Origin of the sequence: Pedobacter mendelii (assembly GCF_014635725.1) — a bacterium.
Classification (GTDB): Bacteria; Bacteroidota; Bacteroidia; order Sphingobacteriales; family Sphingobacteriaceae; genus Pedobacter; species Pedobacter mendelii.
Genome location: NZ_BMDJ01000004.1, coordinates 115,343 through 230,685, shown reverse-complemented (window position 1 = coordinate 230,685; position 115,343 = coordinate 115,343). Strand labels below are relative to the sequence as shown.

Here is a 115,343-nt window from a genome sequence, read left to right as displayed (position 1 = left end):
CCTGGTTGTTTGTGCAGAAACTGCATTGCTAAAAAATACGAAAAGAAAAAGTGCTGATGCACGGATTAAAATTTTCATGTTAGTTTATTAATAAGCTTCGGCTCTTATGGCCTCTATTTCTTCTGTACTTTGAGCCAAATGTTTACCTAACATTCTACTTCCGTTTTCGGTGATAAGGAAATCATCTTCAATTCTGATTCCTGTGAAATCTCTAAACTGTTCCAACTTTTGATAGTTAATAAATTCAGCAAATTTATTTTCTGCTTTCCACCTATCGATAAGCTCGGGAATGATGTAAACGCCAGGTTCAACGGTCAAAACATAACCCGTTTCCAATTCTTTACCCAATCGCAAAGATTTCAATCCGAATTGCATGGTATTCTTTTTAAGTTCATCGGTGTAACCAACATATTGTTCACCCAAATCTTCCATGTCATGAACATCCAATCCCATCATGTGACCAGTTCCACATTGAAAAAACATAGCATGTGCACCGGCTTCCACAGCATCATCTACATTGCCTTGCATTAAACCAATATCTTTTAACCCCTGCGCCAAGGTTTTGCATGAGGTTAAATGCACATCGAGATAACGAACGCCCGGTGCCAAAGCATTTTTAGCGTTGGTATAGGCATCGAACACAATGTTATAAATTTCCTTTTGCTCAGAACTGAATTTTTTACTTACAGGAAAGGTTCGGGTAAGATCTCCGGCATAACCCAGGGCGGTTTCAACGCCCGAATCGTTAAGCACCATCTGTCCTGCTTTTAAAATATTGGCGTGGTAATGGTTGTGCAGTATTTCACCACGTACAGTTAAAATTGCTGGATAAGAAAGATTTCCACCGGAAGCTAAGGCTGCTTTCTGAATTTTGGCCGCAAGTTCCCTTTCATACATACCTGGTTTAGCCTGTTGCATAACCATTAAATGTATATCGGCAGATGTAGCGGCTGCTTTATCAAGTTCAACGATTTCTTCAGCAGATTTTATTGATCGTTGCGAAACAACTGCTCTGATAAGCTTTAATGATGCCGCATTTTTTAGTCCATCAAAAGGGATATTAAACCAATTAGCCAGCTTAATTTTATTCTCTGGGCGATAAGGTGGTAAAAAATGAATATCTCCACTTTCATATTTATATCGATTTAAATAGCTTTCGAGTTTATCAGTAGGCAGAACTTTTTCAATGCCCGAATCTTCTGATTTTTCTTTCAGCGTTTTCTGCCTGCCCATCCAAACGATATCATCAATACTCATCTCATTACCAAAAAGAATTAGTTCATCCGCATCCATATCAATAATTGCAGCCAAAGCTGGTTCACTGATGCCAAAATAATATAGAAAGGTACTATCTTGCCTAAAATGGTAAGTATTATCAGCATAATTCATAGGACTATACTCATTTCCTAAAAGGAGTATTATTCCCGTTTGAATTTTAGATTTTAATGTTTTTCTTCTTTCAATATAAATATCTTTATCAAACATATATTTTGGTGTTAAACAAATATCCCAAAAGCTTTCTTCATCCGATAGATTTTGAAATGAATGGCTAAAATATGGGTTATAATTGCAAATTATAAGCTATGTAATGGTATAAAAATCGCAATAAATCTCTTCTTAAAAGAAAATAAAGGTAAAATCTGCACAATAGCAGCAAATTAAAAGGTGCTATTACCACCACAATTTCAATAATTTTATTCCTTCTGAATACCAAATCACAAACAAAAGTCATGAATAAGATAATTATCAAAAGCTTAATAATTTACTCACTACTATACTCTACAAGTGTTGATGCTCAAAATTACCTACCACATTTTGCAGATAGCAGAATAAAAGTTAAGAATGTTATACCAATTAAAGCTTACGCTTTTGATTTATCGCAAGTAACTTTATTGGAAAGCACTTTTAAAATGGCCATGAAAGCTGATGAGGCTTATTTAACGGTAATTGAGCCAGATAGATTATTATCAGGTTTCAGAAAAAATGCAGGATTGGAACCCAAAGCAGAAATTTACGGAGGTTGGGAATCGGATGGATTAGCGGGCCACACTTTAGGCCATTATTTATCGGCGATTTCGATGCAATACGCTTCTTCAAAAGACCCAATATTTCTTCAAAAAGTGAATTACATTGTTGAACAGCTTGAAGAATGTCAAAAAGTCAGAAAAACAGGATATATAGGCGCAATTCCGAAAGAAGATGCCATTTGGGCCGAAGTTGCAAAAGGCAACATTAAATCAGGTGGTTTTGATTTAAACGGTGGCTGGTCGCCTTGGTATACCGTTCACAAGGTGATGGCAGGTTTGCTTGATGCCTATCTTTATACAGGAAATAACAAAGCACTTAATGAATGTATTGGCATGGCAAACTGGACTCAAAATACAATCGGAGGCTTAAATGATGAACTTCTACAAAAAATGCTGTTCTGCGAATATGGCGGCATGGCCGATGCATTGGTTAATTTGTATGCAATAACTGGCGAAAAGAAGTTCCTAAATTTATCTTACAAATTTTATGACAAGCGCATTCTTGATCCATTAGCAAAACAGCAAGATATTTTACCTGGGAAACATTCTAACACACAGATTCCAAAAGTTATAGCCAGCGCCAGAAGGCACGAAATTACAGGTGATAAAAATGATAAAGCCATTGCAGATTTCTTTTGGAAAACTATTGTTTATAACCACTCTTATGTAACCGGAGGAAACAGTAATTATGAATATTTAAGTGAGCCAAATAAATTGAATGATAAACTTACCGAAAATACAACCGAGACATGCAATACTTATAACATGCTTAAACTTACTGGACATTTGTTTACAGAAAACCCTTCGGCAGAATTATTCGATTTTTACGAAAAAGCACTTTATAACCATATCCTGGCTTCGCAAAACCACGATGACGGTATGACTTGTTATTTTGTTCCATTGCGTATGGGTGGTAAAAAAGAATATAGTGATAAGTTTAATACGTTTACATGTTGTGTTGGAACCGGAATGGAAAACCATGTTAAATACAATGAAAGTATTTATTTCAGAGGTAGCGATGGCAGTTTATATGTTAACTTATTTATTCCTTCTACACTTAACTGGAAAGAAAAAGGAATTAAAATAAAACAACAAACGCTTTTGCCACAGGGTAATAAAACTGAACTGACAATTAAAACAACAAAAGCTTCAAATTTCTCTATCCGTTTAAGAAAACCAAAATGGTCGGAAGGAATTATGATTGGTGTAAATGGTATGCTGCAGAAAATTACAGCTGATGAAACTGGTTATTATGTAATTAGCCGCAACTGGAAAAACAATGATAAAATAACGTACATAACACCCGAAAAATTGCACACGGAGGCTATGCCAGATAATGCTGACCGAAGAGCTGTTTTTTACGGCCCGGTTTTATTAGCAGGCGTTTTGGGCACAACAGAACCAGACCCTATAAAAGGAGTTCCGGTATTTGTTAGTGCAAATAACGACCCGACAGATTGGTTAAGCATGGTTAATCAGCAGGAACTAAAGTTTCAAACCGTTAAAACCGCACAACCACAAGAAGTGACCATGATTCCGTTTTATCAAACTAAAAATCAATATTACAGTGTTTATTGGGATGTTTTTACACCTGAAAAATGGGTGGTTCAACAAAAAATTTATGATGAACAAAAACGCAAACAAAAAGAGCTTGAAGATAAAACGACCGATATTTTTCGCTTTGGCGAAATGCAACCGGAAAGAGACCATAACTTTATCGCGGCAAAAGAATCTATGGGCGAAGAACATGGCCGGAAATGGAGATTAGCTGGCGAAGAAGGTTTTCTTCAATTTGATGTTAAAGTAGACCCAAGTTCTCAAAACACCCTCATTGCTTCATATTGGGGAATGGATAACAGGGGCAGAATTTTTGATATTTTAGTTGATGGCGTAAACATTGCCACTGAAGATTTAAATAAGTATAAAGAAAGCCGATTTTATGATGTTTCTTATAAAATTCCAACCGAAGTGACCAAAGAGAAGAGCAAAGTGACGGTTAAGTTATTCCCGAAGGCTAAAAACAGCGCTGGCCCGATTTATGGCCTAAGGATTGTAAAGGAGCATCCTTAAATTCAAAAAGTCGTTATTGCGAATTGAAGCGTTTGGATATACATTGGCATGAAGTAATCCTTTCTGCATAAAAATTAATTTAATATTATTAGAAAGATTGCTTTGCCGGCTGAAAAAGCCACATCAGCAAGGATGACTTTTGAATAACGTCATCTCCTTTTCATCAGGGCTATGAACTCACAAACCGAAATAAATATAAAAATTTATTAAAATCAAAAACCGTTACTACTTACCTGAGTAATATTACTTCTGACGATATTTCATTTGACAACTTAACTTCATAAGCACCTCGTTCTCCAATACTTTTATCTTTCAATGAATACTTACCCACACCATTCACTTTCGCTGGTTGGCTTATTCTTATCACTGCGTTATTTGTGTATTCATCAGCTTTACTTAAACTTAAACGAATCTCACCATTTACGGTGTTGTAAGTTAGCTCGTCGATTGTTCCTGCATCTAAGGTTATCCAAAGTCCGGCAGGTGCTACATAAATTGATGATTTTGCTGCCGTAGTTAATTTTACACGGATGATATTACGATTTTCAGTCAGGTTTCCGCCAAAAATCAGCCAACCAAACTCTTTATGTTTTAAAATATACGATGATGTATTAACCGCATAACCGAAAAAACCAGAACCGTAATCGCCTGTAATGCCATCATTCTTTAAAGTTGAAGGATATGCATGAAAAGCAGCAGGTGCAAAACCATCTTTGGTAATATTGGAAATCGAACCCATTAAACCGCCGTAACCAGTACGCAACAGGTAAAAATCATCAGGATTTTTACGATAATCCATCAAAACAGGGATGGCATTTAGTGCCGAACCATAATGATGAATCATACGTTCAATTCGCATTAGTTTGCCGCCGTATAAGAAATCCCAATACCTGCGGGCGTTACCATTATAAGCCCAATGCGGCACCACTGGCATATAAGCCAGGATTGCATCAAGAGTAACTTTTGCCTTATCCTGGTAGCCAAAATAGTTAGACCAAACATAAACTTCTTCCTGTCCGGTTGAATCCCAAGGCATTTCACTTCCAAAAGGATAATCAAGCGAACGCCAATGGTTAGCACGCTTTTTCATCTCGCCTTCAAGTTTCTCTGCTTCTAAAGTTAATCCCTCATTTTTTAAGTCGGTTAAAATCAGGTAGAAAATTGTGCCTTCCATTTGCCCGAATTGTGCGTAGTATGGTGCAATATTTACCATTGCTAAACCTGTTTCAGCGGCATCAATTAAATATTGTTTCCAGGATTTTTCCTCAACCAATCCCTGGTGGTTGCGAGCAAGGCGATACATTACCCAATGTGCGGCAGCAACATGAGGATAGTTGTATGAACGGCCAAGGTTATCGGCTTCTTTTTTTGGCCATGCAGACCAGGTTTTAAAATTGATGTCTTTAAAATAAGTCTCTTTTGGCAAAGAATCGGGTGCGTAATAAAATAAACTTTTCCTAACGCCATATTTCTGAGGCCCATCTTTAAGTTGAATCCGGCCAAACATCACTGTATCTACAAATTGTTTTAGCTTATCAATTTCGGCCTTTTCAGGATGAACCAATTGCTTCATCATTGCGCCAAGCCATGAACCTGCACCTCCTTCATCACTTAAACCAGCAATCCAAGCCCTGTTATCCTGAATAACCTGTTGTTGCTTTTCATAATCATAAGTTATTACCGAAGGATTACGTTTGAAGATGTTATCAGCCTTGTCAAACCACTGTTTTGTTATTAGAAAATTTCCATAACTAGCTATTACTTCACTTTCAGGCTCGATAACTTTATAGTTTATGGTTTGAATTAATCCATTAGCATAAGTTATCGATAATCGTACTCTTCCAGAATAATTTCCTTTTACAGAATAGCTTTTCCAACCATTTTTAGTAGAACCAATTGATTTAACTGTTAAAGAATTTAAAGGATAAATATTAATAGATTTGATTTTTTTATGATAGTTGATGAACAATTTTGCATCAACATCTTTTGGAAGCACATAACCCGGAACCGACATAGCAACCGGCTTGCGGTTTTCTATAAGTGTATTTTCGATATCTTTTGCCGTTCCTGATAAAATGAATTGAAGTCCGTAGGTTTTTATTTCTCCCGGTTTTAGAACAATAGAAGTCGGCGTATTCCACTGCTCCACTCCTTTCCATTCGTTTTCAGCATAAACTTTACTGTAAACCATCCATTCATAAAAACCTTCGAAAGCAATTCCACGCGGTGTTTTATCATCATTTAATGGATTATAAGCTTCGAAAGGAGTTTTTCCTAAAGGTGTAACAATTAATGATGGTGCATGACCGCTTAATCTGGTTACCTGCAAGTATCCTGCATCCTTACCGATATAAGGATCGTAAAAAACGTTTTTTGCATGGGTTTGCTCGAGTGTTCTACCTTCTAAAATATTATCAAATATCATTGGGATACCCAAGGCACCTATTTCTATGTTTTGAGTTGTTTTATTGGTTAATTCGAAACGTAAAACTAATTTGCCTGCTTTCATTTCCCAAAATCTTTTTAAGGCTAATGGAAAATCTGCAGCTAATGTCTGACTTAAATCGGCGGCTGCAAGTACATTTGGTACGGAAAGGTTTTTGACAGGATTGCGTTTAGCAGCCGTGCTGTAACTTTTCCAGGTTAGATCATCTCCAATTCTGAGTTTTAAATTGATATCACCTAAATGATAAAGTCCATCAGAACTTCTCACTTTTAAGCTATCACTTGGTACAAAATCGAAGTCTTTAACCGTTTTGGGCCTTAATCCAGCTACTGTTTGCGAGGATCTTACAAGTTTTAAATTAAAATCGTCTGCATCAAAAGTTAAAAATCCTTGCTCCAGCGCTAAAGTTGATGGCTTTTTGCCGAGTGCAATCCACGGCGATTGTGAGAAACTTTTTAATGTATTTGTAGCAATCAGAGCGGTGAAAAGAACAACCCTTAAGATATTCTTTACCAGAGAATTTAAGTTATTTTGATTTAAAAGCATAATCCATCCACACCACTTAGTAGTGGCACGACCAAAAATATACTTTATAAATTTAAGGAAATGCTTTTAGCAAAAACTGGGCAAAATCTGCAAATATTCAAGTTATATAAAATCATCAACTATTATGGCTGATGAAATTGGTTCAATAAACAACTTAATAAATCCCTATATGTTACAATGAAAAAACCTTATAAATTAAATGATGGTATCATTTGGTGTAATTCTTTTCATAATTACAGATAATATTATTGCATAAGCCACATAGCCAACAAAAACAAAATAACCTGGCTGCAACGAGGTGTTGTTAACAGTCATTGTTGTTAAAAAATCATTATGGATGTTTAAATTAGATAACTGGCTTTTCAAAATTCCATTTAAACCAATGTAAGTCATCAATATTCCAACTACCATTACATCTGCCATATCCCATTTGCCAGAATCTAATGCTAAATATTTAACCACTTTATTTTCTCCGAATTTATTATTTCCCAAAATGTGAATCCCCTTGCCAATCAATCTTAAAACCGGAAATATGATTACGAAAATAAAAATAAGTGCGCCAATAACTACCGAATCTGGTTTAGGCTGTTTAATTAAAACCCAAATAATATCTAATATACTTTTGCTTTGAAAAAATAACACTTGGTTTTCAAACACGATTTTTTCGCCAAGCAGCATAAAATTTAGAGATTGTATTCTTGCATCAACTTCAATAATTGGTGTGGTTATGCCAACCGCTAATATCACAACGGCAAACAATAACGAAACAATAAAGTGAGTGGTATGAAGCTGCGTTTGCTTTCTCATTATCAGCCAGATTCCTAGCGCAACCACTAAGCATGTAATCATTGCCCAAGCAGCATTTTGGGTATCTTTATTTATCCCTTCTAAACGGGTACTAATTTTCTTATTGAATTGTTCAGGATCAGATACATTATATTTTTTAGCGATGTACTTTGTAACTGCAACTCCAGCAAATTCTGTACTATCGTAAGTTTGTTTTTCTAACTGATCTATTTTACTCGTTGCAATGCCTTTTAGTCTTTTAATACTTGCCGGACTATTAATCTTTGCAATGATTGTTCTGGCAAATGATGGAACTAGTGCTTGTATTTTCTTCGGATCTACAAATTGTTTAAACGCAAACTTCTTTAACTTACCACCTATCGATTTTTGTGGTTTATTAAATTCTGCAACAGTTTTTTTAACCAAACCACTAAGTTGTGCCTCAACTTGCGATTGCAATTCCTTTTTCTGCTTAGCAGTCATTTTAAAATCACCAACTTGCCCTTCTACCACAGAAACGATTTTATTTCTCCATTGATCTACAGAAAAAAGACCAAATGTGATGTTGTTAACCATGCTGTAATCTTCTTTTATCTGCTCTCTTTCTATAGAAGTTTGGCGCAAACGATATCCAAAATAAGCCATACCGGCAAGCAATATACTTAGTGCGATGATTAGTATAACGTTGGCCAGACTATTTTTTTTAGCTGAAGGTTCTTGTATATGAGTTGTCAAAGCTATATTAAATTAAAATAATGAACTTAAAGATTTAGGAAACGTGCTAGTGAGAATCATGCGGCGTAATAAATTTCAAAATTGTTGATAATGTTAAACCATACAGCACGAAACTGATGAATATAATGTAACCAGGCTGTAGTGCCGTATTATTTGTAGTGATTATGGTTAAGGCATCGCTCTTTATATTTAACATTGCTAACTGTGTTTCTAACAAACCATTTAAGCCGATGTAAACCATCAAAATTGCTATTACAATTACATCGGCCATGCTCCATTTGCCAGATTGAAAAGCGAAGTATTTGATAACCTTATTTTCGGCCAATTTCTTTTTCCCTAATAAATGAATTCCTGTTGAACTCAATTTCATAACAGGGAAGAGAATGCTAAAAACCAAAATTAATATCCCCACAAGTATCGAATCAACAGCCGGTTGCTTAATTAATACTTCAACAACATCAAGAATACTTTTACTTTGAAAGAATAATACCTGATTTTTGAATACCACATGTTCGCCTAAAAGCACAAAATCTAATGATTTTATACGTGCGTCAACCTCTATCATCGATGCCATTAAACCAACCGCCAGCAGTATAAAGGCAAATAATAACGACATAATAAAAAGTGTAGCATGTAGCTCAACTCTTCTTCTAAGCATCCACCAGAGCGACAAAACCACAACAATACCAATCAACATGATGAATGAATAGGTATATGTTTGATTTTTAATATTCTCTAGCGAATTGGTTAGCTTATTATTAAATTGATCAACTGTTTTAACTTGATATTTTTTATATACTTTAGAAATTAAAGCTTCTTTCTCTGATAAAAGACTATCAACAACACCTGTGTTTTCCATTTGTGTAAACTTACCCATAGCCATTGTACTCAATTGCTTTTTATTGGTCGGGTTATCTACCTGTGCGATGATAGTTTTTGCAAATCCAGGAATCTGAGCTTTGATATCATCGGTATCCACAAAATTTCTTACAGCAAACCTTGTTATTTTTCCACTTACTGATTTTTGTGGTTTATTAATTAAGCCTTCTGCTTTATTAATCAGAGCAAGAATAATTTGTTCCACTTCAACCTGAAGCGCTTTTTTTTGCTTCGGTGTCATCTTAAAATTTCGCACCTGATTTTTTAAGATTCCTGCAACTTCATCATGCCATTGATCAACAGAGAATAAACCTAACGTAATATTATTTACATTTGAATAATCTTCCTTTATCTCCTTCTGCTGACCTGAAAGTGTGTGCAATCGAAAACCATAGTAGCCTTCTACGCATAACAATAAACCCAGGCCAAGTACTAGCAAGATTATTGAAACAACTGGTTTGCGTTGTGTTTGAGGTATATTTTCTGTTGTCAAGTTGTATAATTTTATGCAAAAAAAATTAATTATTTATTAATTACCAAGAAATAAGTTAAACCAAATAACTAAATTAATTCTTGATGTAATTATCTCATTACAGTACAATTTTAACTTTATTATTGGCTTCAATATTTGGCTTTATACATAATTCTTGAAGGCAAACACTCTAAAACCTAAGATTGTTTTAATAAAAATTTATAAGCATGAATCATAAAAAAATATCCCTGCAGCATAAAATGCTAACCTCTTGATTTTATCCTTTCTTGTTCTTCTGTCTTACTTTTATCAGTACCTAAACTTTTAACTTTCTTATTTCCAAAAATGTAGTTTAATCCTACATAAACGCCACGGCTTTCCCACTTTCTGGAGTTGGTTTGGTTTATTTGTCCGATGATAGCAGTTTGCTCCCATTTTTGTGTATTAAACACGTCTCTCATGGCCAAATTTAAATTTAGCTTATCATTAAAAAAAGATTTTTTTAATGATAAATCTACACTGTAAATGGCTTTGGTACTGTAGATAGATGACCGACTTGCATAATTAAACCAGCTGCTTAAACCAGCCTTCCAATTTTTTCCTAGATTAAAAGTATTACTTATATATCCGTTAAAGCCAGCTCCACCTCTATTTATACTAGCCAAGCCATTGTATTTACTTAAATCAGCTTTATAAAACTGATAATATGGTTCGGCAGAGAAATAACCAGACCAAATTTTAAAAAATGTAAATGGCGTACTCAAACTGATATTTAAAAAGCTCCGAACCCCAGCGTTTATTGGCAGTTCTAATGTTTGGTCGCCTTGTTGGGTTCGTACAAATTCTATTAAATCGCGTGTTGAGTTGTAATTTAATTTTAACTGTCGCTGACCATCGAAAGTGTAATTGAACTCCAAATTTTGGGTAAATTGAGGCAGTAACAACGGATTACCCTGCGATGCATAGTAGAAATCCGTTCGATAAATATATGGATTCTGATCTTGAAACGACGGACGATTTACCCTTCTACTGTATGCAAAACCCATGCTGCTATTCTCACTTAGTTGATATCTTAGAAACAAAGTTGGGAAAAGATTAAGGTAAGATGTATCCGGTAAAGCTGTTTCGAAACCAATTTCGTTTACCGAAATGCCCTTCATCTTAGTATATTCTGCCCTTAAGCCTAATTGTACATTAAATTTTCCGTAACTCCGCTCAAAACTTCCATAAACGGCTGCGATTTTTTCACCGTAATTAAAATCATTAAATTGATTTAAACGTGTACCAACCGCATCATTTTGAAATCCTCTCAAAGTATTATCGATTTTGCTGGATGAAAATTTAATACCTGATTCGAAGTTACCCTTTCCAAGTTTACGACTATAATCAACCTTACCAGAATATAAATTTATTGTACTTTTTGTTTCATTGTTAAATAAAGTAGCTAATCCAGATGTTGTAAAAAGATTATCAACCTTGTTACCCAATTGAGATGTATAATGCATTTGATCTATTTCTACAATCAACTTACTTTCATTTAGACCTTGATACTGGTAGTTAAAATTATTCGACAAGCGATTTTCTGTGAGATTAGCTAAGGTATTGGTTAAAAGTAAATCATTTGTATTTCCTGATACTTGGGTATTTGCTTGCGAAGGAAAATCATCCCATGTACGCTGGTAGTTAGAAATCATACCAATTTTTTGTTTTTCTGTTATAACATATTCTAAACCAGCCCGAGCCATAGAATTGCTGTAACCTTGTTTCTCTAATCCACTCTGCGTCAAAATTTTATCTGATAAAATACGATTACTATTCACTTTTGTAAACTGTAAACTATTATCCAAATTTCCGTTTATAAAAACTGAAATCTTCTTCCCTTTATTATTTAAATTGAAAGCACCATTTTGCCTGTAATTATCCATTTTTTGGTAACCGGCAGTTAGGCTACCGCTTGTGCCGTAAGCTCCAGATTTTTTGAAAACAAGGTTAATTATTCCGGCATTTCCAGCGGCATCGTATTTAGCCGATGGATTTGAGATCACTTCAATGGTTTTTAGGTTAGATGCAGATGTACCTTTCAGCAAGGCACTTAATTGTTGTGCATTCAAGGTTTGGATTCGTCCATCTAATAAAACCTGAACGCCGTTTTTACCGCTAATTTTTACGTTATCTTGTCCATCTACAGTAACACCAGGCACTTGCCTTAAAAGTTCTAGTGCATTTAAGCCAACTGAATTCGGCATGGCATCAACATTTAATTGTGTTTTATCTGTCTTAACCTGAATTATTGGTACAGCGCTTTTTATATTCACCTCGTTAAGGCGAAAAGATTTTAATGTATCCGTTTTAATCGAAATACTATCAGGCTTTTGTGCAGTGGCTGATAAATTGATAAAACATAAAAACAAGTAAGTTAAGAAGTGTTTCATGATTGAGCTTTTTTCATCAAAACTCATCATAATCCAATAGGCTATCGCTTCAAATCATAATTTGAGGCAACATTATGAGGGCTCAAATTATAATTTGCAACCTATTTATTTTAATTCAGGAAATCTTTCGGGTTTTTGCCTGTAAACTTTTTGAAGCTTCGATTAAAAGTCGCTTTAGAATTAAAACCTGCATCGAATGCAATGGCAAGTAAAGTTTGATTTTTAAATTCGGGTAGAGATAATCGCTCAATTACTGCATTAACCCGGTATTGATTAATGTAGTCGTTAAAATTAAGTCCAAATTGCTGATTTACAGCCCTACTTAAAACAACAGCATTTGTATGAAGTTTCTTGGCAACTTCGCTTAAAGTTAGATCCGAGCGTTCAAATAAAAATTCCTTCTGCATTAATTGAATTAGCGCTAATTTAAGCGCAATCATCTTTTCATCAACAACTAAAGGTTCATTTATTGCAATTGTAGAATCTTTGCTTTCTGTTATCGAAGTTACTTGTTCCTCATCAAATCCAGATAATAAAATTGGATCGAATTGGATTTTGTACAGTGGCAAATAAACGGCATGATAGGCATTAATAGCAATATAATAAACAACAATTGCAAAACCTACATAGTAATACCAAGGTCCAAAATACCGCATGCGCTCGAAAAACGTAAAGTTAGAAAGTATTGCTCTTATGATTGGCATTACACTTAACAAGGCAAATGCATAGAGAAAATTCCTAAGCCATTTTAAACTTGCTTGGTCTGCAAACGATGTAGCAATGGCCGTGTATTTTTTATATTGATTATAATATCGTATGGATAAGAATAGATAGATAAGCACACTCACCATCGAAAGAAGTGTGTACCAAGTGGCGAAATCAGGATCTTCGTATTCGCTGGTTAGATGGTATTTTTTATAGATAAGCACATCAATTAAGCTTAATGCCACATTAATTACCAAGTATAGTGCACCTGGCAATAAATGTATAAGTGCTTTTCCTTTTATACGAAAACTATAATTAAAGATAGACTGGGTGTAGAAATACAGTATTGGCCCAATAAACAAACTGTGTACAAAAGGAACAAAAAATAGAATATCGCGATAAGGTTGATTATCGTACCAGCCAGCAAAGCCAACCATAAAAGGGATAATCAAAAGCGCAGCAATGAGCAAAAACCAACCCATTAATTTATCTGCATAGTTTTCTAGTTTTATAGCTCTTTTAAAAAACAAAAAACTATATACTGATATATGAAAGAAAAAGATGAGAAGAAGACAGCTGTAAAGGCTAAACTCAAAAAGCATAAGTCCAAATTATGAATAAATAATTAGGTTTTCAATTTAGCATTTCATTTGGCGGGAATGAAAAAGAGGCTATTATCATAAATTTTAAATGAATACAGCCTCTAATTAATTACAAATTTTTACTTTTCGATTAAACTACATTTAAGAGTCTTATCTATTAGTTCTTGGTTACATCGAACCTATCAAGGTTCATTACTTTAGTCCATGCTTCTGCAAAATCATTTACAAATTTATTACCTGCATCAGCACTTCCGTAAACTTCGGCAATTGCCCTAAGTTCTGCATTAGACCCGAATACGAGATCTGCACGGGTAGCCATCCATTTAGGTTGTCCAGTTTTCCGATCACTACCCAGGTAAGTTTCACTTTCATCAGATGTTGCCTTCCAGGCCGTGTTCATATCCAATAAATTCACAAAGAATTCATTGCTTAATTGTCCTGGATTTTGTGTAAAAACACCATTTTTAGAACCATCAAAATTGGTATCAAGTACACGCAAACCACCAACCAAAACAGTTAATTCAGGAGCAGTTAAAGTAAGTAAATGCGCTTTATCAACCAACAACTCTTCAGTTGAAACTGATATTTTTGCCTTGCGATAATTACGGAAACCATCGGCTACAGGCTCTAAATAACTGAAAGATTCTACATCTGTTTGCTCTTGCGAAGCATCCATACGACCAGCAAGAAAAGGAATATTTATATGACGACCGCCATTTGCCGCAGCTTTTTCTACAGCAGCTGAACCAGCAAGTACAATTAAATCAGCCAATGATATTTTTTTACCTTCTACATTAGAACTATTAAATTCTTCTTGAATGCCTTGTAAAACAGATAACACTTTTTGCAATTGCGCAGGATTATTAACTTTCCAATCTTTTTGTGGCGAAAGGCGGATACGCGCACCATTTGCACCACCACGCTTGTCTGAACCACGGAAAGTTGATGCCGATGCCCATGCTGTAGATACCAATTCAGCTATACTCAGACCAGATTCCGATACTTTTGCTTTTAGTGATTCAACATCACTATCATTTACAAGTGGGTGATTAACTACAGGAATTGGATCTTGCCATAATAATTCTTCCTGCGGCACATCGGCACCTAAATACCGAGTTATAGGCCCCATATCGCGGTGAGTTAATTTAAACCATGCACGAGCGAAAGCATCTGCAAAATCTTCTGGGTTTTCCAGAAAATGACGTGATATTTTTTCATAAGCCGGATCTAACCTTAGCGATAAATCTGTGGTAAGCATGGTTGGCAAATGTTTTTTAGTCGCATCAAATGCATCAGGAATAATTGCCTCGGCATTTTTAGCTACCCACTGGTGTGCTCCGGCCGGACTTTTAGATAATTCCCATTCAAAACCAAAAAGATTTTCAAAATAATTGTTGCTCCATTGTGTTGGTGTGGTTGTCCAGGTTACTTCCAAACCGCTTGTAATGGCATGAGTACCTTTTCCAGAACCGAAGCTATTGTGCCACCCAAATCCCTGGTGCTCTAAATCAGTTCCTTCAGGCTCACTGCCCACATGGTCTGTAGGCGCTGCACCATGGGTTTTACCGAATGTATGTCCGCCAGCGATTAATGCAACAGTTTCTTCATCATTCATTGCCATTCGGCCAAATGTTTCACGTATGTCTTTAGCTGCCAAAATCGGGTCAGGATTTCCATCAGGTCCTTCTGGATTTACATAAATTAAACCCATTTGTACCGCAGCAAGTGGTTTTTCTAAAATTCGGGTATGAACATCTCCGTCAGCATCATCATCGCTTACCAGTACACCCTCACCTTTTACACCCGATGAACCATGTGCATAACGAATATCACCACCTAGCCAAGTTCTTTCCGAACCCCAATAAACAGATTCATCTGCCTCCCAAACATCTGCACGGCCACCAGCAAAACCAAAAGTTTTAAAACCCATTGATTCTAAAGCGATATTTCCGGCAAGAATCATTAAATCTGCCCAAGAGATTTTTTGACCATATTTTTGTTTAATTGGCCAAAGCAACCTGCGGGCTTTATCTAAGCTCACATTATCAGGCCAGCTATTTAAAGGGGCAAAACGCTGCAAGCCTGCACCTGCACCACCACGACCATCACCTACACGGTAGGTTCCGGCACTGTGCCAAGCCATACGTATAAATAAGCCGCCATAATGTCCAAAATCTGCAGGCCACCAATCTTGAGAATCAGTCATTAACGCATGTAAATCACTTTTAACTGCTTCTAAATCTAAACTTTTAAAAGCTTCTGCATAATCAAAATCTCTATCAGGATTTGAAAGAGGAGAATTCTGACGTAAAATATTCAGTTTTAATTGATTTGGCCACCAGTCATTATTTCTCGTACCACCGCCTCCAGTATTGTGTTTCATGCTGCCATTATGAAATGGGCATTTGCTAATATCATTTGAATCGTTTTCCATTTTATGAATATTATATTTTGGTTATTGTTTACTAAAATTAATATACCATAAAAATAGGATTTAAAGGGAAACAATAACAATCATTAAATTTTATATCCTTATAGTTAAAATCTATTATGAGGTTTTTTTTACTTCCAGCTTTTGAGCTAGTTTTTATTTGTAACTATGAAAGTCTTTTTTTCAATACCAACTCCTGTAATTTTAATAGATTTCCAATTAGATGGCAATATACTTTTCAGTTGAATAATACCTTTGCTGGTTATATCAAGACCACCAAAACCCATAAGCATACTTTGTAAAACGCCACCTGCGCCGGTTGCAAAATATGGATTTGTGCCTCCTTTAGTTTCAGCGATGACTCTAAAAGGAGGATTTAAATTCGGTTGATACGCCTCTTTAAAATAACTGTAAGCCTTTTCTGCGTTCCCTGTTCTTGCGTACAGAAGTGCAAAAATTGCATGTGTCATTGCTGGCGTACCTTCATCTGGAATACGTGTTTCATAATAAGCTAAATCCTTTTCAATTTGATTTTTATCTATTATGATCTTTAAAGGATAGGCCAGTAGATTCACATCGGCCTGTTTGATTCCCTCGCCTTTGTAGCTTGCATGTTCCTTTGTTACACCATCAGCAAACTTTAAAATTGGAATATTTTTTTCAACCAAATCCCAATCCTTGTTTTGAGGCAAACCTAAAATAGTTGCTGCAAGATTTGCATTAACCAGATTCAATTTTGCCGCAGCATTTGTAAAGGCATTATTATCTACATTTTCAGCCCATTCATCTGCCGCAACTACATTTTTTATGTCAAACTGATTGGGTCCATTTCGTTCTACTCTACTTGCCCAAAAATCAGCTGTTTGCGATAAAATTGGCCATCCCTTCTCTTTAAGCCATTCTTTATCTTGGGTTACGCAATAGTAATTCCATGCTGCCAAGGCAACATCGGCTGTAATATGATGTTCGAAAGGACCGCTTAAAGCCCAAACAGGCGTTTCTTCAACACCAGAATCGGCACTTTCCCATGGGTACATAGCACCTTTATAGCCATGCGAAAATGCATTCCGCCTAGCGGGTTCTAAGCGCTCATATCGATACTCAATTAAAGATTTTGCAATGTCGGGGTGAAGAACAAGTAATGCCGGAAACATCCAGATGTCCGTATCCCAAAAAACGTGACCATTATAACCTAAACCCGATAAGCCCATTGGTGATAGTGAATAAGAAGTACCCGCACGGGAGAATGAAGTTAGATGATACAACATACTGTGAACATCCTGTTGCGCTTGTGGGTCACCTTGAATTAAAATATCTGATTTCCAAAGTTCATCCCATGCCAAATTATGAAATTTAATCAACCTGTCATGCCCCTCAAGCTTGGCAAAAATCGTCATTCGCTCCGCTTCATTCAGCGGATCGGCATGTTGAGCAGAACTGATAGTACTTCCTACAACAGAATAGGTGTAGCTTTCTCCGGCCTTTAAAGTTTTTCTAAACTTCATTAAATGACTATTATTATCCCACATTTCATGGATAATTTTGGGTTCACTCCCATGCTGCTCTGTAAATAAAAAACTATTCGAAGCACAAAGCTGTAACTTGCCTGTAGGACTTTTAGCCGTTGAAGTGAGTAAACTTAAAGTTACATGAGGCCTATCGATTTCATTATAATAATTCTCTACATCTCGTAACGCATCAGGAGTTTCCATTACACTAGCAGCGGTTAATTTTAAATCCTCATTTGCAGTAATAGTCACATCCATTAAAACGGTAAAAGGCAAATGCCGAAGCGCATAATACGTGTATTTTACATTTGCCTTTTTTCCAAATTGAAGTTGAGTGGTAAAAGCTGCATGCTTCATATCCAACTGTTGCTGCATGTTCGATGTATTCTGTTCGTCTAAACGTTTGCCATCAATTTCGATATACATGTTTAGCAAATTGAATCCATTTAAAAAATTACTTACCCTTCCACGACCATAAGTATCATAAGCACCAGCTAAAATCACATTTTTAACTTTAAATGGTTGAGGAGATGATACTATGCCTAGAATTCCATTAGCAGCAGTAATGCCGAAGTATTTGTTTGGGTCAATTTTATCAGCACTAATTTTCCATGCATCTTGCGCTTTAGAACTAAAACTGAGAATTAGAAAAGATAAAAATAAAAATTTGTTTTTCATGATTAGTTAGTTGATGATTTGTAAAGCTTAAACCTATAAAAACTAAGGCTTAAAAAAGCAAGAGGTTGAACCGAAATCAAATTATTAGATAATCTGTTAACGATGCAACCTCTGGCATTTAAGATATTAAATCGTGCTTAATACCCTGGATTTTGAAGAAGATTAGGGTTACCAAGCTGATTATCAGGAATTGGAAACACTAAATATTTAGCCTCACTAGCTGGTTTTTCTTGCCAAGCAGCAAGGAATTTACCAAAACGGATTAAATCTTGTCTTCTGAAACTTTCCCAATAAAGTTCGCGACCGCGTTCATCTATCAAAACATCCAGCGTTAAAGACGTTAATGCAGAAGCACCCCTAGCCGTTCTTAATGTGTTTACCAATGCAAGTGCCTGAGCTGTTTGCGAAGTTCTTAACTGAGCCTCAGCTTTCATTAACAATACATCAGAGTAGCGGAAGTAAACCCAATCGTTATCTGGTTTGTTGGAACCCGAATTTGCAAAATCGATAGGGTATTTTATAACGCGGATACCGGCAATCTCTAAGTGATTTGGATCACGTTCGATGATGCTAACTTGAGGATCAAAAGATAGTGGATTGCCCTTTCTGTCTTTTAAAGCAACGCCATTTTGGTTTACCTGCTGACCTACAAGGAAGCCAATTCTGATACCAGAAACATTGGTTTGACCAGTATAAGAACCACCTCTTCTGGTATCATTGGCTTCAAATTTTGCGTAAAAATTTGATAGCGTAGAAAAACCATTGTAACCACTAGGATTTTGGTTATAATGTGTTGTACATTTCCATTGACCATCTAAATCGCTACCAGCAGTACCTCCAAGATTTTGTGCCGTAAAAATGTTTTCTTTTGACAGAATATCATTTGTTGGTGCAAAATTATCAAAATAGTTAGCAGTTAAAGTATATCCACCAGCGGCAATTTCATCTGCCAGAGCAATTACTCTGGCCATATCTGCAGCGTCAAATGTTGGTGTAGTACGGTTTAAGAAAGCACCTTTGTTTAAGTAAACTTTCATTAAAAGCATTTTAGCCGCATTTTTATTAGCAACATTTGCCGGTCCGTTTGGCAGATCAGGAATAATTGCGTTCAACTCGCTGATTAAATAAGCAATCTCATCAGCTGCATTTCTAACGCGTGATGGTTTGGTTACATCTTCTCCTGCATCTCTGTAAGGTACTTGTCCCCATCCATCTAAAATAGAGAATTGAGCAAAAGCACGTAAAAAACGAGCCTGTGCAGCCTGAGATGGCGTAGGACTGGCGCCTAAAACGCTGGTTGCTACGTAGGAAATACTGTTTAAATCTCTGAAAACATCAGAAATTCTGGTATGATCCGGAGCCCATTTATGTAAATGTAACGAACGCCATGCACCATTATCATCCCAGTCACCCGCTCTTGTTGGAACAATTATCTCGTCTGAAGTTACTTCTTGTAAAGCAGCCCAATTCCACGGAGCCTGGTATGGTCCAATCATAGCGGCATAAGTTGCACCCAATAAACTGGCAACATTACCACCCGAAACACCTGCACTACCTACCTGTCCGTTCAGGTTTTCATCAAGCTTGGTACAACCCGAAAAACTTAGGGCAACCACAGCAAAACCGAAAATATATTTATTTTTCATGTCTTTATTTATTAAAAATTATAGAGAAAAATTAACACCAAAATTGAATGTTCTTGCGGTTGGGTATGCTGTATAATCAATACCCGCCGATGGAACACCACTCACACCTTTATTAACATTAACTTCAGGGTCGAAACCAGTGTAATTGGTAATTACGAAAAGATTTTGTCCGTTAACGTAAACATTTAATGATTTTATTGCCTTACCAATATTTCCGAAATTATAGTTTAGCGTTGCATTAGCCAATTTTACATAATCACCTTTTTCAATATATCTTGATGATGCAGCAATTGGATTTGCCAATGATTCTGGAACTGGTAAAGTTGCCAAAGCAGAAGAAATATTTCTTGTACCTAAGTTAGATATTGCCAACACAGAGTTTGCTGTGTTGTTGTAAATGTCTTGTCCAAATGCTCCATTAAAGTTAGCTGTGAAAGACAATTTTTTATATCTGAAATTGGTACTTAAACCCATGATAACCTTCGGATTTGGATTACCTACATAATAGTTGGTAAAACCATCATCAGTATAAAGTGAAAATCCGTTGGCATCCAAACCATTGTATTGTCTGGTTACCATTGCAAATAATGGTAAACCATTTTGAATCACTTCTGTAGTTACACCGCTTAACCCCTGACCATTTAATGAACCTGTTTTAATGATACCGTTGATGTTTTGAACTTCATTTTTGATGAAAGTTGCATTACCACCTAAAGACCAGGAAATATTATCCTGCTCGATGATGTTTCCATTTAAAGTTAACTCCAAACCTTTATTGATGATTTGACCAGGTAAATTTACCCAGGTTGGTACGTTACCACCCACTGCCGGTACGAATGAAATCTGAGGAAATAACAAATCGTTGGTTTTTTTATTGAAATAATCAACAGAACCTGTTAGTCTGTTTTTTAACACAGCGAAATCTATACCTACATTTGTTTGAACATCAGACTGCCATTTAAGACTTGGATTGGCATTGTTAATGGCAATTAAGGTTGGGGCTCCATTTGAGTTACCGTAATCATAACGCTGTTGAGCAGAACCTGATGGGAAATCCTGATTACCGGTTTTTCCATAACCTACTCTTAATTTTAACTGATTAATCCATTCGGTATTTGCCATGAAGTTTTCCTTTTTAATATCCCATGCCGCGGCGAACGAAGGAAAGTATCCATAACGGTTAGATCTACCAAACTTAGTAGAACCATCTGCCCTGAAAGTAGCTGTTAAAATGTACTTGCTATCGTAGTTAAAGATTGCCCTTGCAAAGTATGATTGCAATTCTGTAGTTGGACTGTTGTAAGCAGAAAACGTACGGTTTGCCGGTGCCGTTGTTTGGAAGGCATCAGTATAATCACCATCAATTTCTCCAAAACCGGTAGCGGTATTGGTTGTCCCTTTATTTATGAAATTAGAATACTCATAACCGATAATTGCGTTTAAATTTAATTTACTTACAATTTCTTTATTGAAATTTAAAGTATTGGTAAATTGCTGCGTAATCAATTCGCTGTTAGAGTAACTTGCATAACCTCCAAGAAATGCACCTGACGGCTGAATATTCTGAAGATTTAAGAAACTTCTGGTTGATGCTCTTCTGATACCTGTGCTATAATTAACACTTGCAAGCATACGATATTCTAACCAAGGGGTAATTTTGTAATATGGAGAAACACTTCCCAAAATGGTTGATACTTTTGATTTATCGTTATTTGCAGCTAATGCAACCATTGGATTAATCGTTGTAGAGCCGTAATCAATGAATAAACTTCCATCAGGATTGTAAAATGATTGCGTTGGGTTCCATGATAATGCCTGGCTAATTAAACTTCCTGTAAAACCAGCATCAGTCGTAATTGGTGCAATACTTTCTAAGTATTGGTTGCTGATCATGTTTACATCAAGACCTAATTTTTTGCTTTCTAAAAACTTAAAGTTTCCATTAAAACCAGCACTGTATTTTTTAAAGTCAGTTGTTTTAATAATACCTTGCTGATCTTGATAACCCAATGAGGCACGGAATGTATTTCCATTTGCACCACCGCTAATACCAACAGAATAGTTTTGATTGTAAGCTGTTCTGGTAATTGCGTCAAGTGCATCAACACTCGAACCAAAATTACCGGTGGTAAGGTTATACCTTGATAATGCAGCACGGTATTCATCGCCAGATAAAACATCAACTTTCCTTGCAATATTGCTTACACCTGCTGAAGCACTAATATCAATTTTCGTGTCGCCGGATTTACCTCTTTTGGTCGTAATTAAAACCACACCATAGGCAGCACGTGAACCGTAAATTGCTGTTGCAGATGCATCTTTTAAAATCTCCATCGATTCGATATCGGCTGGATTGATAAAGTTTAATGGATTACCATCTGGTGCAGTACCAATTCCTGCACTAGATGATGGTCTTGCTGATCTTCCGTCAAGTGCAACTCCATCAACTACATATAAAGGTTGTCCTGTTCCTGTAATTGCAGAGTTACCTCTGATACGAACTGTAGATGCACCACCTGGCTGACCGCTGTTGTTAATCATTTGTACACCAGCTACTTTACCTTGAATTAATTGGTCGGGAGCGTTCAGCGGACCTTTGTTAAAATCCTTAGCCGAAACTGTTGTTGCAGCTCCAGTTAAATCGCTCTTTCTCACCGATGCATAGCCGACAACCACAACTGCATCTAAATTATTTAATGATGTTAGTGTAAAGTTAATGATTGTCTGATTGCCTACGGTTACTGTTTGGCTTTCGAAACCAACAAAACTTACTAATAATTTTGATGTAGCTGATGGTACAGTGATTTGATATTTACCTTCTGCATCACTTTGTGTTTTTGTACTTGTACCTACAACCTGCACGGTTGCACCTACTAATGGCAGTTTATCACTATCGAGAATAACCCCTTTTACAACGGTTTGCGCAAAAGCAGCCGTGCTTAAAAAGAGCATAAAGAAACTCAAGACAATAAGTTTCTCTAGTGAATACAATTTCTGTTTTATAGGTAAAACAGACCAATTGCTTGGTAGAGTCATGTTCATAATTGATTTATTAATTGGTTAGTAAAATTTATTTTTTATTGATTTCTTTAATTATAAATTTTAAGGTGGTAAATGCTCCATAGTTTCCAGTTAGTTTATATTAATGAATTAATGATTTTTTTTTATACAATGGTGTAGGAATTTCAATTTTAAGTTTGGCAATTTCAAGCGCATTATCTACACATGCATCCAATGGTGCATCTTTAATAAAATGCGATAAAAACCCCGACCAAAAAGCATCACCAGCACCTGTTACCCCAACTACTGATTCAACCTGAAGTGCTGGCTTATATGTCCAGTTTTGATTTTGACCTTTAAACCATACACCTTCTTTTCCGCAGGTAAGGCATATCGCTTTAGTATTTAGTTTATCCAGCCATGCTTTACATTCTTCAATACTCAAATTATCATCATTAAACCTTTCTAAGTCATCTAGGCTAATCTTTAACAACGGATTAAGTTTACATATTTGTTTAAAAACTTCCTTTCCATCATCTTCATGCCATATAGATGGAGCGAAGTTCCAATCAACAGACAAAAATTTACCCATTTGATTCGCTTTTGTAAAAGCACATAAGATATTACTTCGGGCAGGTTCTTTACTAAGCGCAAAAGCTGTGGTATGAATTATACTACATGCACTTATAATAGAATCTTCCACCCTTTTTATTGATAAATCTGCACTGCGATAAGGAATAAAATCTGGAGTATGCTCACTTTTAGCAACTAATACAATACTCGTTTGTCTATTCTTTGAACGATTTATATAAGTATCTGATATACCAACGGTTTTTAATTCATTAATAAGAAATGAACCTAAATTATCATCTCCAACTGTAGCCACGAGTTCTGTATCAATTCCGAGCCACTTTAAATTTGCGCATAAATTTGCTGAACTGCCACCTTGATTGGTTGAAAATTGTGATGAAAAAGCAAGAGATTCTATATTATCATTTGAGATAATATCCACAAGAAGTTCTCCAACCACTAAAATTTTTTTCCCTGAAATATTATTTGCGTAGTCCTTTATCATCTATGTTAAAATTTAAAAAGCTTTTTAAAATCTTCATTTATTAGTGCTTGTTCGGCAATTATTGCTCCGGCTGCACTCCATGTACAATTTGGTACGCCACACGGTTTTTGATCAGTACCGTGTAAGCATTCGTTAAATAAATCTTCTTTTGCATTGGATTCATGAATAGTACCCAATATGGTTTTTGCAAAATCGGTTTCTGCTTGTAAACTTAAAGCTCCAACCAACCAGCCATTCCAAACAGGCCATAATCCTCCGTTATGAAAATAATTTGGTTTATTACGGAAAGCATAAGCATAGTTATTTTTAAGATCATTCATATCAGCATCTTCTTCTTCAATTGTAGGGTGAAATGACGGCAAAAGAGCTTGTTTGCTTGCGTAAATTCCTTTTATGTGAATTATTATTTTATTATTTTGCAAATCATTACCAAATGCGAGTAGCATAGCAAATGTATTAGCCTGCAAATCAAAATAATTATAAATTCTAGATGGGTTAAAACCCATTAACCAGAAATCTGCAGAGGCATCTTCCAATTGATGAATCAGATTTGGTGCATAAACATTGGGATGGTTTTCAGTTTTCCAGTAATTTGCTTTTATAGAATTTGTGATTTGTAGTGCTTTATCTGCCCAAGTTTTGTTTGTTGATAATTTTGAGGCCAATCTTAATGCCCAAACACGTAAAAGCTGATCGAAAAGAATATAACCATGCTGAATGTATTCATCAGCCCAATCACCACTTTGAGGTACATAGATTAAATGTTTTCCATTAAACTCCCATGCTTCCAATACTAAGAAACAATTCTCTACTTCCTTCTGATATTTATCCCAAAGACTATTATCCTGAGTTAATAAAGTATAAGCACAAAGACCAATGACCGCCCATGATGGATTATCCGCTCTACCTGATGTACCTCCGTAACTTACTGAACCATCTGAAGGAGATACATTCGATGGCATAAAACCATTTATATGTTGATTTTTTAAAATTGTGTTTAATGTAACTTTAGCGGTTTCGATCAGCTGTTCATCATTACTTAACAAAGCAGCAATACTGGTAATTACACCGTCTCTGGTCCAAACGCGTTTGTAATTGTCCTGTTCTTTTACTGCTGCAACAAATCCAAATGTAGTAGATGCCTCGCGTAAAAGGTTTAAAGCTTTATTATATGATTGCGAATCGACCATTATACTGCTGTTACGTTATCTTTTTTATTAATCAATAAAACCATTATACCTGCAATTGTGATTAATGCCCCTGCAAAAATTATTGCATTTTCGGGGTTATGACCTAACAGATATTTATAAACATATTTAAAGGTTATAGTCTCCAAAAGCATAGGTAGAACTATAAACATATTTAAGATACCCATAAAAATTCCGGTTTTAGCTTTTGGAATACTGCCTGCAAGCATTGCGTAAGGCGTACCCATCATACTTGCCCAGGCAACTCCCAAACCAATTATAGGAATAAACAGTAGTGTAGAATTATGAATCATTGGTAAACAAATCAAACATAAGCCTCCAAACAACAAGCTTATCAAATGCACTTTTTGAGCTGTTATCTTTCTTGCAAAAAATGCGAGCGGAAAAGCAACGATAAAAGTAACCACATTGTAACCGCCGTTTACAGTTCCTGTTAGCAATTGTGCAGATGCAAAACCATCGAAACCAGCATCGGTAGTATTATAAATGGTTTTGGCGAGACAAAGTGTAATAAATTGCCAATACACAAACATGGCATACCAGTTAAAAAGATACACAGCCCCTAATTTTTTCATCGTAGAAGGCATTACCTTAAAAGCCGCGATGATATCTTTAAAAATCCTTGCAATGCCACCTGATTCAGCCTTTACCTTTTTTACTTCTTCCTCGGATAAAGGCGTTTCTTTAGTTGTTAAACAACTGAACATAATTGAGCCTATGGAAACAATTCCACCGATAAAGAAAGCCGCATATGTTGTATAGGGAATGTTATTATCGCTCCTCGAATGGATACCAATTAAACCCGCGGCTATTAAGATTCCAGGAGTAAGATTGGCTAGCGTAATACCTAAACCCGTAAAAAAACTTTGAGTTAAAAAGCCAAGTGCATGTTGGTTAGATGGAAGTTTATCGCTCACGAATGCACGATATGGTTCCATTGTAATATTGTTACCAGCATCTAAAATCCATAAAATTCCTGCAGCCATCCAAATAGAACTGCTGTAAGGCATTGCAAAAAGACAGATGCTACAAATTATGGCACCAATTAAAAAATAAGGTCTTCTTCTACCAAATCTGCTGGTTGTTTTATCACTCATTGCACCAATAATTGGCTGAATAATTAAACCTGTCATTGGCCCTGCCAAATTTAGCAATGGCAATTGATCTGCGTTTGCACCTAAGTAAGAGTAAATAGGTGTCATGTTGGTTTGCTGTAAACCAAAGCTATACTGAATGCCAAAAAAGCCTACATTCATCGCAATGATAGAACCAAAGTTTAACTTTATGACTGATGACACATTTTCAACCTTTTCTGCTTTTGCAACAATCATATTAATGTTGATTAAGTTTAAAAACTACTGCCTGACAAGGCTTTAAACTGATTTTATTATCATTTAAAGTTTCTGCATTGTCGTAATTATTTATCAGCATTCTAGATGATGATGCGTTTAAGCTTTTATCTATAGCATAAGAAACTGCTTGAGTAGAAAAATTTAATACAACAAGTATTTTATCTTTTCCGTTACTTCTGATATAGCAATATACATCAGGGTTTTCGATATCAAATACTTTATAATCACCATAAACTAAAACCGGAGATGATTTTCTTAATGCAACTATTTTTTTAAAATAAGAAAGCTCACTTTTTGAATTCTTTTCTTCGGTTGCTACGTTTACTGTTGTGTAATTTGGATTTACTTTTATCCAAGGTGTTCCTGTTGTAAACCCCGCATTTAATGTTTTATTCCATTGAAAAGGTGTACGGGTGTTATCTCGCGAAATAAATTTTTGTTTATTTATAAAAGCTTGCATGTCTTCACCTTTTGCAATTGCACTTTTATATGCGTTAATAGTAGCAATATCACGATAATCTTCAATCTTATTAAACTTGATATTCGACATACCTAGTTCATCACCATTAAAATAAAATGGCGTTCCACGCATGGTCATAATTAGTGTAGTCAATAATTTTGAAGAATAGCTTCTTAATTTAGGCGAATCATTTCCGTATTTACTTACCATACGAGGCACATCGTGGTTGGCCAGAAAAATAGCCAGCCACCCTTTATCCGCAAATGAAATATCCCATTTGGTAAAAGCTTTTTTCAAGTCGGTAAGTTTATAACCTTCGGGATCGTTCCCGATATCCATTATTTCAAAATGGTATGCCATATTTAACTCATGTCTATCTTCATCAACAAGCGAATGAGCATCTTGTAAAGTACTGCCTGCACCTTCAGCAACCGTCATCACATTATATTTACTGATTACCTTTTTGTTCATCTCCTTTAAATAGCTATGGAGATTTGGTCCCATACCATAAAACTTAATGATTTCTTTCTCATATCCTGCGGGATATTTCTTCCAGGTTGTATCTTTCGAAACATATTGAAAAGCATCCATTCTTAAGCCATCAATACCTTTATTAAGCCAGAATTTCATCATATCGTAAACTTCATTGCGAAGATTTTCATTTTCCCAATTTAAATCTGGCTGTTTTTGCGAGAAATAATGCAGGTAATATGATTTGGTTGTTGAATCGTATTTCCAGGCATCGTTATTTACATCGAAAAAACTAAACCTGGCTGTTGGCGTACCATTTTCTTCAGGCCACCAATGGTAGTAGTTTCGGTAAGGATTTTTACGGGAAGATTTTGCCTGTTTAAACCACTCATGCTCATCGCTGCTGTGGTTGAGTACCATATCAAGTACCAGTTTAATATTTCTTTTATGTAAACCGGCCAGGAGTTCATCAAAATCTTTCATCGTTCCAAACTCTTTCATTATATTCCTATAATCACTTATGTCATAGCCATTATCATCATTAGGCGAAGAAAAAATTGGATTAATCCATACCGCATCAATACCTAAACTTTCTAAATAATCAAGTTTGGAAATAATACCCTTCAAATCGCCAATCCCATCCCCATCACTATCTTTAAAACTTCGGGGATAAAGCTGATAAACAACAGCTTCTTTCCACCATGCAGATTTATTTATTGTACCTGATGTTTTATTAATTACCGAAACCTGTTGCGCATAACTATGCATAAACACAAGAACTAGGGATACAGTAAAAAATTGGCGCAAGTATCTCATATTTTTTTTGATGCAATACTTTACCCATCCTAAACTAGGAGCTAGTATTACTGTTAATTTAATATTTGGTTATTATAGAAAACATTTAAAAGATTTAATTATGCTTTGTAATGTTTTCCAATTATAAGATGAAGATAAGTTTATAATCAATCTAAAAATGTTAAAATAGGCAATTTGTTACCGCAAAGGTTTGCGGTAACATTTGCGAAAATGTTTGTTGTTGATAACTTATATTTGTGTGCCAACTATTAAAACATGAGAGAGAATACAACTTTGAAAAAAATCGCTGAGCAATTGAGTATCAGCATATCTACAGTTTCCAGGGCTTTGAAAGATCATCCTGATATTTCTCCAGAAACCAAAAGGAAAGTAAACGAACTTTCCGAATTATTAGAATATGACCCAAATCCATATGCTATTAACCTAAGAACACATAGCAGCAAGGAATTTGCTGTAGTTGTTCCAAGCCTTTCGAATTTTTTTTACCACTCATTTATAAGTGCAATAGAAGAGGAAGCAAGAGATTTGAGCTATTCTGTTATTATTTATCGCTCATCAAACGATCCTAAAATTGAGCAGCAAATTTTAAAAAGTTGTAGACATAAACGAGTTTCAGGAATATTTATCGCGATAACTTCAGAAACAACAGATATTGAACCTTTTTTAAAACTAGATACTCACGGAATCCCGGTGATCTTTTTCGATAAAGTTCCGCAATATGAATCGTGTAACAAAATCTGTGTTGGTGATGAGCATGCGGCATCAATAGCAGCAAACGAAATTTTTAAGAAAGGTATTAGTAACGTAATTGGAATTTTTGGTGATAAAAATATGTCTATAACGCAAGCCAGGTTAAAAAAATTTAATGAGGTTTTATTTAAGGATGACAAAGAGATGAATTTAAAAATGGTTCATGCAAAAAGCTCTGATGAAGCAGAACAGCTTACTTTATCTCTAATACCAGATTTTATTGGAAAGAAGTTTGCCATTTTTTGCATGAGTGATGAGATACTAGCAGGAACAATGAAAGCCATCCAAAGACTAGGGCTTAAAATGCCAAATGACCTTGGAGTTATAGGAATTAGCGATGGAATGATACCTAAACTTTTTTATCCTGAGATAACTTATGCAGAAACAAGTGGTTATAATCTTGGTAAGTTAGCATTTAGCAGAATGATGAGGTGTATTGCCGGAAGTTCTTTTGCACAAACAATTATAGACGAATCTAAGCTTGTACAAGGAGGATCTATTTAAGTCTTTTTTAAATTTCTGCTTGGCAATTTTAACCTATTCCCTTGTAAATCGTAGGCCACAAGCTTCAATGCATGGTGGATTAATTGTTAAATTGTTACCACTAACTTTAAAACGATGCGTTATTGGCATAACATAAGCATTAGAGAATAATTCAATCTTTACGCTATCTATAAGTCTGAAACGTATAAAATCTGGCATTGCATCACCTTGTATCTCGCCAGATTTATCAAATATTATAAACTTATCTGGTCCGGTTACCTTTGTATATTTGCCTTGCCCACTGCCTATATCGAACAAAGTTTCCGTCAGTTTCCATTTACCATAAATTTCATTTGAACTTTCGGTATTTTTTTTACAAGATAAAATGATTGTTGTTAATAAAAGTGCAAATATGAGCTTTTTCATAGTTTAGATTTTTTACTGAGTACGATGATTAGAAAGAAAATGCTACAATAGAATTGATTTTTTTCTTAAAATTTTATGCCTCTTGTAAATTTAACTACAAAAGGCATAAAATAACTATAATAAATTAAACTACAATTGCTTGCAAAAAATGCATTTTAAAAATTACTTAAGCTCAACTTCGGCTAAAACCGGAAAGTGGTCTGAAGGGAATTTTCCAAAATAAGTATCGGTTAAAATTCCCCATCTGATTGCTACAAACTGTTTACTCATAAATATATGATCGATAACGGATTGACCTCTTGGCGTTCTAAAACCATTAGAAGATGAATTGTTAGCATATGGAAATTTAACTTTTGTACTCACATCAATCAATACAGCTGAATTTGCAATGGTTTTATACCATTCGCTATCTCTACCACCATTTAAATCTCCGGTAAGCAAAACTGGCTTATTACCGGCAATTTCATTAATCTTTTTTAATATTAGTTTGCTGCTTTCTTTACGAGCTACAACGCCTTGATGATCGAAATGAACATTGAATGTGTAAAATTGCTTTTTAGTTGTTAAATCTTCAAGATATACCCATGAACAAATTCTGTTGCAGCAAGTGGCATCCCAACCTTTTCCGGGAAGATCTGGTGTTTCAGAAAGCCAGAAGTCTCCGCTTTTAATGAGTTTAAAACGATCTTTTTTATAATAAATAGCAGAATGTTCTCCTGCATCTTTTCCATCGTCTCTACCTTTGCCATATCTTGCATATTCTGGTAATGCCGTACTGATATCGTCGAGTTGATTTTTTAGTCCTTCTTGTACACCAAGAACATCAAATTGATGAAAACGGATAAGGTTTGCAACAATGGGCGCCCGGTTTACCCACAAATTACCACTATCTCGTGGGTTATCGAATCTGATATTAAAAGTTCCAATGATTAAATTTTGAGCTTCGGCTACATTAGAAGCAATAAATAGCAAAACTGCTACAGACCATATTTTTAGTTTCATTTATTTTATTTTTTTTAAATTAAGCTGCTTAATTCGAGCCTAGAATTTGTCAAATTGAAAAGCAGTGGTGAAATTATTGTTAGCACTCCAAACTTCACCGCAACGTCTCTTTAAAATTTACCAACCATTATTCTGTTTCAAATTTGGATTACGCTGCAAATCATTTAACGGAATTGGGTAATAATAATTCCTTTCCAGCCATTTTCTCGGTATTTCTTTCATCCAGGTCAACTCACCAGATGAACCATTTTTCAATAGCTGAGAGTTTATCGCTGCACCAACTGTTGCCGAAACATCAACATATGTAACGCCTGCAACAGCAGGTGTTGGTCGGGTTCCTTGGTAAAAAGCAACATCCAAAATCCCATCTTCGTTCAAATCAAGTGGTATGTTTAAAGCCGGAACATAAAAACCATTCCACTCCTGCTCCATTAATGGTCCGCGTTTCCATCTCAATAAATCAGAAAAGCGAAATCCTTCTAAACTTAACTCTATGCCACGCTCTCTTCTAATTTCTAACAAAGCAGCATTTGTAATTCCAGGGAAATAATTTGCTGTTAAGTATGGATCGGCAACGGTTGGCCTTGTAGTTAAGCTACCAGTAATCCCTGCTCTTGCTCTTAAAGCACCAACAGTTAAGGCCCAATCAGCATCGGTTAATGTACCTAATTCTGCTTTAGCTTCAGCATAATTTAATAACACTTCTGCATAACGGAACAATGAAATCGCATTTGTATTTAGGGCACCCGCATCAAAATAAGTATCATCAAGTGTCAATTTTATTGGTTGATAACCTGTAAACGTATAAGAAAAAACTGGTGGAGCCGCAACCAGCTGACCACTTGTAATACGTTTATAATCGCCTAAACGAATGGTTTGCTTTAATCTTAAATCGCGATTTTTTACTTCATCTTTGAACAATTGTGTTCGATATGATGGGTCATTTGTGTATGGTGTTCCATCAAGTTTTAAATAGGTATTTATAAAAGTACGTGTAAAACTAGCCTTTGCTCCGTAAGTCCCACTAGTCCACCACCAATTGGCGTCACTTAGTACACCAAGATTTAAGTCGGCAACGGCAGACTGTAAAACCTCATTGGCTACAGGTGTATTGCTGGTAAAAACCTGACGATAAGATACACCTGGTCCGCCTGCTGTATTTAATGAAAAACCACCATTTTTTATAATTTGTTCTGCAGCTGATGCAGATTCTTCTAACCATTTATTTGCTGTTGAACCTAAATTTAATTCGGTTTGGTATTTTCTAAATGTTCCTTCAAACAAACACAACCTTGATTTATAAGCATAAGCAACCCATTTTGTAATTGTGGTACGGGTTGCGTCGTTCGTAGTTGTAATATTTGCACAGGCGAAGTTGATGTCGGCTAAAACGGAATCCATAACCAATTCTCGCTTATCTCTACCTGCAAAAAGTGATGCATCATCAACGTCAAGCGGTTTACCTATCCAAGGCACATCGCCAAAGCGTTTAACTTTTTCCATGTAAAAATAAGCCCTGAAATAACGTGCTAAACCTATGTAGTGATTACGAACAACAGCAGGTACGGCAGGGTCTTTACAGTTTTCAATAAAGTAGTTTATGTTTCTTAAATCTCTCCAAGACCAGCCAGAGCTGTTGTTGGCAGCAAAACCACCCTCACGAACAAAATCCGGCACAGACTTAACCGCCAAATAATCCGACATTGCATCCAAACTGATAGAATTTTTTGGTAAAAAATCCATGCTGTAGAAGGAATTTGTATAGAGTTTTAATCCGTTTTCGGTACCAAATACGGCTTCTTTAGAAGCCGTAGATTCTGGTTTCTGATCGAGCTTTTTGCAGGCTACCAAACTCAGGCAACTCAGCAATATCCATATATATTGTTTTTTCATCTTTATCATTTTTTTTGTTCAATAACCTTAAAATCCAATATTTACTCCAAATGCGTAGCTTTTCAATATCGGATAATTATATCCATCTCCATTGGTGCTGTTCGGATTTAAATCTTGATCAGACGGCACAGCATTTTCAACATCAATTGTATTTTTTACGATTTTGTACATTGGCGAATATGTAAAGAGATTTTCGCCAGAGAAAAATACTTTTGCCGTACGTACACCAACTTTGTTAACCCATCTTGTTGGAAGTGTATAACCAACCTGGATATTCTTCATTCGGATATAGGCTACATTCTGAAGATAGCGGGTTTGTGCTACACCAAGCGTACGATTGGTATTGCTAGATGCGGCTCTTGACATTGTGCGAGGGAAATAAGCATCTGTGTTTTGTGGTGTCCACATATTGCCTAAATGGAAAGTTGGAATATTGTTATATGGTCTGTTGTACTGCCCCCAAAACATTTCAGTTTCTGTACTTGGATACCATTGTTGCTTACCTACACCCTGAAAGAAAACAGAGAAAGAGAAATCGTGCCAATCTGCACCTAAGTTAATGCCGTAAAGATACCTGGGCGCTGAATTACCAATGATTCTTCTATCGCCAGATTTACCTACTTTATTTTCGCCAACGTTGATAAAACCATCACCGTTTAGATCTTTTAATTTAATATCACCAGGAAACCATTTACCGGTTGGAGAAGCACGCATTTGAGGATCTTGCTTGGCATGAGAAGCAATATCTGCATCATCAATAAAAAATCCTTCTGTTTCGTAACCCCAAATATCACCTAAGGTTTGTCCTTCATAATAATCGCTTAACAATTTATCGGGATTGTTATATTTATCAATTTTGGTTTTATTATCGGCAAGCGTTAACCTTACGTTATAGCTGAAAGGCTTTTCAGATTTACCAATTTTATCGTTCCAGCCTATTGAAACTTCCCATCCACGCGTAGTTAAATCGGCGTAGTTTCCTTTAGGAACATCAGCACCGAACACGGCAGGAGGCGTTAGTCCGAAGGTAAACATATCCGTAGTTTTGCGAATGTAAGCATCACCATTAAAGCTTAAACGGCCAGAAAGCATGGTTAAATCTAAACCAACGTTTGTTGTTGTAGAAGTTTCCCAGGTTAAACCATCAGGCAATACTGCCGGAATTCGGGTGATTGGTGGTTTAACACCGTTTAAAATTACGCCGGATTGGCTGATGTTAAAAATTTCCTGGAAGGCATAAGATGCAATGTTTCCGTTTCCAAGTGAGCCATAAGAACCTCTAATTTTTAAATCAGAAATAATTTTATCTGATACATTCCAAAAAGCTTCTTTGTTAACTCTCCAACCTGCTGATACAGATGGGAAAAATCCATAACGCTGATTGGAAGGAAATTTAGACGAACCATCATATCTGGCATTAACCTCTAATAAATAACGATCTTTAAATGAATAATTCAATCGTGAGAAACCACCCAAAATAGCCCATTGCTCGTAACCACCACCAGTTGTAATAGATTGACCCACAGCTAGATTTAAATCGGTAGCATCTTCAAAAATAATTCCGTTACGCTGTACGGCAACTCGGTTATAGGTAGATTGTTCGTAATTGTAACCAACCATAGCTTTTAAATAATGATTGGTACCAAATCGATTTTCGTATTCTGCAAAAACATTGGTTGCTATGTACTGGGTTTCGCGTTTATCAAATAACAAGTCGTTGGTTGTTGTACCTACGAAAGAAGTTACCCCACGTGTATTACTATACGGAACCTGAACTCGTTTTTGCTCAATATCGTTATTGGTATTACGGAAAGTAAAATCGGCATTTATACGAAACTTGTTATCAAAAAATTTAGTTCTTATACCGCTAATGTTTCTAAAAATTTGCTTGCGTGTATCGATACCATTTTTGCCGTAAATAAAATCGCCCACGGTATAAGCTGCAGCAAATGTTAAGGAACCATCAGGATTATAAATTGGCATGGTTGGTTTACCTTCATCGGCAATGTTTCGCCAAATACCACCACCTTCACCAACGTTTATAGGATTATGGTAGTTTGAAACTGAATAATCTGCATTGTTTTCTATACTTAGCCAAGGAAAAACCTGCACAGAACCTCTTGCCCTGATGTTTTTCATGTCGTAATCATCACTATTATACTTAAACAATCCATCTTGATTTAAATATCTACCTGATATTAAAAACGACACCTTCTCACTACCACCACTTACCGATAGATTGTTTTCCGTAGCAACAGTATTCTTTTTATATAGTTCGGCATAGTAATCTGTATTGCCATAATAAGTATATTCTCCAGTAGTTGGGTTTACTTCAACTTCCTTGTAAGGCTGACCAGATTCTGCTCTTCGCTTAAATTCATCAAGATAAGCCTGAGAAAATTTCTGCGTTTTATTGGCATTTTGAGGAAAAGCTCCATCTCCATTTACGAATGCCTCTGCAAACATTTTTGCCCAGGTATAACCATCGGTTACAAAATCAGGAACTTGTAAAGGACTCTTTATGGCGTAATTGCTTGAATAAAATATGCTTGTACGACCTTTCTCTGGTTTCTTTGTTGTAATCAATACCACTCCAAAAACGCCTCGTGCACCATAAATTGCTGCAGAAGCCGCATCCTTTAAAATGGTAACACTTTCTACATCGTTTGGATTTAATAAGCTAGGGTCGCCTTCAAAACCATCAATTAAGACCAAAGCACTTCCACCCTGACCGATAGAAGTTGTACCACGAATATTATAATTCGGAGATTGATTTGGCTTACCATCTAACATTTTTAAATTTAGATTGGGCAATAAGCCTTGCAAGCCTTGAGTTAAATTGGTAATTGGTCTGTTTTCTAAATTCTTAGAAGTAATCTGATCTACAGCACCAGTTGCATTTTCTCTTTTCTGTGTACCATAACCAACAATAAGTACTTCGTTTAAACTACCCGTTTCGCCTTTAAGTGTAACATTTAAAGGTGTAGTTTCTTTTGCTTTAACTACAATTTTACTTAGCGTAACAGTGGTGTAAGACACAAAACTGACTTGAATGTTGTATGTGCCTGCAGGAGCTGTGATGCTAAAACTACCGTCAGGATTACTTTGAACAACTTTGTTCAATTCCTTAATCAAGATGCTTGCACCTGGAAGCGATTCGCCCTTTTCATCAATAATCTTTCCGCTGATGGTTCCGGTTTCCTGATTTTTAGCTTCAAACTCAGGATAATTAAGTTTTGCCGCAACAATTGGGACGGCTAAAACATTGTTTTGTAGAAGGCATGCAATAGAAGTACAAAGCAAAAGCTTCCGCATTAGCAGTAAAGGTTTTTTCATTTGTTAAAAATTAGTTATCGGCCTAAACCGTTTTAGTTTAATTTCCTTGGTTCCTTAGAATGTGGCAAAGCTATCGCCCTTATGTGAACCTATGATTAACTTACTTTAACCTCTGAAGTGGAAATGAACTACGATTTGTCTGTTTTCTTATTCTTAAGTTAACCTTAAGGCACTTATAAATTATAATTCTTGTGCTAGAGTTATTTATTTATTTTTGAGGATGATGTTTAGCGAAAATTTCCCAATTCTTAAAAATTGTACTTATTTAAATACGGCAAATTCAGGATTATTATCTGTAGAAATTGCCAATTGGCGTAAACAACATGATGCCGAATTTATTGAAGGTGGAAGTACCTTTAGAGCCAATAATTTAAAGGTTATGGAAGATTTAAGACTAAATCTTGCCGAAAGTTTTTCATCCAAAAAAGATAATACGTATTTAAGTCAGAATTTTTCGAGTGGATTTAATTCTATTTTAAATGGATTGGCTGGAAATCACCGTTTTTTATTGCTGCAAGAAGATTACCCATCAGTAAGTTATCCGGTTACGAGCAGAGGATTTGAGTTTTTAGAAGTGGCAATTGATGCTAATCTAGAAGAAAACATATTGAATGCCATCGAAAAATTTAAACCGACCGTATTTGCCTTTAGCATGGTTCAATACATCAGCGGTTTGAAAATGCAAAGTGATTTTATCAAAAATTTAAAAGCTAATTTCCCCGATTTGATTTTGATTGCTGATGGTACGCAATTTTTAGGTACTGCTGTATTTAATTTCCAACAATCAGGCTTAGATGTTTTGATAGGTAGTGGTTACAAATGGCTTTTAGGTGGTTATGGAAACGGATACATTTTCTTATCAGATAAAATTAAAGAAGTACTTTACGAAAACAGAAAGCCATTTACATTGCCATCTGCACCATTTTTAAGCGGCAGAGATTATTTATCGCTTAGTTTAGAACCCGGACATTTAGATAGCTTAAGTTTTGGAACATTAAACGAAGGAGTAAAATATTTAAACAAAATTGGCTTAAACACAATTGAAAAAACTACAGCAAGCCTTGCAAACCAAGCCAGAAGAGCTTTGCATCAGAAAGGATTGCTTACAGATTGGATGGTGGAGCGAAAAGAACAATCTTCTATTATGAGTTTACCACTTAACAAAGAAACAGTTGATAAGCTAATTGCCGAAAAGATTTTATGTTCGCCAAGAGGTGCCGGAACGCGAATATCTTTTAATTTTTACAATACAGAGGAAGATTTAAACTCCTTACTGAGCGTTTTGGATTAATTAGCCAACTTTCCAAACCGCATCAACAAAATATTTTTGCTGGTCGGTAAAAGAATTTATCAATTGAAAACCTGATGATTGAGCAAGATCATCAATCTCGTTTAGTGAATATTTTTGTGAAATTTCCATCATAATAAATTCATTCTCTGAAAAATGAATTGCATTACTACCAATATTTACGATTTGATTTTTTAAACTGATTAAATAGCTTTTGCATGCACCGGTTTCTGGGTCGTAATTGGCGTAATGTTCAAAGGCACTTATATCAAAGTTACCATCAAGTTCACGGTTAATTCGGCTAAGTAAATTCAAATTAAATGAACGTGTAATGCCTGCTTTATCATTGTAGGCTGCTAATATTTGCTGTGGATTTTTTTTCAAATCAAAACCTATAATCAGAATATCATCAGGAGACAATAATTGTTTAAGGCTTAAGCAAAATCCTCGAGCTTCACTAACATTCATATTGCCAATGTTTGCTCCCATAAACAAAACAACTTTTTTCCTATCCGAAATCTCTGTAGCTTTTTTAAGCATATCGAAATAGTCGCCATTCAAACCTTCAAATATTAATTCAGGAAGCTTTGCAGGCAAATTCACGTCCAAATCGTTTATTACATGCTCCGAAAAATCAATAGGATAATATTTAAAATTCAGGTTTTTATCTAGTAGGGTTTTTAGCAAATGAATGGATTTTGTTGCATCACCAGCGCCTAATTCAATTAAATCAAAAGCTTCATTATCAACAGAAATTACGTTTGCAATGCTATTTGCCTGGTATTGCATAATTTCCATTTCGGCATTGGTAAGGTAATATTCTTCCATATCCATAATCTGCTGAAAGATATGGTCGCCAGTTTCATCGTAAAAGTATTTTGAAAACATTCGCTTTGGCCCGGCATTTAATCCTGCCAAAGTTTCTTGCAAAAATTGAGTATTATTTACTGTGGTTTTTTCTGTTGTAAGCATCATAAATTTCTATTTAGCAAGACGAATGCCTGTGTATTGCCATCTTAAATGTGGATGAAAAAAATTTCTGTATGTTATGCGACTATGTTCTGCAGGTGTAGCGATTGATGAACCACGTAATACTTTTTGGTTTACCATAAACTTCCCGTTGTATTCGCCTATTGCACCCGGAGCTTTACTAAAACCTGGATATGGCAAGTAAGCACTTTCGGTCCACTCCCACCGCTCGCCCCAGTTAAAGTTTTTTGCTGCTACTTCCCATTCAAATTCTGTTGGTAATCGCATTCCTTTCCAACTTGCAAAAGCATAAGCTTCGTAATAACTAATATGGGTTAGAGGCTCATTTAGATTGATTTCTTTTAAACCTTGAAGTGTGTAATTCATCCACTTGCCATCAATTAAATGCCAGTACATTGGTGCATTAATTTTATTGGTATTTACCCAATCCCAACCTTCAGCATGCCAAAAATTAAAATTTTGATAACCTCCATCATTTATAAAATCTAAATACGATTCATTTGAAACCAAATTAGAACAGATTTCAAATTCGTTTAAATAAACTTTATGTCGGTTTAACTCGTTATCAAAACAAAAATCATTTCCGTTATAGCCGATTTCATAAATGCCTTCCGAAACGGTAAGCATATTAGAGTTGTTGATATGCTCTGATATAGTTTCCTTTTTATTTGAATCGTAAACTGGGAAAAGTGGATTATTGCCAAGAATAAATTTTATATCTGTTAGCAGTAATTCTTGATGTTGCTGCTCGTGATTGAAACCCAAAATTACCAATTCAAGCACTTCTGACAATATTTCTGTGGAAAGAAACGATACCATTGCATCATCTACATAATGGCGATATTGATAAACTTCATTTACACTTGGCCTACTTAAGTTACCTCTATCGGTACGAATAACACGATTACCTACAGTTTCGTAATAACTGTTAAATACGTAATTGTAATCTTCGTTAAAAACCTGGTAAGAAGTTGAATAGGGTATTAAAATAAAGGTTTCGAAAAACCAGGTAGTATGCCCTAAATGCCATTTCGGCGGACTAACATCTACAACAGGTTGAACCACATAATCCTCTATTTGTAAAGGTTCACAAAGTTGCTCAGCATGTTTTCGAATGCTTAGGTATTTTTCAGCAAGATTCATTAATTTTTATCAAGATAGTTTTTGAGATCTGTTATGGTATTAACATCTATTTCTGAGGATTGTTTTTGTCGCATCATCAATGCATAAGAATTATTAAACCCGATTGGTTTTAACCATTTAATCTTATATTTTTTATTAAACTCATCACTTACATATTTATACGTTTCATCTTTATTGTGAGATATTTGCGAAACAATTTTATTGTCGGGTTTTAAAATAGCTAACAATCCGGTACCTGTATATTCTGGATAAAAATCAATTTGGTTATTAACCAGAGCATCAAAACAAATTTTCGTGCCACCTAAACCGGTTTTAGTTTCCACCTTATAATTTGTATTTCCTTTTATAAGCATGCTGTAAATTTCTGCCAGAATGTATTGCTCGCCAAAAATTTTTGAGCCAATTTTAATGGTTTCACCAGCTCCTCCTTTTGGCGATTTATATAAGCCAACTTTCACTAAAAAATCTATGGCAACTTTTTCTGGTGTTTGGTGAAGATAATCGGTTCGATAATTTAAATCGGTCATAACAGAGTCGGTGATTTTGCCTGCCAATAAATTTAAAACATCTTCTAATTCGGGGAACTTATTTAAAGAAGCTTGATTTACAATTGGTGCGGCATAATAAGGTGGGAAAATTCCTTTATCATCTTTTAAAATTTTAAGTCCAAAAGCTTTGAGCCGTCCATCGGTAGAGTAACCACTAATCACATCTAGTTCTTTTGAAAAAGCAGCTTTATACATAACTGCATCACTAATCACCACAGTTTTAATTTTTAATCCATAGGCAGATTTTAAGCCTAAATCGCCATCTTGCCTGCCCATAAATTCGGGTGTAAAACCAGCCTTTAAACCAGAGCCATAAGCAGATGGCAATACGTAGAAAGCAGTTAAAATAATTAAAAAAACGGAAGAAAAGATTAATACTTTTTTGAGTTTTTTAAAATCCAATTTTTGGGTTAGCGCAAGTAAACCATCTAATAATATGGCAAGTAAAGCTGCAGGAATTGCACCAGCTAAAATCATATTGGTGTTGTTAAGCGATATACCACCGAAAATAAACTCACCCAAACCACCAGCAGCAATGTACGACGCCAACGTTGCCACGCCAACATTTATTACGGTTGCGGTACGGATTCCTGCAAGAAGAACAGGCATTGCCAAGGGAATTTCTACTTTAAATAAGATTTGCGATTTGCTCATTCCCATGGCTTTTGCAGCTTCGATAATGTGTTTATCAATGCCAATAATGCCGGTGTAGGTATTTCTAATAATAGGGAGCAGTGCATAAATAAGTAGCGCCACAATTGCAGGTTTGGCTCCGATACCTAAAATTGGAATCATAAAGCCCAACAAAGCAATGCTTGGTACGGTTTGTAAAACGCCCGCAATACCTAAAATAATTCCAGATAATTTACGCCTACGGGCAATTAAAATTCCTAAAGGCAAACCTATTGCAATTGCAAACAGAAGCGAAATAAAGGTTAAACCAATGTGTTGTACCGTTTGGCTAAGCAATTTATCCGATTCCATCGACATGAATTGCCAAAGCGTTTGTTGCTCATTCATGTTTGGTAAAATTTTTATATTGATTAAAAGCTTTAATTAATTCGTCAAAACTTGCGCTTTTATATTCTTGAGTGTTGTTTGAAAATTGCAGTTCTGCTGCTTGATTGTTGCGTAATTTTTCCATCGCATCCCAAACGCTTATATCAGCACTTAAACCTTTATTTATGCTTGACCTGTTTGACAGCTTCTCCCAGATGTCTTCAATGGTGACAATCTTAAATTCTAACGCCAAGCGTTGTCCGTCTAAAAACTTCTTCGCAAAATCGTTAGCGGGATTAAAAAGTAGCTCTTTTGGCGTTCCGATTTGCATAATCTGACCTTTATCCATCAAGCAAATTCTATCGGCAAGTTCAAAAGCTTCTTCAACATCATGGGTAACCATCACCATGGTTTTTCTTTTGAGTTCTTCTAAATCTTTAAATTCCTTCCGGATACTGGTTCTTGTAACATTATCCAATGCTCCAAAAGGTTCGTCCATTAATAATACAGCAGGATCTGATACCAAAGCACGAGCAAGTCCTACCCTTTGTTGTTGCCCACCACTTAATTCGTTAGGAAAAAGTTTAAGAGAATTTGCTGGAAGATGAAGTTTCTCGGTAAGCTCATACACCCGATCTTGAATTTTCTTTTTATCCCACTTTAATAATTCAGGAACTATCGCGATGTTTTCTTCTACGGTATAGTGTGGAAAAAGGCCAATATTTTGCATTACATAGCCAATTCCTTTCCTTAAAATTTCTGTGTTTTGATTGATAATATTTTGTCCATTGATAATGATTTCACCTTCATCAGGATTAATAAGTCGGTTAATCATTTTTAGGGTTGTGGTTTTACCACAACCACTTGTGCCTAGCAAAACCAAATTTTCTTTTTCTTTAACATCGAAAGAAACCTGATTTACGGCTACTGCTTCACCATACTTTTTACTAACATTTTTAAGTTCAATCATTTCTAATCATCAAGCTTCATAAAAAGATTATTCAACGATTCTGAATAGGTTGGATGTGCAAAAACACCGTATCTAATTTTATCATAGGTTATATCGCCTTCCATCGCCATTTGTAAAACCGACACAATTTCCCCTCCTTCTGAAGCTAAAATCGACGCACCCAATATCTTTTTACTCTTTGCATCAACAATTGCTTTCATTAAGCCTTTAGTTTCATTGGTTTCAATTCCTCGGGCAACATAAGCCATTGGTAACAAAGCAACTTTATAATCAAGTTTTTTCTCTTTGGCTTCTTTCTCAGACATTCCTATTCTGCCCAATTGTGGGTCGGTAAACATGCAATATGGTACTGGTCTGTTTTTAATGCTGTATTTTGTTTTTTCGATTAAATTCCGGTAAACTATGGTGTAATCGTTGTATGCAATATGCGTAAATGCTGGTCCGCCTTTAACATCACCTAAAGCAAAAATCCCCTTAACATTGGTTTCTAATTTATTGTTAACTAGGATATGTCCTTTCTCATCTGTTTTTACTCCACAAAATTCTAAGCCTAAATTTTTGGTTTGTGGTATCCTACCTGTAGCGATTAAAACATGACTAGTTTTTATCTTTTTGGTGGTGTTATCAGCTTGAAGTTCTACTTCTATTTTATTCTTTTTATTTGATGTAAACTTTTTAACCACAGCATTGGTTATGATTTCAATTTTTTCATCCTTTAATATTTCGGTTAATGAAGCCGAAACATCTTCATCTTCTCGTGCCAAAATTGTGGATGACTGCTCAATGATGGTTACCTTGCTGCCAAACCGGCTAAACATTTGGCCAAACTCTAAACCAATGTAGTTGCCACCAATTACGACCAATTCATCAGGGATTTTATCTAACTCTAGGATAGTAGTAGAAGTTAAAAAATCTACTTCATCTAATCCATCTATATCAGGTATTGCAGTTTTTGCTCCTGTATTGATGAAAATCCAATCGGCAGTGATGATTTCTTCTTTGCCATTGGCCAACAAAATGGTAATTTCTTTTTCACCGCTAAACCGGGCTTCACCCATAATTAGTGTTAAACCATTGGTTTCTTCCAAACCTTTTTGAGCAGATTTTTGGAACTGTTCTACAATATCATCTTTACGCTGTTTTACCTTCTTAAAATCTATTTTTATTGAACCGATGTTTACCCCTAACTCATCGGCTTTACCAGCTTGATAAACCATTTTTGCGGAAGCAATCATGGCTTTAGTTGGTGTGCAGCCATCATTTATACAAGTGCCACCAACTATTCTTTTTTCTATTACAGCGATTTTTTTTCCTGCCTGAGCAAGTTTTTTAGCTAAAGGAACGCCTGCTTGACCGGCACCGATAACTATAGCATCAAAGTGTTTCATTGTTTTGGGATGATTCTAAAGATAAGTAAAAAATTAAAGCTTAGAATAGAACCAGCAAAGTGTTCCAATGTTTTAATTGTAACATAATTAGTTGCTTCAGTTTGGAGGTTTTAAAAAAAATTGAATTAATATAATTATAAATATTTCCTGAAAGTTCAAAATCTTTACGCTGTTAAAACTTTTATAAAAAGCAAAGGTTATTAAAGCATGAACATTAACGAGCTTATAATTCCTGCTGCCAGAAAAGGTGAAATTGAAGTATTAAAAGAACTGATTCTGCAAAAAGCAAATGTTGATCTAAAGGATGAAAAAGGATTTACACCATTAATAATTGCATGTTATAATAACCAATATGAAGCCGCAAAACTATTAATTGAAGCAGGTGCAGATTTAAATGATGCTGATAATGGTGGAAATACAGCTTTAATGGGCGTTTCTTTTAAAGGTTATGCAGACATAGCCAAGTTGCTGATTGAAAGCGGAGCTGATTTGAACTTGCAACATGGAAACGGCGGAACTGCCTTAATGTTTGCTGCTATGTTTGGCAGAAATGATGTGTTGAAATTACTTTTAGATAGTAATGCTGACACTACTATATTGGATAAAACCGGTCAATCTGCTTTGGAATTTGCGGCACTACAAGGTAATGAAGCTGGAATGCAAATGATTCAAGAATATCAAACATCTTAATCGGCAAGCAGACCTTTAACCAGGCTGCTCCACTGAGGATAGGATAAGCCAATTTTTGCAGCCATACCTACCACAAAGTTTCTTCCCTTATCGTATAAACTGCCGTTTGTGGTATTTGGTAGTTCATTATGCCCATGTTCTTCGGCATAAACAACGTTTCCTTTTTGCCTTACAATAAATGTAGAGGTAGCATTATCTTTCAAAAAGTGTGCGGTATCGTTTTTATCAGAAAGTGGATGCGGACATGGCCTTACTCTAATTAAAACATAACGCTCGTTTCCATCATCATTTCGTTCTATTTCTTCGATTCTAACCCAATCATAACCCATTCCTGCCTTAGTTCCCGGACCTGGAATATCTATGCGAATATAATCTTTGTGTTCTGCAAGCCTTTGAGCACGAACGCCATGGTTATCAATCAATTGAAAAGCAGAAATCCCTGCATATTTGCCCCAATTATTTACATCCAAAAGTCGCTCAGAAGAAACTAAATATCTTTTTAATGCTTCTTCCTCTCCTTGAAATTTCCGTTCATCTACAACATCCACCTCACTTCCAACAACTTGCTCAGGTACTTTAGGAAGATTAGTATTGTTTTCCATAGTTAGGATTTTAGTTTAGGTTGATGGTAAAATCATATATCGAATGCTATATGTAAACAGCATTCGATATATATTTGATTTGAAATGAATAAAATAATTCATAATCAATTTGCAACGCAGATAAATTATGCAGGAATTTTTCTAGGATTTTCTCTTTCCCAGAAACGGTGCATACCAATCATTTCGATAAAAGTACTAGCTAAGTTCTTAATATCTGCCGAAACCAATACGCCTTCGCGTAGCACTGTTTCTTTAGAATACTCTGCTGGTAATTTTTTATAAAAGTAGGTTGATTCCAATACTTGTAATGCTTGTTCATCGGCTGCAATAGCTTTACAATGTTTAAAAGCTTCATTTAAGAAATGAACGGCATTTGCCTCTGCTTCTAAAGTTGCAACTGAATTTCCACCACCAGGAACGTAAACAGCATCGTACAAAACAGATGCAGCAGTTAAAAAGCTTTCATCAACAGTAATTTGCACATTGCCTTCAGAAATGATTTTGCCTAACTTTGGAGCAATAATATGAACCACCGCTCCTTCCGTTATCAATGCATCTTTAACTTTACTTAACGATTTTTCATCAACGCCATCAGCAGCTAAAATTGCAACCTTTCGGGTTTGAATGGTATCTTTAATCGTACCAGCCATACTTAATGCTTCTGATTTTGCTAAACTACCCTCAGGGTTTGTAGATGCATATTCACTTCTATCACCATCAGCCGGGATGCTGTTATTCAGTTCTTTTAGAGGAATTTTTGGAATGTGTAATCCTAAAGCATAAGCAACCTCTGCGGCTAAGTTTTTATCAATTTCGGCCAATAAGGCAAGCATACGTTCACGAATTTCTACTGCTTTAACTTTTCCAAGTTCGAAACTCAGTGCATCAGTGATGTGGTTTTTTTCAGGATCGCTTTGCGAATTAAAAAAAAGACGAGCTTGTGAAAAATGATCAAAGAAACTTCTGCTTCTTGCTCGTATCTTTTTAGCATCAATCCTTTCATTATAGCTTACAAAACCACCTTCTTTTGCCTTGGCTTGTTGAGGGTCGTTGGCTGCAATGGCGTTAGGACCATAACTGGTTTTACCACGGTTAATGGTTTGACGCATATAACCATCTCGTTGATTATTATGAACCGGAACAACTGGGCGGTTAATTGGAATTTCATGGAAATTTGGTCCGCCAAGACGAATTAATTGCGTATCGGTATAAGAGAACAATCTACCCTGTAATAACGGATCGTTAGTAAAATCAATACCTGGAACAACATGACCAATATGAAAAGCAACCTGCTCGGTTTCAGAAAAGAAATTATCCGGATTGCGATTTAAAGTCATTTTTCCAACACGTTGTACAGGTACAAGTTCTTCGGGTATCAGCTTTGTTGGGTCAAGTAAATCAAACTCAAATTTAAATTCATCCTCTTCAGGAACAATTTGAACACCTAATTCCCACTCCGGAAAAGCTCCTGCTTCAATTGCATCCCATAGATCTCTTCTATGAAAATCAGGGTCTTTACCAGAAATGTTTTGCGCTTCATCCCAAGCAACGGAATGCACGCCGAGAAGAGGTTTCCAATGAAATTTTACAAAATTCGAAACACCTTGAGCATTTACAAAACGGAAAGTGTGTACTCCAAAACCTTCCATCATGCGGTAACTTCTTGGTAAAGCACGATCGCTCATTGCCCACATTATCATATGTGCAGACTCTGGAAGTTGAGAAATAAAATCCCAAAAGGTATCATGAGCTGAAGCTGCCTGCGGCATTTCATTATCCGGCTCAGGTTTTACTGCGTGTATTAAATCAGGAAACTTAATTGCATCCTGAATAAAAAATACTGGCATGTTATTACCTACCAAATCAAAATTGCCTTCCTGTGTGTAAAACTTAACTGCAAATCCACGTACATCTCTGGCTAAATCGCTCGAACCTCGAGAGCCGGCTACCGTAGAAAAACGAACAAAAACTGGTGTTTCAATACTGGTATCACATAAAAAAGCTGCTTTGGTTATTTCTGATAAATCATCGTAAACTTTAAAAACGCCGTGTGCTGCAGAACCTCTTGCGTGTACAACACGTTCTGGAATACGCTCATGATCAAAGTGTGTAATTTTTTCTCTTAAGATAAAATCTTCGAGTAATGTTGCGCCTCTATCACCAGCTTTAAGCGAGTTTTGGTCGTCATTGATTTTTACACCATGATTGGTTGTCATAAACTGACCAGTAGAATCTGCCACGAAAGATTCTAATTTATTGGTTTTATCGTTCTCTTGCTGTGCAGGAGAACTATTTTTATTGGATGTTTTCTTAGCCATATTTTTTAAGCTTCTTCAGCTACTTTATAATTAATTTCGTTTTCAGCGATGTCGCCTAATTTATTATCGGCAAGTTTTTCTTCAGCCAATGTTTGCTCTAAAATCTCTGCAACATCTTTTAAACCAAGGGTTATTGCCAATTGATACAAACCATTATAACTTGCAATTTCATAATGCTCAACTTTTTGCGATGCCAAAATAATACCCACATCCCTAGTTGCAGTTCCAGGTTCTGTAGATTCTACAATACCTTCGGCTTCTTTTGTAAGTCCTTCCATGGCATCACACTTTTTAGCAATCGCCTTCTCTCCAAGTAGTTCAAAAATTTGTTCTAACCTGGTTACGTGATTTTTGGTCTCTTCGAGATGAGATTTTATAGCATTAATAAGTTCGGGAGCTGTTGCAACGGAAATCATTTTTGGAAGGGATTTAACCAAATGATTCTCTGCCCAATATAAATCAGCTATTGAATCTTTAAAAAGTTCGTTAAGTTCTGGAGAATCTTCTTTTGTGGTTTTGGTGGCAAATTTTGGTTCGCTACCAGTTTCTTTTGTTTTCATATTAATAGGTGATGATTGTTTTGTTTGATTATACAACCCTAAAAACAAAGGTTAAGTTTTGATTAAATTCTAGGAGATTATTAATAATTATAAAGATGTGATGAATGGATTTCGTTGATTATTTGATGTTTTGGATATAGCGAAATTTTCGTCATACACTTAACAAAAGCCCCTGTTTACACATCATTTAGGAATATTTCGGCTTTAATTTGATTAATTTCACATTTTACTAAACAAAACCATGGGGCTTAAAGTTATCTTACGCGTGATGGTTAAACATAACCATTTCGAATTCATTAACCCTGATAAAATGTTTTTATAAATGGAAGACTTTTTAGTGAATTTGCCAGATTTTGGAAATGCTGATTTAAGACTATTTGCAGCAGCATTACATGCATCTAGCAATGGTGTAGTTATAACGGATCATAATCAACCAGATGAGCCAATTATTTACTGCAATAATGCATTTGAGAATTTAACCGGATATACTAAGAAAGAAATTATAGGCCATAACTGCCGCTTTTTACAAGGTGAAGACCGTAATCAAAAATCAAGAAATTTATTAAGAGCTGCAATAAAAGATGGGGAGCATTGTACGGTTTTACTAAGAAATTATAAGAAAGATGGCAAAATGCTATGGAATGAACTTATGATTTCGCCAATAAAAAATCCCCAGGGAATTGTTACACATTTCATAGGTATTCAAAATGATGTAACAAAAAGAGTAAATGCCGAAAATGAATTGGTAGAAGAAAGGGAGTTATTGGATGAACAGGTAAGAGAACGCACACATAACTTAGAAGAAAGTGAAAGCTATTTATCTGCTATTGTAGAAACCATTAGAGAAAGCCTTATTGTTTTAGATAGCGAATTAAAAATTTTAAGTGCTAACGAAAATTTTTGTAGTTTTTTTAGGGAAAGATATCAAGACATAATTGGTGAAAATTTATTTAAGATAGGAAACGGACAGTGGGATATTCCAGAACTTCGACAGCTATTGTTAAATATTCTTCCTCATAATAATCCATTCGAAGGTTTTGAAATGGAGAATGAATTTGCATCGATAGGGCGTAAAATGCTTATTTTAAATGCAAGGCAAATGACGCTTAAAGGTAAATATCAAGATAGAATACTTCTAGCTATAGAAGATATTACCGAAAGAAAAGCTATTGAATATAGAAAGGAAGATTTTATAAATATTGCAAGTCATGAAATGAAAACTCCTTTAACCAGCATAAAAGGTAATTTTCAATTATTAGAAAAAATAGCAAAAAGAAATAACGATACTACTTACTTAAAAGGTTTTGCTACGGCTGGTAAATCTATTGGTAGGTTAGAGCGACTAATACACGATTTATTGGACGTTGCGAGAATGCAATCTGGTAAAATTCAATTTAATTTTGAGCCTTTCAGTTTTAGAAAATTAATTGAAGATGCAGTAAATGTACTAGAACAAAGTTCTCCTGAGCATAAAATTTCTATGACAGGTATCGCTGATATTACGGTTGAAGGTGATTTTGGTAGATTAGAACAGGTTATGATAAACTTATTGTCAAATGCTGTAAAATATAGTCCTGTAGAAAAAGGAATAAATGTTCATCTAAGTATGTTATCGGGATATTGTAAGGTTTCGGTTACAGATTCTGGTGTTGGAATACATAAAAGAGATCACAAAAGAATTTTTGAACGCTTTTACCGTGCTGATGAAATCTCAGAAAGATTTCCTGGTGTGGGCGTAGGTTTATATGTTTGCAGTCAGATAATAAAAGAACATAAAGGAACGCTGTGGGTAGAAAGTGAAGAGGATAAGGGATCAGTTTTTAGTTTCACAATACCTTTAAAGCAAAATCAATATGGCAATTAAAATAATGATATGTGACGATGAGATAGACATATTAGATGTAACCCAAATGATATTAGAAGATGCTGGTTTTGAAGTAATTGCCGTTTCTGACAGCTTAAATGCAGAGCAGATTTTTTTAAATGAAATGCCTGATTTATTATTAATTGATTTGTGGATGCCCGGCATTTCTGGCGATAGGATTATCTCTTCATTAAAATCAAATGTGGCTCATACAAATATTCCAATGATTGTACTTTCGGCAAGCGATACAGGAAAGCAAACTGCAATGAGCTGTGGAGCAGAAGACTTTATCCCAAAACCATACGACATAGATAATTTGCTTGATATACTTAATAGTCATCTTATTGAAAAAAGTAACTCCAAATATTAGGCTTAATACACTTCAAATCCTAAAAATTTAGGACAAAAAAACCGCTGATTAAAACTTAACCAGCGGCGAATTCTTATTAAATACTATATAGCTTTGTGAACATCCCTTAAGCCTTTAATTAAATCGTGGCTTAAGTTAATAGCATCCTGCTGTTTTAACAATGTTGATCTTACGTGTTCGCTTAATTCATTTTCTTGAAGCGCATCTCTATATGCTTTTTTGATTGCATCTTCTCCACGCTCACATTCTGCTAAAATACTGTGGCGATCATCACCACCGAAGCTAGCTTTAATGTCTATCCATGCTCTGTGTAAAGTTCCTAAAATGGTATTTCCAGTATCTGGAGTATCGCCATTTCTACCTACTAAACCAGCTAACTCTAAAGAGTTCGCACGGCTATCTGATGATAATTTTTCAAAGGTAGCTTTCAAATCGATGTTAACCTCATCTAAATCTGCCGATGCTTTATCAAACCCATCTGCTCTATCGTTATTGATTTCAATTAAATCATTTAAAATTTCTACTGTTTTTTCTGTATTTTCCATTTTTGTAAAATTTTGAAGTTTCTTTTTCAGTTTTGTTATTATACTACAATCAGATTTAGCTAATAGTTTTATTTTTTTATAATTTTAAAGCATAAAATTAGCTCGTTCAGTTTGTTTTCATGATAAGTTGTAACACCGTCATTTTAGCATTCCCAAAAGCTATAAAATAGTTATCTGAATTAAAATTAGATAACTTTGGAAATTAGTTTATCATCAGAAAACCAAATTGGCAATCTGCACATACCTTACAGTAGTTTGAATAAAGAATTGCCCTTGCCAAAAAATGAGCCAGAACGTTTAGCCTCATTAAAAGCCTATAAAATCATGGATACCTCTGAAGAGGATGATTTCGATGATTTAACTAAAATGGCTTCCGAAATTTGTGGTACACCAATCGCATTGATTACTTTAGTTGATGAAACACGCCAGTGGTTTAAAAGCAGAATTGGGCTAGATGTTAATCAAACGCCAAGAGAACATGCTTTTTGTGCACATACGATTATAGATCCCACCGGAACCATGCAGGTAACCGATGCGAGGTCTGATTTACGATTTGCTGAAAATCCTTTGGTAACTTCTGATCCGAATATTGTTTTCTATGCCGGAGTTTCATTGCAAAGTCCTGATGGTTATTCACTTGGCTCACTTTGTGTTATTGATAGGGTGCCAAAATCCTTAACACCGCAACAATTAAATGGACTGAAAATTTTAGCGAAACAGGTTATTGCTCAAATGGAGCTTAGAAAGAAAATTGCTGACCTTCACGAAGCAAATAAAAAACTAAGCGAAACAAATGAATTTATGCAGCGATTTGCAACAACTGCTGCACACGATTTAAAAAATCCTTTAAGTAGTATATTAATGAGTGCTGAACTTTTAACCCGACACCTAGAGCAGAATGGCGATGTTAAGGCGTTAAAACTTGCATCAACAAATTTATCATCAACAAAAAAGTTAGCGAAGCTGGTAAATGATATGTTAGATTATTCGCTCAAACCAGAAAAACTAACTCAAAATCATACATCAATTCTTCTCAGTAATTTCTTAGAAAAAACAGTTTCTATGATTACTATGCCCGATAACGTGGTAATTACCTATCCAACAGAAAACCCAATAATTACAACTTCAGAAATTGCACTGCAGCAAATATTTATAAATTTATTAACCAACGCTGTTCGCTACAATGATAAGCCAATTTGCAAAATTCAAATCAGCTACCATAAAAAAGATGGCAAAGATGTTTTTGTAATTCAGGATAATGGAATTGGAATAGCTAATAAGGAACTTGAACGTATATTCGACAGGCATGTAACATTAAATCATGTCGATAGATTCCAGCAAAATGGTACAGGCATTGGACTTTTTACCGTAAGGTTTTTGGTAGAAAAACTGAATGGCAAAATTTCTGTTGAATCAGAAATTACTAAAGGAAGTCGATTCACATTTAGTATAGGTTCTTAAAGTTTCTTAAAACTTCGGATCGAAATTGAAATAAATTGGATTGGAAAGAGCGACCATTTTTTCGCTTAAACCCATTGATTTTGGAACTTGCGGATAGGGAGTATTTTTACCTTCTACCACAACACGATAATATGTACGTGTTTTAAAATCTGGAGTATCGGTGAATTCAATAACTGGTATTTTGCCTTTCACTTCGTAAGCATTCAATTTTCTACCATTTTTAATTACAGTAATTGTATAGGTTTCATCTACCAAAGTATTACCCATCAATTGTACTTGAAATTTTATCGGCTTACCAGTTGAAATTGCGTTATCACCCATCATCATTTCAAATTTTCCATTTCCTTTTTCATCAGCATAAAACTCTACCCTTGGAGAAAATGGATTTGCACTTACCGAAACCTTACCATTATCTAATGCATAAACGATTGCATCTAGACTCCGTTTTTTTGCAAAAACCCATGTTGTGGGTGTGCCAACATAATTAAATTCTGCTTGATAAGTATTTGCTGTTGGTTTTTCATCAGCAGTAGGCACGCCATGATGCGAATCACTTCCTCCCCTTCCGGTCATCATTCTACCCGATGAAAGCATATCATCCCAAATCATAATTGCATTGGCATTTTTTGGCCAAATTGCCGAATTCCAAACCTCTATCGATTTTACCAGATCATAAGAAAAGCCAAAATTATCTTTCCCGCTTGGATGGTTTGCCGATAAATGAACCCCCAACGAATTTTTAACCTTGCCAATGTTTACGTCTCGCTGATCTCTAACATCAAACAACTTTTGATGGTCATATGGTTTTGCAGAAAACACATTTCCATGTCCTCTGGTGGTGGTCCACTCTGCACCGTATAATAAAAGCAGCGAGTCTGATTTAAATTCTGGATCAGTCCAGGTGTTGTGCGCTATATCTCCATTAACATGATTATCATGATCGGTTATGCATAAGTAATCCATCTTTACCGATTTTGAAAAATTTATAATCTTTGAAATCGAATTGTTGGATGATTCAGTGCTATGTCTGGAATGCACATGCAAATCGCCTTTTAACCACGTTCCCGACGGGTTAATTATTGCAGTAAGTGTTTTTCCGTCTTGAGCAAAAACACAAGTAGTATTTAAATAAAATAGTACAAACAATATCGAAAAAAAAGATTTAAAGGGATGCAGCATGTTCAAAATTAAGGATTTGATTTAAAAGAATTCTATTTTTTGATAAACTGGTGATTTCAAATTAAGCTTTCACCATAAGCGATTCTGGCATTTCGGCAGCCTTTAGCATAAAATTATGCAGTTCGTAATTTTTAACAAAAGGCTTTAAGTTTTCAGAACCAGGACCAAACATGGTAAGCTCTACATAATCACCGGTATGATTCATACCGGCCCATTGCACATCTGTATATTTGCCTAAAATTTTTCCATATTCGTAAAACGGAAGATTAGATTCATTGTAGAGTTGACCCGGAACAATATCTTTAAAGTGTGTAAGCAGCGATTTAACATCAGCGGATTTCATTACCAAACCTTGGTTTTCTTTTATCAAATCGATAATTTTTTGTTCGCTAAATGATTGATTTAACTGACCTAAAAGCCATGTATTGCTATGTTTAAAATGCTGGAGGCTATCAAACTTCTTATTGGCTTCATCTGCATAAAATAAACCAGGATTTGAATTTCCATGGTCTGTTGTTATAATTACCAAAGTTTCGCCATCTTTTTCTGCAAACTCTATAACTTTTCCAACAGCTTCATCAAATGCCAACTGATCGAAAATTAATCCACTCAAATCGTTCGAATGTGCTGCCCAATCTACTTTTCCACCTTCTACCTGCAAAGCAAAACCGTCTTTGTTATCTTTCATTAATTCGATGGCTTTTATTGTCATTTCTGCCAAAGTTGGTGTACTTTTCATCAGTGCTTCATCATGCTGGCGATCAACTTCAAACGGCATTCCATCTTCAGCGAACAAACCCAAAACCGGCTTCGATTTATCCAAGGCCATCATTTCTGCTCTGTTTTCTGCAACTTTGTAACCTTGTGTTAAATATTTAGGAATCAGGTTTCCGCCAGTTCTTTTCTCCCCAAAATATTTATGCCCGCCACCCATCATTACGTCAAACTTTAATCCGAGGTACATTTCGGCAATAATATCCTGCCCACCACGATTATCTATATTTACACAAAAGCCTGCAGGTGTTGCATGGGTAATTGGCACAGTGGTTACGCAACCAACCTTTTTACCTTTTTCTTTAAATTTTTGAAGAATTGGTTGAGGCTTTTCACCGTTCACACCCACATTGAGCGAACCATTTCTTACCCGCATACCCCCACCCCATGATGAGCTAGCCGCAGCAGAATCGGTAACCATAGAACTTGCCGAAGCAGTATCCATTAAAGCTCTTACAGCTTTATTATCTCTATACAAGCCTAACCATTTACTACTTTTTCCGAATGTGCGGTTGGAATATAAATCTGCCATGTTAAGCGTACCAATACTCATCCCATCACTAACCATCATGATAATATTTTTGGCTTTTTTAGCACCAACAAGTGGCGAGGCTACAACATCTTGCAAGCCAATAAATGGTAAGCCTAAACCAGCAAGGAAACCTCCCTTTAACAACGATCTTCTGTTCATGTGTGTTGCTTATTTCTTAAGTGGATTATCTCTAAAATATGTTCCATTAGCAAAACTTATGGAATAATCCGATTTAAAATGAGTGCTTTTTTTGTAATAATCTGTAGTGATAATTTGTGCTCCTGATTTGCAGGCCGCTTCAAAATCAGTAAAATCGCTTTTTCTAGCCTGTTTGGTATCAGCATCTGCCCGGGTTCTTATGATGTAACCCTTTTTTACAAGGTCAGGAATTTGCACATCTTTTGGATTGTTCCTAATCATTATGGCAGCCTCCGGAGTACCAACATCTGCATTGGCAAACATCACGCGACCCGTTAACGAAGGATGACCATTGATATAAGTTGAGCGTTTTCTGCCTGTAGCATCTAAAACAAATAAAAATTTACCTTTGGCCTTGCTTAATTTTGGCCAATTTTGCTCTAAAACAGCTGCCTCCAAAGTTTTATATTTTCCTTTAACTTCAGTTGGTGTAATTAAATGTTCTTTACCTAAATTTTCAAGAATGGTTTTATCCAATTCATCAAAAGTTGCACTGGTAAATACTTCGGGCTGAGTAAAACCTTTGCGTTTAATCGAATCATCTTTTGCTTCTAAAGTAATAAAAATTGGTGTATGCTGTGGATTAGCTTCTGACCACTTTTTAAGCTGCAATAAAGCCAATTTAAAGGTTAGTGCGGATGATCTGAAATCTAAATCAGGAACGTGTAAAACTTTAAAGCCAGGCTTATTAAGTTCGCAATCTGTATCAAATTCTGGCTGACCTTTAATCATATCAAAGCCTCTTGGATGCGCATACTTTCCACCCTTTTCATCCGCGTAAACATCTATTTCTAAGTTTCTAAGCCCCATATCCAATTGTTCTGGCATAGATATATGTTCATAATCTAAACTATTTGCAGCATTAGAATCTGTTAGTTTAATGGCTTTAAACAATGCCGGGTTAATGGCTTGTTTGTAGCTGTTATGCGAACCGATAACCTGAATTTGATTTATCGGTAAATCATCTTTTGAAGTTATTAAGGCGATGGCTGGAAGAACCAACAATAAACCAATACAGGTTATCAGTCTCATATTTTATTTGTTTGAAAGATAATTAGTAACCAGGATTTTGCTTTAAATTGGTATTCAACTTTAATTCATTTGCCGGGATTGGGTAAATTCTTCTGGTTAAATCTTTATTCATAAAAAGCACATCATTTGGTAGCGGATATTCCGTTTCAAATTGCCCGAAACGGATTAAATCATTTCTTCTCCACGCTTCCCAGCTAAACTCACGAGCTCTTTCATCAAGTAAAGAACTTAAAGTAACCGTTGCTACGGTTGGTGCACCCGCACGATTTCTAATTTTGTTTACTAGTACCGTTGGCGTTTGTAATTCGCCATTAACAGATGTTGCAGCTGCTCCTCTTAAAATTGCTTCTGCTTTCATTAACATTACATCGGCCAAACGTAAAAGTGGCATATCGTTACCGTTTAACCTTGTTGCCTGAATTGCGTTAACATCTGGCCAGTATTTTACCGAACGAACACCTTTTGCCTGGTCGGCTACGGTATTACCTAAATCCATCGGCTTACCTGGTTTTAAAATTAAATCTGGCGTAATTTCAATTTGAGTAGTAGTACCAGCAACCAATACAGGTTTAGTTAAATCAGGCTTTCTGTTTGCGTCTGGAGCATATTGTTTACCAATTAACCAAAAACTGTTTCTAATATCGTTTGCCAAATTAAAACGGTTGTAATATTCTGGTGTTGTGCTCATTGCAATACTAAAACCAACATTAATTCCATAGGCTGGTGCCAAGGCTGGATAAAAACCAAATCTCGTCATCTGGTTACCCGGAATTTGCTGGTCGTAAGGAACTGCAAAAATGGTTTCGTTAATCTGAGGACCATTGTTTACATCGAAAATATCAGAGTACTTATTGTCTAAAGCATAATTGGTATTTTTCAAAATATTATCAGCCATAATTACGGCATCAGCATAGCGGGGTTTTCCCGTATACACTTCTGCATTTAAATACATTTTTTCTAATAATGCATAAGCCATAGCTTGTGTAGGGCGACCATAAACTGCAATTCGGTTATTATTATCTTTTACTGGCAACTGTGCAACAACGGATAAAAGTTCCTTTTCAATAAATTCGAAAACTTTATCGCGGGTTTGGTTTCCTGGTAATGTACTAACCGGAAAGGTGTCAATAATGGGCACATTTCCATATAAATCCATCATAAAAAAGTAATACAAAGCCCGCATTGCTTTTACTTCTGCCAAACTGCTTGCTTTAGTTGCTGCTGCAACATTCGATTCGTTGGTAAGATTTATTAAACGGTTGCAGTTGTTGATACCACCAAAACCCCACTGCCAAATGTCTCTAACGTTTGGATGGTCGATGGTCCAGGTGTGGTAATGCAACTGGCGATACTGACCACCATCATCAAAGTTACCATCGCGTGCAGGGATAATTGCCGCATCGCCAGAAAGCTCCTGCATTCTCCAGTAAGGAACACCATATTGAGAGGAAAGGTTGGAATACATGGTACCAAAAAGTGCAGCATAATCAGAATTGGTAACCGGAAAGTTATCTTTTACGTATTGCGATTCTACATCTACATCGAGCTTGCTGCATGATTCTAAAACCATTAAACAGGCAAGAATATTAAATAAAATTATAAGTTTTTTCATTTTCGTATTTTTTAGAATGATGCACTAACACCAAAACTGAAGGTTCTTGTTTTTGGATAATAATTATTGTTATCGATACCCGGAGTTAAACCACCGATGTTAATTTCAGGGTCTATACCGGTATAATTTGTAATTACAAAAAGATTATTTGCGGTTACGTACAACCTAATTGCTTTAATTGAAGGTGTTTTTGGTTTAATGGTATAACCAACGGTTGCATTATCTAAACGCAGGTAAGAACCACTTTCCAGAAAACGATCTGAAATTAGGTATGCATTAATATCGTTAAATGATTCTCCTAAAGTAAACCTTGGAATATTTTGAAGTTTAGCATCAGCAGGGTTATTTAATGATGCGGCTGTTGCATTTAAAATTTTGTTACCCAACACGCCACGAACAAGGAAGTTTAAATCCCAGTTTTTGTAACTGAAACTGTTCGCCCATCCATAAATTAATTTTGGTTGTGCATCACCAGCAATTTTCGCATCAGTTGTTAATGGCTGTGTAGCAATAGTTTGTCCGGCTGCGTTAATGTATGTACTTACACCCGCAGCATTTTTGCCTGCATAATTCCATAAGTTAAATGTACCCAAAGCGTATCCTGGTTGTATCAGCTGACTGAAATTTCCTGATTGACCTTTACCGCCTAATTGTGCGGTTTGGATTGCTGAAATTTTATAAAAATCATCAGATAGTGTTTCTACTACGTTTTTATTGTGCGCAATATTTGGCGAGGTTGTCCATCTGAAATTGTCTGTTTTAACCGCTACAGCGTTTAATGAAAACTCGATACCTGTATTTTTGATTTTACCAACATTTGCTGTAATGGTTGGTAAGAAGTATTGAGTTGTCGAAACTTCATAACGATCATAAATTAAATCAGAAGTTTGTTTTACATAAAAATCTACCGAACCGGTTATTCTATCTTTAAACAAACCAAAATCTAAACCGATATTTGTTGTAGCCGTACTTTCCCATTTTAAATCGGGATTTTCATTTCTAACCGGACCAATTGCATTGCTGATGTTGCCGTTGTTTAAAAATTTATTGCTTCCGGAAAGTGTACCGTAAATTAGTAAAGAAGAAAAAGCATCGAAACCTAAACTATTACCCGAAACGCCATAACCAGCACGAAGTTTTAAATCACTAAATACAGGAACAGCTTGCATAAAATCTTCACCAATAATTCTCCAACCTGCAGAAACAGCCGGAAATAAGCCCCAACGGTTGTTTCTACCAAACGCAGAAGAACCATCATTTCTTAAAGAAGCCTGGAATAAATATTTTTCATTATAGTTATACTGAACCCTTCCATAATACGAAATTAATCTTAACGTAGAAATTGGCGCATTGTTAAAGGCAATTTGCGAAAGTAAAGTTGGGTTAGAAAGGAAAAGGTTATTGTAACCTAAATTATCGTTAGAGAAATTCTGTGTGGTAACACCGAAACCATCATTGGTTCTATCTTCTTGCCACGAATATCCACCCAATAATTTCAAACTGTGTTTACCAAAAGTTCTGTCGTAATTGAAGTAACCTTCCAAAACCTGACTTTTGTTTAATACATCAATTTTTTGTGCTTGTCCGTTAACACCTCTGGCCAAACCCGATTGACTATTTAAATAGGTGCTGTAATTGTTCTGGTCACGCTGAGATGAAACACTAGCCGTAAACTTCAAACCATCGATAATGTTCACCTGAGCCATACCGTTAATTAAGGTTTTGTTATTCAGGTTATCAATATTGTTGTTATCTACAATTGATAACGGGTTACGTGTACCACTTCCTGTACGGTTATAGTTTTCTTTATATGTACCATCAGCATTGAAAGGACTTACCGTTGGTAGATAGAAAAGCATATTTGGTAAAGCCTGAGATTGGTAAATATCTGAGCTTTTTGAATTGCTATTGGTAATGGTTAAACCAAGTTTTAATCTATCATTGAAAAATTTCTGATTTAAATACCCCCTAACAATGGTTCTTTTTAAAGATGTGTTTTTTAAAATTCCTTTGTTATCTAAGTAGTTTACACTTGCACCATAATCTGATGACTGACCAGAACCACCATAAGAAATGTTGTGGTTTTGCGAATAACCAGTTCTTTCTAATAACGATTGCCAGTTGGTGTCAGAACCATCATCATCAATCGCGTTTAAAGCTTGTTTATTATCAGCAAGATATTGTCTTAATTCAGGAGCGGAAAGCATATCGTATTTTTTTGATACCTTTTCTACCGCGGCATACCCATTGTAGGATAAACGAGCCTGACCATTTTTTGAGCGTTTAGTAGTTACGATAATTACACCGTTTGCAGCTCTCGAACCATAAATTGCAGTTGAAGAAGCATCCTTTAAAATATCAATGTTTTCGATATCAGAAGGTGCAAGTAAATCAATAGATGCACCAGGAACGCCATCAATAACATAAAATGGTTCTTGTGCTGCGCCTTCACGTAACGTAGATGGTCCGCGTAAAATGGTAGAAGGCTTTGCATTAGGGTCGCCACTTTTGGTAACATTTAAACCCGCAACCTTACCTTGTAAAAGCTGTGCCGGGTTAACTAAAACACCTTGGTTAAATTCTTCTGCATTTATCGAAGTAATAGCACCTGTTAAATCCTTTTTGTTGGCTGTACCATATCCAATTACTACAACATCTTTTAAGGTTTGATTATCAGGCATAATAGTAACATTAATATTGGTTTGAGTTCCAATAATAATTTCTTTGGATACGCCACCCAACATAGAATAAACAAGCACATCGTCACTTTTAGCCTGTATGCTGTAGATACCATCGGTATTTGTTGATGTTCCGGCGGTGCTACCTTTTATCCTAACGGTAACGCCAGGAACAGGTTGATTCGTTTCGTCTGTAACCTTACCGGTTATTGTTTTGCTGCTTTGAGCGAGAACATTAAATGAAAAGAGAAGAAGGAATATAGCAAGACACTGCCATTTTCCGATTGACAACAAATAATTGAATTTGTAATTTTGTTTCATGAATGATTAGTTATGGATGTTTTTGGAATACACACCTCTGGAAACCAATAATTATATCAAATTGGCTCTTCGAATGCGCCACAAAGATGAACCTGTCGGGTTATAAATTCAGTCAGATAAAATTATCAAATTGTTAAAAAAAGGCTTTGTGTTTAAATAGAATGTTAACTGATAATATCTGAATCGATATTTAGCAAAATTTAATTAAACTCAACTTAGAAGAATCGGAGATAAATGTACCGAAGAAATGGGAAGATATTAGCCTTAAAAATATTTACCGTTTTACAACAATAAGATTACAAAATATTATTTTTAATATCATAGAAATAAATGTTTATCGGCTGTTATCTTTGATTATGGCTAAACTTCCCAAAGATTGGAAATTTAGGCATTTTGTAAATCCCTATGAAAGAAATTGTCGATATTCTTAGCGCTTACCAAAAATCAGTTACTGAAAACAAAAAATCGGCACTGGCAACAGTTGTAAAAGTAGAAGGATCATCCTATAGAAGACCAGGTGCAAGAATGCTGGTTACTGAAGATGGTATGCTAACTGGTGCGATAAGTGGAGGCTGTCTGGAGGGTGATGCGCTTAGAAAAGCATTGTCGGCAATTCATCAGCAGGAAAATAAATTGGTAACCTATGATACAACTGACGAAGATGATGCCAAATTTGGCGTACAGCTTGGATGCAACGGTATTGTTCATATTCTTTTCGAACCTATTTTTGAGCATGATAAGTTAAACCCAATTGAGCTGTTAAAAGTAGCAAATGGATTTAGAGAAAACTGCGTAATTACAACACTTTTTTCACTCGAAAGCAAGAATCAACCTGGTTCACTAATGTTATTCAGGGAAAGAGAATCTATGGAAAAGACTCCCACAGAAATTTCTGGCGTACTTAAAAATGATGCATTTGATGTCCTGAAACTTAAGTTATCCCGATTTGAAACCTATACCATCGATGGTGAAAATTTTGATGCTTTCCTTGAATTTATTCCGCCACCCATTCAATTAGTTATTGCTGGTGCAGGAAATGATGCACAACCTTTGGCAGAAATAGCTAATATTTTAGGTTGGGAAATTATTGTAGTCGATGGTCGTCAAACCCATTGTAATACACAAAGATTTCCTAATGCGAAAAAAATTTTAGTAGCAAAACCCGATCAAGTTTTAACACAAATAGAAATAGACCAGCAAACTGCATTTGTTCTGATGACTCATAATTACAATTACGATACCGAACTGCTTAACATTTTGATAGCAACAAATGCACCATATATCGGCACTTTGGGGCCAAAAAAGAAATTAATTAGAATGCTTGAAGAATTGGGGCAAAGTGAATATCTTCAACGGGTAAATGGCCCAATCGGATTAGATATTGGTGCAGAAACTGCTGAAGAAATTGCAATATCTATCGTGGCAGAAATTAAAACTATTTTTTCAGGTGCATCGGCAGTTATGCTCAAAGAAAAAAAAAATCCTATCCACTTTTATCAGCTTAAAAATAATTAATGCGTACAGCAATTATTATATTGGCCGCAGGAAATTCAAGCAGGTTGGGAAAACCCAAACAACTGCTCCACTTTAATGGAAAAACATTATTAGATATTGTAACTGATGAAGCTTTAAAAACAGAATTTTGGCCGGTAGTTGTAGTCCTTGGCGCATACCTAAATGAAATAAAGCAAATACATAACAATCCTAAGGTAATTTATACTGTTAATGAAAATTGGAAAACTGGCATGTCATCAAGCATTGGTGTAGGTTTAACGGTTCTTTTAAATGAATCGCCAGATATTGACAGTGTAATTATAACTGTCGCCGATCAGGTTTATATTACCTCAGAAATATTTGAAGCACTTAATAACCGATATCAATCTGAAAATAAAAATATCGTTACTTCTACCTATTCTCAAACAACCGGTACACCAGTATTGTTCAACAAGAAATATTTTAGTAAATTGTTAAACCTAAGCGGTTCTATTGGTGCAAAAGATTTAATAAAAAACAATATTAACGATACTGCCTCAATTGCTTTTGAACTTGGCAGCATTGATATTGATACTGAAACAGATTATAATAACCTAATTAACAATAAATGATAGCAGATTCGTTTGGAAGAGTGCATGATTATTTGCGAATATCACTAACCGATAATTGTAATTTGCGCTGCTTTTATTGTATGCCTGAAGAAGATTACGACTTTACTCCAGCTTCTAGATTAATGCAACCAACTGAGGTACTGGCGCTGGCTAAAACGTTTGTTGCGCAAGGTGTAAAAAAAATTCGACTCACAGGTGGTGAGCCATTGGTACGTAAAGATGCTGCAGAAATTATTTTAGGCCTCGGAAAACTTCCAGTAGAACTTGTAATTACAACAAATGGAACTCGTATTGCAGAAATGCTTCCTGTTTTGATAGAAGCCGGAATAAAAACCATTAACATTAGTCTAGACACTTTGGAGCCAAATAAATTTTTGCTCATTACAAGACGCGATGTTTTCCATCAGGTAAGAAGTAATATAGAATTATTGCTTCAGCACAAAATAACTGTAAAAATAAATATGGTTGTGATGAAAGGCCTTAATGATGACGAAATAAAAGACTTCATCGATTGGACAAAGCACAATCCGATTCAAATAAGATTTATAGAATTTATGCCTTTTGCGGGCAATAAATGGACAAGCAATAAAATGTTCTCACTACAGGAAATTCTCCAACTTATAGAGAAAGACTTTATTGTTTTGCCTGTAAAATCGGCTCCAAACGATACGGCTAAAGGTTTCATGATACCAGGCCATGAAGGGTCATTCGCAATTATAAGTACCATGACAGCTCCATTTTGCAGTACCTGTAACAGAATGCGCTTAACAGCAGATGGGAAGTTAAAAAACTGCTTATTTTCTGTTGGTGAAACAGATTTACTAACCGCACTTCGGGCAGGTAACGACGTACTCCCACTTATAAAAGCTTCAATATGGGCAAAGGAAAAAGAACTCGGCGGGCAATTAGGCAAACATTTCGAAAGCCTGGATGCTGAAACACTTACAAATAGAAGTATGATTACAATTGGCGGCTAATTACATGATAACAGTAAAACAGGCAAAAGAATTAATTACCATAAATACCGTAAAACTTGTTCCTGTAATACGACCAATAGCACTGGCTTATAACCATATTTTGGCGGCTAATGTATTCGCAATTTGCGATATTCCTGCTTTCAAACAATCATCAATGGATGGTTACGCTATAAAATTTACAGACAGAAAAGAACCGCTGGAACTGGTTGGAGAAATGGCTGCCGGAACCTCAAAAAATATTGAAATAAAAAACGGGCAGGCCAGCAGGATATTTACCGGAGCACCTTTACCTACTGGTACAGACACCGTTGTTATGCAGGAAAAAATAGCGATACAAAACGGCAAACTAATCATAAATGATGAAAATCTTAAACCAGGTTTAAATGCCAGAAATAAAGGCTCTGAGATTGAAACTGGAGACCTTGCAATGCAAAGCGGCAACTATTTAACTCCCGCAGCAGTGGGTTTTTTAGCAGGAATCGGCATTACCGAAGTTTCTGTTTACCCAATGCCGTCAGTTTCTATAATTCTAACAGGAAAAGAACTTTTAAAACCTGGAAAACCTTTAGGTTTCGGTCAGGTTTACGAATCTAATTCATATTCTTTAAATGCCGCCATAATGCAGCTAGGAATTACAAATATCGAAATATTCGAAGCCGATGATGACTTGGCGATTTTAACCAATGTACTGAAAACAGCATTAGAAAAAAGTGATGTTGTTTTATTAACTGGGGGTGTTAGTGTTGGCGATTATGATTTTGTGTTAGAAGCATCTCGCTTATGTGGTATAGAAAAAATATTTCATAAAGTGAAACAGAAACCAGGCAAACCCTTATTTTTCGGCAAATTAGATAAAAAACTGATTTTTGGATTACCCGGAAATCCGTCATCTGTTTTGAGCTGTTTTTACAATTACGTTTTACCTGCTCTTTCATCACTTGCCGGAAAAATTAATCCCATAAAAGAAATTGATGCAGAATTAACCAATGATTATAAAAAACCTTCGGGACTAACGCATTTTTTAAAAGGAAATCATCACCAAGGTAAAGTAACGCCCCTTGGCGCTCAAGAATCTTTTCGTTTAAGCTCTTTTGCCCAGGCAAATTGCTTAATAATTTTAAATGAAGAAGAAGAATTATTTGAAAAAGGTGACAGCGTTAAACTTTTATTACTACCCGAATAACACAGCAAAATGCAGGCAGAACTTTTACTCTTTTTCGGACTTCTATTTATTGTAGCATTTCTATACTCATCCGTAGGCCATGGTGGAGCCAGTGGCTATCTGGCATTAATGGCAATTTTTGCTATTTCTCCACTAATTATGAAGCCAACAGCACTATTGCTAAACCTCTTTGTTTCGTCTGTTTCTTTCATCCAGTTTTATAGAGGTGGGCATTTTAAATGGAAAATATTCTGGCCTTTTGCATTGGCTTCTATTCCGCTTTCCTTTGCAGGCGGAACTATGGCGATAGATAGTAACATTTACAAAAAAGTATTAGGCACACTGCTATTGATTCCTGTAATTCGTTTTTTCTTTTTCAAAAACACTGATCCGAAAGATTTTAAACCTGCAAATTTCGCACTATCATTAGTTATTGGTGGCATAATCGGATTACTTTCAGGTATGATTGGTATTGGTGGTGGCATTATCCTATCACCTATTCTTTTACTTTTAAAATGGACTGATCAAAAGCAAACCGCTGCAATTAGTGCTGCCTTTATTTTTGTAAACTCTGTAGCCGGTTTGGGTGGACAATTAGTAAAGGGAATTACTTTCAACAGCGATATGATTGGATATGTTGTTGTTGCTTTTGCAGGCGGATTATGTGGTGCATACTTTGGTGCGTTAAAGTTTCCTCAAACCATATTAAAGAACGTTCTGGCTTGTGTACTTGCACTCGCCGCTTATAAATTACTTTTCACTTATGCTTAATATGAAATATTTAATGCTGATTATTCTTTTCTTGTCTATCAAATTAAACGCACAGGAAAGCAAACAATTTACTATTGAAGGTAAAATAAAAAAAAACTTATCAATTGATTTACCATCTTTAAAAGAATTTAAAATCCTGAGTATCGATAGCATGGTTGTTTTAAATTATCTTCTGCAACGAAAAAGTAGCATCAAAAATATTAAAGGTGTTTTATTGAAAGATGTGCTTTCGAAAGTTGAGATTGAGGCAGAATCTCCAAAAAAACTAAGCGAATATTATATTGTCTGCACAGCCAAAGATAATTATAAAGTTGTTTTCTCCTGGAATGAGGTTTTTAACAACGAAACAGGAAAACATATTTTTATTTTGACATCCTTTGATGCAAATCCAGACAAAGAAGAAAAAGGAAACATCGCATTGATTTCGCCAACAGATGAAGCAACTGGCAGAAGATTTGTAAAAGGATTAAGTAAAATCAGTATACTTCAGGTAAATTAGCAACATGGAAATCGAGGTTATTAGTTTCGGGAAAATTGCTGAACTTATCACAACTAAAAAGTTGATATTGGATTTTATTTTGGATACAGATGATTTTAAGAAATACCTTGAAGAAACTTATCCAGAGTTGAATAACATAAAATATAAACTAGCCGTTGATAAGCAAATTGTACAAACAAACTGTAAGTTAAAGGATGGTTCGGTTGTTGCAATCATGCCTCCGTTTTCGGGAGGGTAAATTAATGTAGATGAGTGCAGAAAGGTACAATAGACAGATCATTCTAGAAGGATTTGGGGAATCGAATCAAAAAAAACTAGCAAACGCAAGCGTTTTGGTTATCGGTGCAGGTGGCTTAGGTTGCCCGGCATTGCTGTATCTTACAGCATCAGGCATTGGTAGAATCGGTTTAATCGATGGTGATGTAATATCCTTGAGTAATCTTCATCGCCAGATACTTTTTTCTACTGCAGATATCGGAAAACTTAAAGCGGAAACTGCTGCAAGAAAACTGGCAGAATTAAATCCCGAAATTTCGATTAAACCATATCCCTTTTATATTTCTCAAACCAACATATTAGATACCATTAAACCTTATGACTTTATTGTTGATGGCACTGACAATTTCGAATCTAAATACCTAATTAACGATGCTTGTGCACTATTAAATAAACCTTTGGTATTTGCTGCAGTTTCGGGATATGAAGGCCAATTAGCAGTATTCAATGTTGAGGATGGAAATAAAAATAAGACGAATTATCGTGATATTTTTCCAATTCAACCTAAAAAAGGAGAAATCCCTAATTGTGCTGAGAATGGCATAATTGGCGTATTACCAGGAATAATTGGCACAATGCAAGCCGCTGAAATCATTAAATTGATTACCGGAATTGGCAAACCAATGGTAAATAAATTATTAAACTATAACTTATTGCAGCAATCATTTTACGAAATAGATCTGATTGCTGCACCTGATAATGCTTATAAGATTCCGAAAGATGAATCTTCGTTTTTAAAAACAAATTTTGGCTATCCGAAGGATGATAAACATTACCGAGTGTTAGAAATAGATATAAAAGAACTTGAAAATCTTCAGAAAAAAGACTCAACAATTCTGATAGATGTGCGTGAAACTCATGAAATACCGAAGCTAAATTCTGCAAACTATAAGCAATTTCCAATGTCGGTTTTCGAAGACCTACTAGATCAGGAGATTAAAGAAAATAACATTGTATTGCTTTGCCAGCACGGAGTAAGAAGTATTGCAGCGGCAGAATATCTTCATGAAAAGTACGGTATTAATAAAAATATTTATAGCTTAAAAGGTGGTATTATCCGCTGGAAAAACTTTTTTACATCCTAATTAATATGACGGAAAAGAAAATTAAAAATATTTTTGTTAATGGTGCCATCAGTTCTGCTTTTATAGCGGATAGTATAGCAAAACATAGTTCAAAAAAAGAAATTGGCGGTCATAGTATATTTTTGGGGCAGGTTAGAGCAGACGAAATTGAGGGAAGATTAGTTTCTGCAATTGATTATACAGCTTATGAAGATGTGGCTTTGGAGCAGATGCATAAAATCAGAGCCGAAATTTTCGAAAAATATCCCTTAACCTGCATGCACATTTATCAATCTTTAGGTACAATAAAGGCTGGAGAAATCTGTCTGTTTGTTTTTACTTCTTCATCACATAGAAAGCCTGCAATGCATGCTTGTGAAGAAGTTGTAGAACGTTTAAAAGCAGAACTGCCAATTTGGGGCAAAGAGATTTTTGAAAATGGAACACATCAATGGAAAGAAAATAAATAATATGGTTAACATCACACATAAATCAAATACGCTTCGAATTGCTATAGCAACAGCAACCGTTAAGGTTTCGAAGAAAGAAACCATTGCCGCCGTTGAACAAAGAAAAGTACCCAAAGGCGATGTATTTGAATTTGCCAGAGCTGCAGGGCTATTGGGGGTAAAAAAAACCAGTGATGTTATTCCTGATTGCCATCCATTGCCTGTAGAATTTACATCGATAACCTATGAAATAAAAGATTTAACGATTATAATTTCGGTAGAAGTACATACAATTTATAAAACCGGTGTTGAAGTTGAAGCTATGCATGGCGCATCAGTTACTGCGCTAACCATATACGATATGCTGAAACCAATTGATAAAGGGGTTGAAATTGAATCAATTCGACTAGAAAAAAAATCAGGTGGAAAGAGCGATTTTAATAAACTCGATTATGCGCATTTAAAAGCTGCTGTTATTGTTTGTTCAGACACAATTTCGGCAGGAAAAGGAGAAGATAAGTCAGGAAAAGCAATCATTTCCAAACTCGAATCTTTTGGTATTGAAACAGCATTTTATGAAGTTATCCCGGATGATTTTAATTTGATTCAGAAAAAAGTAAAAATATTAACTCCAGAAGTAGGGCTTCTAATTTTTACAGGTGGAACTGGTTTATCTCCAAAAGATGTAACTACCGATGCAATATCGCCTTTAATAGAAAAATCTATAGATGGCATTATGGAAACTGCCAGACGCTACGGACAGGAGCGCATGCCTTACGCAATGCTATCAAGAAGTGTAGCAGGATTAATCGGAAACACTTTAGTTCTAACATTTCCAGGCTCGGTAAAGGGTGCGAAAGAAAGCATAGATGCACTTTTTCCACAGGTTTTACATGTTTTTAAAGTTATCAGGGGCGAAAGGCATTAATATCTGTAATATTTTTGATTTGATAAAACCATAGCTTCAATTCTATGTTTAGTTTAAAAATTACCTGCTAATCAATATCTTAAGAGTTGTTTAAACTAATAAAACAGAAGCATGAGTCAAAATAATACCAAACTCACAGAGGAAGAAAAAAGGCTTTTCGGCGAACTCATGCCCGAAGAGTTAGATGAAATTATTCAATCTGGTTTAAACAGACGACATTTCATGAAATTAATAGGCCTTGCTTCTGCAGGCTTATTGGCAAGTCACCTTATTGGTGCAGAACAGCTCTTTGCCAGGGCAATTGATATGGAAATCGAGGATTTGAATCCTATGGCGGTAGAAAATGGTGTTACTGTAAATTTCAAAGTTAATTCTATAGAGAAGAAAGTACTTATCGATTCAAGAACAACCTTACTTGATACACTCCGTGAGCGATTAGGATTAACAGGCTCTAAAAAAGGGTGCGATCATGGCCAGTGTGGTGCTTGTACTGTTATTGTTGATGGGAACCGTGTGCTATCTTGCCTAACCCTGGCCGCAACCTGCGAAGGGAAATCGGTGATTACCATAGAGGGTCTTGCGAAAAACAATGAACTAAATCCAATGCAATCTGCTTTTTTAAAGCATGATAGTTTTCAATGTGGATTTTGTACACCTGGTCAAATTTGTTCTGCAGTTGCATTAATGAAAGAAGCGAAAGAAGGACAAGCAAGCTATGTAACACACAATATAAGAGAAACTGTAACAGGTATTGCGCTTTCTGATGATGAAATAGCAGAACGGATGTCGGGGAATATTTGTCGTTGCGGCGCCTATCCAAATATTGTAGCTGCAATTAAAGAAGCACAAACAGGAAAAAATATTGAACAAACCTGGCTTTTTGCAGGCTAGAATTTAAAGATGAAACGATTATGAGACCATTCAAATTTACCAACACAACAACTAGTTATGCAGCCATAAATCTTTTAGATAAAAATCCTAATGCAAGCTTTTTAGCAGGTGGTACAAATTTGCTCGATTTGATGAAAGAAGATGTGGAAAGACCTGATGAACTTATTGATATAACCAGACTAGACCTAACATCAATTTCATCTATTACAACCGGTACAAATTCTCGAGGCGTTTCTATTGGTGGGCTTGGCAAAAATACAGATGCTGCTAATCATCAGTTGATAAGAAAAAACTATCCATTATTAACGAAGGCAATTTTGGCGGGTGCCTCTGCCCAAATAAGAAATATGGCCACAAATGGTGGCAATCTATTACAAAGAACACGCTGTTCTTATTTTTACGATACAGCAATGCCATGTAACAAAAGGATGCCTGGTACAGGTTGTGGCGCAATGGACGGCTTTAACCGGATGCATGCAATATTTGGCTGGTCTGACAATTGTGTTGCTGTTTATCCATCTGATATGGCAGTTGCATTATCTGCTCTGAATGCAAGCATAAATGTAATGCAGCAAGATGGAAAAATAAGATCGATTGCTATTAATGATTTTCATCGATTACCTGAAACACATCCAGAAAAAGATAATGTACTTAATCGCGGTGAGCTGATAACTTCAATAGAACTACCTAAAAATAATTTTGCTGCGCACGCCGCATATGTAAAAGTCCGTGATAGAAATTCATACGCTTTCGCTTTAGTTTCAGTTGCTGCCGGGTTAGTATTAGATGGCAATAAAATTGTTTCCGCACATATTTCTATGGGCGGTGTAGCGCATAAACCCTGGCAAGCCTTAAAAGCTGAAGCGATATTAAAAGGAAAAACAGCAACGCTGACTAACTTTAGGTTGGCAGCCGAAGCAGAAATGAGCGAGGCTAAGCCTTTATCTCATAATAAATTTAAAGTCGGGTTAGGGATAAATACGATTATCAGCGCTTTGGAAATGGCGTTGAAAGGAACCGATTTTAAGGCTTAACTTATCGCCAAACTAACATGGAAGAAAAAAACAAATCGATTGGAAAAGCCGTTAACAGGATTGATGGGATACTAAAAATTACAGGAAAAGCTACCTATGCAACGGATTATCCTGCAAAAAACATGGCTTATGCTGTTCTGTTTAAAAGTACAATTGCATCTGGTACAATTACCAACATCGATGTATCAGAAGCAGAAAAGTCTCAGGGCGTACTTGCAGTGATTACACATAAAAATGCACCTAAATTAAATTTAAAAGGTGGCCTACGTGGTGGCGCTTTACTTCAAAGCCCTGAGGTTTATTTTTACGGACAACATATTGGAGTTGTAGTTGCAGAAACCTTTGAACAGGCAACACATGCAGCTCACCTGGTAAAGGTTGAGTATCAGAAAAAAGAAGAGAAAATAGATTTTGATAAATTAGCACCATTGGCAGTTTTGCCACAAGGAAAAGAGTTGGCAGATTTAATTCGCGGTGATGCAAAAGGTTCGATTAAAGAGGCTGCCGTAAAAGTAGAAGAAACCTATGAAACCCCAATAGAGCACCATCATCCAATGGAACCACATTCTACTGTGGCTGTTTGGGAAGGTGAAAACGTAGTTCTATATAATGGTTCACAAGTAATAAATGGTGCTCAAACTTCAGCAGCGGCAACTTTAAACCTTAAGCCAGAACAAGTAAGAATAATATCACCTTATATTGGTGGAGGTTTTGGCTCTAAAGGTGGACAATGGGCTAACCTGGTTTTAACTGCTGTTGCGGCAAAAATTGTAAACAGGCCTGTAAAACTTGCGCTAACCCGTCAGCAAATGTTTAATTCTGTCGGCTTACGACAAAGAAATAAGCAAAAAATAAGTTTAGGTGCAACAATTGATGGAAAGCTAATCAGCCTTGCGCATGAAACCACTACACACACTGCTGTAGATAGCGAATATATAGAGCCATGTGGTGATTGTTCTAAAATAATGTACGAAACACCAAATTCTTTGATTTCTTACCGGGTTGTTCCGATGAATATAATTTTACCAACTTACACACGTGGTCCGGGAAAATCTACCGGTAGTTTTGCACTTGAGTCTGCAATGGATGAACTTGCTTATAAGCTGAATATGGATCCGATTGAATTGCGTTTAAAAAATCAACCGGAAAAAGACCCGTCTAATGGAAAACCATGGTCTTCGAGAAAAGTAATTGAATGTTTAAAAGAAGGTGCAAAAGCTTTTGGTTGGGAAAAACGGAAGTCAAAGCCAGGAGAAAATAAAATTGGAAATCATTTAATTGGCTATGGCGTTGCTTGTGGCACTTATCCTGCCAGGCAAAGAGACAGTTCAGCGGTGATAAAGTTAAATCGATCTGGCAATGTGGTTAATGCAATTGTAGAAATTGCAGCTTCAGATTTGGGAACTGGTACAAATACAATATTGGCACAAACCGCAGCTGATGGTCTTGGTCTTTCGATGGAACGTATAACTGTTAAAATTGGAGATTCTAATTTGCCACCTGCAGCAGGTTCTGTGGGTTCAGTTGGTGCTGCAAGTTTTGCAAATGCAGTTAATGATGCCTGTATTAAAATTACTAACGAGCTTTTAGTTAAATCTAACAAAAAATTCTTTGTTCGCCCTACGGCCAGCCAACTCATGATTTCTGAAAATATAAACGATTTCGAAACCCGTGCAGATGCCAAACCACCAAAAGAAGCAGAGCAACATTCGGCACATAGCTTTAATGCAAATTTTGCTGAAGTTAGCGTAAATGTCTACACAGGCATGGCAAAAGTTACCCGCTTCTTAGCTGTAACAGGTGCAGGAAAGATATTAAATCCTAAAACCGCTCGTTCGCAGATTATTGGAGGAAATATTTGGGGAATAGGAATGGCATTAAGCGAAGAATCAATTATCGACCCAAGATGGGGTAATTTTGCCACTCGTTCTTTTGGTGATTACCATGTACCAACAAATTTTGATATCGGTAAACTTGATGCTATGTTCATTAATGAGGAAGATAAAATACCTAATAAAATGGGGATAAAAGGCATTGGAGAGGTTGGAATTGTTGGCGTGGCGGCAGCAATTGCAAATGCGGTATTCAATGCTACAGGTAAGCGTATAAGAACGTTACCAATTACACCTGATAAGTTAATTTAAAAAGCTGAAACAATTAGCCGAGTAGTAACAGCTAAATTCACTAAAAAATTTTGTCTCATCTTTGAAGTGTTTATTATATTTAAATCATGAACAAATTTTACCTATCCGAAATTTATATTTATCCAATAAAATCTTTAGGCGGTATAAGTGTTAATGAATGTCTAATTGAAAAAAAGGGTCTTCAATATGATAGAAGATGGGTATTAATAGATAAAGAAGGTACATTTATTACCCAAAGAAAATATCCACTGCTGGCATTACTACAGGTAAGTATTGTAGAAGATAAAATTATCGTATCGCATAAAGAAAATCCAAATAATAGCACTTCTTTTGATATATTGCAACACAAAGCAAAACTTATTCCGGTTGCAATATGGGATGACCTAACAAGTGGTTTTGAAGTAAATAATTTAGTAAGCGCCTGGTTTTCTGATTATATGAATATGCCGGTAAAGCTAGTGAAAATGTCTGAGCAAGAGAAGCGGATGGTTGATCCAAGGTATGCTATGAATAATGAAATTGTAAGTTTCGCCGATGGTTATCCTTGCCTTTTAATTGGCCAATCATCTTTAGATAACTTAAATAAAAAACTAGAAATTCCTATTTACATGGATCGATTTCGGCCAAATTTTGTATTTACAGGTGGCGAAGCTCATGTTGAAGATAGTTTCAAAGATTTTGAATTAAGTGGTGTATTATTCTCTGCAGTAAAGCCTTGCTCCAGGTGTGTACTTATTACGATAAATCAGCAAACAGGTATTAAAAGCTCTGAACCTTTGAAAACACTTTCGAAATACAGAACTACAAATAATAAAATTATGTTTGGCCAGAATTTGATTCATCAGGTTTCTGGAATCATCCACGTTGGTGATGAACTTAGAACCTGTTTAAAATTTATCTAATAATTTGTTAATGCTTCTTTTCGGCTGCAACATCGTTTAATATTTCGAGATAAGCTGGCCATCTCTGTAACATTTGCTTTGCTCAAAAAATAAAAGATAAACATTTCACAAGATAAATTTAAACAGGCTCTAAACAATAAAAAAATGCTTTAACCAACACCGTTTCTATATAAAATTAAAATTGTACTGTTTTAGAACAAATAAATTTGATAACTAAAATGTTACTTTGTATATTATATTTTTAATGATTTCCTATTGTTAATGATATTGAAAAATGAGTATAATTTATAAAAAGCCAGATGTAAGTGCAGTTGAAATGAGTGGTTTATCGGTACTATTGGCACTTTCCAAAACAATTACAGAAACGCAAATCTGCGAAATCTCCATTTCTCAACAGATTGATAGCGAATGGGAAAATAAATATCCTGAGAAAAAATTCAACGCTTACGAAAGCAGTTTAATTGGAATGGTACATAGTACCGGGCAAGTTTTTTGCTGCGAGGATATTCAAAATGATTTTACCAATGCAGAAGGAATAATAAACGAACGAAAGATCAATTTCTATGCAGGGTTTCCACTTGTAGATGAGCGAGGAAACATTTATGGTGTATTAAACCTGATGGATTTTCAAAAGAAAATATTAGCCAGCCATCAGCTACAATCTATGATTTTGTTAAGTGAAGAAATTTCTAGATTACTATCCATGCACCTTAAAAATCTAAATAATCCCGATAAAAATAAGCTTTTGAAGAAAGGCAAAGAAGCGACCTTACAATTTGAACAAATCTTAGACATTATTGGAGAAAATGAACTGCTCAAGTTTTTCTTCGATCATTCTAATGAACTTATTTGTTCTCATACTACTGAAGGTAATTTAATTACAGTTAACAATGCAGCCGCAGAAAACCTTGGCTACAGTGTTGAAGAATTATTAAGATTATCCCTTTTCGATTTAGTACCTCAAGCGGGGCATACACAATTAAGGCAGTATTTACAGAGCGTAATTACTAAAGGATTTGCCAGCGGGCAAATGTTGGTTGTAGGTAAGAATAAAAAAATAAGGGTATGGAAATATAGAAATATTTATATCCAAAATTTTAGCTCTTCTCCATATATCATAGGTAATGCTTTTGATATTACCGATCAACATTTAATAGAAAAGGACCTTAAGTTTACTCAGCAAATCCTTGAGCAAACAAATAAAGTTGCACGCGTGGGCGGATGGGATTTTGATATTAAGCTTCAGAAAATTTACTGGACAACAATGACCAAAGTAATCCACGAAGTGGATGATAGCTATATTCCAAACCTTACTACAGGAATTAATTTTTATAAAGCTGGCGAGAGCCGTGAAACAATTACTCGATCAATTGAAAATGCGTTAAAAACAGGTGCAGGTTTTGACCACGAGTTACAAATTATTACTGCTTTAGGAAATGATATCTGGGTTAGAGCTTTAGGAAATGCAGAATTTGAGGAAGGAAAATGCATTAGGCTTTTTGGTACTTTTCAGGATATTGATTCGCAGAAAAAATCATCAATAGCATTGGCTGAGGCAAAAAAAATGCTTGATAATGTACTAAAGTCAGCATCAGAGATTAGTATTATCGCTACTGATTTAAATGGCACCATTACACTTTTTAACAGTGGTGCCGAAATAATGCTGGGTTATGCAGCAGTTGAAATGATAGGAAAACATAATGTCGATATTGTACACGATGCTCAAGAAATGAAAAAACGTGAGCAAGAAATATCAATTGAAATTGGGCGTAAAATTGAAGGTTTTGAAGTTTTTACTGCAATGACAAAACTTAACAACTCTGAAAAGAGAGACTGGACTTATATTAAAAAGGATGGAACGAGACTCACCGTTTCTTTAGTAGTTACGCCGGTTAAAGATAGTTCAGACTTTATAGTTGGTTACCTGGGTATTGCAAATGACATTACACAAAGTAAAATTATGGAGACTGCTTTAGAGTCTCAACGAGCCCGGTTAACCGCTTTTGTGAAACATGCCCCTGCTGCAGTTGCAATGTTAGACAATAATATGAGGTACATTGCAGTAAGTAACCAGTGGATTGAAGATTACCGTATTGGTAAGCGAGAAGTACTGGGTTTATCACACTACGAAATCTTCCCCAACCTTGGTAGAAACAGACTCATCAGGCATCAAAATGTTCTTAACGGAGCTATTGAAAAAAAAGAAGAAGATATTTATATTGTTCCTGACTCTTTAGAAAAAAAATATATTTCCTGGGAAATGCGTCCATGGTTTAACGACCAAAAAATCGAAGGCATGATGATATTTACCAGAGATATTACTGAGATGGTTAAATACCGAGAAGATCTAAAACTAGCGAAGATTCAGGCAGAAGCTGCAAGTATCGCTAAGTCTGAATTTTTGGCCAATATGAGCCACGAAATCAGAACGCCGTTAAACGGAGTTATTGGATTTACAGATTTAATCTTAAAAACTAAACTAAACGATACACAGCATCAATACCTTTCTATAGCAAGCCAATCTGCAAATTCGTTGCTTAATATAATAAACGACATTCTGGATTTCTCTAAAATTGAAGCTGGCAAACTTGAATTGGATAATGAAAAATTTGATATTTACGAAATCATTTCCCAGTCATCAGAAATCATCGACTACCAGATTAAAAGTAAAGGACTCGAAATGCTGATTAACATCCCATTAGATTTTCCAAGATTTATATGGGGTGATTCAAATCGCTTGAAGCAGGTATTGGTAAATCTATTGGGAAATGCCGTAAAATTTACAAAACAAGGAGAAATAGAACTTAAGCTTGAATTGTTATCTTCATCTGAGCTCTTGTCTGAAATAAGATTCAGTGTAAGAGATACCGGGATAGGAATTCCTGACGATAAGAAAATAAGAATATTTAAGGCATTTTCTCAGGCAGATAACTCAACTACAAGAAAATATGGTGGTACGGGTTTAGGTCTTAATATTTCAAATAAACTTCTTAAATTAATGGATAGCAAACTCTGTTTAGTTAGCGAAGCCGATAAAGGAAGTACGTTTTACTTTGATGTAACACTAAAATCTGAAAGAGGAATAACAATCCAATGGGAAAATATTGGAGAAGTTAAGAAAATCCTTGTGGTCGATGACAATGCCAATAATAGGACAATTATTCACCAAATGCTATCTTCTCAAGGCATTAAATCTATCCAGGCGGCAACGGGCGAAGCTGCATTAGATATTATAAAGGCCGACGAAACAATCGATGTGGTATTAATGGATTACCAAATGCCTGGGCTTAATGGTATAGAAACAGCGGAAAATATAAGAATGGTAATGGCTAAAAATGGTAATGAATTACCAATAATTTTACTACATAGTTCTGCTGAAGATAGCTCAATACGAAAATCCTGCGAAAAATTGGATATCAGACAGCGTCTTTCCAAACCATTAAAGATTGAACAACTTCTTTCCGCTTTATCGCACTTAAAAATTAAAGACGTTGAAGATGAAAAGAATGATTCTTCATTATATAGTAAAACAAACAATACAAAGATTGATATCCTCGTTGCCGAAGATGATGACTTTAACATGTTCTTGATAACAACCATACTGCATGATATAATGCCTTTCGCCAATATAATAGAAGCCAAAAATGGTTTTGATGCGGTTAATATGGCCAAAGAAAAAATGCCTTCTATAGTTTTAATGGATATCAGAATGCCTGTAATGGATGGTTACCAGGCGACTAAAGAAATCCGTTTACTTACAAATGGAGGGCAATTGCCCATTATTGCCGCCACCGCAGGAAATGCAAAAAATGAAGAAGAACACTGCCTATCTTGTGGCATGAATGATTACTTAACAAAACCTTATAAAGAAGAACAAATTCTAGAGGTTTTAGAGAAATGGTTAGCACTATCATTCAATTAAAGAAATAAATATTTATCTCTAATTATAAAATCTGTACACAGTAGAGTTCTAAAAAGATTCGAAAAATTAATCAATAAATATTTTTGTTTATAGAAGCTTTAATTTGAAAAGCTTTAAATATAAATTGATTTATAATGCATTATCTTCCTGAGTGTTAATCACCAAATTCTAAATTATTAAAGCATATTTATAAACCATTTAAATTTTCTAAGATTAATCTATTAACTTGAGTTCGGTTAATAAAATGCCTTTTAGAATATAGTAGATTGTTTTATAAAAGCGGCCGTCATTTGCGAAGCTGGACTTGTGCGAGCTGAAAAATAGTTCCTACCTAAATAAATTGCTTCTTGCCTCCAAATGACGTAAACAATGCTTGGAACCCTGTTTTCAAGAAATATTAATCTAACTCTCAGGTTATTAGATTCACCAGATACTTACCCAGCCGCATAACCTTAGTAAATACCTGCCCTAATATTGATTTAAAAATCAGTAAACTATTTTAAACAGTTCATTAAATGCTATCTTTTTTAAAGTTATTTTATTTAAACTTTAGATTTAATGAAACGATATTGGAAACCAGACTTGTTGAGCGTGAATAGTGGCCATACCTTAGTTCAAGCATGTTCAATCTTTGCCAACCGAAAACACCTTTTGGCGGCGCAAATCTAATTCCTGCGCCATAAAAATCGCTGGTTAGAGTAGATAAGTCATAATCACTTGTAAAATATTGTTCGGATGGTGAATGTTGTCCGTAAGGTTGGAAATATTTAGTTCCTACCTGATTATTATAACGATAAAAAGGACTTATAGAAAAGAAGGAATTGATTTTAACAGGAATCTCAAGTTCTGCAGTATGAGCTCTTATCCCCCAATTATCCATATAATATCTGTAAAAAGTCCGAATTACGAAACGATCATTTAAAAAGTAATTCATCCTCAATCCAATAGGAAGTTTATAGCGTTTATCTGGTAAAGTTTCTGAACGCAATGAACCATCTGTAAAATAATCCCGCTGATATTTTGTTGCCAGCAAGCCTTTTTGGTAAGAAGGCTCCAATATTAAAGCTGCCTGAAACTTCTGATTAATTACTTGAGAGAGTGAGAAAGATGTGCTGAAAGAATTTCTTGGAGCAGTATCATATTGCTCCCCATTTCTTCCGGCATTTCCGGTTCTAAGCTCTATCGGCAATATTACCGTCCATTGATCTAAAAATGCCTGAAGTTTAAAATCAAACTGAGTATTTTTATCTTTTGATAACCGGGTTAAGTTAAATCCCGCACCCATCGACTGATAATCAAACTCGGTTGAGTAAGAACCTGTAAAACCAAAGGAATTGCCAGTATCTTCATTAGAGCGAGTCCAATTTAATGACGGATAAATACGTGTATCTGCTGCAGAAGCAGATGAAATTGTATTTGGATCAATTTTATCAGAAGAAGCTGATGTGTAATGATCAACGCCTAACTCGAAAACAAACGTGTTCTTTTTACCATTTTTATTAAACTTAGATAGCTGAAGATCGATGGTGTTTGCAAAATCGCTAAGTTTTTCAGTTCCAATCCCACCTGTTACTGCAGAATTATTGCCATCCTGGTGATAATAAGCAGAAACTAGATTAATCTCATCAATTTTTAGTTTACGAGATTGGTATTTGCTGCTATCTATTTTTGCAGGTTCAGGTCTGGTTTGAGCGTAGGTACTTAGTATACCGAAGTACATAAAAAGCACATGGAGATAAATTTTTCTCATTTTCTTTTTCTTATATTAGTTACAGCCGCAACCCCCACCGCTTTTACCACCGTTAGCACCAGAGGCTCCCTCGCGGTAAAGCTGAAAACTTTGCTCAAATTTTTGTGCCTTTCGGGCTGAAAGAATCATATCTGCATCATTCAACTTACTTTTCTGATAAGGTTTCACACTACTGCAAGCACTTAGCAAGCCGATAATGGAAAACCCGGTAATCAATGAAAGAAAAAATGTTTTGGAAAGTTTCATATTTATATCACATTAATATTGTTTGAGGTAAAAACCTTATCATTATCATCAATAACGATACAGGCTACTTGTTTAATTTGGTTAATAAGTTCCAGACCTATTTTAACACCCATTACAATTACCGGAGTTGCAAGCGCATCAGCAAGCTCTGCACTCGGACAAATTATACTCACACTCTTCACGCCACTCACAGGTAATCCGGTTTTCGGATCTATTGTGTGCGAATAGCGCTTTCCATCAATAGTTACAAATTTTTCGTAACTACCTGAAGTTGCTATGGCCATATCGCTTATCTTTAATGCAGAAAACGGTCTATCTGTTTGCCCAGGATCAGCTATACCTACCGTCCAGGGATGACCTCCAATTTGAGTACCCCAGGTAACCAGATCGCCAGCAGCATTTACAATACCACTTTCTATACCCATCTGCTGAAGAATCACTTTTGCCTTGTCTGCTGCATATCCTTTACCAATACCACCAAAACCAATACGCATGCCCTTGTTTTTTAAAAAAACAGTTGATTTTCTTTTGTCAAGAATAACATTCCGGTAATCTATAAGTCCAACCGAAGCTAATGCAGTCTGTGGGTCGGGCAAACTGGTCATCTTTGAATCGAAGTTCCAAAGGCGTTTATCTATAGAGCCATAAGTAATATCAAAAGCACCATCTGTAATTTCTGATATTCTGATAGAACGCTCGATAAGGTTGAGTACTTCTATTTCAACTTTTATTGGCTTAATTCCTGCATTTTCGTTTATACAGTTGGTTTGACTAAAATCGCTAAATGTTGTGAGCAGGGATTCAACACGCATAACCTCTTCTATTGCTGCATCTATTGCTAGCTTACCCAATTGTTCTGTTTCAGCGATTACGGTAAACTCAAATCGATTTCCCATGAGTTTCATTATCTGGTATACAGAAACAGGTTTTACCATCTTTATTTACTAGCTTTTAGGATTTCAATCTCTTTTATAAATGCTTCTGGTGTTTCATCAGGAAAACCATCCCAGCTTTTAAGTACTTTACCATTTTCATCAACTAAAACCGTATATGGAAACTTACCATCCTTATTATATAATTCTGCTAGCGATTCGTTTAGCTTAATCTGCTCTTTTGGAAGCTGATTTTTTTTCTGTCTGGGAAAATCAGCCCGCACCAATAAAAGATTTGCATCAGCATATTTTTCAAAGCTTTCTGATTCTAGAATTTCCTTACGCAGCCGGATGCACGGACCACACCAGTCAGAACCTGAAAAATTAATCAAAATCTGTTTATGCGTATCTTTAGCCTGCTTCTTTGCTTCTGAAAAATCCCCCATCCATATCGCAGGAATAGCATAAAGCCAGAAGATGATTACAAAAAGTAATTTCATATTTTAAGAATAAACTTTTAAACTGTTACCTGTTAATTGAGTATTATAAACTGTTAAGGAGCGTGTTGCTGGTCCATTTGTTACTGTACCCGATTCTGAAAAGGTTGCGCCATGATTAGGACAGTAAAAGCGGCTATTCGCCGATTGATAGGTAAGCGTATAGCTTTCGTGCGTACACGAACGCTGAACGGCAATGTATGTTCCTCCTTTCGTTTTAGCCACGATTACACCGTTAGAAATTAACGATCCACCATTACTTAGTAAGGCAGCATTAGCTGCAAGGCTAAGATCCAAGGTAAAATTAACTCCTGTTGGCCCTGTCATATCTGCAGAACTACTGCTGTTTGAATCTTTTTTACAACCAACACAATTTAATATGGCAAAGGCCGCGGCACTCATTCCAATACTATTAAGGAAATCTTTTCTGTCCATAATTTTTATAGTTAAAATAAGAAATATAATAAAATATCTAGCCAATGTGTTAATTGATAATCATTAATTATCAATAAGCACTAACTTTAAAATCTGAAAAATTCTATCTATAAAAAAAATTGAGTCCCATGCATTCCAATCTATTTTTCATTTCATGATATACAATGAAAAACAGTTTATTTGTAACAAAAATACAGATGAAGTCTGGAGACATTCTGTAGTTTTTGCGAAAATTTGTTAAATATTTGTTAATGATAATTTTATTGAGCCTAAATAAAAAAAGGTTAAGCCAGTCAGCTTTAAGCTTGTAATGTTATTAAAAGTATTTATACGTAACACATCGATCAAACTTGCGATAAGTACAAATGGCACCTTGTGCTGCCAACCAACATGTTTATGATTGGAGATTAATGACTAGTATTTTAAGATACTTTAATCATCAGCCTTATTCTTAAGTTTCATCAAAAGTGTGTACGCTCCCTTTGTTACAATAAACTTATCTTTAACCAATTCGGGATGTTTTATTTCCGTTCTACCAGACTCGCTTATTCCTGTTTCTATTGGATTCATTCTAAACTTATTTGAAGATAAGGCAATAAATATATATTGTTTTCCCTCAAAATCAACAAATGCCTCGTCTGGCAATGTAGCCGAGGTATTGTTGTTTACCTCAATTTCTGCATTCATGTACATACCTGGAATTAATGTCTTATCATAGTTTTCAAAATGACAATGAACTTCGGCTACATGATCTGTATTAAGATCCTTGCTAATAAGAATAATCTCGCAATCATATTTTTTATCAGGCATATTGTTGCTGTAAGCTTTAAGTTTTTGACCTATGGCTAATTTTGGAAGATCCTTTTCGAAAACATTTAAATTAAGGTGTATATCTGTTGGATTAACCAGCTCAAAAAGCACATCAGATGGGTTTACGTATTTGCCTATGTTAACATTTACTTTTGATACAAAACCAGTTATGGGCGAATATAGATTTATTTGCCTTGAAATGTTTCGCTCACTAAGTTTGCCAGCATTAATATTAATCAGGCTCAATTTTTCAGAAAATGCGCCAAGGCTAATTCGCAAAGTTTTGTATTCTGCTTCAGCCTGCTGAAAAACCTTATTACTACTTGCCTGGCTTTGATTCAGCTCTTTTTGGCGCAGATATTCACGCTGGGCAAAATCAAGCTTAGCTTTTATTGTAAGGTAATCCTGCTGCATCTGTATGTACTGTTGATCTTCCATTACCGCTATCGCTTCTCCTTTATTTACATGCATACCTGGTAAAAGCTTTGTCGAACGGAGGTATCCGCCAAGTGGCATACTAACAGATACCATATTTTGTGGCGGTACGTCTATACTCCCGCTTACCTTAATTACGGAAGCGATATTAAGATTTTCCATTTTACCAGTTTCAATACCCGCATTTTTCAATTGAGCGGTATTTAGTGCTACCACATCAGATTCGGTAGTTGTATTTTCTACCTGTTCGGGAGCGGCCTTTTCCTGGCTGCAGCCAAATAGAAGAAATATGATTAGAATTGAAATTATATTTTTCATCGGTATAAATTTTGTTTTAATTGTGATGAAGCGATCATGATTTCTCTGTAGTTTTTTATTTTTTTTTGTTGAAAAACTCGCCAGCTCGGTTTACTTATTCTACTGAGTGGTTTTGAAAAATCATGATGATTTCATTGTTTTTTAGAGGTTAAATAGTTAAGCTGAATTACCGTTTGATTTAAAGTTTTAATAAGATCGAGATAATTACTTCGAATGATAATAGATTGATTAATCAGCATTCCCCACTCCAGATAATTTATATCGCCGTTAATAAATTGTTTATTTGCAGTTTGGATAATCAAATCGGCATTTTTTAATACGCTTTTTTCATAATTATATATATTCTCCACACCATATTGGTATTGATGCCTTGCCGTTTCAATCTGTAATTCCAGCTGCTGTTTTTGCAGTTGGAAATTAGAATCGGCAATCTCTTCATTAACTTTCGCCGCTAATACCTTAGCTTTTTGAGCACCTGCAAAAATGGGTACTCCTATTCCCAATTGTGCTGCCTGAAACCTTTTGTCTCTTCCATAATAACGATCATCTGCTCCCGTTCCTTTCATAGAAGTATTGAAATAGCCAACAGTTAGTTCGGGAAGTAATTTTGATTTTTCGACCCTAGTTATTGCTTTACTGATTAATTGTTGCTGCTGATAAAACCGGAGCTTATAATTTTTATTTACCTCAACGCTATCAGTAGTTTCTGATAATTGTTTTTTTTGTATGCTGCCTTCCGGATAGAATTTGATGGCAGTATTAAGCAATACCTGAAACTGAAGTAATACCGTTTCCATTTCCTGGCGTAGTTGATTAAGCTGAAAGTTTACGGATGCTTTCTGTGTTTCTGCTGTAGCTTTTTCCATAATATTGCTTTCGCCAACTTTAAAGCGAATGTTTGCCTTTTCAAGAAATTGACTGTAAAGGGAATCACTCTTTAAAATCAGTTTTTGCTTCTCTCTTAAATATAGAAAATTATCGAAAACATCTGCTATTGTTTTGCTAAGTTCAAAGGTTTTAATATCAGCGCTTGTTATGGCTTGATCAGCCTCCAAATTGAGCAAGTTCTTTTGGTTACGGTAAACTGTTGGAAAGCTGAAAGATTGAGATAACCCAAAACGGTTATCGTTGTAAGCACTATTCAGCTGACCAAATTCACCGGTAAAGTTTGTAAAAGGTAATATAGTAGAGGTTTTAATAAGCTGCTGCTGATATTTAACCATTAAGGCTTGGTTTTTTACCATCAAACTTTTTTTCATTGCGGTATCTATCGCTGCACTAAGCGATATAGGTTGCTGTGCTTGCGCATTACCTACACAAAGTACTAAAATAAAGCCGACCAAAACAGGTACTTTTTTTCCTAAAGAAAATACTGCTCCTTTTTCAAATATTATATAAAGAACAGGCAACACAAAAAGGGTTAAAAATGTTGCAATCATAAGCCCACCTATAACCACTGTAGCCAATGGGCGTTGCACTTCTGCTCCGGCTCCGTTACTTAAAGCCATAGGTAAAAATCCCAGTGATGCTACAAAAGCAGTCATCATTACAGGCCTTAATCTTAGTTTTGTCCCTTCCAATACAATTTGTTTTAAATCTGCCATGCCATCTTTTTTAAGCCTGTTAAACTCTGCTATCAAAACAATTCCATTCAATACTGCTACACCAAAAAGCGCAATAAAACCTACACCTGCACTAATACTAAAAGGCATTCCGCGTAGAGCAAGAAAGAAAATTCCGCCTATGGCTGATAAAGGAATTGCAGAATAAATTAGCAGCCCTTGCTTAACCGAACCAAAAGCAAAAAACAGGAGAATAAAAATAAGCACCAGCGAAACCGGCACAGCAACCATTAAACGCTTTTTTGCTGCATTGAGGTTTTCAAATGCACCACCATAAGTAACATAATAACCCGGTGGAAATTTAATTTTGGAATTTACCTTTTCCTGAAGTTCACCAACAATTGTCTGTACATCCCTACCCCTAACATTAAAACCAACAACCATTCTTCGCTTGGCATCTTCGCGCTGGATTTGGTTCGGACCATTCTTAATTTCGACAGTTGCTAATTGCGATAAAGGTATCTGCGCACCTGTAGGCGTTGGAATTAATAGATTTTGAATATCCAAGAGATTTTTGCGTTGCTCCCCATCGAGCCTTACTACAAGCTGAAAACGTTTTTCACCTTCAAAGATAAGGCCTGCACTTTGTCCGGCAAACGCTGTATTTACAATCCGGTTAACATCCGTAATATCTAGATTATATTGTGCGATTAAAGCTCTGTTATAAGAAATTAAAACTTGCGGCATTCCGGTTACAGGCTCAATAAAAAGATCTTGAGCACCATCTACTTTGCTAATAATCGATCCCATTTTTTTTGCAAATATGGCAAGTGTATCTAGGTTTTCGCCAAAAATCTTACATACTACATCCTGCCTTGCCCCTGTCATTAATTCATTAAAACGCATTTGTACAGGGTATTGAAATCCTGCCGTTATCCCAGGCACAGCTTCCAGTGCCTTACCCATTTTTTCGGATAGTTCATTAAATGTTTTAGCTGAGGTCCACTCTTTTTTATCCTTAAGTATCACCATCATATCGCTGGCTTCCATTGGCATTGGATCTGTTGGTACCTCACCGCTTCCAATTTTTGTAACTACCTTTTCTACTTCAGGGAACTGAGTTTTCAAAATATGAGCTGCTTTTTGTGTACTTTCTATTGTTGTAGAAATATTGCTTCCTGTAAGCACTCTAGTATCTACAGCAAAATCGCCTTCTTCCAATGCCGGAATAAATTCTCCGCCCAGAAAGGTTAAGGTAACAATCGATATTATAAAAAGCGAAAGCACGGTTAAGAGCACTGTTTTGGGAAAGCCAATTACTTTTGAAAGTGTTTTATGATAACTCAATTCTAATCTGGCCATGATCCTATCAGAAAAATTAGGCTTTTGCTTTATCTTTTTGCTCAAGAAAAGTGCACTCATCATCGGAATATAAGTAAGAGAAAGTATAAATGCGCAAAGCAAAGGCAACTGTTTGTGCCATGGGTTTAAACATTTTACCTTCAATACCCTGTAAACTAAAAATTGGGAGATAAACAATAAGGATAATAATTTGCCCAAATACTGCACTGTTCATCATTTTTCCGGCAGAATGCTTTACCTGACCGTCCATTTCCTCCTGACTTATTTTTGAAAGGGAAGGGATTTTTTTATGATGTGAGAGTTGATGCATAACGGCTTCAACAATAATAACCGCACCATCTACAATAAGCCCGAAATCCAATGCGCCCAAACTCATCAAATTTCCGCTCACACCAAAAGTGTTCATCATAATTATAGCGAAAAGCATAGCTAATGGAATTATAGAAGCTACAATAAGTCCAGCCCTGAAATTGCCAAGAAATAGAACAAGTACAAAAACAACAATAAGCGCACCTTCCAATAGATTTTTTTCTACGGTGCCTATAGCATTGTTGACCATTTTGGTACGATCCAAGAAAGGCTCTATTATAACACCCTTGGGCAGTGTCTTCTGAATTTGAGCAATCCTGTCTTTTACATTTTTAATTACTTCGCTACTGTTTGCACCTTTAAGCATCATCACAATTGCGCCGGCAACCTCACCCTGGTCATTATAGCACATTGCACCATATCTTGTAGCGTAGCCGATTTTAACTTCAGCAACATCACGAACAAAAAGCGGTCTGTTTTGAGGAGTTTTGATGGAAATATTACCGATATCTTCCACATTTGCAACTAAGCCTTCTGTGCGTATAAATAATACGGAAGGCCCCTTTTCGATATAAGCACCCCCTGTATTCTGGTTGTTTCTATCAATAGCACTAAATACATCATTTATTGTAATACCGAACGACTGGAGTTTATTCGGATTTATGGCAATTTCGTATTGTTTAAGCTTACCACCAAAACTACTTACCTCAGCTACGCCTTTAACCCCCAGCAATTGTCTTCTAACAATCCAATCCTGAATCGTTCTGAGTTCGGTTTCTTTATATAGATGTTCAAAACCTTTCATTGGGCGAACCACATATTGATAAATTTCTCCTAACCCTGTTGATACCGGACCAAGTTCTGGTGTACCAATTCCTTGCGGAATTTGTGTTTGAACCTGTTGCAAACGCTCTGCAACCTGTTGTCGTGCCCAATAAATATCAGTATCATCACTAAACACAATCGTTACAAGAGAAAGACCAAACCGTGAAAAACTTCTGATTTCCAGCATTCCTGGAATATTGCTGTTGGCTTGTTCGATGGGGAAAGTAACCAGCCGCTCTATATCAGTAGCACCGAAAGATGGCGCGATGGTAATGACCTGAACCTGGTTATTGGTAATGTCGGGAACTGCATCTATGGGCAGTTTTTTGATTTCGTAAAATCCATATCCGATAAGCGCAAAAATAAAAAGCCCGATGATAAGCTTATTGCGTATCGAAAATTCTATTATTCTATTGAGCATAAAATCTTAAATAAGTTATTAAAAATTATGAAAGTTTAATCCTATATCTGCGCTTAAAAGCAGTATAAGAAATTAACTCAACTTTGGCGGTTGCCAAATTGAACCTCTGAGTGCAGCGGTTTCCATAAATTTGTAATAACCTAACCTGGGTGGTAGATATTCAGTAACCATATCCTCCGGTACAAGACTTTCAGCCAATCTCATATTGAGCGGCTTTTCTCCATGACCTTGATTAGAACAGGTTTTGAATGGCAATTTCATATCCTGAAGATAATCTGAATCATGAACATCACCATTTGCATAGTGAATGCATAAAAATCCCCATAAAGACAAATCCTCTTGCTGTTGTTTATGCTCCAGGTAGTGACTTATCAAAACTGGAAGTTTTAAAAACTGAGAGAGCTCAGTTGCTGAAAAAAGATAGCAGCATAATAAAAATAAAGCAGTTTTTTTTATCATTAGGATATGGACTTGGCTAAATTAGTCAAAAATCATCAGTTTTCTCCTCCATTAATCATATCCGAAACAATTCCCTTTCCATCCTTTTTTTCAGCAAGAAAGACTCCGGCGAAATGCACCACAATAAAGGCAAGTATCAAATACATGCAGAAGCCATGAAATTCCTTAATACTATGGTTAATGCCTCTGGAAATATCTACAAAATCTTCAAAAGCGAGTAGTAGCCCAGTAATTACCATTATTAACAGCAAAATATAGAAAATTATATATAATCCTTTCACTACCAGCTCATGCTTTGCAGCTTCTCTTTCTCTTTTTAAGATGAAATAAGCCTGATAAGCTTTTTTAATTTTAGGAATAATTCTTTGAGATGAGGGCAGAAAAAACTCTGCTATCAACCTGAAAAGGAAAAGCGCTGCAAGTGCATAACCGAAGTAAATGTGTATGCCCCATACCTGATCTTCAAGGCCATGAGTTACCGCACCTGCTTGTTTATCGCTAACTGTTGCGCCGGCATTCATCAATTCATCTTTAACAAACTTTCGCTGAGAACCATCAAACAATATAGAATTGATGAGAACGGTTAACAATGAACCAATTATGATTATGAAGTTTACCCAATGCCAGATACGCGTAGACACTGCGTACCTCTTCCCTTTATTTGCCTCGCCGATTTCTTGATTAGTTGGTGCTATAATGGCCATATAATTTTATTTATTAAATTTAATAGTAAATGTATGCAAATCGTGATGGTAAGAATATTCTAACAAATAGTGCTGACGGTTACAAATCTGCTTGAGTATAGCAAGCCCTAAACCCGTACCTTCAGAGCTATTATCTTTATAGAAACGGTCAAATATCTTTTCCGGATCTAGTGCTTTATTATGACCAGTATTGGAGAATACAATTTTTTCGGCATTTAATCTAATTTCTATCATACCACCATCGTAATTATGCCTGATAACATTACTGAATAAATTATTAATCAATATTTCCAATAATTGCCGACTTGCAGCTATAGTTACATCAGCCAAGGCTGAATCTAAAATTAGATTTCGCTCTGAAATAAGCTCCTGAAAGTAAACCGTCTTTTCTTCTATCAGTGATTTCAGGTGAATTTTTTCCTCATCCTGCAACAAATTATTATCAATTTTAACCAAAAGCAACAACGATTGGTTAAGTTTTGTCAAACGAGAAGTAGCTTTATAAAGTTCAACCAAAGTTTCACCGTCATCTTTACCCAATACATTAGATTGAAGCATATTATCAAGTTTGGAATTGATGACTGCTAAAGGAGTCATCATCTCGTGAGATGCATTTTCTGTGAAAAGTTTAATTTCATCATAATCAGACTTTACCTTACCCGAAAGTTCTACCAATACCTGGTTAAGCTGCCTAAACTCCATAATCGGCATATCAACTGATTTATATGGATTTTCTTGACTAATATTAAATGCAGTAATATTTTTTAAAAGCTGCTCAAAAGGATTCCATATTTTTTTAAGTAAAATCCGATTAACCAATAACACAAGCCCAAACAATAACATAACCGGAAGTAAAATGATAAGACAGATATTCCTTATTTGCTCCTGACGCTCAAATTTAGATGCGATAACCAGTACCTGATAAGGCTGCCCAACAATTTCAAACTCTGTTTTAAGATACCTTGCAGATTCGGTACGATGCTTTACAGGATTATAAAATACCGTATCGGCATAAATGCTTAAAAGACGGGCTTGCTTAATTTTTTTATATTGAACAATCAAATCTTCAAATTCATGTGGTTTGTAAAAAGAATTTTTATCTGAATATTCTTTCACCTCCATAATTTCCTCTACTAAGTCATGGTCTATCTGTCTATCAAGATAAAAAACCAACATTCTGTAAAAAAGAATTCCAATGATGAGTAATCCGAAGAGACTTATAATTAGGAGTATCTGGTTGTACCTGGTAAATAACCTCATATATCAGTGAATTTATAACCTACGCCATAAACAGAATGAAAATAGTCTTTACTTCCTGCATCAATTAATTTCTTTCTTATATTCTTAATATGTGTGTATATAAAATCAAAACTATCAGCCATATCAGAATCATCTCCCCAAATATGTTCAACTGCAGCAGATTTTGAAATCACTTTGCCCTTATTAGCAACAAAATAAAGCAGCAAATCAAACTCTTTTTTAGTCATGTAAACTACCTTTCCATTTACAATAACCTCTTTTGCATCAAGGTCGATGCGAATTTCATTAAATTCAATATGTCTTTCACCATGTGCACTTTTTCGACGTACAACTGCAAGTATTCTTGCGTTTAGTTCTGATAGATGAAATGGTTTTATCAGATAATCATCAGCACCAAGGCTCAATCCCTCAATTTTTTGTTCAATAGAATTCCTAGCCGAAATGATAATTACACCTTCAGTCTTATTCATTCTTTTAAGGTAATTCAATAACTGAAGCCCTTCTCCATCAGGAAGGGTTAGATCTAATAGTATGCAGTCATAATCATATACTGCCAGCCTTTCCAATGCCTCTGCATAAGTGGAGGCCATACTACATAAATTACCCTCTGCCATTAAATACTGGACAATACTACGTTGTAATCCCAATTCATCTTCAATAATCAGAATCTTCATATATAAACAAATATGGCATAAGATACTGAAGACATCTTGAAGTTTAGTGCAAAAAACAGAAAGACAAAAACTATTTTAACTAATGCTATTGTTCAGAAGCTTTTTAACATTAAGTTGTTTACCTTTTTCAAATACCTTTCGAGAATAAGGAACAAAATATTGATGGGAAGAAAGCAAACTTAGGTTAAGCATATCCCATTGTTCTGCTGAGTAAACAATCCCCAGATTTTCTTCCCATTCTTTTTAAGGTTCTCTGCATATATAGGATAATCAACGAGGGAGAAATGATAAAAGTCTGCATCGCATATTATCATACCGAGCATGTTATCTGGTTTCTGAGGAAATTTTGTTGCATTTATGCAGTTACAAACGGAATCAATTATTTCTTCGATTACATTTTCGCCTTTCAAAAAATCGTATGCAATTTGAATACTTGCATCCTCATGGCCCATATACGTTTGGGTATATCCAACATCGTGAAAGAGGGCAGAGAGTTTTAAAGTATACTTTTCAGTATCTGTTAACCCTGAGTGATTACCAATTTCTGTTACGGCTTTTAACACCAGAAGTGTATGCCTAAAATTGTGAAAATACATGGATAAAGGAAGTTTTTCATTTAAAAGCTTATCCACAAATAGATTTGCTTCCCTGGTTACTTTTCTCATCAGCGCTAATAATCCAATTTGGTATGCCGCTAGTATATCCATTAAATCTGTAGACAAACTGAAGTTTATGTTATTTAACAAATATTTTGAAGTTTTATAACATATAATAGACTTTAAAGATTTTTAATCAAAAGCTTATTTATCTCTGAAAAAGGTGGTTATAATGATGAGGAAATCGTTTGAAAGCGCCTCAATTTCTTGAGGTGAGTTTCTTAGAAAATCATAATACTAAGACAATTGTGATAAATCATGGTAAGCTGCTCTACATTTAATTCTACGAAGTATGGTGGTTGGCTTATATTCAGAAAAATCAAGCTTCGAACGTTGCTTTATCAAATCGATTATAAGTGAAATGCTTTTATCATCATCTTCGCTTTATTTTTTATTTTACCTCCATAATTTACATAATATTCTATGGCACCGAGCATTGAGTCAGGTTCCAATTTAAAATCAACCATTCCGGTTGCAATGGCTTTAAAGGGCATATTTGGAAAAGATGAAGTTTATGGATTTCTAACCATAACCATCCCTCCTGCTTTTTTGACGGCAATCAGTCCTTCGGCACCATCATTTCATAGTCTGGAAAGCACAAAAAAAGTGGCTTTATTACCACAATCTACAGCAAGCGAATTAAAAAAGTATTTATAGTAAGATACGGACTGTTGGTTTTTTCCCTATTGCGAAGATAAAGACGTCCATTTTGAATATTCATAGACTTATCGTATGGAATTACGTACACCCTGTTGATTTCCACAAGAATCCATTAATTTGCCTCTTGAACAAATAGTTCGCTATGTTTACAAGCACTTCAGTCATTCTGCTCTTAAAGTTTGCAGAAAGATGCTGCACCACAACATAGGAAACACCATATAACGTTGTATGGTCGAAAAAAGAATTAATTTCTTCCAGCCCACCTCCATTATGTAATTAGGTACAGGCAAGAGGTAAACGCAATGGCAGACAAAAAATAGTATAAAAGATATACTGATAAAAATGAATGGTGAAGCAAGATAATGTGATTAAAGGTTAGTATTAATACTCATCATTATACAAGTTACGGGTAAAATAGATTCAAATGTTTTAGAAATAAACATCTTAAAAGAGAATAAGTTAAAAATTAGCTTAATATTCTAAATCTGATCATTAATTCGCTTGAATTGGAGAAAAAGGCTTAACAAGCTGATTTCCGGCATGCCTAAAAAGCATTGACTTTAGATAAAATAATCAAAGATTATTCGTTAAGCTTTTAGTAATTTTCGAAATGTATAAAATTAAACTTTTAATCTTTTTTATTTTAATATCTGCTGCGAGCCAGGCAGAAATTAAGCTTCCAAATTTGGTTGGCAATAACATGGTTTTACAACGAGATAAGCCGATTAAAATTTGGGGTTATGGAGAAATTGGAGAAAAAATCCAAATTGCATTTGCGGGTAAAAATGTAAAAACAGTAGTTGATGCAAATGGAAAGTGGCAGGTAAAAATACCAAAAATGCAGGCTGGTGGTCCTTTTGAAATGATTTTGCAGGGTAAAAACAAAATCATTTTATCCAATATTTTAATTGGTGATGTATGGATTTGCTCAGGTCAATCTAACATGGAGTTTAATCTTCAGGATGTTTTAAATGCAGACGTGGAAGTAAAGCAAGCAAACTTTCCTCAAATTAGATTATATAGCATTGATAAGCAGATTTCTTTAACACAGAAAGACGATAGTAAAGGGAACTGGAATTTATGTACAAGTGAAAATGCGAAATACTTTCCGGCTATTGGTTACTTTTTTGGCAGAAGAATTAACCAGGATTTAAAAGTTCCGGTAGGCTTAATTAATGCAAGCTGGGGTGGTACTGTAATTGAAAGCTGGATAAGTAGCGAGGGATTATTAGGCGAAGAAACCTTTGGCAAAAAAGCACAGGAAGTCTCAAAATTTGATACCGCTGCTTATAATCAAAAACAGCGATTGCTGAATAAGCAATGGGTAGACGACTTTAATCGTGGGGATGAAGGTTTCAAAAATGGCGTTTACACTTGGGCAAATAGTAATACCTTAAATTGGAGTAGCATAAGTTTACCCAACGGATGGGAATTTACAGGAAAACCAGATTTATGGGAAATGGATGGTATTGTTTGGTTTAGCAAAGAAATTGAGCTTAACGAAAAAGATTTAAAAAAAAATGCTATACTTAATTTAGGCGTAATTTTAAATGCTGATCAAGCTTTTTTCAATGGAGAATTAATAGGCAAAACTGGAGATTCATGGGGTATAAATCGCAATTATACCATTCCGCAAAAACTTTTAAAAGTTGGTAAAAATGTACTTACGGTTAGAATAGAAAATTATGGCGGTGATGGTGGCTTTATGAGTAAAGCAAATTTATTTTATTTGAACACAAATGAAAGATTTACCTCGTTAGCTGGAGAATGGAAATATAAAATTGGTTATAAACTAACGACATATAACCGGCCAGAAAAGCAAATTAGTCCGAATACATTACCAACACTAATGTACAACAATATGATTAGTCCGATAATTGATTTAAGCATTAAAGGCGTTCTTTGGTATCAAGGCGAAAGCAATTGGGACAGAGGTTATCAATACCGGGAGCTTTTTCCAAGGATGATTTCAGATTGGAGGAATAAATTTAAGGACAAAAATTTTCCGTTTTTGTTTGTACAGCTGGCGAATTACCATAAAAAAAATGATAATCCTGCTGATTCTTACTGGGCTGAAGTTAGAGAAGCTCAAGACTTAACTCAAAAAGTGAAAAATACCGGAATGGTTACTGCTATAGATGTTGGTGATCCGGCAAATATTCATCCTAAAAATAAACAAGAGGTTGGTAGAAGATTGGCTCTGCTGGCAGAAAAGCAGGTTTACCATTTACCTGTTGATTCTTTAAGTGCTGTTTACGAAAGTTTTATTGTAAAAGAAAAATTGATTACCATTAAAATCAACAATGTGTATGATGGGCTAAAATCAAAATCTGATGTTTTGGGAGACTTCCAGATTGCCGGAGCAGACAAAGTTTGGTATTGGGCAAATGCAAAAATTGTAAACAAAAACATTATAGAAGTTTTTAGTGAAAAAGTGCAAAAACCTGTAGCTGTTCGGTATGCCTGGGAAGATAATCCGGCTGAGGCTAACGTTGTCAACTCAAAAGGATTCCCTTTATTTCCTTTCAGAACGGATAACTGGAATGGCGTAACATACGGAAAGAAATAGACAGATATTTTCTGGCTACGCCATTGCATCTCACTATTCTGTCTGTGAAACACAGACAGAATAGTGATTTATACTCTTGTTAAACTGGCTATGGGCTTAAAATTAAATTCAACGTAATTCGGAACGAATACTGATTATGCTATCCTTCTAATTATTTCTATACAAGCCCGGCTATTGTGATAAGGGCATTTCCAAACGCCAACTTTATCTTCTTTAGGCATAATTTCGCCTTGTTCTGTAATTCCCCAAAACCATTCGCCTTTATCATAATCGATGATTTTGCTTTTCACAAACATCCAGTTTCGCAGGCTGATTTCTAAGAATTTTTCATCATGCGAAATTTGCCAGGCATTAAAAAAACCAACCATCGCCTCGGCCTGAACCCACCAGTGTTTCTCTTTTATAAGATGGTTTTTAGAAGGTTCATATTCATACCATAAACTACCATCAGTATCTAAACCATTTATAGAAGTATCGGCCATTTTAACAGAGATAGATTTTACGGATTCAATCAGTGTTTCATCACCCACAGCCTCTGCGGCCTCAAGCAATAACCATGATGCCTCAATATCATGTCCATAGGAAATTATATCTGATTTAGCCTTCCAGTTTTCATCAAAGAACAAAATTAAATTCCCGGTTTCAGGTTCCAAAATGTGCTTTGTAAAATCATTAATAAGTTCGATAATCTTAAGCTTTAGATTTTCATCCGGCCAAATTCTGTAAAGTGTAGTAAAAGCTTCCAAAACATGCAAATGCGTGTTCATTGTTTTCTTTTCATTAGCATCTTTCTCGCTTAGGCGCAAATCATCTAAGGATTTCCATTCTCTGCTAAAAGCTTCAAAATAGCCACCCTTTTTAGAATCATAACTATGATTAATTAAATCGTTATAAAGCTCAATTGCCATTTTTTTAGCACTTTCATTTTTGCTGGCTAAATAATATTCGCTAAAAGCATAAACAGTAAATGCGATGGCATAAACCTGTTTTTTTTTATCAACGGGTTTACCTTTTGCATCAATAAGCCAATAAACACCTCCAAATGCTTTATCTATAAAAAAATTAGTTATGTACTCAAAAGCACGATTTGCATTTGCAAGGTATTCTGGATTTGCTTTTAAATTATAAGCAGCAGAAAAAGACCAGAGAATCCTTGCATTTAGAACACTGCCTTTTGGTGCAGAAAAATTAATATTATTATAATTATCAATCTTCCCAACAAAACCACCATTAATCTCATCAACAGTAAAGTGTACCCAATAATCCAGAATATTTTCCAACTCTGCGCTTAATTCATCTTTATATTTTTCTATTTCTAATTTCAAAACTATCCCGAAATTAATGAACGACCTTATTCATTTGTATGTTATCTAAAATTCTGTTTACGGTAGCTGCAGAACGCAATTCATCTGCAGGTGTATTCATTACGTAATCCAAAAGAATATCTAATGTGCTGGTTGCAACATGCATTCTTGTATCAGAAGAAGCGTAATAGATAAATACTTTTCCATCTTCATCTAAAATCCATCCATTGCTAAAAACAACGTTTGATACATCTCCAATGCGTTCTTCTCCTTCAGGAGCTAAAAAATAACCAGCCGGTTTATAAATCACCCTGGTTAAATCGTTCAAATCTGTCATAAACATATAGAGAACGTAGCGCAATCCGGCAGCGGTATTTCTTACGCCATGAGCCAAAAACAACCACCCATGTTCAGTTTTAATTGGTTCTGGTCCCATTCCATTTTTAGCTTCATAAACGGTGTGGTAATTTTTATTATCAACAATTAATTCTTTTTCGATAACTGCATTTTCTATAGAATCACTTAATCCAAAACCAATTCCACCACCAGTACCACTTTCAATAAAACCATCCTGCGGACGCGTATAAAAAGCATATTTTCCATCTACAAACTCGGGGTGCAATACTACATTTCTTTGCTGTGGCGATGGGGTTTTTAAATCAGCTAAACGCTCCCATGTTTTTAAATCTTTAGTACGCACAATTCCGCATTGCGCAACTGCCATGGATTGATCGTGCGCAGGTGCATTAGGGTCTTTTCTTTCGGTGCAAAACAAACCATACATCCAGCCATCTTCATGAAATGCAATACGCATATCGTAAACATTTGTATCTGGCTCACTGGTTTCAGGAAGCGTTACTGGTTCATCCCAAAAAGTAAAGTTATCTATTCCATTGTCGCTTTCGGCAATGGCAAAAAACGATTTCCGATCGGTTCCTTCTACCCTAACCACCAAAATATATTTATTATTAAATTTGATTGCACCAGCATTAAAAGTTGCATTAATACCAATGCGCTCTAATAAATAAGGATTTTTTTGCGGATTAAAATCGTATTTCCAATTTAGAGGTGCATGGCCAGCTGTTAAAATTGGATTTTCATATCTATCGAAAATGCCATTTCCTAAATCGGCTTTTTTATTATTTAGCGCAACTAAGTTTTTATAAGCTTCTTCTAATTGCTGCTTTCTTTTTTCAAAATCTATCATAAAAAATTCTATATCTTTTTTAGTCTTCTAATTTATTCCACCAGGTTCTTTTCAGAATGAATACGATAATAGCGAGAATAGCAATCGTAATAAAAAGTGGAGTATGCATGCTTAATATAAAGTACATTGGTAAAATGGTTAAGCAAAGCTGAGCGATAATACCCAGCACAACATTAAACATATCGAGTTTAAATCTTTTATTGGCCGCGAAGGTTGGGTCATCTGCAACAACCAAAGCGTGTATTGGTTTCCAAAAGCCCCACGGCCTAACTGTTTTGTAGAATGATTTGAGAACGGCTTCTTCAGTTGGTGGGCTTGCAAAAGTACCAACAATGCACCCGATCATCGAAAGTACAAATAACAATGGCCACCAATACAACGGTAAACCATGCGTTACATATGGCATAGCCAATGCAGCTGCAATACCAACTGCCATTCCCCAGAAAAAGCCATTGGCATTAAAGCGCCACCAATACCATTTTAAACAATTGGCTGCCACATAGCCACCATATAATCCGCCTACTATCCATTGCAGAATATCATTTACATTATTGGCGAAAAAACCCAAGATTACGCCAATTGCAACAACCAATACGCCAACAATATAATTCATATTGATAACCTTTTTTGTACTGGCTTCGGGGTTTATGTATTTTAAATAAATATCGTTTACAATATAGGCCTGTGCGGCATTTAGGGTTCCGCTAAAAGTACCCATAAAAGCACCCAGCAAGCCAGTAAGCACAATACCTAATATACCAACTGGCAGGAAATTATTAATGGTTGCAGGTAAAATTCTTTCGAAATCGGTTACGCCATCTGGTCCTTTTAAATAAATTTGATTATAATACAACAGAGCCAAAACCGTTAATCCAATAACCATTGAATAACGAATAGGCAGCAAAATAATGCTAACAAAGCCTGTCATTTTGCTTGCATCTTTTGGGCTTCTTGTGCTTAAAACCTTTTGCATATCGTAATTTGGCGCTGGCCCTGCAAGTGATGCAAAAACACCTTTCAATAACATCATCCCAAAGAAAACCCCAAATAAACTGAAACCATCATCGGCAATTTTTTTATTGGCTTCGGCAGCGATTTTGCTCCAATCCAAGTCTAATTTCCAGTTAAAAAATGGATCATCCCAACCTTTTGGAACATTTAGTGTTTGCCCATGCAGATGATTCATTGCAATAACTGCAATGGCAATACAACCAATCGTCATAAAAGCATATTTAATCATATCGCCTAAAACGATACTATGCATGCCACCCAAAATGGAATAGAACATGGCAAAAAGCGTAAATACAATCCCATAAAAATGCGGAACGTACCTGGCAGAAACTTCAAATGGAACGTAACCTTTTATATAATCCCAGGGAATAAAAATTTCCATGAATTTGCCTAAACCAATAAAACCATAAGCTAAAAAACCAAAACAGCTAATGAGCGCAAATGCGATAACCACTACATGCGAACCTCTTACCCCTTTTCCAATCGTTCCAAAACGAGTTTGTAACCATTCTGCACCGGTATTTGCATTGCTCCTACGCAACCATTTGCTTAAAAACATCATCATAAAAACCTGATTGAACACTGGCCAAAGCCACGGAATCCAAATGCTTTTTAAGCCATAAACAAAACATAAGGCCACCATCCACATGGTTCCGCTAATGTCAAACATATCGGATGCATCGCTTAAACCAAGCTTGTACCATGGGAGTGACTTACCACCCATCATATAGCTTTCTTTGTTTTGTTTGGCTTTTTTTCGATACCAAAATCCAATGAAAATCATTGTAGCCAGGTACAGAATGATGATTAAAACGTCTATTAATTGTAACTTCATTATTTGATGATTTCGCTGTAATTATTTGGTTATTGTATCTTATATAAACTTGTTCCTACATCTTTTAGGAAAAGTGTTTTTGGGTTATTGTAGAAATCCTTAAAATTTTCTACGCTTGGATGACCCGGATAAGGCGCATAAAAATGACCGGTGTGCGCATTTCTCCAAACCATCATATAAGAAATTTTGGATGCAGCTGTGTCGCTCATTATTCTATTAAAAATCGTAGTAAACCAAGTAGTTTGTACAATTTTCTCCTGACCTGTTTCTGTTAATGCTGCAATTTTATTTTTGGATGAGGCATAATTACAAATCTGCCCCATTGATTTTACGGCTAACTCAACCGATTTTTGATCATTGATATCTTTTAATTCATAATAATTATCGAAGCCCAATACATCAACATAATTATCTCCCGGATAGCGCTCCATATAATTATCTAAATTACCGGAAATCCGATCTGGAGAATAAGCATACAGAACGTTATGTAAACCCTTTTTATCTCGAAGGTATTGAACCGTAAATTGCCACAAGTCCTTATACTCCTGTGCTGTACAAAATGGTTTACCCCACCAGAACCAATTGCCTGTATTTTCATGAAAGGGGCGGAAAATTACAGGAATGGAAATTCCTTTATCATTTTTTAAAGATTTTATTAATAAAGCAACTTTATCAAGCGCTTTAGTAAATTCCTTGTGCTTTGTTCCTCCAGGTAATATCGATGAAACGCATTTAGTGGTATCGTAAAAGTTTTTACCTGTAACAAAATTTTGAACATGCCAGCTTAGCGTATTTACACCGCCCATTTTGAAGGCTTGTAAACAATAACTTTTAAGCTTTTCGGCATTTTGGGTTTGATTTTCTTCACTATCGCTCTTCGCAATGGCTTCCAAATCCCAACCAAAAAGTGACGGATGAGAGCCAGTTATACTTTTAACATCGCTTTTATCAAACTCCCCTTTCCAACCGATTCCATACATTAAAGCATCTTGCTGTCCAAATAATACTCCTTTGCCTGATAAATTTTTCAGATTAAAAAATAATGCTTTTGTTTCTGCAGTTGCTTTGGTATCAATGGTGTAATTTTTTAAGGCAGATTGTTGACTCAAACATACATTAAGTGCAGTAAAAGATAGTAAAAGTAAAGCGGGGAAGAATTTTTTCATTCTTTGTTAATTGTAGATAGAATATTTTTTTAAACCCTTTTGAAGAAGAACTTTGTTAGCCTTTACCAGCTTTAAAAAGTCTGTTGCTGAAACCTGGCCAGGATATGGCGCATAGTAATGATTGTCTTTTTCCTTTTCGCGATAGCCTGCGTTACGCCAAAATAAAACGTATGATGGTTTATTTGCTTCTATTGATTTTAAAAAAACATTTGTCCACCAGTTTGCATCAGGAATTTCCACAAATCCTATTTCTGCAATTGCACTTAATTTTTTATTTTCTTTAGCTATTATACTTTGGATAGTTAATTTCTTAGCAATATCTAATTTAAATGATTCTCCTTTTTCAATTCCTCCATACTGATAGCTATCAAAACTCAAAACATCAACAAACTCATTACCAGGATAACGTTCTAAATACTGTTCCTCAGTTTTAAAATCGCATGGGTTAAAAACATAAATTAGATTATGCAGCTGCTTTTTATCTCTTAAATATTTAACGGTGAATTGCCATAAGGCTTTATATTCTTGAGGTGTACAGGATTTTGCACCCCACCAAAACCAACCTCCTCCATTTTCATGAAATGGCCTAAACAAAATTGGTATAGCTTTGCCATCAGTACCTTTTAATGATTTCGCAAATACAGAAAACTTATCTAACCAACCTGTATACAACAAATGTTTTGAGCCATTAGGTAAGATAGATTTAACGGAAATTGAGCTCGTATCCCATGAGGTTTTTCCGTTTACCGGATTATCCATATGCCAGCTTAAGGTATTTATCGTACCTAAATCGTAGGCATTTTTCATGTATTCTTTCATTTTCGCAAATGGAACACCATCAATATTTTGCTTCTGATTGGTCTCTAATCCAGATATATCCCAGCCAAAAACTGCAGGATATTCTCCCGTTAAATCTTTTATATCGCTCTTACCTGCCTGATATTGCCAACCCACGCCGTAAGCCAAATCGTCCTGATGACCAAATAGAACCTCTTTGCCAGATAGATTGATTAAATTTTTATACAAATTCTTAGTTTGCAATGTTGCTTTTTTATCTATTAATTGCCCGAAAACAGCAATAAAAGACATACACAAAAACATAAAAAACGGAATTATTTTTTTAATCATTCTAATTATTTGGCTAGCATTTTGACATATATAATAATTATCTAAAATACTACATCATTTAGATTAAAAATAATACTATTTTAACCAATTAGTATATTATAAACATAATTAAAATCTTATTAGCATGCCAAACTATTAAAAAACAAATATATTTTAATTATATTGCATCAATGTTCTTTTATCTTAAAGATATCTTTTTTGAACGCATAAGCTATGAATAACATCATTAAGGAAATTACTCCACTAACACAAAACGATTGTTTTACTATTTTTTCAAGGGTAAAACAAGACTTTGATTTCCCTCTTCATTTTCATGAAGAATATGAACTGAACTTAATTTTAAACGCACCGGGTGCAAAGCGAATTGTTGGCGATAATGTTGAGGAAATTTCTGAAATGGAATTGGTGTTAGTTGGCCCTAATCTTTCTCATGTTTGGACAACACATAACTGCAAAAGCGAGGAAATTACCGAAGTAACAATTCAATGGCATAAAGATTTGTTTGATGATAAAATGTTGCGTAGAAATCAACTCAGTTTTATTAGAAAAATGTTCGAACGCTCTGTTAGAGGAATTTTATTTCCGCGGGAAATCATCGAAAAGGTTTACAAAAGGATTTTGGATATTAACCAATTACAGGGATTTGATTCCGTGCTAGAGTTAATGAGCATTCTACATGATTTATCCTCTTCAAAAAGCATGCGAATTTTATCTGATGCTACCTTTAATAACGACCAGGTTTTAAATTATAACAGTAGAAGAATTGATAAGGCATTCGAATTTATGAATGCTAATTTTAACAAGCCAATTACCTTAAAAGATTTATCGAAACTGGTGAGCATGACAGAAGTTTCTTTTAGTCGTTTTATTAAAAAACGTACAGGAAATACTTTTATAGATAGCTTAAACGAAATTCGTTTAGGCCATGCCACACGTATGCTGATAGAAACCACACATTCTGTTTCTGAGATCTCTTACAAATGCGGATTTAACAATATCTCTAATTTTAACCGATTGTTTAAGAAAAAGAAGCATTGTACACCTAAAGAGTTTAGGGAAAACTTCTCAGGAACAAGGGTGTTTATTTAGGTGGCCATTCGGTTAACTGTTAAATTGTTACTGTTCATTGGTTCGTTGGACCATCGTTGCGAACTGAATCAAGGAATTATGCGTTAGCGTGAAGTATGCCCATTAAAGGCAGGCAATCTTTTTGTAATAAAGAACACTAACTTCTGGCAGGAAAGATTGCCTAGTTGGCTGAAAAAGCCGCCTAGAAAGGAAGACTTTTTGAGGCCTCAATGAAGACTTTTCCAAAACATAATTTCGAATTGAAGCAAAGGATACGGGAAAGCGTAAAGCAATCTTTTTGTAAGAGGAAACAAATAACTGCAAAGTAGATTGATTTGCTGGCTGAAAAGGCTACTTCGCGTCTAATAGCTATCGGATGACAAATTCTCCAAAACATCATTGCAAACTGAAGCAAGGATTTTGCGTTGGTACGAATCAATTTTTATAGCAGGATAGATTGCGAAGCCAATGAAGAATTGGCTTCGCAGTGACGAGTTATTGCTCCAAAATCAAAGTCAAAACATCATGTGCTGGAACATCAGCTTTTAAACTATTTTTTGTAGTACCCGAAGATTTTCCTGTCCAGGCATTTTCAATTTTATATACCACAGCATTTGTATTTAGCTGTTTATTAAAAATATCATCCTTCACTTTTTCTTTTTTCCAATCAAAATCTAGTTTTTTCACTTCTGATGAGCGGTTTAGAAATGAAACCGCCCATTTGCCATTACTTAATGGTTTAAACCAAATTTCAAAACCATTCGCTTTTGAATACCTAAAGCCTTGAATACCTAAAGAATCTTGATTGATAGAGATAACCTTCTTATTCGTTAAAATTTCTTTAGTTTCCTGATTCATATTTCGAAGATCATTTCCTGCAATTAATGGTGCTGCCAACATTGCCCACATTGCAAAATGTGCTCTATCTTCACCTGCGGTAAGTTTTCCATTTCCTATCTCCAACATATCTGGGTCGTTCCAATGTCCTGGTCCGGCGTATTCACGCAAACCATCTTGTTTGTCTAAAATCTGCATCACACCCCACGATTTCCAGGTTCCATGATCTTCTACACAATCAAAACAGTTAAAAATATCGCCACTGGTACGCCATAAATGCCCAACAGCCGGACCCCAAACCCATGGTTTATCGGTACCCCACTCGCAAATGCTCAAAACCATTGGTCTGCCAGCTTTGCGTAAAGCAGCTGTTATTGTTTTATATGCTCCCTCTGCTTTTAATCCTTCAGTATTGCACCAGTCATATTTTAAATAGTCAACTCCCCAACTCGCATAAGTTAAAGCATCTTGAAATTCGAAACCTCTGCTACCCGGGCGACCGCCACAGGTTTGCGAACCAGCATCAGAATATAATCCTAATTTTAAACCCTTGCTATGAATATAATCAGCCAAAGCTTTCATTCCAGAAGGAAATCTTTTCGAATCAGGATGAATAAAACCCGAACTGTCGCGATCTCCATGCCAGCAATCATCAATATTAATATAAGTATAACCGGCTTGTTTCATACCCGAACTTAACATAGCATCTGCTGTTTCTTTGATTAATTTTTCATCAACATTACAAGCAAATTTATTCCAGCTGTTCCATCCCATTGGTGGCGTTAAAGCCAAACCATCGTATTTATTATAGTTTTGAACGTAATTGTTTCCTTGTCCGAAAGCTACTGTGCTTGCAAGTATTGTAATCAATAGAAAAAATCTAAGCTTCATAAATTGGGTCATTATTTATTTAATTTTTTAAGTTGAGTTCGAATATAAAGACCTGCCGGAGTAAGCATATCTAACTTCCATTTCCCTTCTACTGATGCTCCTGGCTTTAAAAGTGCTGTTGTTTCATTTTTATCAGTTATGTTCCAATTTGCAGAACTTAGTTTATTTTTTTCCATCCATGCAACCCATTTATCCGCATTAGCAACAATAAACTTACCATCGCCGCTGGCTTCACCCACACCCCATTCAGTAACAAATAGTGGTAATTTTAAAGTAACAGCCATATCAGCTTTTTGCATAAGCACATCCTGATGACTTGGTTCTGAAGCATAAAAATGGAAAGAGTAAGCAATGTTATTAAAACCTTTAATTGGATCTTTCGCAGCCACATCAACATCCTGATCCCAATGCGGGCTACCTACAACAATAATGTTTTTTGAATCGTATTTTCTAATTTCCTGAATAACGGCGATGGCGTAATCTTTAACCGTTTGCCATTCTATTTTTTCGGGTTCATTAAATATTTCATAAATAACATTTGGCTTACCAGTATATCTCTTCGCCATTTTAATAAAGAATTCTTTAGATTGAGCCAAGTGTTGATGAGCGTTGTGATCGTGCCAATCTATTAGCACGTATAAGCCATTTTTAATTGCAGCATCAATGGTTTTGGTTATGAGTTCTTCTTGCTCAGCCGGGTTTTGCAAATATCCGCCATCTGGCTGAACTGCCATAGAAACACGCAATAAATTGATATTAAAATCAGATTGTAACCAGTTTACAACATCTTCATTATAGTATTTTTTCCCTTGCCAAATACTCCATGATAAACTCACACCACGTAGTTGGGGTTCTATATTTTTACTGTTTAGAATTTTACCTCCCACAACTTTTAATGCTCCATTGCGATTAACCCAATTTATATTTTGGGCAAAGCTGATGTTGTAAAACAAAACGCAGACAGATAGAAACAAAAATTTTCTCATAAAAACTATTTAATTTGGTATACAGATGGTATTTTATCGGCAAAAAGCACGAAGCCATCATTTTTAAAACTCATAAAATCGCTGGCCGCCGGATGACCAGGATAAGGTGTCCAATAAGCATCTTTAGTATTGGCCCAAAGTAGAGCATAAGAAAACTCAAGATTCTGATTTTTTAATGCTTTTAGCAACTGTTGCGTAAACCAATCGCTTTTGCTTAGATTTTGTAATCCGGTTTCAGTAAGTGCCGCTAATTTATTATGTGCCTTAGCGTAATCAGAAACGATTTTGAATTTAGCTGCAGCAACACTAGGCGAAACATTTGCTTTCATATCTTCATAATTATCTGTACCTACTAAATCTACATAATCATCTCCTGGATAATAAGTTAAGTATTGAGATTGAGAATTAAAATTTCTATCAGGCGACCATGCGAATAAAAAATTTCTAACGCCTAAATCATCACGAAGATACTTAACTGTGTATTGATACATCGCGATGTATTCTGCAGCTGTACAATGTCCGCTTCCCCACCAAAACCAACTTCCATCCATTTCATGAAATGGTCGAAAAATTATTGGCACTAACTTCCCATCGGCTCCGATAAGCGATTTTGCATAATCTGCAACAATTTTTAATGATGCTTTAAAAGTAGCGTTTGCTGTTCCGCCGGGTAAAACCTGATTTACCGCAGTAACGGGAGAGTCAGACCAGTAAAAGTTTCCTTTCGAAACCGGATTTGCGTAATGCCATGCATAAGTATTTATTCCACCACGATTATATGCTTCAATGGTTAAAGTACGTGCAATTGATTTTTCATAATCAAACCAATTTCCTGTAGAAAAGTTGGTCATGTGAATAAAATCGTGTCCGTAAACAGCAGGATAAGCTCCAGTTATTGTTTTAACATCACTCTGTGTGGTACTAACACCAGAAAACTGTTGTTCATTTGCCCATTGAGTTGTTGAGTTTGTAACACCTCTTTTGGTATCGTCCTGATGCCCGAAAAGCACATTACTTCTTGCAATTTGTTTCATATTATAAAATAGAGATGCGGTTTCATCGGTTGCATTCTTATCTACAAGCCAGGTTTTTACTGTTGATAAACTTGTTACTGAGTTAACAGGCAAAACCGGAGTTTCATTTGGCGTTTGTGGTTCAATAGAAGCATTATCACTTTTTTTACAAGATAGAAATACAATAGAACTTATTGTTATGGCGAAGAATATTTTTTTTAGATTCATATTTAACTCTTTTTTTTAACTGTAGTTTATTTTTCAAAATCTTCGAAAGATATTAGCTTTGCAGATAAATCATCAACAAAAAAGGTTCCCGAAGCTTCACTAAGCGCAATCATTAACCTAAAACCATTCGATTCGTCTGGTACCTTTAATTTTTTAGTAAAGTTAGTCCAATCCTGAGTACCTCCTTTTTCAACTAAAGGAATTCCTTCTCCTATTTTTTTATCTCCATTGGTAAATTCTAAAATAATTACTGCTGTATTCCAGGCATTTGCACCTTGCTCTACTGCATCGATTTTATAAAAGCCCGATATGGCAATTGCTTTAGTGTTTTTAGGAAGTTTAATTTTTTGGTCAATCCCCTCCCATTTTCCTTTCACATAAGAAACTAGGGCCAAACTTGCTCCGCCAGATTTCCGTACTACTGTACTAACCTTGGCATTACCAGGTTCCCAGCTGCTTAAATCATTTTCAAAACCACCATTGCTTATTAAATTCTTTTGAGCAGAAGCTTGATAAACACTAAAAAGCCAAATTATTACAGAAAAACAAATACATTTATTCATACCCTTTAATATTTAAAATCATGAAATTTTTAGCCTCGTTAGCAATTTAATTTATCAATTGAATGATTTGACTCATTAGAAAATGGCTATGTTATTTTTTTAAATATTGCTTCACAATTCCCCAAGTAGATTTATCTGAATCAAAAACAGCATTTAAGCCTTGTTCTTCTTGTGGTGGATCTCCGGAAAAATCATCTCCTTCTTTCCAAAACAATTGTCCTTTTACTGGTCTCGATAGCCCGCCGAATGCCCAGAAATTGCAACCAGCGATTGCGCCATTGCTTTTACGGCTATTTGCCCAAAGCGAGAAAATATTATTAAAATATTCATCTCGTAATTCTGTTTTACTTGATGGAGCGAAATCATGCCCATCCCTTGGCAACCCGAATTCTTCAATTACTAGAGGTTTATTTAATTGTTTTGCAGTATTTTCATGCTGCTTTATGTACATTGAGGTTTTTTCGATAACCAATGGCAAATTATCATTCGTTGGTGCATCTTTAAACCAACCCCAATTTTTTGGCCAAATATGAATGGTTAAATAATCAATATTTTGATGTGCGTGAATCTCCTTAAACAAATCCAAGTCTTCCTCTGTACCCATATACCCTTCTGTACCGATTGTAATAAGGTGGTTTTTATCAATCGATTTAATATAATCGGCAGTTGTAACTATCCATTTTTTATAAGCTTCGGTAGCGCTGGCTCGCATTGGGCGAGGTTCATTAGCCAACTCCCAAGCCATAATGGCGGATTCATTAACATAACTTTTACCTGTGTAGAAATTTTTATGTTTAATTATAAAATCTACTTGTTTTTGATAATCAATTTTGCAGGCATCGCAAGAATAAAATTTACTTGTATAATCACGTTGTTCATCCCAAGTTAATTTTCTTTTTAATGTTTCATTATCAATCTTCCAATTCCAGTTCAGGTATTGTAAAAAACCTCCACTCCACTCCCAGTTATTGCTCAAAAATAAAACAGCATACATTTTTCGCTTGGCCATTTCCATCAGCAAAAAATCTAATCCTTTTAAAAGTTCGGCATCAAAAGCATTATGCTGAGTTTGTAAGGCGGGCTTTACCCTATCTACACCATTAATTTTTCCTTCACCTTCAGAGCCAACTAAAACCCGCAAATTGTTGATGCCTTTTGCCTTTAAAAAATCAAGTTCTTTTATCAACCTTTGTTTACCCTTTAACGGATCTTTTTGCAAAGCGAGCAATCCTCCATACCAATAATTTGTGCCGATGAAATAATACGGTTTCCCGTTAATGTGAAATTGCTGTCCTTTTTGCTTTACAAAGGAGTTTTGGGCTGTTGCTCCAAAAGAAAAAAACAGAATCGCAATTAGTAACTGTATGTTTTTTATCATTTCTATTTAAAAAGAGGTTGTATCATAAATCAATTTTAAAATGGCATCACCTTGAGCTAATCGAAATGCTTTAGAAGCATTTTTATCTTACGATAGAATCAATATGAAACTAAATACATGATACAACCTCAATAATCCATTAATAACTATATAAATCCTAAATCATCAACATAAATTGTACTTGGTACCGCATTACCTAAGCTTTGCAATACAAATTCGGTTATAACGGTTGGGTTACCCAAATCTTTCAATTGAATGGTGTAATCGGTATAAACACCAGGCGTTAAGGTTATTGCAACAGGATTACCATAATTACCATTAATAACCAACTGAACTCTGCTACCAGCAACTATGCCAGCGCCACCATAAATAGAAAACTTTATTGCCGTTAATCCTGATCTAACGACATCAATTGTTGAACCATTGTATCCTATTTGCAATGCACCATATCCATCTGTAAAAGTTGTTGCGATGGCATTGGTACCACGTTTCACGTTTACCGTATTTACTAGATTTATGGTACTGTTATAACCTAAGTAAGAACCCCAGCCTGTAGCGAAAACATCATCATAAAGCAAAGCTTTAAAACCGAAAGAGCCTGTTGAGCGAGTAGTACCACCTGGAGTAGTTACCAAAATACGCGATTGAACAACACCTGCTGGTACTCTTACCTGTATCTTTGTACTGGTTGGCGTACCAACAATTTGTGCCGGGATAGAATCGAAAGTAACTTTTGTAACCCCTTCGAAAATAGTTCCAACTAAAGTTACAATTTCGCCTGAACCTGCTGCAACAGGACTAAAGGAAGTAATTATTGGAGGTGGTTGTAAAATTGGAAAATTGAAACTTGCTGTACCAAATTTTGTGGTAACAACTAATTTATTGCTCTGACTTGCACCATAAGGTGTTGTTGCAGGTATAGAAATAATGATACTTTTATCAGTTAATAATGCAGGATTATAATTAACCTGTGCCCCATTAAATGAAACTGAAAGTGTTGTTAAAAGGTTTTCTCCAACAATGGCGTATTGATTATTTAATCTTCCGGCCACAACAGTAGAGTCGAACTTCACTTGTCTGGTTTCATCGTATATAGAATTAGAATCTAAAGTAACTCTGTGCACTACATTTGATAGGGTATCTGACTTGCTAATAAGCCTTACTTTGGTAATTACAGGCGCTCCTCCTGCGCCCTCATCGGTTTTCTTGCATGAAGAATAACCCATTGCTACTGCCATAAACAATAAAAGCAGTGCAAATTTCGATTGTTTGTTTATCTTTTTCATGTTCATTTTATTTAAAAACATAAGGTACTGGTGGTTGTAATAGTTTAGGGTTTGATGCAACTTCTGTAGCCGGAAAAGGGAATAAGAACTTTGCATTCGTCATGGTAGAATATTGGTTTCCATAACTGTTAGATGGTACACTAGCATCGCCCGAACCTCTATCTTGTTGATTGATTATAGTAATTGCATTTGGATGGTTGGTAACATTAAATCCATCTAAGCGGCATAAATCAAACCAATAATCAAATTCGAACATAAATTCTCTGCGGCGTTCTTCTAAAATATCATCACGATACAACTGAGCTGGTGCGTTGGTAGGTTTGCCTGGCGTGTTGTTTGGCGTGAAATAGCCACGTCTGATTTCTGTTAAATTGCCTAAACCCGCACGATTTCTGATTTTATTAATTGCTGCCAATGCCTGTGCATCGGTGCTGTTTTTTGCACCTGCCATTATAGCTTCGGCAAGGATTAAATAAACTTCCGAATAGCGCATCATATACACATTATTTGCTGATGATTGAGCGGAACCAACACCACCATTATCTGCTGGCGTACCAACCACATATTTTTTAACAAATGTGCTTGTACCTTGTCCCTGGTTGGCTAATTGTGTATAACCACCTGTAGCCTGATTAAGCTCAGGATAATTAGAGCCAACAACCATTATGGTTGGTTTAAAGCGTTTATCATCCTGTTGAAAACTGTATAAGGCATCAAAAGTTACACCCAAAACACCATAACCATCTCCAGTTCCCGTAATCACTGTACTTGCTGCCCAGGATGCTTGCAATGGATTACCTCTTCCGTAACCACCTGCCCCAGACCATTGAAGTGCAATTACAGATTCTTCGTTATTATTATTGGCTGTTAAAAATAAATCTTTAAATTCTTTACCCTGAATATCACTACCGTAAAGCTTAAACTCACCGCTACTAATTACTTTCTGAGCAGAAATTCTGGCATTATTATAATCCTGCATATAAAGATAAACCTTTGAAAGAAGTGCTGTTGCAGATCCGCTAGAAACACGGCCCTGTGCAATCGAATTTCCACTTCTGATTTGAGGTGTAAGATTAGCTTCAGCAAATTTTAAATCGTTAAGGATAAATTTGTAAACATCAGTCACCGGATTGATATTAACCTGAAAATTCTCAACATAATCCAATGTATTTTCGATGATAGGCACATTTCCTAACAACCTAACCAAATGAAAATAAGCCAAAGCTCTAAATAAATGTGCTTCACCTAAAGCGTTATTAACAACTTTTACATCTACCGTTGCAGGAACTTTCGCAGGTAAGTTATTTATGATTGCGTTAGATTGTGCAACAACAATCCACAATGAATTGTATGCGTTTGCAAGTTCGGTGTTACCATCAGTTACGGAAAAATTTCCAAAATTGACTACATCCGATGAATAAGAGCGACCGTTTCCGCTTGCCATTTCAGTAATTGCCCATCCTCCTTTGGTAACCCAACCAAACCAAGGGGCACTGTAAAGTACATTAGTGCTTGATTTTACCTGATCTGCCGTTTGATAAAAATTATCTAGCGTAATTGCGCTTTGAGGTGGGCGATCGAAAAATTCTTTTTTACAACTGGTTACCGTACTCATTAAAAGAACAGCAATTGCAAATGAATATTTTATATATGTTTTCATATTTTTTTTATTAAAATTCTGCGTTAATACCAAAAGTGTAAGTTCGTGGTGTTGGATATCTTCCGCTATCTACATTCGTTAAAAACACGTTGTAGTTTTGGTTTCCAACCTCTGGATCAAGACCTTTATATTTAGTAAATACGTATAGGTTTTGTACGCTGGCAAAAACTTTTAATCTATTTAGCTTTATCTTACGGATAAACTCTGATGGAAGACTATAGGCTAAGTTTACATTCTGAACACGCAGAAAAGATCCTGATTCTATAAAACGATCAGAGTTTTTAAGGTTTGGGTTATCTCCACTACGAGGTGCCGGAATATTAGAACCTGTATTGGTTGGGGTCCAGAAATCAATAGCAGAAGCCAATTGGTTTTGATACAATCCTGATAATCCTTTTAACTGATAATTTAGCGCATTTAGAATTTTGGCACCATAAGAACCATTTAAAAAGATAGATAAATCGAAAGATTTGTAAGAGAAATTGTTGGTAATGCCATAAGTAAATTTAGGATTTGGATTTCCTAAAGATGTTTGATCGGATTCATCAATCTTACCATCGCCATTTATATCTTCAAATTGGATATCACCCAACCATGTACCTGCACTATTATTAATTACTGGTCGCCCAAATTGAACCGGAGCAGTTCTTAACTGTGCATCTGTACGGAAAATATCTTTTACTTTGTAACCATAAAATTCTCCTATTGAGCCACCTACTTGGGTTCTGGTAACCGTCATCTGAAGGAAACTTACATTAATTTTACCATCGATAAATGGAACACCATCTGCAAGAGATTGTACTTCATTTTTATATTTCGAGAAGATTACAGTTGTATTCCATTTAAAACTACCGGTTAAGTTTTTGCTGTTTAAGGTAAAATCAAACCCTTTGTTGCTTACTTTACCACCGTTAATATATGGCGGACTAATTACACCTGTACTTGAATAAGCTGCCGCTTGCCCAACTAGGTAAGCCGGAAGTGGCTTTTGGAAAAGAAAATCTTTTGATGTTTTATTAAAATAATCAAACGAAGCGTCGATTCTTCCTTTAAAAAGACTAAAATCAATACCTGCATTAGTTTGTACAGCACTTTCCCATGTTAAATTCGGGTTGGCAACCTTATCAACTGCAAAGCCGGTACCTAAACCTGTAACAACTGGAGTTAAAGCTGAGCCATACTGATAATTTGGAAGATTCTGATTACCAACTTCACCATAACCAACCCTAACTTTTATATTATCGGCAACATCCTTTATTCCTTTCATAAATGGTTCATCAGATAATCTCCATGAGACCGCAAAAGCTGGAAAATAACCAGTTTGCTTGCCCTGAACAAATTTTGATGATTTATCTGAACGGATGGTTGCTGTGATGCTATATTTATTATTGTAGGTGTAAATTCCCCTTGCAAAAAACGATTCTAAGGACTGGCTATCTTTGTATTCGCCAATTACAGCAGTTTTAAGATCACCTAAACCAAGAGTTTGCAAGTCGTTACTTAAAAAATTCTGAACCGAGGCATCTGTCCCGCCCCATCTTGATTCATTAACTTCATAACCTAACAATGCCGTCAAATTATGTTTTTCATTAAAAGTGTGTGCGTAGGTTAAATATTCTTTCCAGCCCCAAAATGTAGTGTTTGAATTATATTCCTGTAATCTGGCCGTTGCATTTCCGTAAATTCCATACTGATAAGTAGGAACGAATACTCTCGCCTCAGAGTAATTGAAATCTCCATTCACTTCTGATCTTAATGTCAAATCCTTTGAAAATTTTATCTCTCCGTAAAGCGCACCATTTAAATTACTTCTGTTTAAAACATTTGTAACTTGTAAAGCCTGAGCTACCGGATTGATTTGTCCTCCTTGCTGATTTGAATTTGGAATAGGACCGGCAAATGAACCATCAGGGTTTCTAACGGCTTGATCTGGTGCACTTAATAGTGCATTGTAAACGATGCCTGTGTTGTTGGATAAACCTTGATTTTCGTTTGAGCGACTACCAGATAACGACAGACCAACTTTTAACCATGGCTTAACCTGACTGTTAGTATTTGTTCTAAAAGTATATCGTTTGTAATCGCTACCTAAAATGGTACCATCTTGTTTGAGGTAACCGCCAGAAATGTAATAATCCAACCCATCTTTGCCGCCAGAAATTCCCAATTGATGATTTTGCATTACCGCATTTCTAAAAACTTCATCTTGCCAATTGGTACCTTCACCTAACAATGTTGGATCGGCAAATTCCGCTCTTCTTTGAACGCCTGTAACATCTGCCAAAGCATTTTCTAATACGGCATACTGCTGAAGATTCATTACATCAAGAAATTTCCCTTGCTGCGAAACGGCACCGTATCCATCATAAGTTACTCTTGCCGAACCATTTTTACCTCGTTTTGTGGTAATAATAATTACCCCATTGGATGCACGACTACCATAAATTGCAGTTGCAGATGCATCTTTCAATACATCAATAGATTCAATATCGCTTGGATTAATTAATGACAGCGGACTTACCGCAGATTCGCCATTATTAGCCGATAAGCCAACCGTTCTACCGCTTGTTGATTGATTGGTTGCATCTCCAGAAATAGGAACACCATCTACTACGTATAAAGGCTCATTAGAAAGACTTAATGATGTTACACCTCTAACCCGTACCGATGTTGAGCTTCCTGGCGCACCAGAATTCTGTGTAATGGTTAAACCAGAAGCTTTTCCCTGAAGCATTTGATCGATACTTACCTGTGGAACATTTGCAATATCAGATGCCTTAACAGAAGAAATAGCACCATTAACATCGCCTCTTTTCTGATTTCCGTACCCAATCACAACTACATCCGATAAATCAGTTGAAGCAGACTTCAATACAACGTTTACAACACTTCTTTCGCCTACGGCAACTTCCTGTTTGGTTAGACCAATAAAAGAAAACACCAATGTGATTGACGAGCCTGTTGGAACATTAATAACATATTTACCATCTGAATTTGTGGAAACAGCTGTTTGAGAATTTTTGATTAGCACACTTGCTCCGGGCAAGGTAGTACCTTTTTCATCTGAAACAGTCCCTGTAATTTGCCTATTTGTTGTATTCTGTGCCATAGCCGGAAATAGCGATACCAGGAACACTACAAACAAAATACTTGTTCGTAATTTTTTACTCATAATGTTTATATTTAGTTATTTATTTACTAACTCAAATTTAACGTCGATTTGAAGGATATTTATAATATTATTTTACCTTAAGTTGATCCAAAAAGAACTCTTATATCAGGTTTACACTATTAAAACTATCATTATCAACATACTTATCCCAATACTGCATATAATTAACATTATACTTTTTTACCAAAAAAAAATATAAAAATTAACAGAACCATTAATCTGTTTACTGTAAAGCAGTCAGTTTTCTTCTTTTTTATATATCATAATGCAGCGCAATGAAATATATTTGCAACTTTAAATAGTATAATTTTCTAATCTTCACTCTAAACGCAAATAGTCAACAACGAATTAGCATATCTATAAATATTATGATTGATTTCCTTAAGCAACCCTGGCCCTGGTATTTTTCGGGTACAATGATCGTATTCATCATGCTTATATTACTTTTCTTTGGCAAATCCTTCGGTTTCTCCTCTAACCTACGAACAATGTGTAGCATGGCCGGGGCTGGAAAAAAGGTAAAGTTCTTTGACTTTAGGTGGAAGGATCAGATTTGGAACCTAATGTTTCTGCTTGGCTCAATATTGGGTGGTTTTATTGCTACCAATTATCTTAGCAACCCGGAACCATTAAAGCTTTCAGCAGCTACAGTAGCCGACTTAAAAAATTTGGATATCGACTTTGATGGCGGGTTGAATCCTGGGAGTCTTTTCTCGCTGGAAGCCATGAAAGATTTAAAAACACTGAGTATCCTCCTTATTGGTGGTCTTCTTGTTGGCTTCGGCTCACGCTACTCAGGTGGCTGCACTTCAGGACACGCAATTTCGGGCCTTTCCAACCTGCAGTTGCCATCTCTTATTGCAGTGGTGGGCTTCTTTTTAGGTGGTCTGATCATGGCGTTTTTAATCATGCCATTAATTTTTTAGCACTCCTATATGAAATTCATAAAATATATACTAACCGGAACACTTTTCGGCATCATTATGACAAAATCAGAAGCAGTCTCCTGGTATAGGATTCAGGAGATGTTCCGTTTCCAGTCCTTCCACATGTATGGAATTATCGGAACTGCAATAATACTGGGCATGATTTCGGTATACCTCATTAAAAAATTTAAGGCAAAGGATATTTCGGGCAATCCAATAGTTTTTCAGGATAAGGATAGAGCATTTGCGAAGTATCTTATCGGCGGAACAATTTTTGGGCTGGGTTGGGCCCTAACTGGTTCATGTCCGGGCCCAATGTTTGTCAATCTCGGCAATGGATATCCTGCAATGGCAATTGTGATTATTGGTGCATTACTAGGTACTTACTTGTATGGTGTAATCAAAAATAAACTGCCCCATTAAATGTTTAAAAAGGCAA

General features: G+C 35.6%; 86 protein-coding genes and 1 pseudogene (1 of these 87 cut by a window edge). 27 read left to right on the top strand and 60 right to left on the bottom strand.

What is annotated here, in order from left to right; genetic code table 11:
- Together IEV50_RS09085 and IEV50_RS09080 are read right to left on the bottom strand one after the other, a co-directional pair.
- Positions 1-78, bottom strand: partial view of a M1 family metallopeptidase gene (locus IEV50_RS09085; RefSeq protein WP_188413281.1) — the start only. 1,596 nt of this gene lie to the left of the window's left edge; 78 of the gene's 1,674 nt are visible here — the first part of the coding sequence; its start codon is at positions 76-78; its stop codon lies off the left edge, out of view.
- 9 nt (positions 79-87) lie between these two features.
- Entirely contained in the window at positions 88-1,485 is a 1,398-nt protein-coding gene (locus tag IEV50_RS09080; RefSeq protein WP_188413279.1) for an aminopeptidase P family protein, read from the bottom strand.
- Positions 1,486-1,730: 245 nt separating this feature from the next.
- Between IEV50_RS09080 and IEV50_RS09075 the strand changes: the two genes are divergently transcribed.
- Positions 1,731-4,097 (top strand): glycoside hydrolase family 127 protein, encoded by a 2,367-nt coding sequence (locus tag IEV50_RS09075; protein ID WP_188413277.1) that lies wholly within the window; start codon positions 1,731-1,733, stop codon positions 4,095-4,097.
- Positions 4,098-4,326: 229 nt separating this feature from the next.
- Here the strand turns inward: IEV50_RS09075 and IEV50_RS09070 are convergent, their stop codons facing one another.
- The 13 genes from IEV50_RS09070 to IEV50_RS09010 form a co-directional block, all read right to left on the bottom strand.
- Positions 4,327-7,089: a DUF5695 domain-containing protein gene (locus tag IEV50_RS09070; RefSeq protein WP_188413274.1), complete on the bottom strand. Its 2,763-nt coding sequence runs from the start codon at positions 7,087-7,089 to the stop codon at positions 4,327-4,329.
- Between the two features lie 195 nt (positions 7,090-7,284).
- Positions 7,285-8,610: a paraquat-inducible protein A gene (locus IEV50_RS09065; protein WP_229746682.1), complete on the bottom strand. Its 1,326-nt coding sequence runs from the start codon at positions 8,608-8,610 to the stop codon at positions 7,285-7,287.
- Between the two features lie 46 nt (positions 8,611-8,656).
- Entirely contained in the window at positions 8,657-9,982 is a 1,326-nt protein-coding gene (locus IEV50_RS09060) for a paraquat-inducible protein A (protein WP_188413272.1), read from the bottom strand.
- A gap of 242 nt (positions 9,983-10,224) precedes the next feature.
- Positions 10,225-12,393: an outer membrane beta-barrel family protein gene (locus IEV50_RS09055; protein WP_188413270.1), complete on the bottom strand. Its 2,169-nt coding sequence runs from the start codon at positions 12,391-12,393 to the stop codon at positions 10,225-10,227.
- Between the two features lie 110 nt (positions 12,394-12,503).
- Positions 12,504-13,628, bottom strand: a complete 1,125-nt coding sequence (locus IEV50_RS09050; protein WP_188413268.1) for a helix-turn-helix domain-containing protein — start codon at positions 13,626-13,628, stop codon at positions 12,504-12,506.
- Positions 13,629-13,857: 229 nt separating this feature from the next.
- Positions 13,858-16,134: a catalase/peroxidase HPI gene (katG, locus tag IEV50_RS09045; protein ID WP_188413266.1), complete on the bottom strand. Its 2,277-nt coding sequence runs from the start codon at positions 16,132-16,134 to the stop codon at positions 13,858-13,860.
- Between the two features lie 146 nt (positions 16,135-16,280).
- Entirely contained in the window at positions 16,281-18,317 is a 2,037-nt protein-coding gene (locus IEV50_RS09040) for a kojibiose hydrolase (RefSeq protein ID WP_188413263.1), read from the bottom strand.
- A gap of 137 nt (positions 18,318-18,454) precedes the next feature.
- Entirely contained in the window at positions 18,455-19,963 is a 1,509-nt protein-coding gene (locus IEV50_RS09035) for a RagB/SusD family nutrient uptake outer membrane protein (RefSeq protein WP_188413261.1), read from the bottom strand.
- 18 nt (positions 19,964-19,981) lie between these two features.
- Positions 19,982-23,005 carry a SusC/RagA family TonB-linked outer membrane protein gene (locus tag IEV50_RS09030; RefSeq protein ID WP_229746681.1) on the bottom strand — a complete coding sequence of 1,008 codons (3,024 nt, stop codon included), beginning with the start codon at positions 23,003-23,005 and terminating at the stop codon, positions 19,982-19,984.
- 100 nt (positions 23,006-23,105) lie between these two features.
- Positions 23,106-24,038 carry a carbohydrate kinase family protein gene (locus IEV50_RS09025; protein ID WP_188413259.1) on the bottom strand — a complete coding sequence of 311 codons (933 nt, stop codon included), beginning with the start codon at positions 24,036-24,038 and terminating at the stop codon, positions 23,106-23,108.
- 5 nt (positions 24,039-24,043) lie between these two features.
- The gene (locus IEV50_RS09020; protein ID WP_188413257.1) at positions 24,044-25,228 is read right to left on the bottom strand and encodes a glucosidase family protein; all 1,185 of its coding nucleotides are present in this window, start codon (positions 25,226-25,228) and stop codon (positions 24,044-24,046) included.
- On the bottom strand, positions 25,228-26,577 hold the full coding sequence (locus IEV50_RS09015) for an MFS transporter (protein WP_188413255.1): 1,350 nt from the start codon (positions 26,575-26,577) through the stop codon (positions 25,228-25,230). The genes IEV50_RS09020 and IEV50_RS09015 overlap by 1 nt, the downstream gene beginning before the upstream one ends.
- A 1-nt stretch (position 26,578) precedes the next feature.
- On the bottom strand, positions 26,579-28,345 hold the full coding sequence (locus IEV50_RS09010; RefSeq protein ID WP_229746680.1) for a glycoside hydrolase family 13 protein: 1,767 nt from the start codon (positions 28,343-28,345) through the stop codon (positions 26,579-26,581).
- 255 nt (positions 28,346-28,600) lie between these two features.
- Here IEV50_RS09010 and IEV50_RS09005 point away from each other — a divergent pair, with 255 nt between their 5' ends.
- Positions 28,601-29,599, top strand: coding sequence for a LacI family DNA-binding transcriptional regulator (locus tag IEV50_RS09005; RefSeq protein WP_188413253.1), 999 nt, complete (start codon positions 28,601-28,603; stop codon positions 29,597-29,599).
- Positions 29,600-29,632: 33 nt separating this feature from the next.
- Here the strand turns inward: IEV50_RS09005 and IEV50_RS09000 are convergent, their stop codons facing one another.
- From IEV50_RS09000 to IEV50_RS08985, 4 genes are all read right to left on the bottom strand, one after another.
- Positions 29,633-30,004: a hypothetical protein gene (locus IEV50_RS09000; RefSeq protein WP_188413251.1), complete on the bottom strand. Its 372-nt coding sequence runs from the start codon at positions 30,002-30,004 to the stop codon at positions 29,633-29,635.
- A 162-nt stretch (positions 30,005-30,166) separates the two neighbouring features.
- Positions 30,167-31,006, bottom strand: a complete 840-nt coding sequence (locus IEV50_RS08995) for an endonuclease/exonuclease/phosphatase family protein (RefSeq protein ID WP_188413249.1) — start codon at positions 31,004-31,006, stop codon at positions 30,167-30,169.
- A 117-nt stretch (positions 31,007-31,123) separates the two neighbouring features.
- Positions 31,124-32,908 (bottom strand): RagB/SusD family nutrient uptake outer membrane protein, encoded by a 1,785-nt coding sequence (locus tag IEV50_RS08990; RefSeq protein WP_229746679.1) that lies wholly within the window; start codon positions 32,906-32,908, stop codon positions 31,124-31,126.
- An 18-nt stretch (positions 32,909-32,926) separates the two neighbouring features.
- Positions 32,927-36,235 (bottom strand): SusC/RagA family TonB-linked outer membrane protein, encoded by a 3,309-nt coding sequence (locus IEV50_RS08985; RefSeq protein WP_188413247.1) that lies wholly within the window; start codon positions 36,233-36,235, stop codon positions 32,927-32,929.
- A 220-nt stretch (positions 36,236-36,455) separates the two neighbouring features.
- Here IEV50_RS08985 and IEV50_RS08980 point away from each other — a divergent pair, with 220 nt between their 5' ends.
- Entirely contained in the window at positions 36,456-37,526 is a 1,071-nt protein-coding gene (locus tag IEV50_RS08980; RefSeq protein WP_188413245.1) for an aminotransferase class V-fold PLP-dependent enzyme, read from the top strand.
- On the opposite strand, the gene IEV50_RS08975 is transcribed toward IEV50_RS08980, so the two are convergent.
- Genes IEV50_RS08975 through IEV50_RS08955 form a run of 5 tightly spaced genes read right to left on the bottom strand, consistent with a single transcriptional unit; the run spans position 37,527 to position 43,561 of the window.
- Positions 37,527-38,498, bottom strand: coding sequence for an L-histidine N(alpha)-methyltransferase (locus IEV50_RS08975; protein WP_188413243.1), 972 nt, complete (start codon positions 38,496-38,498; stop codon positions 37,527-37,529). It abuts the gene before it with no gap.
- A gap of 6 nt (positions 38,499-38,504) precedes the next feature.
- On the bottom strand, positions 38,505-39,656 hold the full coding sequence (egtB, locus tag IEV50_RS08970) for an ergothioneine biosynthesis protein EgtB (protein WP_188413241.1): 1,152 nt from the start codon (positions 39,654-39,656) through the stop codon (positions 38,505-38,507).
- Complete coding sequence (locus IEV50_RS08965) at positions 39,656-41,224, bottom strand: ABC transporter permease/substrate-binding protein (RefSeq protein ID WP_188413239.1); 1,569 nt, start codon at positions 41,222-41,224, stop codon at positions 39,656-39,658. Before IEV50_RS08965 ends, egtB begins: the two co-directional genes overlap by 1 nt.
- The gene (locus IEV50_RS08960; RefSeq protein WP_188413237.1) at positions 41,217-42,173 is read right to left on the bottom strand and encodes an ABC transporter ATP-binding protein; all 957 of its coding nucleotides are present in this window, start codon (positions 42,171-42,173) and stop codon (positions 41,217-41,219) included. Before IEV50_RS08960 ends, IEV50_RS08965 begins: the two co-directional genes overlap by 8 nt.
- A 2-nt stretch (positions 42,174-42,175) precedes the next feature.
- Positions 42,176-43,561, bottom strand: coding sequence for a mercuric reductase (locus tag IEV50_RS08955; RefSeq protein WP_188413235.1), 1,386 nt, complete (start codon positions 43,559-43,561; stop codon positions 42,176-42,178).
- A 207-nt stretch (positions 43,562-43,768) separates the two neighbouring features.
- Here IEV50_RS08955 and IEV50_RS08950 point away from each other — a divergent pair, with 207 nt between their 5' ends.
- Positions 43,769-44,251, top strand: coding sequence for an ankyrin repeat domain-containing protein (locus IEV50_RS08950; protein WP_188413233.1), 483 nt, complete (start codon positions 43,769-43,771; stop codon positions 44,249-44,251).
- On the opposite strand, the gene IEV50_RS08945 is transcribed toward IEV50_RS08950, so the two are convergent.
- From IEV50_RS08945 to IEV50_RS08935, 3 genes are all read right to left on the bottom strand, one after another.
- Complete coding sequence (locus tag IEV50_RS08945; RefSeq protein WP_188413231.1) at positions 44,248-44,853, bottom strand: hypothetical protein; 606 nt, start codon at positions 44,851-44,853, stop codon at positions 44,248-44,250. The two genes, IEV50_RS08950 and IEV50_RS08945, sit on opposite strands and share 4 nt — an antisense overlap.
- A 125-nt stretch (positions 44,854-44,978) precedes the next feature.
- Positions 44,979-47,171 carry a catalase gene (locus tag IEV50_RS08940; protein ID WP_188413229.1) on the bottom strand — a complete coding sequence of 731 codons (2,193 nt, stop codon included), beginning with the start codon at positions 47,169-47,171 and terminating at the stop codon, positions 44,979-44,981.
- A 5-nt stretch (positions 47,172-47,176) separates the two neighbouring features.
- A complete protein-coding gene (locus IEV50_RS08935; RefSeq protein ID WP_188413227.1) occupies positions 47,177-47,731 on the bottom strand; it encodes a YciE/YciF ferroxidase family protein in 555 nt (184 codons plus the stop codon).
- Between the two features lie 322 nt (positions 47,732-48,053).
- Between IEV50_RS08935 and IEV50_RS08930 the strand changes: the two genes are divergently transcribed.
- Together IEV50_RS08930 and IEV50_RS08925 are read left to right on the top strand one after the other, a co-directional pair.
- On the top strand, positions 48,054-49,595 hold the full coding sequence (locus IEV50_RS08930; protein WP_188413225.1) for a PAS domain-containing sensor histidine kinase: 1,542 nt from the start codon (positions 48,054-48,056) through the stop codon (positions 49,593-49,595).
- On the top strand, positions 49,585-49,965 hold the full coding sequence (locus IEV50_RS08925; protein WP_188413223.1) for a response regulator: 381 nt from the start codon (positions 49,585-49,587) through the stop codon (positions 49,963-49,965). The genes IEV50_RS08930 and IEV50_RS08925 overlap by 11 nt, the downstream gene beginning before the upstream one ends.
- A gap of 83 nt (positions 49,966-50,048) precedes the next feature.
- Here the strand turns inward: IEV50_RS08925 and IEV50_RS08920 are convergent, their stop codons facing one another.
- Complete coding sequence (locus IEV50_RS08920) at positions 50,049-50,510, bottom strand: ferritin-like domain-containing protein (protein WP_188413221.1); 462 nt, start codon at positions 50,508-50,510, stop codon at positions 50,049-50,051.
- A gap of 195 nt (positions 50,511-50,705) precedes the next feature.
- On the opposite strand from IEV50_RS08920, the gene IEV50_RS08915 reads away from it, so the two are divergent.
- A complete protein-coding gene (locus IEV50_RS08915; protein WP_188413219.1) occupies positions 50,706-51,971 on the top strand; it encodes a sensor histidine kinase in 1,266 nt (421 codons plus the stop codon).
- A 6-nt stretch (positions 51,972-51,977) separates the two neighbouring features.
- Here the strand turns inward: IEV50_RS08915 and IEV50_RS08910 are convergent, their stop codons facing one another.
- From IEV50_RS08910 to IEV50_RS08890, 5 genes are all read right to left on the bottom strand, one after another.
- Positions 51,978-53,117 (bottom strand): CehA/McbA family metallohydrolase, encoded by a 1,140-nt coding sequence (locus IEV50_RS08910; RefSeq protein WP_229746678.1) that lies wholly within the window; start codon positions 53,115-53,117, stop codon positions 51,978-51,980.
- A gap of 94 nt (positions 53,118-53,211) precedes the next feature.
- Positions 53,212-54,615 (bottom strand): alkaline phosphatase, encoded by a 1,404-nt coding sequence (locus IEV50_RS08905; RefSeq protein WP_188413215.1) that lies wholly within the window; start codon positions 54,613-54,615, stop codon positions 53,212-53,214.
- A gap of 9 nt (positions 54,616-54,624) precedes the next feature.
- A complete protein-coding gene (locus tag IEV50_RS08900) occupies positions 54,625-55,686 on the bottom strand; it encodes a phosphatidylinositol-specific phospholipase C1-like protein (RefSeq protein ID WP_188413213.1) in 1,062 nt (353 codons plus the stop codon).
- Between the two features lie 22 nt (positions 55,687-55,708).
- Positions 55,709-57,298, bottom strand: coding sequence for a RagB/SusD family nutrient uptake outer membrane protein (locus IEV50_RS08895; protein ID WP_188413210.1), 1,590 nt, complete (start codon positions 57,296-57,298; stop codon positions 55,709-55,711).
- Positions 57,299-57,309: 11 nt separating this feature from the next.
- Positions 57,310-60,297: a SusC/RagA family TonB-linked outer membrane protein gene (locus tag IEV50_RS08890; RefSeq protein ID WP_188413208.1), complete on the bottom strand. Its 2,988-nt coding sequence runs from the start codon at positions 60,295-60,297 to the stop codon at positions 57,310-57,312.
- Positions 60,298-60,702: 405 nt separating this feature from the next.
- Here IEV50_RS08890 and IEV50_RS08885 point away from each other — a divergent pair, with 405 nt between their 5' ends.
- The 15 genes from IEV50_RS08885 (at position 60,703) to IEV50_RS08815 (ending at position 77,421) form a co-directional block, all read left to right on the top strand.
- Complete coding sequence (locus IEV50_RS08885; RefSeq protein ID WP_188413206.1) at positions 60,703-61,812, top strand: XdhC family protein; 1,110 nt, start codon at positions 60,703-60,705, stop codon at positions 61,810-61,812.
- Positions 61,812-62,402 (top strand): nucleotidyltransferase family protein, encoded by a 591-nt coding sequence (locus IEV50_RS08880; protein WP_188413204.1) that lies wholly within the window; start codon positions 61,812-61,814, stop codon positions 62,400-62,402. Before IEV50_RS08885 ends, IEV50_RS08880 begins: the two co-directional genes overlap by 1 nt.
- Complete coding sequence (moaA, locus tag IEV50_RS08875; protein ID WP_188413202.1) at positions 62,399-63,379, top strand: GTP 3',8-cyclase MoaA; 981 nt, start codon at positions 62,399-62,401, stop codon at positions 63,377-63,379. The genes IEV50_RS08880 and moaA overlap by 4 nt, the downstream gene beginning before the upstream one ends.
- A 4-nt stretch (positions 63,380-63,383) precedes the next feature.
- Positions 63,384-64,562 (top strand): molybdopterin molybdotransferase MoeA, encoded by a 1,179-nt coding sequence (locus IEV50_RS08870; protein WP_188413199.1) that lies wholly within the window; start codon positions 63,384-63,386, stop codon positions 64,560-64,562.
- Between the two features lie 9 nt (positions 64,563-64,571).
- Positions 64,572-65,312, top strand: coding sequence for a sulfite exporter TauE/SafE family protein (locus tag IEV50_RS08865; protein WP_188413197.1), 741 nt, complete (start codon positions 64,572-64,574; stop codon positions 65,310-65,312).
- The gene (locus IEV50_RS08860) at positions 65,305-65,811 is read left to right on the top strand and encodes a molybdopterin-binding protein (protein WP_229746677.1); all 507 of its coding nucleotides are present in this window, start codon (positions 65,305-65,307) and stop codon (positions 65,809-65,811) included. The genes IEV50_RS08865 and IEV50_RS08860 overlap by 8 nt, the downstream gene beginning before the upstream one ends.
- 4 nt (positions 65,812-65,815) lie before the next feature.
- Positions 65,816-66,049, top strand: a complete 234-nt coding sequence (locus IEV50_RS08855) for a MoaD/ThiS family protein (RefSeq protein WP_188413195.1) — start codon at positions 65,816-65,818, stop codon at positions 66,047-66,049.
- Between the two features lie 10 nt (positions 66,050-66,059).
- Entirely contained in the window at positions 66,060-67,172 is a 1,113-nt protein-coding gene (locus IEV50_RS08850) for a HesA/MoeB/ThiF family protein (RefSeq protein ID WP_188413194.1), read from the top strand.
- Positions 67,173-67,177: 5 nt separating this feature from the next.
- Positions 67,178-67,621, top strand: coding sequence for a molybdenum cofactor biosynthesis protein MoaE (locus IEV50_RS08845; RefSeq protein ID WP_188413192.1), 444 nt, complete (start codon positions 67,178-67,180; stop codon positions 67,619-67,621).
- Complete coding sequence (gene moaCB, locus IEV50_RS08840; protein ID WP_188413190.1) at positions 67,590-68,528, top strand: bifunctional molybdenum cofactor biosynthesis protein MoaC/MoaB; 939 nt, start codon at positions 67,590-67,592, stop codon at positions 68,526-68,528. Before IEV50_RS08845 ends, moaCB begins: the two co-directional genes overlap by 32 nt.
- Positions 68,529-68,639: 111 nt before the next feature.
- Entirely contained in the window at positions 68,640-69,419 is a 780-nt protein-coding gene (locus IEV50_RS08835; RefSeq protein WP_188413188.1) for a (2Fe-2S)-binding protein, read from the top strand.
- Positions 69,420-69,439: 20 nt separating this feature from the next.
- The gene (locus IEV50_RS08830) at positions 69,440-70,453 is read left to right on the top strand and encodes an FAD binding domain-containing protein (RefSeq protein ID WP_188413186.1); all 1,014 of its coding nucleotides are present in this window, start codon (positions 69,440-69,442) and stop codon (positions 70,451-70,453) included.
- A gap of 17 nt (positions 70,454-70,470) precedes the next feature.
- Complete coding sequence (locus tag IEV50_RS08825) at positions 70,471-72,597, top strand: xanthine dehydrogenase family protein molybdopterin-binding subunit (protein ID WP_188413184.1); 2,127 nt, start codon at positions 70,471-70,473, stop codon at positions 72,595-72,597.
- Positions 72,598-72,683: 86 nt separating this feature from the next.
- Positions 72,684-73,499 (top strand): MOSC domain-containing protein, encoded by an 816-nt coding sequence (locus tag IEV50_RS08820; RefSeq protein ID WP_188413181.1) that lies wholly within the window; start codon positions 72,684-72,686, stop codon positions 73,497-73,499.
- A gap of 274 nt (positions 73,500-73,773) precedes the next feature.
- The gene (locus tag IEV50_RS08815) at positions 73,774-77,421 is read left to right on the top strand and encodes a PAS domain-containing hybrid sensor histidine kinase/response regulator (RefSeq protein WP_188413179.1); all 3,648 of its coding nucleotides are present in this window, start codon (positions 73,774-73,776) and stop codon (positions 77,419-77,421) included.
- 538 nt (positions 77,422-77,959) lie between these two features.
- On the opposite strand, the gene IEV50_RS08810 is transcribed toward IEV50_RS08815, so the two are convergent.
- The 13 genes and pseudogenes from IEV50_RS08810 to IEV50_RS19920 all read right to left on the bottom strand — a co-directional run bounded on the left by IEV50_RS08810 (position 77,960) and on the right by IEV50_RS19920 (position 91,367).
- A complete protein-coding gene (locus IEV50_RS08810; RefSeq protein ID WP_188413177.1) occupies positions 77,960-79,171 on the bottom strand; it encodes a DUF3570 domain-containing protein in 1,212 nt (403 codons plus the stop codon).
- Between the two features lie 15 nt (positions 79,172-79,186).
- Entirely contained in the window at positions 79,187-79,417 is a 231-nt protein-coding gene (locus tag IEV50_RS08805; protein ID WP_188413175.1) for a DUF4266 domain-containing protein, read from the bottom strand.
- A gap of 2 nt (positions 79,418-79,419) precedes the next feature.
- On the bottom strand, positions 79,420-80,352 hold the full coding sequence (locus IEV50_RS08800; protein ID WP_188413173.1) for an FAD:protein FMN transferase: 933 nt from the start codon (positions 80,350-80,352) through the stop codon (positions 79,420-79,422).
- Between the two features lie 2 nt (positions 80,353-80,354).
- Positions 80,355-80,789 (bottom strand): thioredoxin family protein, encoded by a 435-nt coding sequence (locus IEV50_RS08795; RefSeq protein WP_188413171.1) that lies wholly within the window; start codon positions 80,787-80,789, stop codon positions 80,355-80,357.
- Between the two features lie 3 nt (positions 80,790-80,792).
- Positions 80,793-81,221, bottom strand: a complete 429-nt coding sequence (locus tag IEV50_RS08790; protein ID WP_188413169.1) for a QcrA and Rieske domain-containing protein — start codon at positions 81,219-81,221, stop codon at positions 80,793-80,795.
- Positions 81,222-81,653: 432 nt separating this feature from the next.
- Positions 81,654-82,784, bottom strand: a complete 1,131-nt coding sequence (locus tag IEV50_RS08785; protein ID WP_188413167.1) for an efflux RND transporter periplasmic adaptor subunit — start codon at positions 82,782-82,784, stop codon at positions 81,654-81,656.
- Between the two features lie 131 nt (positions 82,785-82,915).
- Positions 82,916-87,263, bottom strand: a pseudogene (locus tag IEV50_RS08780) (CusA/CzcA family heavy metal efflux RND transporter).
- A 72-nt stretch (positions 87,264-87,335) separates the two neighbouring features.
- Positions 87,336-87,638: a hypothetical protein gene (locus tag IEV50_RS08775; protein ID WP_188413165.1), complete on the bottom strand. Its 303-nt coding sequence runs from the start codon at positions 87,636-87,638 to the stop codon at positions 87,336-87,338.
- A 119-nt stretch (positions 87,639-87,757) separates the two neighbouring features.
- Positions 87,758-88,426, bottom strand: a complete 669-nt coding sequence (locus IEV50_RS08770; RefSeq protein WP_188413163.1) for a cytochrome b/b6 domain-containing protein — start codon at positions 88,424-88,426, stop codon at positions 87,758-87,760.
- 6 nt (positions 88,427-88,432) lie between these two features.
- Complete coding sequence (locus tag IEV50_RS08765; protein WP_229746676.1) at positions 88,433-89,686, bottom strand: sensor histidine kinase; 1,254 nt, start codon at positions 89,684-89,686, stop codon at positions 88,433-88,435.
- Positions 89,683-90,360, bottom strand: coding sequence for a response regulator transcription factor (locus IEV50_RS08760; protein WP_188413161.1), 678 nt, complete (start codon positions 90,358-90,360; stop codon positions 89,683-89,685). Before IEV50_RS08760 ends, IEV50_RS08765 begins: the two co-directional genes overlap by 4 nt.
- 179 nt (positions 90,361-90,539) lie before the next feature.
- Complete coding sequence (locus tag IEV50_RS08755) at positions 90,540-91,067, bottom strand: HD domain-containing protein (protein ID WP_188413159.1); 528 nt, start codon at positions 91,065-91,067, stop codon at positions 90,540-90,542.
- 186 nt (positions 91,068-91,253) lie between these two features.
- The gene (locus IEV50_RS19920) at positions 91,254-91,367 is read right to left on the bottom strand and encodes a hypothetical protein (RefSeq protein ID WP_371870271.1); all 114 of its coding nucleotides are present in this window, start codon (positions 91,365-91,367) and stop codon (positions 91,254-91,256) included.
- 72 nt (positions 91,368-91,439) lie between these two features.
- On the opposite strand from IEV50_RS19920, the gene IEV50_RS08745 reads away from it, so the two are divergent.
- Positions 91,440-91,673, top strand: coding sequence for a hypothetical protein (locus tag IEV50_RS08745; RefSeq protein WP_188413155.1), 234 nt, complete (start codon positions 91,440-91,442; stop codon positions 91,671-91,673).
- 81 nt (positions 91,674-91,754) lie between these two features.
- Here IEV50_RS08745 and IEV50_RS19915 read toward each other — a convergent pair whose 3' ends face one another.
- Positions 91,755-91,934 (bottom strand): hypothetical protein, encoded by a 180-nt coding sequence (locus tag IEV50_RS19915; RefSeq protein ID WP_188413669.1) that lies wholly within the window; start codon positions 91,932-91,934, stop codon positions 91,755-91,757.
- 352 nt (positions 91,935-92,286) lie between these two features.
- Here IEV50_RS19915 and IEV50_RS08735 point away from each other — a divergent pair, with 352 nt between their 5' ends.
- On the top strand, positions 92,287-94,245 hold the full coding sequence (locus tag IEV50_RS08735) for a sialate O-acetylesterase (protein WP_188413154.1): 1,959 nt from the start codon (positions 92,287-92,289) through the stop codon (positions 94,243-94,245).
- Positions 94,246-94,379: 134 nt separating this feature from the next.
- Here the strand turns inward: IEV50_RS08735 and IEV50_RS08730 are convergent, their stop codons facing one another.
- From IEV50_RS08730 to IEV50_RS08710, 5 genes are read right to left on the bottom strand one after another with little or no spacing between them, the layout of a single operon-like run.
- Positions 94,380-95,570 (bottom strand): AGE family epimerase/isomerase, encoded by a 1,191-nt coding sequence (locus IEV50_RS08730; RefSeq protein WP_188413151.1) that lies wholly within the window; start codon positions 95,568-95,570, stop codon positions 94,380-94,382.
- A 13-nt stretch (positions 95,571-95,583) separates the two neighbouring features.
- On the bottom strand, positions 95,584-96,756 hold the full coding sequence (locus IEV50_RS08725; protein ID WP_188413149.1) for a glycoside hydrolase family 130 protein: 1,173 nt from the start codon (positions 96,754-96,756) through the stop codon (positions 95,584-95,586).
- A gap of 19 nt (positions 96,757-96,775) precedes the next feature.
- Positions 96,776-98,602 (bottom strand): sodium:solute symporter family protein, encoded by a 1,827-nt coding sequence (locus tag IEV50_RS08720; protein ID WP_188413147.1) that lies wholly within the window; start codon positions 98,600-98,602, stop codon positions 96,776-96,778.
- A 29-nt stretch (positions 98,603-98,631) separates the two neighbouring features.
- Positions 98,632-99,768 (bottom strand): glycoside hydrolase family 26 protein, encoded by a 1,137-nt coding sequence (locus IEV50_RS08715; RefSeq protein ID WP_188413145.1) that lies wholly within the window; start codon positions 99,766-99,768, stop codon positions 98,632-98,634.
- Between the two features lie 6 nt (positions 99,769-99,774).
- On the bottom strand, positions 99,775-100,896 hold the full coding sequence (locus tag IEV50_RS08710) for a glycoside hydrolase family 26 protein (protein ID WP_188413143.1): 1,122 nt from the start codon (positions 100,894-100,896) through the stop codon (positions 99,775-99,777).
- A gap of 213 nt (positions 100,897-101,109) precedes the next feature.
- On the opposite strand from IEV50_RS08710, the gene IEV50_RS08705 reads away from it, so the two are divergent.
- Positions 101,110-101,985, top strand: coding sequence for an AraC family transcriptional regulator (locus IEV50_RS08705; RefSeq protein WP_188413141.1), 876 nt, complete (start codon positions 101,110-101,112; stop codon positions 101,983-101,985).
- Between the two features lie 474 nt (positions 101,986-102,459).
- Here IEV50_RS08705 and IEV50_RS08700 read toward each other — a convergent pair whose 3' ends face one another.
- The 8 genes from IEV50_RS08700 to IEV50_RS08665 all read right to left on the bottom strand — a co-directional run bounded on the left by IEV50_RS08700 (position 102,460) and on the right by IEV50_RS08665 (position 113,978).
- Entirely contained in the window at positions 102,460-103,692 is a 1,233-nt protein-coding gene (locus IEV50_RS08700; protein ID WP_188413139.1) for a glycoside hydrolase family 27 protein, read from the bottom strand.
- Positions 103,693-103,703: 11 nt separating this feature from the next.
- A complete protein-coding gene (locus IEV50_RS08695; protein WP_188413137.1) occupies positions 103,704-104,678 on the bottom strand; it encodes a glycoside hydrolase family 5 protein in 975 nt (324 codons plus the stop codon).
- Positions 104,679-104,683: 5 nt separating this feature from the next.
- Entirely contained in the window at positions 104,684-105,919 is a 1,236-nt protein-coding gene (locus IEV50_RS08690) for a glycoside hydrolase family 26 protein (protein ID WP_188413135.1), read from the bottom strand.
- Between the two features lie 26 nt (positions 105,920-105,945).
- Positions 105,946-106,482, bottom strand: coding sequence for a carbohydrate binding domain-containing protein (locus tag IEV50_RS08685; RefSeq protein WP_188413133.1), 537 nt, complete (start codon positions 106,480-106,482; stop codon positions 105,946-105,948).
- Positions 106,483-106,573: 91 nt separating this feature from the next.
- Positions 106,574-107,860, bottom strand: coding sequence for a glycoside hydrolase 5 family protein (locus IEV50_RS08680; protein ID WP_188413131.1), 1,287 nt, complete (start codon positions 107,858-107,860; stop codon positions 106,574-106,576).
- 146 nt (positions 107,861-108,006) lie between these two features.
- On the bottom strand, positions 108,007-109,146 hold the full coding sequence (locus tag IEV50_RS08675; protein WP_188413129.1) for an IPT/TIG domain-containing protein: 1,140 nt from the start codon (positions 109,144-109,146) through the stop codon (positions 108,007-108,009).
- 7 nt (positions 109,147-109,153) lie between these two features.
- On the bottom strand, positions 109,154-110,806 hold the full coding sequence (locus tag IEV50_RS08670) for a RagB/SusD family nutrient uptake outer membrane protein (RefSeq protein WP_188413127.1): 1,653 nt from the start codon (positions 110,804-110,806) through the stop codon (positions 109,154-109,156).
- 10 nt (positions 110,807-110,816) lie between these two features.
- Positions 110,817-113,978 carry a SusC/RagA family TonB-linked outer membrane protein gene (locus IEV50_RS08665; protein ID WP_188413125.1) on the bottom strand — a complete coding sequence of 1,054 codons (3,162 nt, stop codon included), beginning with the start codon at positions 113,976-113,978 and terminating at the stop codon, positions 110,817-110,819.
- A gap of 368 nt (positions 113,979-114,346) precedes the next feature.
- Here IEV50_RS08665 and IEV50_RS08660 point away from each other — a divergent pair, with 368 nt between their 5' ends.
- Positions 114,347-114,904: a YeeE/YedE family protein gene (locus IEV50_RS08660; RefSeq protein WP_188413123.1), complete on the top strand. Its 558-nt coding sequence runs from the start codon at positions 114,347-114,349 to the stop codon at positions 114,902-114,904.
- Positions 114,905-114,913: 9 nt separating this feature from the next.
- Positions 114,914-115,327 carry a DUF6691 family protein gene (locus IEV50_RS08655; RefSeq protein ID WP_188413121.1) on the top strand — a complete coding sequence of 138 codons (414 nt, stop codon included), beginning with the start codon at positions 114,914-114,916 and terminating at the stop codon, positions 115,325-115,327.
- Positions 115,328-115,343: the final 16 nt, after the last annotated feature.

Bases quoted from the DNA above. Each gene is read 5' to 3' on its own strand.
- IEV50_RS08720 (WP_188413147.1), bottom strand. From the start codon at position 98,602: ATGAAGTTACAATTAATAGACGTTTTAATCATCATTCTGTACCTGGCT.
- egtB (WP_188413241.1), bottom strand. From the start codon at position 39,656: ATGAATCTTGCTGAAAAATACCTAAGCATTCGAAAACATGCTGAGCAA.
- IEV50_RS09070 (WP_188413274.1), bottom strand. From the start codon at position 7,089: ATGCTTTTAAATCAAAATAACTTAAATTCTCTGGTAAAGAATATCTTA.
- IEV50_RS08880 (WP_188413204.1), top strand. From the start codon at position 61,812: ATGCGTACAGCAATTATTATATTGGCCGCAGGAAATTCAAGCAGGTTG.
- IEV50_RS09080 (WP_188413279.1), bottom strand. From the start codon at position 1,485: ATGTTTGATAAAGATATTTATATTGAAAGAAGAAAAACATTAAAATCT.
- IEV50_RS08745 (WP_188413155.1), top strand. From the start codon at position 91,440: ATGGCACCGAGCATTGAGTCAGGTTCCAATTTAAAATCAACCATTCCG.
- IEV50_RS09000 (WP_188413251.1), bottom strand. From the start codon at position 30,004: ATGAAAAAGCTCATATTTGCACTTTTATTAACAACAATCATTTTATCT.
- IEV50_RS08920 (WP_188413221.1), bottom strand. From the start codon at position 50,510: ATGGAAAATACAGAAAAAACAGTAGAAATTTTAAATGATTTAATTGAA.
- IEV50_RS09035 (WP_188413261.1), bottom strand. From the start codon at position 19,963: ATGAAAAATAAATATATTTTCGGTTTTGCTGTGGTTGCCCTAAGTTTT.
- IEV50_RS08895 (WP_188413210.1), bottom strand. From the start codon at position 57,298: ATGAAAAAACTTATAATTTTATTTAATATTCTTGCCTGTTTAATGGTT.
- IEV50_RS08695 (WP_188413137.1), bottom strand. From the start codon at position 104,678: ATGAGAAAATTTTTGTTTCTATCTGTCTGCGTTTTGTTTTACAACATC.
- IEV50_RS08950 (WP_188413233.1), top strand. From the start codon at position 43,769: ATGAACATTAACGAGCTTATAATTCCTGCTGCCAGAAAAGGTGAAATT.
- IEV50_RS08670 (WP_188413127.1), bottom strand. From the start codon at position 110,806: ATGAAAACATATATAAAATATTCATTTGCAATTGCTGTTCTTTTAATG.
- IEV50_RS08825 (WP_188413184.1), top strand. From the start codon at position 70,471: ATGGAAGAAAAAAACAAATCGATTGGAAAAGCCGTTAACAGGATTGAT.
- IEV50_RS09030 (WP_229746681.1), bottom strand. From the start codon at position 23,005: ATGAACATGACTCTACCAAGCAATTGGTCTGTTTTACCTATAAAACAG.
- IEV50_RS08690 (WP_188413135.1), bottom strand. From the start codon at position 105,919: ATGAATCTAAAAAAAATATTCTTCGCCATAACAATAAGTTCTATTGTA.
- IEV50_RS08785 (WP_188413167.1), bottom strand. From the start codon at position 82,784: ATGAAAAATATAATTTCAATTCTAATCATATTTCTTCTATTTGGCTGC.
- IEV50_RS08715 (WP_188413145.1), bottom strand. From the start codon at position 99,768: ATGAAAAAATTCTTCCCCGCTTTACTTTTACTATCTTTTACTGCACTT.
- IEV50_RS08710 (WP_188413143.1), bottom strand. From the start codon at position 100,896: ATGATTAAAAAAATAATTCCGTTTTTTATGTTTTTGTGTATGTCTTTT.
- IEV50_RS09005 (WP_188413253.1), top strand. From the start codon at position 28,601: ATGAGAGAGAATACAACTTTGAAAAAAATCGCTGAGCAATTGAGTATC.
- IEV50_RS09040 (WP_188413263.1), bottom strand. From the start codon at position 18,317: ATGAAAAACAAATTTTTATTTTTATCTTTTCTAATTCTCAGTTTTAGT.
- IEV50_RS09055 (WP_188413270.1), bottom strand. From the start codon at position 12,393: ATGAAACACTTCTTAACTTACTTGTTTTTATGTTTTATCAATTTATCA.
- IEV50_RS08845 (WP_188413192.1), top strand. From the start codon at position 67,178: ATGACGGAAAAGAAAATTAAAAATATTTTTGTTAATGGTGCCATCAGT.
- IEV50_RS08870 (WP_188413199.1), top strand. From the start codon at position 63,384: ATGATAACAGTAAAACAGGCAAAAGAATTAATTACCATAAATACCGTA.
- IEV50_RS08930 (WP_188413225.1), top strand. From the start codon at position 48,054: ATGGAAGACTTTTTAGTGAATTTGCCAGATTTTGGAAATGCTGATTTA.
- IEV50_RS08820 (WP_188413181.1), top strand. From the start codon at position 72,684: ATGAACAAATTTTACCTATCCGAAATTTATATTTATCCAATAAAATCT.
- moaCB (WP_188413190.1), top strand. From the start codon at position 67,590: ATGGAACACATCAATGGAAAGAAAATAAATAATATGGTTAACATCACA.
- IEV50_RS08965 (WP_188413239.1), bottom strand. From the start codon at position 41,224: ATGAATGAGCAACAAACGCTTTGGCAATTCATGTCGATGGAATCGGAT.
- IEV50_RS08955 (WP_188413235.1), bottom strand. From the start codon at position 43,561: ATGAAACACTTTGATGCTATAGTTATCGGTGCCGGTCAAGCAGGCGTT.
- IEV50_RS09010 (WP_229746680.1), bottom strand. From the start codon at position 28,345: ATGAGATACTTGCGCCAATTTTTTACTGTATCCCTAGTTCTTGTGTTT.
- IEV50_RS08815 (WP_188413179.1), top strand. From the start codon at position 73,774: ATGAGTATAATTTATAAAAAGCCAGATGTAAGTGCAGTTGAAATGAGT.
- IEV50_RS09015 (WP_188413255.1), bottom strand. From the start codon at position 26,577: ATGATTGTTGCAAAAGCAGAAAAGGTTGAAAATGTGTCATCAGTCATA.
- IEV50_RS08855 (WP_188413195.1), top strand. From the start codon at position 65,816: ATGGAAATCGAGGTTATTAGTTTCGGGAAAATTGCTGAACTTATCACA.
- IEV50_RS08755 (WP_188413159.1), bottom strand. From the start codon at position 91,067: ATGGATATACTAGCGGCATACCAAATTGGATTATTAGCGCTGATGAGA.
- IEV50_RS08660 (WP_188413123.1), top strand. From the start codon at position 114,347: ATGATTGATTTCCTTAAGCAACCCTGGCCCTGGTATTTTTCGGGTACA.
- IEV50_RS08765 (WP_229746676.1), bottom strand. From the start codon at position 89,686: ATGAGGTTATTTACCAGGTACAACCAGATACTCCTAATTATAAGTCTC.
- IEV50_RS08900 (WP_188413213.1), bottom strand. From the start codon at position 55,686: ATGAGACTGATAACCTGTATTGGTTTATTGTTGGTTCTTCCAGCCATC.
- IEV50_RS08960 (WP_188413237.1), bottom strand. From the start codon at position 42,173: ATGATTGAACTTAAAAATGTTAGTAAAAAGTATGGTGAAGCAGTAGCC.
- moaA (WP_188413202.1), top strand. From the start codon at position 62,399: ATGATAGCAGATTCGTTTGGAAGAGTGCATGATTATTTGCGAATATCA.
- IEV50_RS08935 (WP_188413227.1), bottom strand. From the start codon at position 47,731: ATGAAAACAAAAGAAACTGGTAGCGAACCAAAATTTGCCACCAAAACC.
- IEV50_RS08890 (WP_188413208.1), bottom strand. From the start codon at position 60,297: ATGAAACAAAATTACAAATTCAATTATTTGTTGTCAATCGGAAAATGG.
- IEV50_RS08995 (WP_188413249.1), bottom strand. From the start codon at position 31,006: ATGAAACTAAAAATATGGTCTGTAGCAGTTTTGCTATTTATTGCTTCT.
- IEV50_RS09025 (WP_188413259.1), bottom strand. From the start codon at position 24,038: ATGATAAAGGACTACGCAAATAATATTTCAGGGAAAAAAATTTTAGTG.
- IEV50_RS08865 (WP_188413197.1), top strand. From the start codon at position 64,572: ATGCAGGCAGAACTTTTACTCTTTTTCGGACTTCTATTTATTGTAGCA.
- IEV50_RS08835 (WP_188413188.1), top strand. From the start codon at position 68,640: ATGAGTCAAAATAATACCAAACTCACAGAGGAAGAAAAAAGGCTTTTC.
- IEV50_RS08850 (WP_188413194.1), top strand. From the start codon at position 66,060: ATGAGTGCAGAAAGGTACAATAGACAGATCATTCTAGAAGGATTTGGG.
- IEV50_RS08680 (WP_188413131.1), bottom strand. From the start codon at position 107,860: ATGATAAAAAACATACAGTTACTAATTGCGATTCTGTTTTTTTCTTTT.
- IEV50_RS08975 (WP_188413243.1), bottom strand. From the start codon at position 38,498: ATGATGCTTACAACAGAAAAAACCACAGTAAATAATACTCAATTTTTG.
- IEV50_RS09075 (WP_188413277.1), top strand. From the start codon at position 1,731: ATGAATAAGATAATTATCAAAAGCTTAATAATTTACTCACTACTATAC.
- IEV50_RS08705 (WP_188413141.1), top strand. From the start codon at position 101,110: ATGAATAACATCATTAAGGAAATTACTCCACTAACACAAAACGATTGT.
- IEV50_RS09020 (WP_188413257.1), bottom strand. From the start codon at position 25,228: ATGGTCGATTCGCAATCATATAATAAAGCTTTAAACCTTTTACGCGAG.
- IEV50_RS08805 (WP_188413175.1), bottom strand. From the start codon at position 79,417: ATGAAACTTTCCAAAACATTTTTTCTTTCATTGATTACCGGGTTTTCC.
- IEV50_RS08810 (WP_188413177.1), bottom strand. From the start codon at position 79,171: ATGAGAAAAATTTATCTCCATGTGCTTTTTATGTACTTCGGTATACTA.
- IEV50_RS08700 (WP_188413139.1), bottom strand. From the start codon at position 103,692: ATGAAGCTTAGATTTTTTCTATTGATTACAATACTTGCAAGCACAGTA.
- IEV50_RS08795 (WP_188413171.1), bottom strand. From the start codon at position 80,789: ATGAAATTACTTTTTGTAATCATCTTCTGGCTTTATGCTATTCCTGCG.
- IEV50_RS08735 (WP_188413154.1), top strand. From the start codon at position 92,287: ATGTATAAAATTAAACTTTTAATCTTTTTTATTTTAATATCTGCTGCG.
- IEV50_RS08665 (WP_188413125.1), bottom strand. From the start codon at position 113,978: ATGAGTAAAAAATTACGAACAAGTATTTTGTTTGTAGTGTTCCTGGTA.
- IEV50_RS08790 (WP_188413169.1), bottom strand. From the start codon at position 81,221: ATGGACAGAAAAGATTTCCTTAATAGTATTGGAATGAGTGCCGCGGCC.
- katG (WP_188413266.1), bottom strand. From the start codon at position 16,134: ATGGAAAACGATTCAAATGATATTAGCAAATGCCCATTTCATAATGGC.
- IEV50_RS08925 (WP_188413223.1), top strand. From the start codon at position 49,585: ATGGCAATTAAAATAATGATATGTGACGATGAGATAGACATATTAGAT.
- IEV50_RS08800 (WP_188413173.1), bottom strand. From the start codon at position 80,352: ATGGTAAAACCTGTTTCTGTATACCAGATAATGAAACTCATGGGAAAT.
- IEV50_RS08655 (WP_188413121.1), top strand. From the start codon at position 114,914: ATGAAATTCATAAAATATATACTAACCGGAACACTTTTCGGCATCATT.
- IEV50_RS08770 (WP_188413163.1), bottom strand. From the start codon at position 88,426: ATGGCCATTATAGCACCAACTAATCAAGAAATCGGCGAGGCAAATAAA.
- IEV50_RS08980 (WP_188413245.1), top strand. From the start codon at position 36,456: ATGATGTTTAGCGAAAATTTCCCAATTCTTAAAAATTGTACTTATTTA.
- IEV50_RS08990 (WP_229746679.1), bottom strand. From the start codon at position 32,908: ATGATAAAGATGAAAAAACAATATATATGGATATTGCTGAGTTGCCTG.
- IEV50_RS08860 (WP_229746677.1), top strand. From the start codon at position 65,305: ATGCTTAATATGAAATATTTAATGCTGATTATTCTTTTCTTGTCTATC.
- IEV50_RS08940 (WP_188413229.1), bottom strand. From the start codon at position 47,171: ATGGCTAAGAAAACATCCAATAAAAATAGTTCTCCTGCACAGCAAGAG.
- IEV50_RS08885 (WP_188413206.1), top strand. From the start codon at position 60,703: ATGAAAGAAATTGTCGATATTCTTAGCGCTTACCAAAAATCAGTTACT.
- IEV50_RS08945 (WP_188413231.1), bottom strand. From the start codon at position 44,853: ATGGAAAACAATACTAATCTTCCTAAAGTACCTGAGCAAGTTGTTGGA.
- IEV50_RS08675 (WP_188413129.1), bottom strand. From the start codon at position 109,146: ATGAAAAAGATAAACAAACAATCGAAATTTGCACTGCTTTTATTGTTT.
- IEV50_RS08985 (WP_188413247.1), bottom strand. From the start codon at position 36,235: ATGAAAAAACCTTTACTGCTAATGCGGAAGCTTTTGCTTTGTACTTCT.
- IEV50_RS08725 (WP_188413149.1), bottom strand. From the start codon at position 96,756: ATGATAGATTTTGAAAAAAGAAAGCAGCAATTAGAAGAAGCTTATAAA.
- IEV50_RS08830 (WP_188413186.1), top strand. From the start codon at position 69,440: ATGAGACCATTCAAATTTACCAACACAACAACTAGTTATGCAGCCATA.
- IEV50_RS08905 (WP_188413215.1), bottom strand. From the start codon at position 54,615: ATGAACAGAAGATCGTTGTTAAAGGGAGGTTTCCTTGCTGGTTTAGGC.
- IEV50_RS08760 (WP_188413161.1), bottom strand. From the start codon at position 90,360: ATGAAGATTCTGATTATTGAAGATGAATTGGGATTACAACGTAGTATT.
- IEV50_RS08685 (WP_188413133.1), bottom strand. From the start codon at position 106,482: ATGAATAAATGTATTTGTTTTTCTGTAATAATTTGGCTTTTTAGTGTT.